At 39.8% G+C, this 115,343-nt stretch carries 104 protein-coding genes, 1 other RNA gene and 1 pseudogene (1 of these 106 running past the window's edge); 54 read left to right on the forward strand and 52 right to left on the reverse strand.

The features are described from left to right. Positions 1-236: 236 nt before the first annotated feature. From ACOB82_RS00005 to ACOB82_RS00020, 4 genes and pseudogenes are all read right to left on the reverse strand, one after another. The gene (locus ACOB82_RS00005) at positions 237-1,106 is read right to left on the reverse strand and encodes a PKD domain-containing protein (protein WP_448211234.1); all 870 of its coding nucleotides are present in this window, start codon (positions 1,104-1,106) and stop codon (positions 237-239) included. Continuing rightward, a complete protein-coding gene (locus ACOB82_RS00010) occupies positions 1,091-1,732 on the reverse strand; it encodes a hypothetical protein (protein WP_448210852.1) in 642 nt (213 codons plus the stop codon). The genes ACOB82_RS00005 and ACOB82_RS00010 overlap by 16 nt, the downstream gene beginning before the upstream one ends. Before the next feature lie 69 nt (positions 1,733-1,801). Next, positions 1,802-1,963: pseudogene (locus tag ACOB82_RS00015) on the reverse strand (DapH/DapD/GlmU-related protein); the annotation flags it as partial. 356 nt (positions 1,964-2,319) lie between these two features. Further along, positions 2,320-3,342, reverse strand: coding sequence for a glycosyltransferase family 2 protein (locus tag ACOB82_RS00020; protein ID WP_448210853.1), 1,023 nt, complete (start codon positions 3,340-3,342; stop codon positions 2,320-2,322). A gap of 391 nt (positions 3,343-3,733) precedes the next feature. Here ACOB82_RS00020 and ACOB82_RS00025 point away from each other — a divergent pair, with 391 nt between their 5' ends. The 4 genes from ACOB82_RS00025 to ACOB82_RS00040 are packed head-to-tail and all read left to right on the forward strand — an operon-like array spanning position 3,734 to position 7,867. Beyond that, complete coding sequence (locus ACOB82_RS00025) at positions 3,734-4,522, forward strand: sulfotransferase family 2 domain-containing protein (protein WP_448210854.1); 789 nt, start codon at positions 3,734-3,736, stop codon at positions 4,520-4,522. Positions 4,523-4,575: 53 nt separating this feature from the next. Continuing rightward, positions 4,576-5,295, forward strand: coding sequence for a GDSL-type esterase/lipase family protein (locus tag ACOB82_RS00030; RefSeq protein ID WP_448210855.1), 720 nt, complete (start codon positions 4,576-4,578; stop codon positions 5,293-5,295). Continuing rightward, entirely contained in the window at positions 5,292-6,923 is a 1,632-nt protein-coding gene (locus ACOB82_RS00035) for a beta-N-acetylhexosaminidase (RefSeq protein ID WP_448210856.1), read from the forward strand. Before ACOB82_RS00030 ends, ACOB82_RS00035 begins: the two co-directional genes overlap by 4 nt. A 17-nt stretch (positions 6,924-6,940) precedes the next feature. Beyond that, positions 6,941-7,867 (forward strand): hypothetical protein, encoded by a 927-nt coding sequence (locus ACOB82_RS00040; RefSeq protein WP_448210857.1) that lies wholly within the window; start codon positions 6,941-6,943, stop codon positions 7,865-7,867. Positions 7,868-7,876: 9 nt separating this feature from the next. Here ACOB82_RS00040 and ACOB82_RS00045 read toward each other — a convergent pair whose 3' ends face one another. Continuing rightward, positions 7,877-8,170 carry a hypothetical protein gene (locus ACOB82_RS00045; protein WP_448210858.1) on the reverse strand — a complete coding sequence of 98 codons (294 nt, stop codon included), beginning with the start codon at positions 8,168-8,170 and terminating at the stop codon, positions 7,877-7,879. Positions 8,171-8,337: 167 nt separating this feature from the next. Here ACOB82_RS00045 and ribH point away from each other — a divergent pair, with 167 nt between their 5' ends. The 4 genes from ribH to ACOB82_RS00065 are packed head-to-tail and all read left to right on the forward strand — an operon-like array spanning position 8,338 to position 10,698. After that, complete coding sequence (gene ribH / locus ACOB82_RS00050; protein WP_448210859.1) at positions 8,338-8,802, forward strand: 6,7-dimethyl-8-ribityllumazine synthase; 465 nt, start codon at positions 8,338-8,340, stop codon at positions 8,800-8,802. A 15-nt stretch (positions 8,803-8,817) separates the two neighbouring features. Beyond that, positions 8,818-9,234 (forward strand): transcription antitermination factor NusB, encoded by a 417-nt coding sequence (gene nusB / locus ACOB82_RS00055; RefSeq protein ID WP_448210860.1) that lies wholly within the window; start codon positions 8,818-8,820, stop codon positions 9,232-9,234. Positions 9,235-9,254: 20 nt separating this feature from the next. Next, positions 9,255-10,220: a thiamine-phosphate kinase gene (thiL, locus tag ACOB82_RS00060; protein WP_448210861.1), complete on the forward strand. Its 966-nt coding sequence runs from the start codon at positions 9,255-9,257 to the stop codon at positions 10,218-10,220. After that, positions 10,213-10,698 (forward strand): phosphatidylglycerophosphatase A family protein, encoded by a 486-nt coding sequence (locus tag ACOB82_RS00065; protein ID WP_448210862.1) that lies wholly within the window; start codon positions 10,213-10,215, stop codon positions 10,696-10,698. Before thiL ends, ACOB82_RS00065 begins: the two co-directional genes overlap by 8 nt. A gap of 98 nt (positions 10,699-10,796) precedes the next feature. On the opposite strand, the gene serA is transcribed toward ACOB82_RS00065, so the two are convergent. From serA to ACOB82_RS00085, 4 genes are all read right to left on the reverse strand, one after another. After that, positions 10,797-12,026, reverse strand: a complete 1,230-nt coding sequence (gene serA / locus ACOB82_RS00070) for a phosphoglycerate dehydrogenase (RefSeq protein WP_448210863.1) — start codon at positions 12,024-12,026, stop codon at positions 10,797-10,799. 143 nt (positions 12,027-12,169) lie between these two features. Next, entirely contained in the window at positions 12,170-12,826 is a 657-nt protein-coding gene (gene rpiA, locus ACOB82_RS00075) for a ribose-5-phosphate isomerase RpiA (RefSeq protein WP_448210864.1), read from the reverse strand. A gap of 60 nt (positions 12,827-12,886) precedes the next feature. Then, a complete protein-coding gene (locus tag ACOB82_RS00080; protein WP_448210865.1) occupies positions 12,887-13,516 on the reverse strand; it encodes a 5-formyltetrahydrofolate cyclo-ligase in 630 nt (209 codons plus the stop codon). Between the two features lie 112 nt (positions 13,517-13,628). Next, positions 13,629-15,113 (reverse strand): peptide MFS transporter, encoded by a 1,485-nt coding sequence (locus ACOB82_RS00085; protein WP_448210866.1) that lies wholly within the window; start codon positions 15,111-15,113, stop codon positions 13,629-13,631. Between the two features lie 377 nt (positions 15,114-15,490). Between ACOB82_RS00085 and galU the strand changes: the two genes are divergently transcribed. The 7 genes from galU to galE all read left to right on the forward strand — a co-directional run bounded on the left by galU (position 15,491) and on the right by galE (position 23,479). After that, positions 15,491-16,387, forward strand: coding sequence for a UTP--glucose-1-phosphate uridylyltransferase GalU (galU, locus tag ACOB82_RS00090; protein WP_448211235.1), 897 nt, complete (start codon positions 15,491-15,493; stop codon positions 16,385-16,387). A gap of 191 nt (positions 16,388-16,578) precedes the next feature. Beyond that, entirely contained in the window at positions 16,579-17,478 is a 900-nt protein-coding gene (gene cysD / locus ACOB82_RS00095; RefSeq protein ID WP_448210867.1) for a sulfate adenylyltransferase subunit CysD, read from the forward strand. A gap of 80 nt (positions 17,479-17,558) precedes the next feature. Next, on the forward strand, positions 17,559-18,971 hold the full coding sequence (gene cysN, locus ACOB82_RS00100; RefSeq protein ID WP_448210868.1) for a sulfate adenylyltransferase subunit CysN: 1,413 nt from the start codon (positions 17,559-17,561) through the stop codon (positions 18,969-18,971). A 93-nt stretch (positions 18,972-19,064) separates the two neighbouring features. Further along, positions 19,065-20,795 (forward strand): SLC13 family permease, encoded by a 1,731-nt coding sequence (locus ACOB82_RS00105; protein ID WP_448210869.1) that lies wholly within the window; start codon positions 19,065-19,067, stop codon positions 20,793-20,795. A 35-nt stretch (positions 20,796-20,830) separates the two neighbouring features. Then, a complete protein-coding gene (gene cysC / locus ACOB82_RS00110; RefSeq protein WP_448210870.1) occupies positions 20,831-21,430 on the forward strand; it encodes an adenylyl-sulfate kinase in 600 nt (199 codons plus the stop codon). Positions 21,431-21,435: 5 nt separating this feature from the next. Beyond that, positions 21,436-22,392, forward strand: a complete 957-nt coding sequence (locus ACOB82_RS00115; protein WP_448210871.1) for a DHH family phosphoesterase — start codon at positions 21,436-21,438, stop codon at positions 22,390-22,392. A 73-nt stretch (positions 22,393-22,465) separates the two neighbouring features. Next, positions 22,466-23,479, forward strand: a complete 1,014-nt coding sequence (gene galE, locus ACOB82_RS00120; protein ID WP_448210872.1) for a UDP-glucose 4-epimerase GalE — start codon at positions 22,466-22,468, stop codon at positions 23,477-23,479. A gap of 107 nt (positions 23,480-23,586) precedes the next feature. Here the strand turns inward: galE and ACOB82_RS00125 are convergent, their stop codons facing one another. From ACOB82_RS00125 to ACOB82_RS00170, 10 genes are all read right to left on the reverse strand, one after another. After that, a complete protein-coding gene (locus tag ACOB82_RS00125) occupies positions 23,587-24,807 on the reverse strand; it encodes an EAL and HDOD domain-containing protein (protein WP_448210873.1) in 1,221 nt (406 codons plus the stop codon). A 167-nt stretch (positions 24,808-24,974) separates the two neighbouring features. Then, positions 24,975-26,435, reverse strand: a complete 1,461-nt coding sequence (putP, locus tag ACOB82_RS00130; RefSeq protein WP_448210874.1) for a sodium/proline symporter PutP — start codon at positions 26,433-26,435, stop codon at positions 24,975-24,977. A gap of 109 nt (positions 26,436-26,544) precedes the next feature. Next, complete coding sequence (locus tag ACOB82_RS00135) at positions 26,545-27,258, reverse strand: DUF3379 family protein (protein WP_448210875.1); 714 nt, start codon at positions 27,256-27,258, stop codon at positions 26,545-26,547. After that, positions 27,251-27,766 (reverse strand): sigma-70 family RNA polymerase sigma factor, encoded by a 516-nt coding sequence (locus tag ACOB82_RS00140; protein ID WP_448210876.1) that lies wholly within the window; start codon positions 27,764-27,766, stop codon positions 27,251-27,253. The genes ACOB82_RS00135 and ACOB82_RS00140 overlap by 8 nt, the downstream gene beginning before the upstream one ends. Positions 27,767-27,987: 221 nt before the next feature. Further along, positions 27,988-29,697 (reverse strand): BatD family protein, encoded by a 1,710-nt coding sequence (locus ACOB82_RS00145; protein ID WP_448210877.1) that lies wholly within the window; start codon positions 29,695-29,697, stop codon positions 27,988-27,990. Beyond that, positions 29,691-31,601 (reverse strand): VWA domain-containing protein, encoded by a 1,911-nt coding sequence (locus ACOB82_RS00150; protein ID WP_448210878.1) that lies wholly within the window; start codon positions 31,599-31,601, stop codon positions 29,691-29,693. The genes ACOB82_RS00145 and ACOB82_RS00150 overlap by 7 nt, the downstream gene beginning before the upstream one ends. After that, a complete protein-coding gene (locus tag ACOB82_RS00155) occupies positions 31,598-32,629 on the reverse strand; it encodes a vWA domain-containing protein (RefSeq protein ID WP_448210879.1) in 1,032 nt (343 codons plus the stop codon). The genes ACOB82_RS00150 and ACOB82_RS00155 overlap by 4 nt, the downstream gene beginning before the upstream one ends. After that, the gene (locus ACOB82_RS00160) at positions 32,622-33,110 is read right to left on the reverse strand and encodes a DUF4381 domain-containing protein (RefSeq protein WP_448210880.1); all 489 of its coding nucleotides are present in this window, start codon (positions 33,108-33,110) and stop codon (positions 32,622-32,624) included. Before ACOB82_RS00160 ends, ACOB82_RS00155 begins: the two co-directional genes overlap by 8 nt. Next, the gene (locus tag ACOB82_RS00165) at positions 33,098-34,105 is read right to left on the reverse strand and encodes a DUF58 domain-containing protein (protein ID WP_448210881.1); all 1,008 of its coding nucleotides are present in this window, start codon (positions 34,103-34,105) and stop codon (positions 33,098-33,100) included. Before ACOB82_RS00165 ends, ACOB82_RS00160 begins: the two co-directional genes overlap by 13 nt. Positions 34,106-34,117: 12 nt before the next feature. Further along, a complete protein-coding gene (locus ACOB82_RS00170; RefSeq protein WP_448210882.1) occupies positions 34,118-35,074 on the reverse strand; it encodes an AAA family ATPase in 957 nt (318 codons plus the stop codon). Positions 35,075-35,362: 288 nt separating this feature from the next. Between ACOB82_RS00170 and fadI the strand changes: the two genes are divergently transcribed. Together fadI and fadJ are read left to right on the forward strand one after the other, a co-directional pair. Further along, entirely contained in the window at positions 35,363-36,673 is a 1,311-nt protein-coding gene (gene fadI / locus ACOB82_RS00175) for an acetyl-CoA C-acyltransferase FadI (RefSeq protein WP_448210883.1), read from the forward strand. Continuing rightward, the gene (gene fadJ / locus ACOB82_RS00180; RefSeq protein WP_448210884.1) at positions 36,673-38,823 is read left to right on the forward strand and encodes a fatty acid oxidation complex subunit alpha FadJ; all 2,151 of its coding nucleotides are present in this window, start codon (positions 36,673-36,675) and stop codon (positions 38,821-38,823) included. Before fadI ends, fadJ begins: the two co-directional genes overlap by 1 nt. Before the next feature lie 756 nt (positions 38,824-39,579). On the opposite strand, the gene ACOB82_RS00185 is transcribed toward fadJ, so the two are convergent. The 3 genes from ACOB82_RS00185 to ACOB82_RS00195 all read right to left on the reverse strand — a co-directional run bounded on the left by ACOB82_RS00185 (position 39,580) and on the right by ACOB82_RS00195 (position 47,551). Beyond that, positions 39,580-39,843: a hypothetical protein gene (locus tag ACOB82_RS00185; protein WP_448210885.1), complete on the reverse strand. Its 264-nt coding sequence runs from the start codon at positions 39,841-39,843 to the stop codon at positions 39,580-39,582. 261 nt (positions 39,844-40,104) lie between these two features. After that, on the reverse strand, positions 40,105-44,628 hold the full coding sequence (locus ACOB82_RS00190) for an EAL domain-containing protein (protein ID WP_448210886.1): 4,524 nt from the start codon (positions 44,626-44,628) through the stop codon (positions 40,105-40,107). Between the two features lie 121 nt (positions 44,629-44,749). Next, positions 44,750-47,551 carry an insulinase family protein gene (locus ACOB82_RS00195; RefSeq protein WP_448210887.1) on the reverse strand — a complete coding sequence of 934 codons (2,802 nt, stop codon included), beginning with the start codon at positions 47,549-47,551 and terminating at the stop codon, positions 44,750-44,752. A gap of 214 nt (positions 47,552-47,765) precedes the next feature. Between ACOB82_RS00195 and sixA the strand changes: the two genes are divergently transcribed. Beyond that, on the forward strand, positions 47,766-48,245 hold the full coding sequence (gene sixA, locus ACOB82_RS00200; RefSeq protein ID WP_448210888.1) for a phosphohistidine phosphatase SixA: 480 nt from the start codon (positions 47,766-47,768) through the stop codon (positions 48,243-48,245). A gap of 51 nt (positions 48,246-48,296) precedes the next feature. Here the strand turns inward: sixA and smrB are convergent, their stop codons facing one another. Continuing rightward, a complete protein-coding gene (smrB, locus tag ACOB82_RS00205) occupies positions 48,297-48,830 on the reverse strand; it encodes an endonuclease SmrB (RefSeq protein WP_448210889.1) in 534 nt (177 codons plus the stop codon). Positions 48,831-48,923: 93 nt separating this feature from the next. Here smrB and prmB point away from each other — a divergent pair, with 93 nt between their 5' ends. The 3 genes from prmB to ACOB82_RS00220 are packed head-to-tail and all read left to right on the forward strand — an operon-like array spanning position 48,924 to position 52,152. Then, positions 48,924-49,856 (forward strand): 50S ribosomal protein L3 N(5)-glutamine methyltransferase, encoded by a 933-nt coding sequence (gene prmB / locus ACOB82_RS00210; RefSeq protein WP_448210890.1) that lies wholly within the window; start codon positions 48,924-48,926, stop codon positions 49,854-49,856. Next, positions 49,856-50,944: a chorismate synthase gene (gene aroC, locus ACOB82_RS00215; RefSeq protein WP_448210891.1), complete on the forward strand. Its 1,089-nt coding sequence runs from the start codon at positions 49,856-49,858 to the stop codon at positions 50,942-50,944. Before prmB ends, aroC begins: the two co-directional genes overlap by 1 nt. Positions 50,945-50,982: 38 nt before the next feature. Next, on the forward strand, positions 50,983-52,152 hold the full coding sequence (locus tag ACOB82_RS00220; protein WP_448210892.1) for an MFS transporter: 1,170 nt from the start codon (positions 50,983-50,985) through the stop codon (positions 52,150-52,152). 22 nt (positions 52,153-52,174) lie between these two features. Here ACOB82_RS00220 and ACOB82_RS00225 read toward each other — a convergent pair whose 3' ends face one another. The 16 genes from ACOB82_RS00225 to leuS form a co-directional block, all read right to left on the reverse strand. Beyond that, a complete protein-coding gene (locus ACOB82_RS00225; RefSeq protein ID WP_448211247.1) occupies positions 52,175-52,390 on the reverse strand; it encodes a hypothetical protein in 216 nt (71 codons plus the stop codon). Next, complete coding sequence (locus ACOB82_RS00230; protein ID WP_448210893.1) at positions 52,353-52,568, reverse strand: hemerythrin domain-containing protein; 216 nt, start codon at positions 52,566-52,568, stop codon at positions 52,353-52,355. Before ACOB82_RS00230 ends, ACOB82_RS00225 begins: the two co-directional genes overlap by 38 nt. A gap of 411 nt (positions 52,569-52,979) precedes the next feature. Beyond that, a complete protein-coding gene (lipA, locus tag ACOB82_RS00235; RefSeq protein ID WP_448210894.1) occupies positions 52,980-53,948 on the reverse strand; it encodes a lipoyl synthase in 969 nt (322 codons plus the stop codon). Then, positions 53,938-54,597 (reverse strand): lipoyl(octanoyl) transferase LipB, encoded by a 660-nt coding sequence (gene lipB, locus ACOB82_RS00240; protein WP_448210895.1) that lies wholly within the window; start codon positions 54,595-54,597, stop codon positions 53,938-53,940. The genes lipA and lipB overlap by 11 nt, the downstream gene beginning before the upstream one ends. 96 nt (positions 54,598-54,693) lie before the next feature. Beyond that, a complete protein-coding gene (ybeD, locus tag ACOB82_RS00245; RefSeq protein ID WP_448210896.1) occupies positions 54,694-54,957 on the reverse strand; it encodes a DUF493 family protein YbeD in 264 nt (87 codons plus the stop codon). 15 nt (positions 54,958-54,972) lie between these two features. Continuing rightward, positions 54,973-55,824, reverse strand: a complete 852-nt coding sequence (locus ACOB82_RS00250; RefSeq protein ID WP_448210897.1) for a D-amino acid aminotransferase — start codon at positions 55,822-55,824, stop codon at positions 54,973-54,975. Next, the gene (locus ACOB82_RS00255) at positions 55,824-57,020 is read right to left on the reverse strand and encodes a serine hydrolase (RefSeq protein WP_448210898.1); all 1,197 of its coding nucleotides are present in this window, start codon (positions 57,018-57,020) and stop codon (positions 55,824-55,826) included. The genes ACOB82_RS00250 and ACOB82_RS00255 overlap by 1 nt, the downstream gene beginning before the upstream one ends. A gap of 160 nt (positions 57,021-57,180) precedes the next feature. Beyond that, entirely contained in the window at positions 57,181-58,071 is an 891-nt protein-coding gene (locus tag ACOB82_RS00260; RefSeq protein ID WP_448210899.1) for a septal ring lytic transglycosylase RlpA family protein, read from the reverse strand. A gap of 17 nt (positions 58,072-58,088) precedes the next feature. Continuing rightward, positions 58,089-59,204: a rod shape-determining protein RodA gene (gene rodA, locus ACOB82_RS00265; RefSeq protein WP_448210900.1), complete on the reverse strand. Its 1,116-nt coding sequence runs from the start codon at positions 59,202-59,204 to the stop codon at positions 58,089-58,091. Further along, a complete protein-coding gene (gene mrdA / locus ACOB82_RS00270; protein WP_448210901.1) occupies positions 59,205-61,184 on the reverse strand; it encodes a penicillin-binding protein 2 in 1,980 nt (659 codons plus the stop codon). A 9-nt stretch (positions 61,185-61,193) separates the two neighbouring features. Continuing rightward, positions 61,194-61,664, reverse strand: coding sequence for a 23S rRNA (pseudouridine(1915)-N(3))-methyltransferase RlmH (rlmH, locus tag ACOB82_RS00275; RefSeq protein WP_448210902.1), 471 nt, complete (start codon positions 61,662-61,664; stop codon positions 61,194-61,196). Positions 61,665-61,692: 28 nt separating this feature from the next. After that, on the reverse strand, positions 61,693-62,010 hold the full coding sequence (rsfS, locus tag ACOB82_RS00280; RefSeq protein WP_448210903.1) for a ribosome silencing factor: 318 nt from the start codon (positions 62,008-62,010) through the stop codon (positions 61,693-61,695). Positions 62,011-62,096: 86 nt separating this feature from the next. After that, the gene (gene nadD, locus ACOB82_RS00285) at positions 62,097-62,771 is read right to left on the reverse strand and encodes a nicotinate-nucleotide adenylyltransferase (RefSeq protein WP_448210904.1); all 675 of its coding nucleotides are present in this window, start codon (positions 62,769-62,771) and stop codon (positions 62,097-62,099) included. Positions 62,772-62,823: 52 nt separating this feature from the next. Continuing rightward, positions 62,824-63,864, reverse strand: a complete 1,041-nt coding sequence (gene holA / locus ACOB82_RS00290; RefSeq protein WP_448210905.1) for a DNA polymerase III subunit delta — start codon at positions 63,862-63,864, stop codon at positions 62,824-62,826. A gap of 18 nt (positions 63,865-63,882) precedes the next feature. Beyond that, positions 63,883-64,380: an LPS-assembly lipoprotein LptE gene (locus tag ACOB82_RS00295; protein ID WP_448210906.1), complete on the reverse strand. Its 498-nt coding sequence runs from the start codon at positions 64,378-64,380 to the stop codon at positions 63,883-63,885. A 132-nt stretch (positions 64,381-64,512) separates the two neighbouring features. Then, positions 64,513-67,092, reverse strand: coding sequence for a leucine--tRNA ligase (gene leuS, locus ACOB82_RS00300; protein ID WP_448210907.1), 2,580 nt, complete (start codon positions 67,090-67,092; stop codon positions 64,513-64,515). Positions 67,093-67,413: 321 nt separating this feature from the next. Here leuS and ACOB82_RS00305 point away from each other — a divergent pair, with 321 nt between their 5' ends. Both ACOB82_RS00305 and ACOB82_RS00310 read left to right on the forward strand, forming a co-directional pair. Further along, positions 67,414-67,890: a zinc ribbon-containing protein gene (locus ACOB82_RS00305; protein WP_448210908.1), complete on the forward strand. Its 477-nt coding sequence runs from the start codon at positions 67,414-67,416 to the stop codon at positions 67,888-67,890. Between the two features lie 105 nt (positions 67,891-67,995). Next, positions 67,996-70,386 carry a Lon protease family protein gene (locus ACOB82_RS00310; protein WP_448210909.1) on the forward strand — a complete coding sequence of 797 codons (2,391 nt, stop codon included), beginning with the start codon at positions 67,996-67,998 and terminating at the stop codon, positions 70,384-70,386. A 164-nt stretch (positions 70,387-70,550) separates the two neighbouring features. Here ACOB82_RS00310 and can read toward each other — a convergent pair whose 3' ends face one another. Then, positions 70,551-71,153, reverse strand: a complete 603-nt coding sequence (gene can / locus ACOB82_RS00315) for a carbonate dehydratase (RefSeq protein ID WP_448210910.1) — start codon at positions 71,151-71,153, stop codon at positions 70,551-70,553. A gap of 132 nt (positions 71,154-71,285) precedes the next feature. On the opposite strand from can, the gene ppiC reads away from it, so the two are divergent. Beyond that, positions 71,286-71,564 carry a peptidylprolyl isomerase PpiC gene (ppiC, locus tag ACOB82_RS00320; RefSeq protein ID WP_448210911.1) on the forward strand — a complete coding sequence of 93 codons (279 nt, stop codon included), beginning with the start codon at positions 71,286-71,288 and terminating at the stop codon, positions 71,562-71,564. A 21-nt stretch (positions 71,565-71,585) separates the two neighbouring features. On the opposite strand, the gene ACOB82_RS00325 is transcribed toward ppiC, so the two are convergent. Beyond that, the gene (locus tag ACOB82_RS00325; RefSeq protein ID WP_448210912.1) at positions 71,586-71,753 is read right to left on the reverse strand and encodes a DUF2897 family protein; all 168 of its coding nucleotides are present in this window, start codon (positions 71,751-71,753) and stop codon (positions 71,586-71,588) included. A 133-nt stretch (positions 71,754-71,886) separates the two neighbouring features. Between ACOB82_RS00325 and ACOB82_RS00330 the strand changes: the two genes are divergently transcribed. Then, positions 71,887-73,053: a methyl-accepting chemotaxis protein gene (locus ACOB82_RS00330; RefSeq protein WP_448210913.1), complete on the forward strand. Its 1,167-nt coding sequence runs from the start codon at positions 71,887-71,889 to the stop codon at positions 73,051-73,053. 94 nt (positions 73,054-73,147) lie between these two features. On the opposite strand, the gene ACOB82_RS00335 is transcribed toward ACOB82_RS00330, so the two are convergent. After that, positions 73,148-73,756 carry a PilZ domain-containing protein gene (locus ACOB82_RS00335; RefSeq protein WP_448210914.1) on the reverse strand — a complete coding sequence of 203 codons (609 nt, stop codon included), beginning with the start codon at positions 73,754-73,756 and terminating at the stop codon, positions 73,148-73,150. A gap of 302 nt (positions 73,757-74,058) precedes the next feature. Here ACOB82_RS00335 and ACOB82_RS00340 point away from each other — a divergent pair, with 302 nt between their 5' ends. The 3 genes from ACOB82_RS00340 to lolE are packed head-to-tail and all read left to right on the forward strand — an operon-like array spanning position 74,059 to position 77,304. Then, positions 74,059-75,276 (forward strand): lipoprotein-releasing ABC transporter permease subunit, encoded by a 1,218-nt coding sequence (locus ACOB82_RS00340; RefSeq protein ID WP_448210915.1) that lies wholly within the window; start codon positions 74,059-74,061, stop codon positions 75,274-75,276. Further along, entirely contained in the window at positions 75,269-75,985 is a 717-nt protein-coding gene (gene lolD / locus ACOB82_RS00345) for a lipoprotein-releasing ABC transporter ATP-binding protein LolD (RefSeq protein ID WP_448210916.1), read from the forward strand. The genes ACOB82_RS00340 and lolD overlap by 8 nt, the downstream gene beginning before the upstream one ends. Before the next feature lie 2 nt (positions 75,986-75,987). Then, positions 75,988-77,304 carry a lipoprotein-releasing ABC transporter permease subunit LolE gene (lolE, locus tag ACOB82_RS00350; RefSeq protein ID WP_448210917.1) on the forward strand — a complete coding sequence of 439 codons (1,317 nt, stop codon included), beginning with the start codon at positions 75,988-75,990 and terminating at the stop codon, positions 77,302-77,304. Between the two features lie 78 nt (positions 77,305-77,382). Here the strand turns inward: lolE and ACOB82_RS00355 are convergent, their stop codons facing one another. Genes ACOB82_RS00355 through pspF form a run of 6 tightly spaced genes read right to left on the reverse strand, consistent with a single transcriptional unit; the run spans position 77,383 to position 83,795 of the window. Then, positions 77,383-78,168 (reverse strand): peptide ABC transporter ATP-binding protein, encoded by a 786-nt coding sequence (locus tag ACOB82_RS00355; protein ID WP_448210918.1) that lies wholly within the window; start codon positions 78,166-78,168, stop codon positions 77,383-77,385. Continuing rightward, complete coding sequence (locus tag ACOB82_RS00360) at positions 78,168-79,157, reverse strand: peptide ABC transporter ATP-binding protein (protein WP_448210919.1); 990 nt, start codon at positions 79,155-79,157, stop codon at positions 78,168-78,170. The genes ACOB82_RS00355 and ACOB82_RS00360 overlap by 1 nt, the downstream gene beginning before the upstream one ends. After that, the gene (locus ACOB82_RS00365; RefSeq protein ID WP_448210920.1) at positions 79,157-80,050 is read right to left on the reverse strand and encodes an ABC transporter permease subunit; all 894 of its coding nucleotides are present in this window, start codon (positions 80,048-80,050) and stop codon (positions 79,157-79,159) included. Before ACOB82_RS00365 ends, ACOB82_RS00360 begins: the two co-directional genes overlap by 1 nt. After that, on the reverse strand, positions 80,037-81,068 hold the full coding sequence (locus ACOB82_RS00370) for an ABC transporter permease (RefSeq protein ID WP_448210921.1): 1,032 nt from the start codon (positions 81,066-81,068) through the stop codon (positions 80,037-80,039). Before ACOB82_RS00370 ends, ACOB82_RS00365 begins: the two co-directional genes overlap by 14 nt. Beyond that, entirely contained in the window at positions 81,068-82,687 is a 1,620-nt protein-coding gene (sapA, locus tag ACOB82_RS00375) for an ABC transporter substrate-binding protein SapA (RefSeq protein WP_448210922.1), read from the reverse strand. The genes ACOB82_RS00370 and sapA overlap by 1 nt, the downstream gene beginning before the upstream one ends. Beyond that, positions 82,677-83,795 (reverse strand): phage shock protein operon transcriptional activator, encoded by a 1,119-nt coding sequence (gene pspF, locus ACOB82_RS00380; RefSeq protein ID WP_448210923.1) that lies wholly within the window; start codon positions 83,793-83,795, stop codon positions 82,677-82,679. Before pspF ends, sapA begins: the two co-directional genes overlap by 11 nt. 192 nt (positions 83,796-83,987) lie before the next feature. On the opposite strand from pspF, the gene pspA reads away from it, so the two are divergent. The 13 genes from pspA to ACOB82_RS00445 all read left to right on the forward strand — a co-directional run bounded on the left by pspA (position 83,988) and on the right by ACOB82_RS00445 (position 96,056). After that, positions 83,988-84,656, forward strand: coding sequence for a phage shock protein PspA (pspA, locus tag ACOB82_RS00385; protein WP_448210924.1), 669 nt, complete (start codon positions 83,988-83,990; stop codon positions 84,654-84,656). A 37-nt stretch (positions 84,657-84,693) separates the two neighbouring features. Continuing rightward, entirely contained in the window at positions 84,694-84,921 is a 228-nt protein-coding gene (gene pspB, locus ACOB82_RS00390; protein WP_169076673.1) for an envelope stress response membrane protein PspB, read from the forward strand. Then, the gene (gene pspC / locus ACOB82_RS00395) at positions 84,918-85,361 is read left to right on the forward strand and encodes an envelope stress response membrane protein PspC (protein WP_448210925.1); all 444 of its coding nucleotides are present in this window, start codon (positions 84,918-84,920) and stop codon (positions 85,359-85,361) included. Before pspB ends, pspC begins: the two co-directional genes overlap by 4 nt. 185 nt (positions 85,362-85,546) lie before the next feature. Next, positions 85,547-86,977 (forward strand): YcjX family protein, encoded by a 1,431-nt coding sequence (locus tag ACOB82_RS00400; protein WP_448210926.1) that lies wholly within the window; start codon positions 85,547-85,549, stop codon positions 86,975-86,977. Beyond that, positions 86,974-88,005 carry a YcjF family protein gene (locus ACOB82_RS00405; protein WP_448210927.1) on the forward strand — a complete coding sequence of 344 codons (1,032 nt, stop codon included), beginning with the start codon at positions 86,974-86,976 and terminating at the stop codon, positions 88,003-88,005. Before ACOB82_RS00400 ends, ACOB82_RS00405 begins: the two co-directional genes overlap by 4 nt. Before the next feature lie 152 nt (positions 88,006-88,157). Continuing rightward, positions 88,158-88,970 carry a phenylalanine 4-monooxygenase gene (phhA, locus tag ACOB82_RS00410; protein ID WP_448210928.1) on the forward strand — a complete coding sequence of 271 codons (813 nt, stop codon included), beginning with the start codon at positions 88,158-88,160 and terminating at the stop codon, positions 88,968-88,970. 10 nt (positions 88,971-88,980) lie between these two features. Next, entirely contained in the window at positions 88,981-89,325 is a 345-nt protein-coding gene (locus ACOB82_RS00415) for a 4a-hydroxytetrahydrobiopterin dehydratase (protein WP_448210929.1), read from the forward strand. 74 nt (positions 89,326-89,399) lie between these two features. Beyond that, positions 89,400-90,953 carry a transcriptional regulator TyrR gene (gene tyrR, locus ACOB82_RS00420; RefSeq protein ID WP_448210930.1) on the forward strand — a complete coding sequence of 518 codons (1,554 nt, stop codon included), beginning with the start codon at positions 89,400-89,402 and terminating at the stop codon, positions 90,951-90,953. Positions 90,954-91,425: 472 nt separating this feature from the next. Continuing rightward, positions 91,426-92,373 (forward strand): DUF3014 domain-containing protein, encoded by a 948-nt coding sequence (locus tag ACOB82_RS00425; RefSeq protein WP_448210931.1) that lies wholly within the window; start codon positions 91,426-91,428, stop codon positions 92,371-92,373. Between the two features lie 50 nt (positions 92,374-92,423). Beyond that, positions 92,424-92,969, forward strand: a complete 546-nt coding sequence (locus tag ACOB82_RS00430) for a 1-acyl-sn-glycerol-3-phosphate acyltransferase (protein ID WP_448210932.1) — start codon at positions 92,424-92,426, stop codon at positions 92,967-92,969. An 84-nt stretch (positions 92,970-93,053) separates the two neighbouring features. After that, an RNA gene (gene ffs, locus ACOB82_RS00435) (signal recognition particle sRNA small type) lies at positions 93,054-93,150 on the forward strand. Between the two features lie 250 nt (positions 93,151-93,400). After that, positions 93,401-95,179, forward strand: a complete 1,779-nt coding sequence (locus ACOB82_RS00440; RefSeq protein ID WP_448210933.1) for an EAL domain-containing protein — start codon at positions 93,401-93,403, stop codon at positions 95,177-95,179. Positions 95,180-95,384: 205 nt separating this feature from the next. Then, positions 95,385-96,056, forward strand: coding sequence for a flagellar brake protein (locus ACOB82_RS00445; protein ID WP_448210934.1), 672 nt, complete (start codon positions 95,385-95,387; stop codon positions 96,054-96,056). Between the two features lies 1 nt (position 96,057). On the opposite strand, the gene ACOB82_RS00450 is transcribed toward ACOB82_RS00445, so the two are convergent. Next, positions 96,058-96,321: a late competence development ComFB family protein gene (locus ACOB82_RS00450; RefSeq protein ID WP_448210935.1), complete on the reverse strand. Its 264-nt coding sequence runs from the start codon at positions 96,319-96,321 to the stop codon at positions 96,058-96,060. A 116-nt stretch (positions 96,322-96,437) separates the two neighbouring features. On the opposite strand from ACOB82_RS00450, the gene ACOB82_RS00455 reads away from it, so the two are divergent. Beyond that, positions 96,438-97,532 carry a tryptophan 2,3-dioxygenase family protein gene (locus ACOB82_RS00455; protein ID WP_448210936.1) on the forward strand — a complete coding sequence of 365 codons (1,095 nt, stop codon included), beginning with the start codon at positions 96,438-96,440 and terminating at the stop codon, positions 97,530-97,532. A gap of 138 nt (positions 97,533-97,670) precedes the next feature. On the opposite strand, the gene ACOB82_RS00460 is transcribed toward ACOB82_RS00455, so the two are convergent. After that, positions 97,671-98,444 (reverse strand): sulfite exporter TauE/SafE family protein, encoded by a 774-nt coding sequence (locus tag ACOB82_RS00460; RefSeq protein ID WP_448210937.1) that lies wholly within the window; start codon positions 98,442-98,444, stop codon positions 97,671-97,673. Between the two features lie 806 nt (positions 98,445-99,250). Here ACOB82_RS00460 and ACOB82_RS00465 point away from each other — a divergent pair. The 3 genes from ACOB82_RS00465 to ACOB82_RS00475 all read left to right on the forward strand — a co-directional run bounded on the left by ACOB82_RS00465 (position 99,251) and on the right by ACOB82_RS00475 (position 105,329). After that, a complete protein-coding gene (locus tag ACOB82_RS00465) occupies positions 99,251-102,067 on the forward strand; it encodes a TonB-dependent receptor domain-containing protein (protein WP_448210938.1) in 2,817 nt (938 codons plus the stop codon). Positions 102,068-102,306: 239 nt separating this feature from the next. After that, positions 102,307-104,142 carry a tetratricopeptide repeat protein gene (locus tag ACOB82_RS00470; RefSeq protein ID WP_448210939.1) on the forward strand — a complete coding sequence of 612 codons (1,836 nt, stop codon included), beginning with the start codon at positions 102,307-102,309 and terminating at the stop codon, positions 104,140-104,142. Positions 104,143-104,165: 23 nt separating this feature from the next. Continuing rightward, complete coding sequence (locus tag ACOB82_RS00475) at positions 104,166-105,329, forward strand: aspartyl/asparaginyl beta-hydroxylase domain-containing protein (RefSeq protein ID WP_448210940.1); 1,164 nt, start codon at positions 104,166-104,168, stop codon at positions 105,327-105,329. A 31-nt stretch (positions 105,330-105,360) separates the two neighbouring features. Here the strand turns inward: ACOB82_RS00475 and ACOB82_RS00480 are convergent, their stop codons facing one another. After that, a complete protein-coding gene (locus ACOB82_RS00480) occupies positions 105,361-107,238 on the reverse strand; it encodes a tetratricopeptide repeat-containing sulfotransferase family protein (RefSeq protein ID WP_448210941.1) in 1,878 nt (625 codons plus the stop codon). A 59-nt stretch (positions 107,239-107,297) separates the two neighbouring features. On the opposite strand from ACOB82_RS00480, the gene ACOB82_RS00485 reads away from it, so the two are divergent. The 8 genes from ACOB82_RS00485 to ACOB82_RS00520 all read left to right on the forward strand — a co-directional run bounded on the left by ACOB82_RS00485 (position 107,298) and on the right by ACOB82_RS00520 (position 114,095). Further along, on the forward strand, positions 107,298-108,050 hold the full coding sequence (locus ACOB82_RS00485) for a 2OG-Fe(II) oxygenase (RefSeq protein WP_448210942.1): 753 nt from the start codon (positions 107,298-107,300) through the stop codon (positions 108,048-108,050). Beyond that, positions 108,047-108,739 carry a 2OG-Fe(II) oxygenase gene (locus ACOB82_RS00490; RefSeq protein ID WP_448210943.1) on the forward strand — a complete coding sequence of 231 codons (693 nt, stop codon included), beginning with the start codon at positions 108,047-108,049 and terminating at the stop codon, positions 108,737-108,739. The genes ACOB82_RS00485 and ACOB82_RS00490 overlap by 4 nt, the downstream gene beginning before the upstream one ends. Positions 108,740-109,148: 409 nt before the next feature. Further along, complete coding sequence (locus ACOB82_RS00495) at positions 109,149-109,928, forward strand: DUF3450 domain-containing protein (protein ID WP_448210944.1); 780 nt, start codon at positions 109,149-109,151, stop codon at positions 109,926-109,928. Then, positions 109,928-111,277: a MotA/TolQ/ExbB proton channel family protein gene (locus ACOB82_RS00500; protein ID WP_448210945.1), complete on the forward strand. Its 1,350-nt coding sequence runs from the start codon at positions 109,928-109,930 to the stop codon at positions 111,275-111,277. Before ACOB82_RS00495 ends, ACOB82_RS00500 begins: the two co-directional genes overlap by 1 nt. Beyond that, the gene (locus ACOB82_RS00505) at positions 111,277-111,801 is read left to right on the forward strand and encodes a MotA/TolQ/ExbB proton channel family protein (protein ID WP_448210946.1); all 525 of its coding nucleotides are present in this window, start codon (positions 111,277-111,279) and stop codon (positions 111,799-111,801) included. The genes ACOB82_RS00500 and ACOB82_RS00505 overlap by 1 nt, the downstream gene beginning before the upstream one ends. A 12-nt stretch (positions 111,802-111,813) precedes the next feature. Further along, entirely contained in the window at positions 111,814-112,215 is a 402-nt protein-coding gene (locus tag ACOB82_RS00510) for an ExbD/TolR family protein (RefSeq protein WP_448210947.1), read from the forward strand. Between the two features lie 3 nt (positions 112,216-112,218). Further along, the gene (locus ACOB82_RS00515; protein ID WP_448210948.1) at positions 112,219-112,836 is read left to right on the forward strand and encodes an energy transducer TonB; all 618 of its coding nucleotides are present in this window, start codon (positions 112,219-112,221) and stop codon (positions 112,834-112,836) included. After that, a complete protein-coding gene (locus ACOB82_RS00520) occupies positions 112,836-114,095 on the forward strand; it encodes a tetratricopeptide repeat protein (RefSeq protein ID WP_448210949.1) in 1,260 nt (419 codons plus the stop codon). The genes ACOB82_RS00515 and ACOB82_RS00520 overlap by 1 nt, the downstream gene beginning before the upstream one ends. Positions 114,096-114,171: 76 nt before the next feature. Here ACOB82_RS00520 and ACOB82_RS00525 read toward each other — a convergent pair whose 3' ends face one another. After that, positions 114,172-115,134, reverse strand: coding sequence for a tRNA-dihydrouridine synthase (locus ACOB82_RS00525; protein ID WP_448210950.1), 963 nt, complete (start codon positions 115,132-115,134; stop codon positions 114,172-114,174). Between the two features lie 172 nt (positions 115,135-115,306). Between ACOB82_RS00525 and ACOB82_RS00530 the strand changes: the two genes are divergently transcribed. Further along, positions 115,307-115,343 carry the beginning of an HvfA family oxazolone/thioamide-modified RiPP metallophore gene (locus ACOB82_RS00530; protein ID WP_448210951.1) on the forward strand. Its footprint extends 413 nt past the window's final position, so only the first 37 of its 450 coding nucleotides appear in the window; it begins with the start codon at positions 115,307-115,309; its stop codon lies off the right edge, out of view.

Here is a 115,343-nt window from a genome sequence, read left to right on the forward strand (position 1 = left end):
GTTAGCGAGTATGCTTCTTCGATTAACGGTAAAGGCAATAAATCAGCAAGTGTTTCAACTTGGTTAGGCTTCCAATGATTAATGACATCTAGGGCTTGAGAAACGAGCATAAAAAATCCGATAAACAATGTTTATCGGATTTTTACATACTCAGAAGATCGTTCAATTGATCTGTAAATAAATGCCTAACTGATCGGCATTACCAAAATGGGGCTTTTATTTTTTCATATAAATGTTTAGTAAGTTATTTGTTGTCTTCGCCATGCACTTATCAATAGCAGTAAGAACAAGCTAAACCATGAACTTACACCGCCACCGCTTTCTGCTGTTTTTTTCGGTGGCTGAGGTGGCGGTTCAACTTTGTTTTTAACGGTAATAGTGAACGTTTGGCTAACTGAGTTTACACCATCACTGGCTGAAAGTTGCAGTGTCGCTTCAGTATCAGATTCAACTTCAGGAAACTTTACCTCGAGGGTATTGGTATCAACTCCTGTCATGTTAATTGCTGGGCCAGATATTTGTTGCCAAAGTAAAGTTAGCTCATCACCATTTTTATCTTCAACTTTAGCAGAAATAGTATGAGAAGAGCTTTCTTCAACAGAACTTAAGGGGGAATTGATAGTGATAACAGGCGCAAAGTTATCCTCTATGGTGATTGTTATTTCCTGCTTGCTTGTTTTATCGCCATCACTCACTGTTAGTGAAAAAACTAGTGGTTTTTCCGATTGGGCAGGGGCAATGAAGCTCGCTTTAGCAGAACTAGCATTAATAATTTCAACAGATTCACCGTCAATTTGTTGCCAGAAATAAGTTAACTCATCGTTATCTTCGTCTATGGTATCAGTCGCATCTAGCGTTACTTCGCGTGCAATGACCGCTCTAGGATTTATATTTGTGACAATTTGAGGGCTAACATTAATATCTAGCTTGATAAGTTCATTGCCATAATTAATCCCATTCTTTGTAACAGTTGCGGTCGCAAATAAGGCGCCGTTAAATACGACAATATCTGAAATACGCTTTATCTCATCATATACCGTTTCTAAATTAAGAGCTTTCGGAATTAATTGTTCATTAGTTGTTAAGTCAATTACCCAAGGGTGAATTTGATAAGCTTTGGCGTGATTCTTTTGTGATCATCTTGTAAAGCATTGACTTCGAAGGTCCCAACTCTAACACTTTGATTAGTTGAACCGTCATAAAACCAAAGCTGAAAGCTGTTTACATCAGTACCTTCAATAAAAAAGTAAAGTTTGTCATTGAATACCGTTAGCTCGATAGGGTTAGCACTTAAGTTATTACCATAGGTATCTTTACCTATAACTAAATCGCTAACTAATGCTGCGTTTTTCATGGATTTATCGTAAACCCAAAGTTCGCGGCCATGAGCTTTTGTGTAGGCGTTAAAGTAAAGTTTATCTTGATAAACGGTAAACCCTTTAGGATCAGAACTTTCAATACCTAAATTGATGTCTTGCGCCAGTTGTTGCTCATGGTTACCTAAATTGATCGACCAAAGCTCTGCGCCCAAACCAAGATCATTAGCGCTGAAAAATAACTGTTCATCATAAAGTGCAAGCTCATGAGCGTAGTACAATGTCGGATATTTTGCGGGCGAAATATCATATACGGTTAATTGTGGGGCATTTGCTGCAAAACTATTATTAGATTGACAGTAAAAAAGTATAAAAAGAATTGTAAGTAAATGCCTTGTCAGTACATTTAGGTTCATTTTTCATCCTTGAATAGTTTGATTAAAGCTTGAGTAGTAAAGTTAAATTACGTTGAGTAAGTTTATGCTTTACTTTCTTGATTTCAATACCTTAGCAGGGTTTCCACCAACAACGCAAAAGTCTTCGACATGTTTAGTGACAATAGCTCCTGCGGCAACAATAACGCCATTGCCAATGGTTACGCCTGGCATAATCATAGCGCGTTGGCCGATCCAAACATCGTTGCCTATGGTAACGGGATTTGGTGCTTTATTGCCTTGTAAGCGCATTGGCTTATCGATTTCTGATGTTTCATGGCTTACTGAGAAAATAGCCACTTCTGGTGCCATCATCACATCATCGCCAATGGTGACATCATTAGCTAGCTGGCAATCGCGACCAATAGAGGAGTTATTACCAATCGATAAGTTAACGCCAGTGCCAAAATAGGCACCGCGATTAATATTGAAAGTATCGCCAGTAGATTTAAAAATAGCTTTTGCTAATTTTTCTCTAATAGCTCTACAGGCTTTGCCGACGACTTTCGATTCGTTAGCCGGTAAGTGTTTTACTAACCCATAATACGTTATAAGCGCTAATTTATTGCTCATGCTCTTACTAACCCTTTTTTTAGACAAAATGTTAAAAAAGACAGCACTAGTTTATTCATTTTTATTGCCGTTAAAAATAATGTGAATTTGTAAACGTTTTTACTGTTTGATTGTAAAAGCTTGAATGAGGGCGGCATAGTGCTGTGCATAAATGCTTGTACTTCCTTTAACATGTTATGTTGCAGGTCTTGATCTTTACATGCAGTAATTCGCACTAGTGTTTTCATCAACATATTTATTGATAATGCGGTTAACTTATCTCTTAACTCTGGCGACATATGCGAGGCTTTTTGCTTTAGAAAATAGTTATTAATATTTCCAAGTACCGTTAGCATATCTAAAATTTTAGGGCTAATAGTTTGAGTGATAGAGCCTTCTCGTGTGCGATAATGATAGAGGTTGTCTTCAATAAAACTAATTGTGTTCGCACATGAAAATAGCTTAGGAGTTGTCGCTAAATCTTCATACCATAATCCTTGTGGGAAAGTGATACGGTGCTGGGTAAATATGCTAGTTTTTATTACTTTGTTGCAAGCATTTGGTAGGGCTTGTGTTAATAGCTCAGGTGCACGTTGCAAATTAGTCGCAATAATATTGCCTGTGGTTGGGGGAATATTGCGAATATGTTGGCCTGACTCGGTAATTTCTGTCATACCAAAACATAGGATGTCGCTTGGCTCGGCAAGTAAGGCGTTTGATACTTTTTCAATAGTATCACTAGCAATTAGATCATCTGAATCAACAAACATTACATAATCACTTTTAGTGTGATTGATGCCGAAATTGCGGGCGTCAGACAAGCCACCATTTTCTTTGTGCAATAAAGTGAATAGTGCTGGAGATTTTTCGACGTATTGCTCGGCAATAGCAACACTATTATCCGTACTACCATCATTAATTAGCAGTACGCTGAAGTTATTTTGGCTTTGATTAGCAATACTGTCTAAACATTCAGATAAGAAGGCTTCAACATTGTAAATTGGCACAATAATGGTAATGGCTGGAAGTTTTTTGGTCATTAATCGGTATTTATTCCATCAGCTCTTGTCAATATTGAAGCGATCTTACAGTCTAATTAGGTAAAGCGCACTATTGGTTAATGGTTAAATGATAATATTCATTTCTGTTCGCACAATAACCACATTAATATTTTCATTATCTAGTGGTAAATTAACACTGGCAATACTTGCTATTTAAACCTGTATTTTTTTTAACTAATTGCATGATAAATAAGTAATGGAAATTAACCTAAATCTCTGTATAAACTTTTCGTTATCCCGCTGTTAATCTTATTGAGGCTTTAAATAGGCTATAGAACAATATCGAAATTGTAATAACCTTGTCATGTTTTTGTCACTGGAAAACCGAATAATAAAGATTGATTTTGACATGTCCAAATAGGATGTGGCGGTGATTACAACATTAGATTATGCATTAAAGTTTCAACTTAGGTTGCTAGATTGTCGATTACGCAATAAAAAGCATCAAAAGCTGCGCTCAATTGAAACGGATAACAGCTATTCACTTAAACCATTTGATGATAAAAAAGCAATTTTTATCCATTTGCCCAAGTGTGCAGGTGTGTCTGTTAATAAGGCCTTATTTGGTAACTTAGCTGGTGGGCACCTTACTTATCGTGAATACCAAGCGATTTTGGGTACGAAAACTTTAGATAAATATTTCACTTTTACCTTTGTCCGTAACCCTTGGGATAGAGTGGTATCTGCATATCATTTTTTAAAAAATGGTGGCTTTGGTGCGCAAGATAAACATTGGTTTGACCATAACTTGGGGCATAACCATGACTTTAATGAATTTGTACTTGATTGGTTAACACCTAACAATATTTGGAAAAAGCACCACTTTAGGCCTCAAACACATTATTTAAAGAACCGTCAAGCTCAAGTAGCGTTAGATTTTATTGGTCGAGTTGAAAATATGGCGCTAGATTTTGACTATGTGGCTAAACGGTTAAATTGTGATGTAAACCTGTTAGAAAAATCAAATATAAGCCAGCACCTTGGTTACCATAATTACTTTAGCCAAGAGGCTAAAGAACGAGTTGCTAAAATATACAAACAAGATATTGAAATGTTTGGCTATAACTTTTCAACAACATCTAATAGTCAACAAATAGAGTCGATAAATATCAATAACTCACACAAACAAATACTTGATTACAAATTCCCCATAACATAGACACCTTAGTGAAAAGTACTTATTATCTGCAAAAAAAATAAAAAGTATCTTTTATGTTGTCTATATTTTCATTTCCCAAAATACGCGCTTTGCTTATTCTGATTTTTTGCTTGGGTTTAGCAGCGTGTAACTCAGAAAGCGATAGCCCAGAAACGGCTACTCCTGTTGCTAAAACGTTAGATTGGTGGCAAAAAAGACATCAAGACATAGTCGCTCAAGATAAGTCTGACGTAGCGTTGGTGTTTATAGGTGACTCTATTACTCATCAATGGGAAGAGCCTGAATTTGGTTATCCCATTTGGCTGCAGTATTTTGCCCATTTCAACGCGTTAAATATGGGCTTTGATAGTGACAAAACACAGCATGTGTTATGGCGAGTGCAAAATGGTGAACTTGATAATATGTCACCAAAATATGTCGTGATCATGATTGGTACCAACAATGTAAAATCAGATAGCTCAGCAGATATTGCTCTGGGAATTGAAGCGATTGTTAATGAAGTGCTAAAGCGTCTACCAGAAACAAAAATTATTCTACATCGAATATTCCCTCGTGGAGATGCAGAAAACCCAGCCCGAGAGATAACAGACGAAGCCAGCGCCATTGCTCAGAAAGTTTTTAGTGGAGAACCTAGGGTTATTTTCGCTGATATCAATGCCTATTTTGAAGACAATAATGGCAATGTTCCAACCGACATTATGTATGATTCTGTACACCCAACAACTAAAGGTTATCAAATCTGGGCAGATGCTTTGTTGGACTATATTCAATGAATTCTTTAAGCAAAGTTGTCATTTCTTTATTATTACTAAGTGGTTTGATTGGTTGTAACAATAACTCAAAACAAAATGTTGTATCAGTTATTCCGCAGGTAAATGAAATAGCAGCAAGCACAGAAACTTTAAGTCTTGACGGCGATTTTGTTATATATCCTATGACTGATGATGCGGAGATTTTAACTCATGGTCAAAACCTTGCTAAATTCGTTAATCAATATACGCCATATTTTGCTCATACCGTTGAAGGTAAAGCTTTAGCTGATTCCAAGTTAGAAAATGCTATTGGTATTTATTTAGCAAAGTTACCGCAGGGTAATGCAGAATATTTGCCTAGGGAAGGGTACACTCTCGAAATTAAACAGGATGGTATTTTTATTCGAGCTGAGAATACATCAGGTATTTTTTATGCTATTCAATCGCTTAAGCAAATATTGCTAAACGATGTGGTTGATGATGAATTACAAGGGCTTTTAATAGTTGATCAACCTGCATTTCCATACAGAGGTTTGATGTTAGATGTGAGTCGCCATTTTTTTAGTGTAACTGAAATTAAAAGTCTGCTCGATATTATGGCGTTGTATAAACTTAATAAGTTTCACTGGCATTTAACAGATGATGCGGGCTGGCGCATTGAAATTAAACAATTACCGTTGTTAACTGAAATTGGTTCGTACCGACATGAATCACAAGTTGAAAAAAACTATGATCCATTTATTGGTGACGGTGTTCCACACCAAGGTTTCTATACTCAAGAGCAAATTCGCGATATTGTCGCTTACGCTCAGGCACGTCATATTGAAGTTATCCCAGAAATTGATATGCCAGGGCATGTGCTGGCTGCATTGGCTGCTTATCCAAAGTTAGCTTGTACTGATGGTCCATTTGAAGTTTCGGGCCGCTGGGGTATTCATCGAGATATATTGTGTCCTAATACCGCAACTTTTGAGTTTATTGAAACAGTGTTGTCCGAAGTAGCAACGATATTTCCATCTCCTTTCATTCATATAGGTGGTGACGAAGTACCAACTACTCGATGGCAGCAAAGTAAAGTCGCTCAAGAATTCATTCAGAAACATAATTTATTTAATGAGGCAGGACTTCAAGGCTACTTTTTTGAATTTATGAATGAAGTTCTTATAAAAAATGGCAAACAAGCCATTGTCTGGGATGAAACACTAGAAAAGTCGATATCATCAACAACAACGGTAATGGCCTGGCGCGGCCAGCAATGGGCAATTGATGCGTTAGAGCAAGGCCATCAAGTAATTTTAGCGGTTAAAGATTACAGTTACTTTGACTACTATCAAGGCGAACATAGCCAAGAACTATTAGCTCAATGCTGTTCCATAACCTTAGAAGATGTTTATCATACACCGGTCGAGTTTGAAGACACAACTTTAACAAAATCAAATGTTTTGGGTGGACAAGCGCAAATGTGGACAGCATTTATTAGCGATTATCAGCATTTGGAATATATGTTGTTGCCAAGAATGTTAGCTCATTCAGAAGTTTATTGGACCAGCGAGAATGAAAAATCCTGGGATCATTTTAAATCAAAGGTGGATAAGCATATTCCACTGTTTGAAAAATTAGGGATGAATTACCGTCCGTTGTCGCAATAAGGTAAGGTGTTTTCGTAGTGCATAAGAAACTTTATTTAGTATTGTTATTAGGAAGTTTACTTGCCGCCTGTGGTGGCAATGATACGTTACAAAGCTGTATTGGTGTAGAACCGGCTGTTAAAAAAGGGGATAGTTTTTTTAGTGATTCTGTCAATCATTTGCCGATTAACACGATTACGCAAAGGCCACTCGCTATTGCTTGCCACAATTGTTATGACTACAACCAAGCATCTGTTGGAGCTTCATTAAGTATTATTGAACAGGCAACATTTCAAGGTGCTGATATGATTGAATTGGATATCGTTCTTGGTCGTGAAGATAGTGGTGTGTGGGTCAACCACGGAACTAATGGCGTTTTTATTTCATTGGCTGAATTACTTAGCTCAAACTATCTTAAGCAAGCACCACAAATGTTGTTTTTAGAACTTAAAGGTAATCATTATACCGAAGAGCAACTTCGACAGTTTTTAAGACTTATTAACTCTTATCGAAATGAAAATGACACAGTGATCTATGCCAACCCAAAGCGCACTCTTGTATTAAGAAGTTTCGCAAACTTTGATGATTTATCCAAGCTAAGAAATACGTTGTTGGAATCAGAGTTTTCAGAAATAAAACCACATATAAGGTTAAGTAAGTTGTTAGAGGTGTCTTCATTACCTACTTTATATAATAAAATTGAACATGCGCATCAATGCGGCATTCATATGGTTGAATTAAGTGCAGAATTAGATACAGATGTCTTAGTTGAAGCAAGCCATTACGCTAAGTCTTTCGGTTTAGGCTTAAATGTATTTACTATTTACCCATGGAATTATCACTTCTATTTAAAAAAATTATCATCATACCTTGATACATTAACGGTTGAATCTTTTAGAGTTGATCCAGAATTAATAGGAGATTCGAATATATATCAAGATATTAAAACATTATTTGAAAATTAGCTCAGTAACTTATTGAGTATAAACTTTGATGGCCTTATCAAGGTATTTTTGGCTGTATCGCAAGGATAACGGACGCATAATACCCAATAACCCCAACAGTGATAAAGCAACAGTTATTATCAAAAACAGCCATTCTTGTCGCGCAAGCATTAAAAAAGGAGGGATAAGTAGGATTAATTTAATCAAGTTTAAACTCAGTTTTTCAGGAACGGAAAAGTATTGCTGAGTTAATACTAAAATTTGCTGTTTGTCTGCTGTGCTAAACTTGGCAAGTTCTTGAATTTGATTCGATGAAAATTTCATAATAACTTCTTTGATTATGTTGATAACCAAATTTTACCGGAACTGCTAATGAAAGCCTATCCAAAAAATATTCCATCAAACATTTTTACAACCTTAAATAAACCAGTACCTAAAAACGGCAAATTTTGTTAGAATCGCGACAATTTTTTATCTAAGGTAATTTAGAAATGAACGTAATTGAAGGTAATTTTGAAGCGAAAGGCAAAAAATTCGCTATTGTTGTCTCACGTTTTAACGACTTTGTTGTAAATGCATTATTAGATGGTGCCGTTGATGCACTCAAGCGCCACGGTAGCGTTAATGATGAAGATATCACGGTAGTAAAAGTGCCTGGTGCTTATGAATTACCGTTAACTGCGCAGAAAGTGGCTGCCAAAAATGAATTCGATGCCATTATCGCATTAGGTGCGGTAATTCGTGGTGGTACTCCGCACTTTGATTTTGTTGCCGGTGAGTGTAACAAAGGTTTAGCACAGGTTGCGTTAAATGCATCTATTCCTGTGTCATTTGGCGTGATTACCACAGATTCAATTGAGCAAGCGATTGAGCGTGCCGGTACTAAAATGGGCAATAAAGGTGCTGAAGCAGCCCTTGGTGCTTTAGAAATGGTTAACGTATTAGCTAAGCTTTAATACAAGGACTTGAGTGTGAAACCTACTCCTAGAAGAAAAGCACGTGAATTGGCGGTTCAAGCAGTTTATTCATGGCAATTAAGTAATAATTCAGTGGCTGATGTTGAAGCGCATTTCTTAACAGAAAATGCTAAACGTCGCTTTGATATTGAATACTTTCAGCAATTATTACTCGGTGTAACTGGCAATTTAACAATGCTAGATCAAGCCATAGAGCCACATGTTGATCGTCCGTTAGATGAAATAGATCATGTGGAAAAAGCCATTTTACGCACAGCGATTTATGAATTAAGCGACTGTAAAGATGTGCCTTACCGTGTGATTATCAATGAGGCAATTGAGTTAGCTAAAGCGTTTGCTGCTGACGATAGCCATAAGTTTGTTAATGGTGTTTTAGATAAGATCGTTAAAGACTTTCGTCCTAACGAATAATCAAATAATACACATTGATAATGAAAGAGTTTGATTTAATTAAACGGTATTTTGCCGAGCAACCGGTTCAACGTAAAGATGTGTTAATTGGTATTGGTGATGATTGTGCCATTGTCGCACCTGACGGTAAACACCATATTGCCATTACCACAGATACGCTGGTTGCAGGCGTCCATTTTTTTGAAGATGCGCCAGCAAGAGCGATTGGCCATAAATCTATTGCGGTTAGTTTATCTGATTTAGCGGCAATGGGGGCTGAGCCAAGTTGGATATCATTAGCGATAACCTTACCTAATATTGATGAAAGCTGGGTCGCTGAATTTTGCGCCGGTGTTTTTGAGCTAGCAGAATATTACAATGTTCAGCTTATTGGTGGAGATACCACAGCTGGACCATTAAGTATTACGGTTACCGCTCAAGGGCTAACATCTTTAGACACTAAATTAACTCGCTCAGGTGCTCGTCAAGGTGACTGGATTTATGTTACTGGCGAACTAGGGGACGCTGCATTAGCGTTGCAGCACCTACAGAAAAAGGTGGATATAAGCAGTACATACCGTGAAGGGCTAATTACTAAACTTCATTACCCTAAGCCGCGAGTGTTAGCTGGTCAGTTAATTAAAGAATATGCCTCAGCAGCAATAGATTTATCTGATGGTCTTATTGGCGATATTGCTCATATCTGCAATGCATCTAATGTTGGTGCTAACTTAGTGCTTGATGCGTTACCTAAATCAACAGCGTTGGTGGAAACCTTGGGGCTTGAACAAGCAACTAAAGTAGCGCTAGTTGGTGGTGATGATTATGAGCTGCTATTTACTGTAGCTGAAGATAACAAGGTCGGGGTAGAGACGGCACTAAACAATGCGGGCATTAAACATACCTGTATTGGCCAATTAAACGGTACTGGTAAAGTAACCACCACATTAAATAGCCAAGCTGTTAAAATCGACGTTAAAAGCTTTGAGCACTTTAGCCATGACTAAAGTGCCTGCGCATAAGCTATTTAAACTGGCAAACCCAATACACTTTTTGGCCGTCGGTTTTGGCTCTGGACTTGCGCCTAAAGCGCCTGGTACTTTTGGCACATTAGCCGCTATTCCAGTGTTTTGGTTAATGGCTACCTACTTATCACCAAGCACTTACCTTTGGCTGACGCTAGTTTTTACTATTGTTGGTATTAGTATTTGTGGCAAAGCAGCTGAATCAGTTGGTGTCCATGATCATGGCGCTATTGTTTGGGACGAAATTGTTGGCTATTTAATTACAATGGCCTTTGTACCAGCAACGCTACTTAATATCGTGCTGGGTTTTGTATTGTTTAGAATATTTGATATTTTTAAACCTTGGCCGATCTCCATTGCCGATAAAAAGCTTGGTGGTGGTTTCGGTATTATGTTTGATGATGTACTTGCCGGTATTGCCAGTTTAATCATCATGCAGATTTATCTAGCTTACGTTTAGCATGCCAATGTTTAGCATACCAACATAAAGCCCTAATATTTTCCCAATAAAAAAACGAGCATTAAGCTCGTTTTTTTATTGTTAGTTCTAGCCCAGAACTAGTGCAAAATACGGGCGCGAATGGTGCCGCTAATTTGCTTTAATTCTTTTAACGCTACTTCACTGTCTTCCGTTTCTACATCAATAACTACATAACCAATTTTATCGTCGGTTTGTAAATATTGAGCAGCGATATTAACGTTATGTTTGGCAAACGCGTTGTTAATTGCTGTTAACACACCCGGTTGGTTGTGGTGAATATGCAATAAACGCGAAGCGCCAGCATGCCCCGGCAGTGACACTTCAGGGAAGTTAACTGCTGATAATGTTGAGCCATTGTCAGAATATTTTGCGAGTTTACTCGCTACTTCTAAACCAATGTTCTCTTGCGCTTCCTGTGTGCTGCCACCAATATGCGGTGTCAAAATAACATTATCAAATGCACGGAGCGGCGAGATGAATTCTTCGTCATTCCCTTTAGGTTCAACTGGGAATACGTCAATAGCAGCGCCACCTACTTTTTTCGCGCTAAGCGCTTCAGCAAGTGCGTCAATATCGACCACTGTACCACGCGAAGCATTAATAAAAATTGCGCCTTGTTTGATAACTTCAAATTCTGCAGCGCCGATCATATTTTGGGTTTGCGGCGTTTCAGGCACATGCAAGGTAATAACGTCAGACTCTTTTAGCAGTGAAGTTAATGAAGAGGCTTGGCTGGCGTTACCTAATGGCAATTTGGTTTCGATATCATAAAATCTAACCTTCATACCTATGGTTTCAGCCATAATACCCAATTGCGTACCAATGTGACCGTATCCGACAATGCCTAATGTTTTGCCTCTGGCCTCAACTGAGCCCGCCGCAGACTTATTCCACTCACCACGATGCGCTTGGGCATTTTTTTCTGGAATGCCACGCAATAATAATAAAATTTCACCCAGTACTAATTCAGCTACTGACCGAGTATTTGAAAATGGCGCATTAAATACTGGAATGCCGCGTACTTGTGCTGCACTTAATTCCACCTGATTGGTACCGATACAGAAACAACCAATGGCGACTAGCTTTTTAGCATGGCTTAATACGTTGTCAGTTAACTGAGTGCGAGAGCGAATACCAATAAAGTGAACATCTTTGATTTTCTCAATCAAATCTTCCTCGGCTAACGAGGTTTTGATGTATTCAATATTGCTATAACCTTGAGCTTTTAATTCTTCTAATGCGCTTTGGTGGACACCTTCAAGCAGTAGGATTTTAATTTTTTCTTTAGCTAGAGACTTCTTATTCATGGCTTCGCTTCGCTTCATTATCGTGTAAAGGGTGTAAACAGTATATTTAGGGCGTTTAGATGGCTAGATACCCAAAGTTATATAGGTAAACTACCATATAGTGTTAAAACTCTAAAGTGTTTATTTCAGTTAGTTTAGTCTGGTTAAAAAAACTCTTTTACACCTTCTGCTGTGCCAAGCAATAATTTATCTGCGCCACGGCAAGCAAACAGGCCGTTAGTAACTACACCAACAATGGCGTTGATCGCTATTTCTGTAGCTTTAGGATCTAATATTTTCATATTGTGTACATCTAAAATGACATTGCCGTTATCGGTAACTACACCTTGACGGTAAACAGGGTCGCCACCTAATTTAACCAACTCTCTAGCTACGTAGCTACGGGCCATAGGAATAACTTCTACAGGTAAAGGAAAAGCGCCAAGTACGCCGACACGTTTTGACTCATCAGCAATACAGATAAACTCTTTGGCGACCGCGGCAACAATTTTTTCGCGAGTAAGGGCTGCACCACCACCTTTTATCATGTGCATATGCTCAGTGATTTCATCAGCGCCATCTACGTATACGTCTAGCTGATCAACACTATTTAAGTCGAACATTTCAATACCATAGGCTTTAAGCTTTTCAGTCGATTGCTCTGAGCTTGAAACTGCACCTTTTATTTGATCTTTAATCTCAGCTAACGCATCAATGAAGTGATTGACTGTTGAGCCAGTTCCCACGCCAACAATACTGTCTGGTTTTACGTATTTGACTGCGGCCTGGCCGACTAATTTTTTCAATTCATCTTGCGTCATAATTATTCCTGAAATACAAAGTGGTATCGGGCAATTATAACGTACGATAAAACTTTCTGGCTACTGAGTTTTATTGTTTGCCAGTATAATTCGGCTCGGGGTGATAATTACGGGTAATGGAACATCCCAGCTTTCAGTAGGGATTTGCACTAACTCTTGGCAGTCGTGAGCAAGACCAATTAAGCTTGGGTTCGGGTTAGCTGTTGACTGGCAGTTGTTTAGCTGCCCAAGCGTTCTATCATAAAAGCCGCCACCCATGCCTAATCGATGGCCGCGATTGTCAAACGCAACGAGAGGTGTGCAAATGACGTCAATGTCGCTAAGAGGTACCAAATTAGTGACATCAAGTTTCGGCTCAGGAATATTAAATTGATTCAACTGCATTACAGAGTCTTTTTGGTAACGTAGAAAAATCAAAAAGCCTTTATTTACTGGGTGTAGTACCGGCAGTACCACTTGAATATTTTGTTGCCAAGCCCAGCGGATCAGGGGGAGAGTATCTAACTCCCCATCATTTGCTAGGTATAAGGCTATGGTTGAAATACCTGTTAATTTGCCACTTTTTTCTATTTGTTTCACAAGGCTTTCAGCACACTCAGCTTGGAATGTTGCAGAAAGTTGGCTACGACGCTCACGCACTTGTTGACGAATAAGTTGCCTATTATTTACTTGCTGAGAATCTGCCACCATTAACTACGTCCACTATGTTTGGTAAGTGACTTACCACCGATTAAGATCAAAAAAGCTAGCACGAGGCTAGCTTTTTTAGTGGTTTTGCGCAAGGCGTATTCAACAAGAGCAATTAGTTATGCTTTTCTTGTGTACCTTCGTGAGTCGCCGTTACTGCAATTTCTTCAGAAATAGCATCATCAATATTTTGTGGACGAGAGTCCTCCGCACCGTGCATCCAATCAACTAGCTTACCGCTAATTAACCATAAGATTACACCAGCGATAAAAGCCATAATCGCAACGCCTAAAAACGCTGAGAACGGGCCAACATCACCAACCATTTGACCAACGGCCGCAGCTGCATAATTACCAACACCAGAGAAGAAGAACCACATACCCATTAATAGCGAAGTGTACTTCAGCGGTGCAAGTTTAGATACTAGTGATAAGCCAATCGGCGATAAGCATAGCTCACCCATGGTATGGAACATGTAAGCTAATACTAACCAAATAATACTTGCTTTAGCTGTTTCGCTATCACCAATTTGAAGTGCAGCCATTACCATTGAGATAAAGCCTAATCCTAGGAAGAACATACCCAAGGCAAACTTTTTCGGTGAATTAGGCTCAGCTTCGCCCATTTTTAACCAAATAGCGGCAAACATTGGCGCGAATAAAATAACAAATATTGGGTTAACTGACTGTAACCAAGACGCTGGAATTTCGAAGCCCATCACCATAAGATCGGTTTTTTGCTTGGCGAATAAGTTCATAGAACCTGCCGCTTGTTCAAAGCCTAACCAGAAAATAATGGTGAAGAACGACATGATTAAGATAACTTTTACGCGGTCACGCTCTTGTGGCGTTAATGGTGCATTTGATGCTTGTTGGTCGCCGCTAGTTTTTTTCGCTGCGGGCTCAACACCAACATTGCCTAAGAATTTTTGCGACATTGACAGTTGCAATATAACACCGGCTAACATACCAACACCTGCGGCTAAGAAACCATATTGGTAGTTAATTTTTTCTCCGATTGTACCAACAACGAAATAACCTAAAATAGAACCTAAGTTGATACCCATATAGAAAATGGTAAAGGCTGCATCGCGGCGTTTATCACCTTCTTTATATAAATCACCAACCATTGTCGAGATATTTGGTTTGAAGAAACCGTTACCCATGATGAGTAGGAACAAACCAAGGTATAAGAATTCAATTTCTAAACCAGGTATTAAATGGTGAGGTGTACCTAAAGAAAATTGGCCAAGTGCCATTAATACACCACCGACGATGATGGCTTTTCTTTGTCCCCAGTGATTATCAGCCATCCAGCCGCCAAATACTGGTGTTACGTATACCCAAAAGGCATAGAATCCCAAGATGCCAAGGGCGTTCTTATTCAACGCGTTTGTTAGTTGGTTTTGAGCGTCAGGTGCACTTGGATCAATACCGAAATACGCCATGTCCCAACCAAAACTGCTGGCAAATGCCACTAAATAAAGTACAAAGATACCGCGCATACCGTAGTAGCTCATGCGCTCCCACATCTCGGTACCAAATAAAAGGAAGAGTCCTTTCGGGTGACCTAAAAAGTTACCCGTACTAGGGTTATTCATATAATTATCCTTTCCTATTAATCATGATAAAAATTAATACAGCCCGTGTTATACCTTTGCTGGCAAAGAAAGGCAAGGTAAGAAAGTTGAGTGTTGTGAAATATCAGATGAAATAATTCACTGAGTATTTAATCTAAAAATAGTGTTGAAATAACCTCGAAACATATATCGTTTAGGCTTGTTAAAATATCGATAACTGAAGGTTTTTCAGCTGTTAACCCTACCGTCAAAGCCAATTGTTGGTTATGATGATTAGCTTAAAATTACCTAACGCATGCAAAACAGAATATGATTTGAACTTTTGGCTCCAATGCTGCGTGAGTAATGTGACAACAAAAAAAATTATTAATAGACAAGGGAATACTATGGCTTCAAATATGGCTCCAAAGGTTAGAAAAGCGGTGATTCCAGTTGCTGGCTTAGGCACAAGAATGTTACCGGCAACCAAAGCAATTCCAAAAGAGATGTTGCCGATTGTAGACAAGCCACTTATCCAATACATAGTCGATGAATGCGTTGCTGCAGGCATTAAAGACATTATTTTAGTGACTCACTCTTCTAAAAACGCCATAGAAAACCATTTTGATAAATCGTTTGAATTAGAAACTACGCTTGAAAAGCGTGTTAAGCGTCAGCTATTAGATGAAATTCAATCAATTTGTCCAAAAGATGTAACGATTATGCATGTGCGTCAGGGGGAAGCTAAAGGCCTTGGACATGCGGTACTTAAAGCACATCCGCTGGTTGGCGATGAACCCTTTGTTGTGGTGTTGCCGGATGTAATTATTGACGATGTATCGGCTAACCTAAAAACCGAAAACCTAGCTGCGATGATTCAGCGCTTCCATGCTTCTGGCCATAGTCAAATTCTAGTTGAACCTGTGCCAATGGAAAAAGTGAGCAGCTACGGCGTAGTTGATTGCGGTGGAGCGAACCTTAACGAAGGTGAAGTGGCTCCTATGACTGCCGTTGTTGAAAAGCCACCAGTTGATGAAGCACCGTCAAACTTAGCGGTTGTTGGTCGTTATGTGTTATCAGCACCTATTTGGGATTTGCTTGAATATACGCCGCCGGGTGCTGGCGATGAAATTCAATTAACTGACGCCATTGCTAGTTTAATGAAACTAGAAACAGTGGAAGCGTTTCATATGACGGGTAAGTCTCATGACTGTGGTTCAAAAATGGGCTATATGAAGGCGAATGTCGAATATGGTTTACGTCATCCAGAGCTAAAAGAACGCTTTGCCGACTATTTAAAATCGTTAGCGCTATAATACAAATCCACTAACTTTTCCTAAGACCTATAACAATTGGTAATTTAATAACTATAAGTTATAAGAAAGCTGATTGTTATATGGTTCACTTCAATTTTCTATGACAGAATAAGCCAATATCGCTGCGTTAGGCATGACATTTGTGCAATAGCATGATGCTTTTTCCATATTAAATGACGAATCATTAAATTATGAATTTAACACATTTACAAAAACTCGAAGCTGAGTCTATCCATATCATCCGTGAAGTTGCGGCTGAATTTGATAAGCCGGTGATGCTTTATTCGGTGGGTAAAGACTCGGCAGTGCTATTGCATTTGGCGCGTAAAGCATTTGCGCCGGGTAAAATTCCATTTCCGTTATTACACGTTGATACTGATTGGAAATTTAAAGAAATGATCCAATTTCGCGACCAAATGGCGGAAAAATATGGCTTTGAGCTATTAGTGCATAAAAATCCTGACGGGTTAGCCATGGGCATCAACCCATTTGAGCACGGTAGCGCAAAACATACTGATATTATGAAAACGCAAGGCTTAAAGCAGGCGCTAGATAAGTATCAGTTTGATGCGGCATTCGGTGGTGCTCGTCGTGATGAAGAAAAATCACGCGCTAAAGAACGTGTATACTCGTTTAGAGATAAAAATCACCGCTGGGATCCAAAAAATCAACGTCCTGAGCTGTGGAATATTTACAACGGTAAAGTTAACAAAGGCGAAAGTATTCGCGTATTCCCGCTATCAAACTGGACCGAGCTTGATATTTGGCAATACATTTACTTAGAAAATATCGATATTGTCCCACTTTATTTAGCAGCAGAACGTCCAGTAGTTGAGCGCGACGGCGCGTTAATCATGGTGGATGATGAGCGTATGCCACTTGGCGAAAACGAAAAGCCGCAAATGAAAAAAGTACGCTTTAGAACCCTTGGCTGTTACCCATTAACTGGCGCAGTTGAATCAGAAGCGGCGACTTTGCCAGATATTATTCAGGAAATGTTATTAACTAAAACCTCTGAGCGTCAGGGGCGAGTTATTGATCATGACTCATCTGGATCAATGGAAAAGAAAAAAATGGAAGGCTACTTCTAATTTTTAACGCATTTATCCCGAACGTTATCGACCATAATTTTGATTGATATAGATTAATAAAAGATAGTTAGGAAATCCCAATGAGTCACCAGTCAGACTTAATCGAGCAAGATATTCAAGCGTACTTGAAGCAGCATGAAAATAAAGAACTAGTGCGCTTTTTAACCTGTGGCAGTGTTGATGATGGTAAAAGTACCTTAATTGGTCGCTTGTTACATGATTCTAAAATGATTTTTGAAGATCAATTAGCCGCCATTGAAAAAGACAGTAAGAAGTCAGGTACTACCGGTGAAGCAGTTGACTTAGCTTTGCTTGTTGATGGTTTGCAATCTGAGCGTGAGCAGGGCATTACCATTGATGTTGCATACCGTTATTTTTCAACAGATAAACGTAAATTTATTATCGCCGACACCCCAGGTCATGAGCAGTATACCCGTAATATGGCAACCGGTGCCTCAACCTGTGATTTAGCTATTATTCTGATTGATGCTCGCCGTGGTGTCCAAGTTCAAACCCGTCGCCATTCCTTTATTTGTTCGCTACTTGGCATCAAGCATGTGCTGGTTGCGGTTAATAAAATGGACTTGGTGAAGTACGATCAAGAGCGCTATCAGCAGATTAAGAAAGATTATCGCGAGTTTGCCGAGTCCCTGAACTTTGATGATATCCGCTTTGTGCCTATTTCTGCGCTAAATGGTGATAACGTTGTTGAAGAAAGTGACAATATGACCTGGTACCCAGGTGCGACGTTAATGAAGCTGCTCAATACCATTACCGTTGAACCGGCAAATCAGTTAAATGAATTTCGTTTCCCAGTGCAATACGTTAATCGCCCGCACCTTAATTTTAGAGGTTTTGCTGGTACCGTAGCCGCAGGTCAGGTACGAGTGGGTGATACTATTGTTGCTTTGCCGTCAGGCAAAGAAAGTGAAGTTAAATCAATTATTACGTTTGACGGGGAATTAGAACGAGCTGATCATGGTCAGGCGGTAACATTAACCTTAACTGATGAAATTGATATTAGCCGTGGTGATATGTTGGTGCGTAAAGGCAGTACCATTAGTTCATCGAAAGAGTTTAATGCTTCAGTCGTATGGATGCATGAAGAAAGCCTAGAAACTGGTCGAGAGTATTATATTAAGCATGGCACTAATGTTACTACCGGTCACGTTACTCAAGTTGTTAACCGTACTGATGTTAATACGATGGAGCAAAGTGAAACCAATAACTTAGGCCTTAACGAAATTGGTTTAGTTAATTTTGAAACTGCTCAAGCGTTACATTTTGACCCTTATCAACTTAACCCTGAAACCGGTGCCTTCATTATTATTGACCGTTTAACTAATGTTACCGTTGGTGCAGGGATGATTAACGGTAAGTCTGAACAAGTAACAACTCAGCAATTCACTGACTTTGAAATTGAATTTAATGCTTTGATTCGTAAACACTTCCCACATTGGGGAGCGCGCGATCTATCAAAACTATTTAAATAATAATATTTAGGCTACCACTTGCTCACCCAACTTAGTTAGGTAATAGTAGGTGGTAGCTAACTACTTGAATATCAGCATAAAGAGACAGCTTTTATGACAGCAATGCAATGGTTTGTACTGGCTGTTTTTTTTATCACCTTTATTAGCCTTATTAAGTTTCAAAAAATACCTGAGCGGGTATTTTTTGGCGCAACTTTAGTTTGTTTATTAGTATCCGTTGTTTCTACCGAAGAAGTGTTAGCCAATGCGGTTAACCCAGGGCTTATTACTTTAATATTATTGGTGCTGTGCTCATTTTCGTTTGAGCGAACCAGCGTATTACGTAAACTTTCAAATATTCTGATCAGCGGCTCAAAAGCTAAATCCATTATTCGCACGTTAACTAGCGCCGCATTTGCTTCGGCATTAATGAATAACACGGCGGTGGTTGCCAGCTTAATTAATACCGTTAAAAACAACACGTTAATCAACCCTGGTAAATTGTTGTTGCCGTTATCATTTGTCGCCATTTTAGGTGGCACCTTAACCTTAGTCGGCACCTCGACTAATTTATTAGTTAACAGCTTGTATATTGATCAACGTGGTCAATCGCTGCAATTTTTTGACTTTACCTTAGTGGGATTAGCAGCCTTGATGAGCTGCTTTTTATTAATTTTACTTCGGGCACCAAGTTTGCCCAACATTGCTAAAGAGTCATTACAGACGCAGGAGTATTTGCTAGAAGCAGAAGTTATTGAAAATTCGGCGTTAATAGGGCGCTCAGTTGAAGAAAATGGTTTACGAAATTTAGACTCAATTTTCTTGGTTGAGGTAGTTCGAAAAGGCCGATTAATATCACCTGTTACCCCTGATGAAGTATTACAAGCGCACGATAAACTTATCTTTACCGGTGATATTTCTAAAGTGCTAACCTTGCAGCAATTTGACGGCTTAACCTTATTTGCTGAACAAGATGGACTGCTGCGGGATAACTTAACGGAAGTCGTGATAAAGCCAGATTCTTCAGTGATCGGCAAGAGCTTGAAAAGCGCTGGTTTTCGGGCAAGGTTTGATGCGGCGGTAGTTGCCATTCGCCGAGAAGGGGAAACGCTGTCGGGCAAATTAGGTGAAATTGTCATTCGCTCCGGTGATTTTCTGGTATTGGCTGTGGGGGGAGACTTTAGCTCACGCACCAACTTATCAAAAAACTTTTTTATTTTATCGGGTCACCAACCGGATAATATGTTGTCTGGCTGGCGTGATAAATTAACGGTGCTGGGCTTTTTTACTTCAATTGCCTTATCGGTTGTTACCGAACTGTCTTTATTAAAATGTTTAATGTTTTATACCGCAGCACTCGTTTTCAGTGGTTGCCTTACCGTTAATGAAATTAAACGCCGCTTTCCACTAGAAATCTGGATGATAGTGCTTAGCGCATTAACGTTAGCTAAAGCCATGGAAAATAGTGGTTTAGCGTTAGTTTTAGCCAATGGCGTTGAGCAATTGCTAGCCGGTCAAAGTGTCTACTTTGCCTTTGTCATGATTTTTGTTTTAGCACTCTTAGTGACTGAGCTAGTAACGAATAATGCTGCTGCTGCACTGGTTTTCCCCATTGCTTACAATATTGCTATTGGCTTAGGAGTGAACCCGATGCCATTTGTTATGGCAGTGGCTTTTGCTGCTAGTGGTAGCTTTATCAGCCCTTATGGTTATCAAACTAATGTCATGGTGTATAACGCTGCCAATTATCGTTTAATTGATTTTGTGAAATTTGGTATTCCGGTGTCTTTAACCTATTCAGCGGTGGTTTTACTGATGATCCCAATAATTTTCCCTTTTTATTAATGAGCAACGACTTTAGCTAGGATAATAGAAAAGCTATGAAAACAGAAAATACTGTCTGGCACCAACAACATATTGTTAAGTCACAGCGCGCTGCGCAAAAACATCAACAACCTTGTTTATTGTGGTTTACCGGCTTAAGTGGTTCAGGTAAGTCAACAATTGCCAATGCTGTTGATGCTTTATTGTTTGAACGAAACCATCACACCTATTTACTTGATGGAGATAATGTCAGACATGGCTTAAATGGTGATTTAGGCTTTGGTGATGCTGATCGCGTTGAAAATATTCGACGTATCGGCGAAGCGGCGAAATTATTTTTAGATGCCGGATTAATTGTTTCAACTGCCTTTATTTCGCCATTTGCTCAAGATAGAGCACAAGCGCGTCAGCTTTTAGAAGCTAATGAATTTATTGAAGTGTTTATTGATACGCCAATTGAGATTTGCGAGCAGCGTGATCCGAAAGGTTTATATAAAAAGGCGCGAGCAGGAGAGATAAAAGATTTTACTGGCATTGATTCAGTCTATGATATTCCACAAGCACCCGAAATTCATATTAAAACCGCAGAAGCTTCCATTGCTGAATGCGCACAGCAAATTGTTAACTACCTTGATCAACATGGCTACTTGGAGTAAACGCAATGCATTATGACGTATTTAATGGCGATGCCGATGGTATTTTGGCGTTAGTGCAACTGCGATTAGCGGAGCCCAAAGAGAGTCAGCTGGTTACTGGTGTTAAACGTGATATCGCGTTAGTGCAGCAAGTTCCTAGTGACAAGGCAAGCTCGGTTACTGTGCTTGATGTTTCGATGGAAAAAAATATGGATGCCGTCAAGCAATTAGTTAACGCAAAAGTGCCTGTATTTTATGCTGATCATCATCGCTCTGGAGATATTCCTGCATCTGAACAGTTAACTGCACTTATTGATTTAGATGCTAATACTTGCACCAGTTTAATTATCAATAATTATTTAGGTGAACGTTATTACTTGTGGGCAATTGCTGCAGCATTTGGCGATAATATGACAGCTTCCGCGCAAGCATTGGCCAAGCAGCACCAGTTAACAGATGTTGATACAGCATTTTTAAAAAATCTTGGCATATACATTAATTACAATGGTTATGGCCGCACTGAAAGTGACTTGCATTTTCACCCTGCTGATTTGTTTAAACGCTTATTAGCTCATGAAAACCCATTAAGCCTAAAAGATGATGCTAACTCGGTGTTTTATCATCTTGAGCGTGCTTACAACGAGGATATAGCGCAGGCAAATAATGCCATTATTCATTTTGAAAACAGTCAGGTAAAAGTATTAGAATTGCCTGATGAAGCATGGTCGCGTCGGGTAAGTGGTGTTTATGGTAATGAACTTGCCAATCAATCGCCGGATAAGGCACATGCAGTGTTAACAAAAAATCAAGATGATAGTTTTACCGTAAGTGTTCGAGCGCCATTAAATAATAAGCAAGGTGCTGATGTTGTTTGTAGTAGCTTTGCCACTGGCGGTGGCCGTGCAGCAGCTGCGGGGATTAATCAGCTACCAGTTACAGAACTGGATAACTTTATTAGTGCATTGTCGGCTTTTTATAACTAACAGAAGTTAAATGAAGCTAGCTTAAGCGAATTTTACCGATTAAATTATCAAAAGGAATGATTAGGGGAACTAGATGAATTTATTATTAACTGGTGGCATGGGTTATATTGGCAGCCATACCGTTGTCGAACTTTTAGCTAAGCAACATCAGGTGATTATTTTTGATAATTTATCCAATTCCTCTGATGCGGTGTTAGGGCGCATTGAACAAATTACCGGTAAACAGGCGATTTTTGTTCAAGGCGATATTTGTAATCGCGACGATTTACATCAGGTTTTTAGTCAATACAAAATTGATGCAGTGATCCATTTTGCTGGGTTGAAAGCGGTAGGCGAGTCTTGCCAAAAGCCACTAAGTTATTATGAAAATAACGTCTGTGGTTCAGTGAAGCTGTTTCAAGCAATGGCTGATTTTAACGTTAAACAGTTGGTTTTTAGCTCATCGGCAACCGTTTATGGCGAAGGTAATGAATCACCTTTGGTTGAAACCATGGCAACCTCAGCGACCAATCCTTATGGTCAAACAAAATTGATGATTGAAAATATCTTATTTGATTTAGCGAAAAGTGATGCAGAGTGGTCAATTATCAATTTACGCTATTTTAATCCGATTGGCGCGCACCACTCAGGCTTGATTGGTGAAAACCCGAAAGGTATTCCAAATAATTTATTGCCTTATGTCGCACAGGTTGCTGTTGGAAAACTTAAGTGTTTAAGTGTTTATGGTGATGATTATGACACGGCCGATGGCACTGGTGTTCGAGATTATATTCATGTCGTTGATTTAGCCAAAGGTCATGTAAAGGCGCTAGAAAAGTTGAGTTCATTTAGTGGTTGTCAGGCGATAAACTTAGGAACAGGCAATGGCACCTCGGTACTTGAAATCGTCAATGCATTTTCTCGAATCAGTGGCCAAGATATTCCTTATCAAATAATGCCGCGTCGCTCAGGCGATTTAGCTACTGTCTATGCGAATGCCAGCAAAGCTGAAAGCGAATTAAATTGGCGGGCTGAAAAAGATTTAACCGCGATGATTGAAGATACGTGGCGCTGGCAATCAACTAACCCTAATGGTTATGACGACTAGCGGATTTGATATTTTAAATTTAAACAAAATATAAAAAAGAGCGCAAATAGCGCTCTTTTATGTATGAGAAAACAATAGGTTAATTGTTCTAGATTAGGTGACTTAGATTAGGTAACCTGTGCCGCTTGTTCATCAGCCCAAGCGACCGCTTCGTTATAACACTCTACCGTATCTTCTTTATTTAGCTGCAGCTTTTCCATCACCACTTGGCTTTTATCCCAGTCAGCGTGCTCAATAAATTCGACGAGCTTGATTAGTGCAGCTAACACACCTTTTTTAGTCAATAAGGTATCTTTAATTTCCTGCGATAATGGTAGTTTTTGCAACACTTCCTCTAATGGTTCATCCAAAATGGCATCAATCATTGATAATAAGCCGGTTAAGAATGCGATAGAAGCATCGATACGGGTATTGACCTTATCTGATATTAACTCGCAGAATTTAGCGCGGGTCATTGACATATTGATCAATTCAGTCGGTTTATCTGGGTTAACGTTAGCTGCAAACATTAAACCGATAAAGCGTTTAAGCTCGCCAGAGCCTAAAATGACTAGCGCTTGCTTAATGGTGGCAATTTCACTGCGACGTCTAAAAATTGGTGAGTTAGCATAGCGTAATAGTTTATATGACAGCGATACATCGCGTTCAAATACCGAAGTAATACTAGTTAAATCTAATTCTGGTTTACTGGTTTCATAAAGCAGTTCTGCCATTGCCATTTGTGATGGCGAAAGGTTTTTCGCTTTAACCATTTCTGGTTTTGAGAAGAAAAAGCCTTGGAAGTAATCAAAGCCTAATTCAAGGGCTTGATTATATTCTTCATAGGTTTCTACTTTTTCAGCAAGTAATTGAATATGTGGGTGACTAGCAATTGCTTGCTTAATCTCATTAATTTGCTCAAGACTGGTATCTTGAATATCAATTTTGATAATTTTGATGTAAGGGTAGAAGTGTGCCCACACACCTTGATGAACGTAGTCATCCAAGGCAAGGGTATAACCTTCTTCATGTAGTTCCTTGCAAAGCCCCAGTAGTTTTTTGCCTGGCTTGATGGTTTCAAGCACTTCGACAACCACTTCTTCGGTGGTTAACATTTTAGGGTAACCTTGTTCTAAGGTTTCTAGGGTAAAGTTAATAAACGCTGGTTTATTGCCAGTAAACTCATGGATGCCCATATTAAATCTACTAGCTTCAACCATTTTACTGGTTGCTTCGTCACCGTCGATATCAGGGAATACGTTATTAATACTGTCCCTAAATAATAACTCGTAAGCAAAGAGGTTTTTGTCTTTATCCAAAATGGGCTGGCGAGCCGCATAAAAATACATGAATTAACAATCCTTAGCTGTGTCGTTCTTTGATTTAGCGCCAACTAGCACGGCGCTAAATCAACTAAACTTGAAGTGGCATTTTAATAACTATCTTAATAATGCGAACTATAAATTATTCGTTATAAGATAGCCATTTAATTCACAAATAGAGGCTTATTTCTCTGTTACTCTTGCTTTAAGCGATTAAAAATTTGCTCAAGCTGATCATCGTCTTTATGGTTAACTTTAGAGAAAATATAGCCTGCTGCAAATGCCACAATAAAGCCTGGCACTATTTCATAAAGTTCAAATATACCGCCGCTTAGTTGCTTCCAAACAACAACAGTGACAGCGCCTGAAATAATCGCAGCAATTGCGCCAAACTTATTAAACTTAGACCAAAATAGCGAAAGGATCACGGTTGGGCCAAATGCTGCGCCGAAACCTGCCCATGCATAACTTACTAAATCTAATACTGAACTTTCTGGGTTTGTGGCAATTAGCGTTGAAATAACGGCAATACCTGCTAATGAAAAACGTGACAGCCAGACTAATTGTTTTTCTGAGGCATTTTTATTAAATAAGTGTTTATAAAAATCTTCAACAACAACACTTGAACACACTAATAATTGTGAATCAATGGTACTCATAATCGCTGATAAAATAGCAGCAATTAGCACGCCAGCAACCCAAGGGTTAAGTACAGCAGAAGATAGTGTTAAGAAAATTGTTTCAGGATTTTCAAGGGGATTGCTAGCAAAATAAGCAACACCCACTAAGCCGACAGATAATGCGCCAATTAAAGATAACGTCATCCAGCCCATAGCAATATTACGCGCAACAGGAATATCTTTAGTTGAGCGAATAGCCATAAAGCGGCTAAGAATATGTGGCTGACCAAAATAGCCTAAGCCCCACGCCATTAATGAAATAAAACCAATCCAAGTAAAGTTTTTAAATAATTCACCGTATTCAGGATTCACTTGCTCTAAAATCGCTTTGGTTTCGTTTAACCCACCTAAAGATTCCATAGCAGCAATTGGCAGCAAAACTAGCGCAATTAACATTAAGCAGCCTTGGAAAAAGTCAGTCCAGCTTACCGCAAGAAAACCTCCTAAAAAGGTATAAGAAACAATAACAACTGCGCCGGTAATTAGTGCTGTGGTGTAACTTAAATCGAATACTTTTTCGAATAAAATTGCGCCGCCTACTAAACCCGAAGACACGTAAAACGTGAAGAACAGTAAAATGGTTGCCGCAGAAACGAAACGAATAATGTGTGATTTGTCATTAAAACGGTTTTCAAAAAACTCAGGCAGCGTTAATGAATCATCAGCATTTGCGGTAAATTGACGTAAACGTGGTGCAACAATCAGCCAATTACAAAATGCACCTAATACTAAACCTACCCCTATCCAGACCTCACTGACACCTGATAAATAAATAGCGCCAGGTAAACCGAGTAATAACCAGCCACTCATGTCTGATGCGCCAACGCTTAGTGCAGTAACAGCTGGCCCTAATTGGCGTCCACCTAAAATATAGTCACTGAGAGTATCGGTTGCGCGGTATGCGATATAGCCAATTGCGAGGGTTGCGATTAAGTAACCAATGAAGGTTACTAAGGTAGGGATTGCGATTGTCATTACACCATTCTTGTTAGTTATAGAAGCTTACTCCAATGCTAACAAGAATGGTATGTATGAAAAAGTGCTCAATTTACAATTGAGCTTGTTTTATAGACTTTTTATCGATTTAAATCGTCCAAGTGGTGTTTTGGTTAATATTTTGCTGCCATGTCGATAATGATTCGTTTTTATCACCTACCACGATGACTTGGTTTTTACCAAAGTCGAGTGCTTCACCATTTAAGCGTTGATCGCTAAATTCTTTAGTAAAAGCCACTTCGCTGCGCTTAGGTACAATAAAAATATTTACCGGTGAATATTTTCCCTGAAAGACCAGATGTAAACTTTTAACACCGTCAAAACGACAATAATCTGCTGATAAAAGCTCACCTATTGGCTTGATAAAGCTACCATTAAAACTTTCCATTTTACCGTTAAGCGATGTTAAAGAGACACGCTGAGCCATATTATTCGAGAACTTATTTATCTCGTGATAAACGTGCGCGAGTGCGTAGTCACCTAAGTTTTTATAAGTACTTGAAAACTGGCTAAAGTTAACGAGAACACCAAGGCCAATAGCGACCGATGCAGCAATGGCTAAATGCATTCTTTTCTTACGCTTATCTTGACGGTGACTGGCTAGTGCTTGGCGTAAGATCAGTTTATCAGATAACCCTTCAGGCACGGATACTGCCATTGCCTGGCTAATTTTATCTTCAAGTTCAGCTAGTTCTTGGGCAAATTTTGCACGGCCGCTATCGCCTCGTTTAGCTTCGTGTAGCTTGGGATCTTTACTACTGGGATCGGCATATAGTAGTCGTCTAAATTCTAAGTCATCCATTGTATTTACCTCGTTTCAATGGCTCTTTTTCCAATGCTTCTTTTAGCTGATTGCGAGCGCGGAATAATCGGGTCATTACTGTATTTTTATTTAAGTTGAGCAGCTCTGCGATTTCTTCACCGCTAAAACCAGCAACAACCTGCAGTACTAGCGGTTCTCTATATTCTTCCGGCAATTTTGCGATACGTTCTCTGAGCCAATAATTTTCAATATTTTGCTCTGTGCTGGTGGTAACGGTATCGGTTAATGACGACTCTTCGTATTCCGCCATATCAAAGCGTTTACGTTCAAATCGGCGAGCATTTTCACGGCGTAATATAGTGATCAGCCAAGCTTTAGCTGCTTTTTCATCTTTAAGCGAGTCTAATGCTCGCCAAGCGCGTAAAAAGGTTTCTTGCACTAAATCTTCCGCCACTTGTTTATCGTGGCATAACCAAAAGGCATAGCGAAAAAGATCGGCGTGGAATGTTTTTACTAACGCTTCATATCTAATTTGTTTCGTACTCATGTTTGTAAAGACCTTAACCGAGGGAATTTAATTTCGAGCAAACGAATTTTTCTTATATTAATCAATAGAAGCAAACCAGAAAAACGCAACATAAGCGAGTAATTCAGTTTCTGTCAGTAAAAGCAAAGGGTGAGGGAGCTAAAGACCTTTATCAGGCCTTTAGCGAATTTATTTCTAAGCAAGTGTTAGAAAATAGGTGACAAATAAACGGTAAAAATAACTTAAGGGTTTAAGGTTAAGCCATTTGCCCTAGCGCCTTGGCTTTTTTGCGACTTATTAAAATCGGTAATCGCCACCATTAATGCTTTGCCTTGCCATTGGTTTGACGCCTCGCCACCATTACCACTATTGGCGCTATAAAAGTGACTTTGTAGCTGGTCAATGGCATCACATAAAGTCGCATCATTACATTGCTGTTTAAGGGCGGCAAGTGTTGTCACTTGTGCTTGGCTAACACTATTAAACCAGGGCACTAAAAGCTGGAGCGCCACTTGCCCTTGGTTTTGCTTGCAGGCAGCGAGCAGTGCTAAATGGGCATCATTTGTTTTAATAGCCGTTGCTGGTGAGCTAGGCGTGGTATTTTTACGGCGAATTAGCTCAGTGGCTAGCCATGCAATAGTTGTCGCTAACCATAAACCTAAAAACAACCATTGTAAGTTCGATGAGCTCTGAGCTGCAAAGCTAGCGGGTATTGTTGGCTGCGCAGGTGTTGGCTGTTGCATAGATGCATTACTTGCCGGTGTTGCAACTGGCACTACTGGTCTTAAGGCATCAGGGGCATTTGGGTTAACAGCAATATCAATGGTGTGCTCTGGCAATGTTGTTACTTCTTGACGATTAGTCACGGTATTCCACCATTTAACTGCTACTGGCGGTAGGGTGTATTTACCTGGTTTAGTTGCGACAATAGCGAAATTGCTGACGGTTTGGCTAACTAAACGGCCATTAGCAATATTGGAATGGGCAGATTGCTGATCAGGATATACTTTAAGGCCATTTGGTACATCCATTTGTAATTCGGGTAATTGTTCAGCACTCACGCCTACTGCGGTTAAGGTAATGGTGCGGGTAATGGGATCGCCTACACGATATTCTTCACCTGCAGGTTGCCATTCTTGATGCAAAGTCAGCAACTCACTCGGTAACCAGTGCCCCTGAAAACTTGTAGGCATAGGTTTTACTTTAATTGGTACTTCATCACCCAAAACGCTGATGGCTTTAGTTTCGCCAAAACTTAAAAAGTTAGACCGCCTTGGCGATTGCACCATGATTTCGCCCGAAAACATCGGTGAGCGTAGTTCAAAATCACCACTTTGCTGCGGTGTCACGGCAAAGGTTCGTTGAATAACGCGATAGCGACGACCATTGATAATGGTGTCTGCTTCTTCGTCTTTACCCACTTGGGCAATGGTTGCGCCCTCAAGCTCTGGTTCGGTTAAGCTGCCACGTTTAAGTTCAGCAGCAAAATGCAGTTTAACGGTTAAGGTCAGCATTTGTTGAACGTAAACTTCAGTATTGGATACTTCTGCAGTAATAAAAACATCGCGTTGAGTGTCAGCCGCTGGGTCGCTGGCATCTAGTACCGTTAAGGTAATTGGCGCAGTTTGATGACCTTCAACAGATAAAGCTGGGATTAAAATTGTGCCGGTTTTACGGGGTATAATCACCGTTTGCCATGTGGTTGTGCGCGAAGTTTGAAAATTAATCATACTGGTTTGGCTGCTAACCGAAGTGCGCCCGACAACAAAGTCTTTTAATAGTGCTGAAGTATCTAAGGCATCGGTATCGACATCATCATCAGCGGTAACGGTTAAAATAACCGATTCTTTTACCGTTACTGGATTTTTATCAACCGTGGCGGTGACCTGAGTCAAAGCCATGCTGTAAGGGGCGATCAAGATAAATAGCACTAGCCAAAATATTCTTACCACTTTTTCTTATCTCCACTATTGCTGCCTTCTTGGCGTCGTTTTTGATATTCCAATTGCATCTTGTTGCGTAATAATAAATAAGGATCATCGGTTACTTTTTTCAGTAACTGCTGGTGTTTCAATGCCTTTTCCTGATCTATTTGTTGTTGCTGCGCAGATACCGCTTGTTCACTGTCTGCTTGTTGCTCAGTTGACTGTTCTTGCTCTTTAGCTTGTGCTTCACGTGCTTGTTGCTCGGCTTGCTTGTCAGCATCGCCATCTTGCTGAATCTTGTTCTGCTGTTTGTTTTGATCTGCATTTTGCTCAGAAGGATCTGACTGTGACTGTTGAGATTGCTGCTGAGAGTCTTGCTGCTGTTGTGAGTTTTCTTGACCCGACTGCTGATCTGACTGTGATTGCTGTTGATCAGAAGACTGGTTCTGCTGATTTTGATCATCACCTTGCTGTTGACCTTGTTGGTCATTTTGCTGCTGATCATTTTGTGAATCTTGGTTTTGCTCCTGGTTCTGACCTTGCTGTTGATTGTTTTGCTGGTCTTGTTGCTGCTTTAATTGTTCCAGTAAGGCTTTATTGGCTTTGGCATCTTCCATATTTGGATTTAGCGCTAAAGCTTTATCATAGGCAGCAATCGCTTGATCAAGCTGATTTAATTTTGCTAGGGCATTACCTTGGTTGTAAAAGCCTTGAGCGCTATTTAACGCTGAAAACTCGTCAGCCGCAGCTTGATAATCGCCAGCTTTAAAATGGGCAGAACCTTTCCACATCGGATCTTCAAAGGTCGTCGCAGCTTGTTGATATTGCTCTTGATTAAACGCCTGCTGCGCTTGCTGATCTTTAGTTTTCCATAAGTCTTGCCAATCAATAGCCATGGCATCTTGACTGGGCATCATTAATAACATCGCCGGAAGCAGGGTAAACAGTACACCGCGTCTAAAATAAGGCAATAGTAAAGGCAATAGCATTAGCAATAAATATGGGCCTGCTTCCTGCCATTGATCGCCGGTATTAGTGTTGTCAGTTGCTTTATCTTGGGCTTTTGCCGGTAAATTGCTGGCAAGTGCTTTGATATCTCTACTATCAATAGCAATGGTTTGATAATTACCGCCGCTATTAGTGGCAACACCTTCCAGTAAGCCTGCTGAAAGTTTAGGTATGACGATGGCGCCATTGTCATCTTTTAGCAATTCACCGTTAGTTAATTTAATTGGCGCGCCTTCATAACTGCCTATACCTAGAATGTGTAGTTTATGAGGGTATTTAGATGTCCATGCATTTAAGTCTTGAACATCCTCACTATCAATACCGTCGGTAAACCAATAAATATCGCCTTCAATATGGCCAGCATTAGTTAACATTTGTTGAGCAAGCGTTAACGCCGCCAGTGGATTCGAACCCAATACTGGCATTAAGTCAGGACTTAGTGACGGCAATAATAATTTAATATTATTAATATCTTGGGTTAGTGGGCTGATGGTAAAAGCATCACCCGCATAAGCAATTAAGCCTATATCCCCTTCATTTAATTGATCAAGCAGATCAACGGCTTTATAGCGGGCACGAGTTAAACGATTCGGGGTAATATCAGTTGCATACATCGAATAAGACATATCCATAATGATCACTGAACCACGTTCTACCTGATAAACAGGTTGTGGCAGCTTTTGCCAAGTCGGCCCTGCTAACGCGACAATAGTAATGATAAATGCCATTGCCGCTGGAAATAGCGAAAGGCTTTTAGCAGCTGCGCCATGTTCAATCATTTTTTGACTAAGGTGAGGCGGCAAAATCGATATCCAACCGCTATTACTTAGCTGAATTCGTTTAATTAGCCAAATGATCAGTGGCAGTGCCATTAGCGCAATTAACCACATAGGCCGAATAAAATGAAAATCATTTACGTTCATAAGGCCTCCCGAGTTGCAGTTGTTTTGTTGCTAGTCGCGGTATTCAGGCTAAGTGCTTGAGGCTTGTTTAGCCAAAGTAGGTACAAAATTGCTAAAGCTAGTGCGATACCCAATGGCCAATAGAACAGTGCGGTTAAAGGTCGCATTTGCTGTTGCTCTTGCTCGATTGGCTCAAGTTGATCAAGTAGCTGGTAAATTTGCGCCATTGATTGGCTATCACGAGCTCTAAAATATTGACCACCGGTTTCTTCTGCTAATTTGGTTAAGGTTTTTTCATCGAGTTCACTGGATGGATTAATCCGGCGGGTGCCAAATAAAGAGCGTTGCAACATAACATCAGCGCCTATGCCGATGGTGTAAATGGTAATTTTTTTATCGACAGCCAGCTCTAGCGCTTGCTCGGGGGTTATTTTACCTGCGGTGTTTTGGCCGTCAGTAAGTAACAATAATACCCGATTAGACTCTTTCTTTTGTTCAAAGCGTTTAACCGCCAAGGCAATCGCATCACCAATGGCGGTTTTTTGACCGACTAAACCAAGCACGGTTTCATCAAGCATTTGCGCAACGGTGTGGCGATCAAAGGTCATAGGCGTTTGCATATAGGCATCATCACCAAACAAAATCAGACCAAGGCGATCACCAGTGCGGCGCTCAATAAAATCGCCCAGTAATACTTTTAGCATTTGCAAACGGTTAACTGTGCTGCCATTAAGCTCCATATCTTCAACGCGCATACTGCCAGACAGATCGACTGCTATCATCATTTCGCGACCTTCGGTGGGGATATCAACCGCTTCGCCTAACCATTGTGGACGGCTTGCAGCGAGCACGACTAAGCACCAAATTAGCGCCAATATAATTAACGGTGATTTGGTGTTATCTTCAGCACTATTACTGAGGGTAGAACCAGACACTAAGGTCGGCATTCTTAACGCGGCAGCTTTTACTTGTTTTTTGGCCGGTAGTAAATAGGCAATTATCGGAAGCGGTAATGCTAATAAAAGGTAATGCCAAGCAAAACTAATCATTTTGACCTCCGTACGTTAAGTTCTTTAATGCAGCTTTGCTCGGCGGCAAGGCATTTTTCAGCCAAAAATGGATGCTTTGTTTAAAGCCATTGGTATCAAGCTCGGCACTTGGCTGGTATAGATACTCAAGCTTGTCGCCTAGTTGCTGATCAAATACCGTTTGTTTTTTCATTGGCAGTGAACTGATTAAAAATTGCTTTAATGATGCGCCATGTAACTGTGCGGTATGCTGACGCGGGAAATAATTGAGCAGCGCTATTTTTAAAAGCTCGCTAATTTGGCTTGGCGATTCAGCATCTTGCACTGATTGCATTAAGGTATTTCTAATTTTGCGCGCTTTTCTAAAACGCAGGTAAAAGCGAACGAGTGCAATCAAGCTGACTAATACAATGGCCAGTAATAACCACCAACCTGGGGCAATAGGGTAGTTATTTACTTGCTCGGGTAAATGAATATCTTTAAGTTGGGCTAACGGATCCATAACTGCGCTCCGCTGGTTAACTGAGACTCTAATGATTGTCCGGCTGATAATGAAAATACGCGAGCGCCGGATTTTATAAATAGCTGCTCTCGATGGCTCATTGCCTGCGCAACTTTTTCCCGATAACGTTGCTCGGCGTGCACATCACCTAAAGTGATTTGTTGTCGCTGTTTGCCATCGGTAATGGCTAGATTTATGCGCTGCTGGCTTTCGGGTAATGATTGCTCTAACGGATCATTAACTAAACACACTAGCAATTCACAATGACGGCTAATTTGCCGTAAGTGGCGAACACTTTCGTCATTTATGCCATAACCGTCGGTAATGAAATAGACCATACTGCCTGGTTTGGCTAATTGGCGCAGACGTTGGCAGTTTTGCTCAAATGCTTCGTGGTTATCGATAGCTAATAATTCACTCTGGCTAGCGAGCGATTGTTGATGCAAGGTTTCTAGCTGGTGCAAGTAATGTAACACCCCTTGTTTACGTGAGCGCGGTTTCGACTCTAGATGTTGCTGTTCATTAAAAACAATGCCGCCTAAGCGATCGCCACGGCTTTTGGCATGCCAAGCTACAAGTGAGGCAAGGTGTGCCGCTTGTACCGATTTACACATTAATTCACTGCCAAAAAACATGGTGTGACTAAAATCGGTGGCTATCAGCACTGGTCGTTCAATTTCTTCGCGAAATAACTTAGTATGGGTTTTGCCGGTGCGAGCCGTGACCCGCCAATCGATGGCACGAATATCATCACCATGTTGATAATGGCGAACTTCGTCAAACTCCATACCTTTGCCTTTATGCCTAGACAAATAGTTACCAGCCATTTTGGATTTTTGATTAGCGGAAGCTTTTAAATCAATAAGTCCAGTTTTTGACTGATAATGCAACATTTCATCAATGGTAAGTGATACACCATCGCTGCTTAGCGACGCTAGGGTATGTGCAATTGCTGAAAACTTATCAGCTGTTTGATTGCGGTTAAACCACTTCATCGCCAAAATCCTTTAGGCAATGGCAACAAGTTCAAGTAAATGGCTGATCACCATGTCACTGGTAATGCCTTCCGCTTCAGCCTGATAAGTAAGTAACAAGCGATGACGCAGCACATTATGTAAAACCGCTTGCACATCTTCTGGGCTAACAAAATCACGATTATGTAACCAAGCACGGGCACGAGCACAACGATCTAACGCGATAGTGGCACGCGGGCTAGCACCAAATGCTAACCATTGTTTGAGCTTATCGTCATATTTTTCCGGCTGACGAGTGGCGATAATTAAATCAACGATGTATTGCTCAACCGCTGGCGCCATATGAATTTGCAGTACCGCTTCACGGGCGGCAAATATTTCATCTTGCGATAATGTTCGAAGTGGTTTGTTGTTGGTTTTTAATGCTTCACCGCGATTAAGTTTTAATATCGCTAATTCACTTTCGCTGTCAGGATAATCAATGGCTAAGTGCATTAAGAAACGATCAAGTTGTGCTTCTGGCAGTGGGTATGTGCCTTCTTGCTCGATTGGGTTTTGCGTGGCCATCACTAAAAACAGCTCAGGTAATTGATAGGTCTTACGACCAACGGTGATTTGGCCTTCAGCCATCGCCTCAAGTAGCGCTGATTGCACTTTGGCTGGGGCACGGTTAATCTCATCGGCTAGTACTAAATTTCTAAATAATGGCCCAGATTGAAAGACAAAGCTGCCATCTTCTGGTCGATAAATATCAGTACCGGTTAAATCTGCTGGTAGTAAGTCTGGCGTAAATTGTACGCGGTGAAAATCGGCTTCAATACCGTCTGCTAATGCATTAACTGCACGAGTTTTAGCTAAACCTGGCGGTCCTTCCACAATTAAGTGACCATTTGCTAATAAAGCGATTAACAGATTTTCGACTAATTCTTGTTGACCGATAATTTGTTCTGAAAGATAAGTTTTTAACGTTGAAAAGTGTTCTATAGTCATAAGATTTATTTTCTATTTATTGTCAATCTACTAGTGTTTAGACATGGGTGAAGCATAGTTATACCAATTGAGCTAAATATTTAATTCAATTGGTATTATAAATATGCCGTTATTCAGACCTATAAAGTTATATATGGTTCACCCTAATAAAAACAAGGTTAAGCTTGTAAGAAAATGTCGCAAAAAATTTTTAGCAGCTAGCACATGATTAACATTGTTGAAAAAAACTGAGTAATGGTTAGAATTGGTGGAAATAGCTAAGAGGTCAGACCTCTAAAAGGAAGCATAATGACGAAGTCTAAAACAATAATGACACCAAGCGGAGAACGTATCGCCATTGTCGCGGGTTTACGTACTCCATTTGCTAAACAAGCCACCGCTTTTCATGGTGTGCCGGCAGTAGATTTGGGCAAAATGGTGGTCAACGAATTAATGCAAAAGCATGATGTTGACCCTGCTATTATCCAGCAAGTAGTTTATGGCCAAGTGGTACAAATGCCTGAGGCGCCGAATATTGCCCGCGAAATTGTCTTGGGTACGGGTATGAACGTTAATACCGATGCTTATAGTGTGTCTCGTGCGTGTGCGACTAGCTTTCAATCAGCGGTGAATATTGCCGAATCAATTATGGCGGGCATTATTGATGTTGGTATTGCTGGCGGTGCAGACTCATCGTCAGTCGCGCCTATTGGCGTTACTAAAAAGCTTGCTCGTACCCTGCTTGATTTATCGAAAGCTAAAACCTTGGGTCAGAAGTTTTCATTGATTCGTCAATTAGGTTTAAAAGATTTATTGCCAGTGCCGCCAGCCGTTGCTGAATATTCAACAGGTTTGTCAATGGGGCAAACAGCGGAGCAAATGGCGAAAACTCACCAAATTTCTCGAGAAGATCAAGATGCATTAGCCCATCGCTCGCATGTGTTAGCGACTGAAAGCTGGGCAGCTGGCAAGCTTGATGGTGAAGTGATGACTGCCCATCCTGAGCCTTACAAAAGTTTTATCAATAAAGATAACTGTATTCGCGAAAACTCAGAACTAGCAGGTTATGCGAAACTGCGTCCAGTGTTTGATCGTAAACACGGCACCGTAACCGCAGCTAATAGTACCGCGCTAACTGATGGTGCGTCGGCTATTTTATTAATGCGTGAAGGTCGCGCGAAAGAGTTAGGTTATAAGCCGCTTGGTTACATTAAGAGTTATGCGTTTGCTGCGATTGATGTTTGGCAAGATATGTTAATGGGGCCAAGCTATGCAACACCTCTGGCATTAGCGCGTGCAGGCATGGAATTAAGCGATTTAACCTTAATTGAGATGCATGAAGCATTCGCAGCACAGGCACTTGCCAATATGAAAATGTTTGGCTCTAAAAAGTTTGCTCAAGAGCAACTGGGTCGAGATAAAGCGATCGGTGAAATTGATATGGATAAATTCAATGTCATGGGCGGTTCGCTTGCTTATGGTCATCCATTTGCAGCAACTGGTGCTCGCTTAATTACCCAAACGTTAAATGAATTAAATCGCCGTGGTGGTGGTGTTGGTTTAACCACGGCTTGTGCCGCTGGTGGTTTAGGCGCAGCAATGATTGTGGAGACAGACTAATGACGGAACAAGTAGCAAAAAACGAAAATAGTGTGTTTTCACTAGTACCTCAGGAAAATGGCTTAGTTCACTTAGTGATGGATGTTAAAGGTGATTCGATGAACACCTTAAAAGACGAGTTTGGTGAGCAAATTGCTGAAATGTTAAAAGACATTAAGCAAGATGACACAATTAAAGGTGTCGTGTTAATGAGTGGCAAACCTGATTCATTTGTCGCTGGTGCTGATATCAATATGCTCGCCCGTTGCCAGACCGCTGAAGAGGCGACAACCTTATCGCGTAATGGCCAAATGATTTTTGATCAAATGGAAAAATTTCCAAAGCCAATCGTTGCCGCAATTAATGGTGCGTGTTTAGGTGGTGGTCTTGAACTCGCCATGGCCTGTCATGCACGTGTATGTAGCGATAGCGGCAAAACGGCACTGGGTTTACCTGAAGTACAATTAGGCTTACTACCAGGCGGCGGCGGTACCCAGCGTTTACCTAAACTGGTTGGCATTCAAAAAGCCTTAGATATGATGCTTACAGGCAAACAATTAAGAGCTAAACAAGCGTTAAAAGCAGGGCTCGTAAATGACGTCGTACCTAACAGTATTTTAATTGAAACCGCCGAAAAACTTGCGTTATCAGGCAAATTATCGGCTAAAAAACGCCAAACAACCTTGCTTGATAAAGTATTAGAGCAAAACGCGTTAGGTCGAAAAATTATTTTTGATCAAGCTACTAAATCAGTATTGGCAAAAACTAAAGGCAATTATCCAGCGCCATTAAAAATTATTGATTGTGTACGAGTAGGGGCTGAGCGCTCGCCCGCTATGGGTTATCAAGTAGAAGCTCAGCACTTTGGTCATTTGGTGATGACATCTGAGTCAGCGCAACTTCGTCACTTATTCTTTGCTACCACCGACATGAAAAAAGAAGATGGTGTTGAAGGGATCAAGCCTAAAGCGGTACGTAAAGCTGCGGTATTAGGTGGCGGTTTAATGGGCGGCGGCATCGCTTCTGTTACGGCAATGAAAGCAGGGCTGCCAGTGCGCGTTAAAGACATTAGTGATAAAGGCATTAATGCTGCGTTGAAATATAGCTATGACTTAGCGAATGCTAAAGTTAAACGTCGCTTTATTCGCCACAGTGAAATGCAAAAGCAAATGTCACTGATTACCGGAACCTTGGATTATTCAGGTTTTTCACAGGTAGATATTGTCGTTGAAGCAGTATTCGAAGATTTAGCATTAAAGCAAAAAATGGTGGCTGATATTGAAGAGCATTGCTCAAAAAACACCATTTTTGCCAGCAATACTTCTAGCTTGCCAATTGGCCAAATCGCTGCTCATGCTAAGCGCCCTGAAAATGTTATTGGCCTGCATTATTTCTCGCCAGTAGATAAAATGCCGCTAGCTGAAATTATTGCTCACGATAAAACTTCAGATCAAACAATCTCAACGACAGTGGCGTTTGCTAAAAAACAAGGTAAAACGCCAATTGTGGTTAAAGACAAAGCGGGCTTTTTTGTTAATCGCATTTTAGCCCCTTACATGAATGAAGCTGCGATCATGCTGTTAGAAGGCGAGCCAGTAGATAAGTTAGATAAAGCGTTAGTGAAATTTGGCTTCCCAGTTGGCCCTATGCAATTGCTTGATGAAGTAGGTATTGATATTGGTGCGAAAATTGGCCCAATTTTAACTGCTGAATTGGGTGAGCGCTTTACGCCACCAGCGGCATTTGAACGCTTAATCAATGATGGCCGTTTAGGTAAAAAATCTAACAAAGGGTTTTACTTATATGGCAATGCTGCGAAAAAAGGCAAAAAGCAAGTGGACGAAACGGTTTACAGCTTGCTAGATGTTACGCCAAGCGGCAAGCTAACCCCTGATGAAATTGCTAAACGTTGTGTTTACATGATGTTAAATGAAGCGGTTAGGTGTTTAGACGAAGGTATTGTTAGAAACGCTAGAGATGGCGATATCGGCGCTATCTTTGGTATTGGCTTCCCGCCTTTTCTTGGTGGACCATACCGTTATATTGATAAAATTGGTGCTGCTGAAATTGTTAGTCAACTTAATCAGTGGACGCAGCAATATGGTGAACGTTTCGCGCCTTGTCAGGCTTTAATAACCATGGCTGACAACAATAAGAGCTGTTACGAGTAAAGGGGCAAGGTTCGACATCTTTACCATGTAACTTTTTACCGCAAATTAACGAAAAGAGGCAATTATTGCCTTTTTTTTTGGTTGTTATTTGTACATTTGTCTTTTAAAAAAGCACCAACTCTGTTATATTTCCGCCCCGTAAAATTGTGGTTGCCTATTCCCGAGCGACTAACCCCAGAGTGGCTAATTACTGACTGATTAGTCTCACCGCTTAAATTTGATAAGGTTTAGTATGATGCTGTTACTAACATTATGTGTAAGTTTGTTATCTTCAATGTTTTTTTATTGTCAGGCGTTATCAAATGGTTTAGGTAGAAGGCGTTGGGCTGTTGCAGGTTTCTGTTTTGGGCCAGCGGTTTGGCCAATGTTTTGTATGAAAAAACGGATGAAGGTTAACCGAGCGTTTGGCTTTAATTATTTATTATTTAGAGCTTAGGTTACATAACTTGAGTTACAGAGCTCAAGTTACAGAGCTTAGGTTACCGAGCTTAGATTAACTCAGTCTAATGAAGTTTAGTTGAGACAAGGTTAGCTATGGGGGAGGGCGTTTTAAACGCGTCTAATACCTGTTGCATGACAACCATCCTTTACAATTAGCAGTCTTTTAAAAAAAATACGCTAACTTCCTTGTAGCATATGACTTTTAGTCGCCTTACTTCCACCAATCAGAAGCCGGCATTTCTTTAATTTCAATTGCAGAAGCAATTGACTTAGCGTTTTGTTTTTGGCCAAAAATTGATTTGATTAATTTTATCATTAAATTTTGCTCCCACGACGTTGCTCGCTGATTTTGCTGCCACGACGTTGCTCGCTAATTTTACTGCCACGACGTTGTTCGCTAATTTTACTGCCACGACGTTGTTCGCTAATTTTACTGCCACGACGTTGTTCGCTAATTTTGCTACCACGGCGTTGTTCACTTGCTAGCGCACTTAGCTGGTTATCAATAGTGACCTTCTCTGCACTAATCGCAGGTTGAGTAAGTGACATAGCTAATGACATTACAATTGAAGTTAACATTTTGTTTCCCTTTGTTTTTATTAAAGTTCCCTTTATCTATAGCGAGATGTATGCCAACAATTAAATGCTTTCCGTAAACTTTTAAATCGATCAGTAAGTAATTGAAATTATTGGTTTAAATTTATTGTTTAGTAAGGTTGTTTTTTAGTGAAGAGGATTAAATTAAGGCGAAAATATTTTGACGCCTCGAAAAATTGCCGGGCGTCAAAATATTGTTTTAGCAAGTATTTAAAGCTTTGCTTTTAAGCTGTGGTTTTTAAATTATTTGCTTTTAAGTAAGTGAGTTGATTGATCTGTTATTTGATGACTTAATAGATATTTTTGGAACTCTGCCTCAGGGAGAGGTTTGCTGTATAGGTATCCTTGAAGTTGCTCACAGGCTAAACCTGATAAGAAGTGTAGTTGATTATTATTTTCTACCCCTTCGGCAACAACTTGCATGCCTAAGTTATGGGCAATGGTGACAATAGTTGCCACCATATTTCGGCCTTGTTCAGAGGTTTCAATGTCATCAACAAATGCCTTGTCTATTTTCAGGGTGTTGAGTGGGAATTTTTTCAGGTAGGCAAGTGATGAATAGCCTGTACCAAAGTCATCTAATGCTAAATGAATCCCCATTGAGCGGATTTGTAGCATAGTGTCAATCGCTTGTTGCGGCGAGTCCATGACAGTTCCTTCTGTAATCTCAAGCTCTAAGTGTTTTGCCGGCAGTTGGCTTTCTTCTAATATAGAAGCTATCATTTTCGGCAGATTAGGCTGGGTAAATTGTACGGCGGAAAGGTTCACAGCCACTCGACCATCAAATAATCCAGCATCTACCCATTTCTTCGCAGCATAACAAGACTTTCTAAGTACTACTTCACCAATGTCAATAATTTGACCGGTTTCTTCAGATACCGGAATAAAAACCAGTGGGCTTATAATGCCTTTAGTTGGGGTTTCAAAGCGCACTAATGCTTCCATACCTGCAACTTTACCTGTGGTGATTTCTATTTTCGGTTGGTAGAAAACAGAAAAATAGTCTTCTTTTAATCCATGTCGAATTAGGCTTTCAATTTGAATGCGCTTAACGGCCTTTTTATTCATGGAGTCACTGAAGAATTGATAGCGATTGCCACCATTATCTTTGGCATGATACATCGCAGTATCGGCGTTTTTTAATAGCTCTTGAGGGCTAGTGCCATCTTCTGGGTACAGCACAATACCAATGCTGCTGTACAGCACAAGCTCTTGGCTTTTAACTTTAAGAGGAATTGCTATTAACTTTAATATGTCTTTAGCCAATGAGGTAATTGTATGAATATCATTGGTATTTTCAATAATAATGCTGAATTCATCCCCGCCTAAACGATAAACGCTGTTTCGTTTAGAACTGATTTGAACAATTCGCTTCGCAACTTCGATCAAGATGTTATCGCCAACTTGATGTCCCATTGAATCGTTGATTTTTTTAAAGTTATCTAAATCAAACACCAGTAATGCATGAGGTATTTTACTTTTAACTAGTCGTTGTTGGTTCGCTTGGAAGTAAGAGCGGTTAGGGAGTCCAGTTAACGTATCTGAATTAGCGAGTTTTCGTAAATCAACTTCAGACTTTTTGCGATCGGTAATATCAGAAAATACACCAACAAAGTGCGAAATATTGCGACTTTCATCGCGAATAATATCAAGGCTTAGCTCTGTGTAGTAAGTATCACCATTTGCACGCTTACTCTCTATTTCACCTTGCCAATTGCCGTTAACAATTAAGTGTTTTTTTATTGATTGGGTAAATGACTCTGGATACAACGGAAAGTAAAGCTGCTTACCTAACATTGAACTTTTACTATTACCGGTAATTCTGACGAACGATTTATTAACATCAATAATATTAAATTGGCGATCATATATCACTACAGCGTCAGAGATGTTCTCGATACATTTAGCAAATAGCTTTAGACGCTCTTCGGCCTTTTTGATATGGGAAATATCTTTTAATGTGCCTGTCATCCGTATTGGCTGATCTTTATCATCGCGTTCAACAATTTTTCCGCGATCAAGCACCCAAAACCATTGTTCATTTTGACTTTTTACCCGGTATGTTGTCTCAAAGTGCTCAGACTTTTTATCAAAATGGTCGTTTAATGCTTGCTTTACTTTAGGAATATCATTTGGGTGAATATTAGTTTGTTCTGTACCAACATTACGTTTGCCATCTTGTGGAAATTCTAAAATTCCCCATATATTTGAACGAAAAATCTTGTTTTCTTTAATATTCCAATCCCACATTTCATCGCCACTGCCCCATAATGACAGCTTTAAACGCTCTTCGCTTTTTTGGATTTGGGCGTGGTATTGTTGTCTGTGCCTAAACTGCATGATGAAATAAACAAGCATTAAAAATGCAGCCAATGAATAAACAGATATTGCACTGTTGCTTAGCCACCATGGCGGTAATATTTCAAATCTTAATGTCGATTTTTTAGTTAAATTTGGATTAAACGCATCAAAAACTTCTGCTTCAAATATATATTTTCCTGGACTTAGGTTGGTGTAAGTCGCACGTCTATTAGCTTTCGTTGCTTGAACCCATTGTTCTTCTAAACCTAGGAGTCGATAGCGGTATTCTGTTTGACTGGGTAATGACACATTGGGGCTAACGAAATCGAAACTTATAGGGAAGTCTTTATAGTTAATCGCCAGATTTCGAGTTTCAGCGAGGTTTTGAGAAAATGACTGGTGTTTATAGCTATCTAACTGTTCTATATCTTTATTGGCGATGGTTAAGTTGGTGATAACAGGCGTTACTAACTCTTGGCGTATAGTAGTTAACTGAGAAGGATCAAATTTGATATACCCTTTTGGATTACCAAAATATAGTAGCCCGTTTTCTGTTAGGTAAGACGAATATGCGTTAAATTCAGCATTATTGAGACCAAAATCATAGTCAAATAGCTTTACTTTAAGATTTAAGGGCTCTATTACACCGATACCTACGTTAGTAGCGAACCATAAAGCACCATCAGGCGTAGTTCTAAGGTCTGCAATAAAACTATTGTTTAAGCTATTCTTTTCGTTGAAAAAAGTTAATTTGTCTTTTTTTAGATCTATATGGATGATTCCCAAGCCATTGGACGATAACCAAAGGTTTTGCTGGGCTATAGCAAAGTTGTTAACATTGAAACTCTTATAGTCTTTTTCAGATAACGAATAAATAAATTCAAACTCTCTAGTATCCAAAGAGAATCGATAAAAAACATTACTGTCAGTTAATAAATAAACTTGATTGTCACTACCTTTTGCCAACTTTACTAAACCAGTTTCACCGGAAGGCAAATAACTGGCATTGGATTGAGTTTCGCTATCAAAACAACTGAGTTTTTTATCCGTGCTAATTTGACAAATATATTGGTTTACGGCGATTAGCTTTTGCAAGGTATTATCTGAAGGAAGCCATTGTTGGTAAGTGGTGAGCTTATTACTTTCAACATCGAAGTTATAAAGTGCCTGATTATAACTTTTTAACCAGATATTTTGGGCATCGCGTTTATGAACCTGTGCAACTTCAATGGGCAGTTTAATGTGAGTAAGCTCACCAGTGGCGGATTCTTTATAAAGCTCACCGAGTTCATTATTAAACCAAATTGTATTATTAGAGGTTTCAGTAAAAAAGTGGAGCCATCGATCTTGCATACCCGAAGAGGTAGGGCCTGACTCAAAAAGGTTTGAGTAGGCATTTTTTAATTGTAGACCGCCGCCGTAGGTACCTATCCATATGTTGTTAGCTGTGTCCTTATAAGAGGACATTATCCAGTTGACGCTAAAGCTGCCATTATTTGTTAATTCGTTGAAAATCGGAGCGATATCGAATGTTAAAATATCAATTGAATATAGCCCTTTATCTGACCCTAACCAAACATACTGTTCACTTAATGGTTGAATTGCTCTAATATTATTTGTGGTTAATCGCTGAGTGTTATTTTTATTTAGATGCTTAATCAACTGATAATTTTTGTCTAAAACAAATACTCCATTGTCGGTCGCTAGCCAATAATTTTCACCGATAAACTTAATATCGTATAGTGCATTAGCGTCAATGGTAAAATTCCACTTTGCAGTAGTTGCCGTAGAGACATTTAATTGTTTAGCTAAACTCAGACTTTGATTGGTTATATAAATGCCATTTTCAAAAGTACCTAACCAATAGTCTTCGTTCTCATCTTGAAAAATGGTTTTAACTTGTTTAAATGCTTCTGCAAAATTTTTTATTTTTAACCTAGTAAATTTTCCACTCGTTTGATCAAATCGATGCACACCTAAAGCTGTACTGACCAGAAGTTCATTATTTTTTCCTTCGTAGATATCCCAAATGGTATTATCTGATAAGGAATTCGCATCGCCTTCTTGATGAAAGAAGTTGGTAAATGAATTACTCGATGCTTTATATTGGCTAAGGCCATTTCTGGTACCAACCCATAAATTATCTTTACTGTCGATAAATAGCGTGCGAATGTAGTTGTCGGCAATTGAATTAGGGTTATCAATATCGCGGCGGTAATGAACGAATTCAAAACCATCGTATCTATTTAAACCGTCGGCTGTGGCAAACCATAAAAAGCCATTTTTATCTTGAACGATATCAAAAACGTAACTTTGTGAAAGCCCTTCAGGTGTCGATATTTGTCTGAATTTAAAATTAGCGTTGTTGGCAAAAGTAGGAGCTAGAAAGCAGGCGTTTAAACAGCATAGAAAAAACGACAGAAGATAATGCTTTTTGTTGAAAAGATTGAACTGCAGAAACTTCACTAAAACTACCTAGCACCCTAGATATAATAGGGGAATTATTATTTTTGTTATTAATCCCATTTAATCTGATGCGCAACGGCAAGTCAAATTAATTCAACCAATTCCGTGATTTTCCTTGATGCTAGTACTTTCTTTGACAATCTTGGGTAAATACTTCTCTATTGCTAATGATATTGGCGGCTCTAGAATGCCACACGGTTGAATATTCTTCAGCTTCTTGCGATAGCAAAGTAATGCGCTCAGTAAAACCTAATGCTTGCTTAGTTATATGCTGGGCAAAAAAGCTTTCTAAATCGGTAGTTGAAATCGACTCAATTGCAGCAAGTAGTAATTGCTTTCGATTGAAATCAAAGTCTTGGTTACAAATTGCTGACCAAAAACGTTGGCTTTTAGTACGCAAGCTTGTGTCTTTCTCTTGTAATTGCGCAGTTAGCCCTTGTTTGAAGTTATGCCAATAATCATCGCTGATTTCAGTCAATTGTTCGGGAACTTCTTTAATAAAGTTATCGATGGCATCAACCAGCTGTTCCGGTTGGGTATGTGGTGACTGAATATAAAACGCAATGCCTGGAAAACGATTGATCGGAATATAACCAATGTTAACCAAGTAACCATATTGCTTTTCGGTGCGCATTTCTTGAAAAAATATTGGCGCAAGTAAGTGACTGGTCAATATCGCTAATGCTGTTGTGCGATCATCTTTGCTGGCGAATGGATAATAGCAAACTACAGCATGATCATGGTTTGGCATAGTAACGGGTAATATAATTTCATTTTGGTCAGCGATATCGATTACTGGGCAACTCACGTGGTTGCGCCCATCAAAATTGTGACTAAAGGCATCCTTAATTAAAAGCGCGATATCATGGGCGTGATTTTCTAGCCAATTACCATGAATTAACACGTCTAAAGTTATATGCTCAAATAACTGATGACTAAAATTGTTAAATTGCTCGAAAGTAACCGTATGCATTGCTTTTTCTAGCTGCACTGCCGATGGGTTATTTGGTTGCATAAATGCACTAAGCGTTGAAAAAAGTTGTGAAATCGATTTGTTTTTATCGGCATTGTGCCAATGTTTCATTAGTTGATATTTAAGTAAATCAAATTGCGATTGTTCAAATTGGTGGTTGGTCAAACTTGTTAATAATTTTTCAATCAGTAATGGCTGCTTTTCACTTAAGCCCGATATCTGCAACGTCATACCACCTTGATGCGCATACAGGTGATAGTGAATACCCGCTAACTCTGCGTCATAGTGTTCTTCAATTACATATTCGGTAAACATATCAACAAATAGCCGAGTCATGGCAATATTTTCAGTGCTCGCAACCGCTAAAGGTGAATCTATTCCTAAGTAAATGTAACCTTTAGGGACTTTATAGGTCGTATCTTGCTTATACCAAATACATAGGCCATTTTGGCTGTCGATAAGTGCCGGTTGGCTTGACTCATAACTATGCGGCCAAACGACGGGGGAATTGGTAATGTATGGGTTTTCACCTGGTAAAAATAGGTAACTTGGCACACTAATATTTTGCCAGTGTGCTAAACGCTCATTAGATATCTTGCTTTGTCGATAAGGAACTTGATACCACTGGCTAATGGTATCGCATTGATATGATTGCCCTACTTTAATAATCCGGCAGTTATCGGCACGAATAAATTCCAGTAATTCATAGACTGACTTTTCACACATACCTTCCATGACATAATCACCAAAAATGTAGTCTTCTACAGGGTAGTGCTGCATATTGATCACAAGTTGGCTAACAGAATCGAGTGGTTTGAGTTTTTCGCTGTAAGTAAATGCAGTGTCAGCCAGTGTTTGTTTTTCAATATAAAAATGATTTGGAATTGGCTGGCTTTTTAGTAATTGAATATAGCTAAATACTGTATCGATAATATCTTCAATATGCTTTTCACCTTGTTCAGTCAATGAAATGCTTACATTGAAATCCTTAAAGTTAGAGCCATTAATACCAGCGCCAGCCGTTAAGCCGAGGGCCCATTGTTGTTTTTTAAGGTAAGACAGAATGCTGCCTTTCCCCTCGTGACCCAGTAGGTAAGTGATTACTGACTCAGGCTTGTGTCGATAATATTGGTCTATAGCTGGCAGTGCAAAACTGATAATTAACTGTTTATCATTTTTTACTGGGTTTACCCATAATTCTTGCGCTAAATGTTCTGGTAAATAAAGTGGCTCAGTTAGTTGAGGTTTAACCTCGTTACTACTAGGGATAGCTTCAAAATATTGATGAGCTAAATCTTTTAGCACTGCTAATTGATGTGGCCCTTCTATAGCCAAGGTCATGCGACTGGCACAATAGTGTTGCTTAAAGTAATTCAGCAAGTCTTGTTGAACTTTTTGTGTTTCGCCGTCAGATTGTAGTCTATCTGCTAGCGTTTCAGTATTGCCTACTGAAAATTGCGAGAATGGGTGCTTTTGATTGACCGTTTCTTTGTGGACATCATATAACCTGCGAATATCATCTTTGAGCTTCATTTTAAATTCAGCATCAATATTTTGACGTTCAGACTCAACAAAGCTTTCACTTAATAGCGGTGAAATAAAAAAATCGGAAAATCGTGCTAGAGCATCGGCTAAATAATTGCTTTGTATATCGAAGAAAAAGCAGGTGTGCTCTGTGCCAGTCCAGGCGTTATTGTAACCACCATGTTGGCTAATAAATTTGTGATATTCGCTGCCGTCAGGGTAATTTTTCGTTCCTAGAAACAGCATATGTTCGAGAAAGTGAGCCAAACCTTGACGATCAGCCGGATCGTCGAAATGCCCTGCATTTACCGCCAATGCAGCAGCCGCTTTATCGGATTCATTATTTTGGATTAATAAAACGTTTAGACCATTATTTAAGGTAATGGGCAGATAGTGTTTTTGGTCATTAGGGCTTTGTTTCAACAATAAACTCCTATTAAAACACTCAGATCGTACCGCGCTCACAAAAAATCGTGTTTATTATTTTAATTATAGCGTTGTTTTTGTTATAAATTACCCGAAGGAATAACGCTAGTCTATTTTATTCTTAACTGTTGTTATAAATTGCTGCTGCTTTCTTTTACTATAGCCGGAATTTTATCAAGATAACCGCGATTTTTCGAAGTGCGGGAGACAATCTATGCAAATTTTCATTATGCGTCATGGCCAAGCCAGTGATTGGGGGCAAAGTGACGCACAGCGAGCACTTACTGAACATGGTGTTCAAGAAGCTGAGGCAATGGGAAAATGGATGGAGCAACAGAAAATTTCGCCGAATCTAATTTGGGTTAGCCCTTATTTACGTGCTGAGCAAACTTATCAGGCGATGTTACCAACTTTAGCGGTCACCGCGCAGCATCAAACGCAAGCCATGATTACTCCAAGTGGCGCAGCCAGAACCGTCCATGATTTAATTGATGGTGAGCTTGCTACAGGCCATATTGACCAATTATTGTTGGTGTCACATATGCCGTTAGTTAGTTATTTAGTCGCTGAATTAACTCATGAAACGCAAACGCCAATCTTTCAAACGGCTAGTATTGTCGAAATAGATTATGATATTGAAACAATGACAGGTCGCTTTGTGCAAATGATTTCGCCAAGTGATTTGATTGACTGATTTGATTAAATGAATTGGGCTGGTGAATAGGCACAATAACTCAAAACTCACTCAATACTTATCTTTAATATCAATTAATACTAGCAGCGCACCATCGCCACCATATTCCAGTGGCGCTTGATGAAATGCGAGTACATCAGGGTGTTGCACCAGCCAATGTGGCACTTTATTCTTTAATATTCGATTGCCAATACCGTGAACAATACACACGCAGCGAGCATGCTCCTTATGACAAGCTAGCAATAGCGCAGCAATTTCTCTTTTGGCATGCTCTTGAGTCAGCCCATGTAAATCTAAGATTAATTCAGGTTGATAAATTCCACGACGTAGGTTTTTTGCTTCAAAGCTATCCGTGCCGTCTTTTACATATTTCATCGGCCCATGATGGTTAAGGTTAGGTTCAAATTCGTCAGAGAAGTGAAATTCAGCGCCTTGTTTGGCCGTGAGTTTGTTACCTTTGATTGTGGTAGATTTTTTTACTGCTCTTGGATGAACAACTTTATCTTGTGCGATTTGCTTTACTTTACCGATACTCTGCTTAAATAACTGCTTTTCTTCATCGGTTAATAAATCTTTAAATTTCATGGGAAAGGTCGACACGTGATAGTGGAATAATGATATATTAATCGACTATTTTTGTCTTGGCTTATGCGCAATTTTACTTTCTTGGATTGATTTATGAATACACGTTCGGTTATTGAACAATTAACTAGTGTTGAAGACTGGGTTCGCTGGTCTGCCAGCGAGTTTAATCGTGCCGATCTTTATTTTGGTCATGGCACAGATAACGCGTGGGACGAAGCTGTGAATTTAGTGATGTTTTCACTGGCTTTGCCTACTGACTTATTCAAGCAATCAGCTAATGCCAAGTTATTAGATACTGAAAAGCAAGAGTTGTTAGAGTTAATTACCCGCCGCGTTGAAGAGCAAATTCCAGCAGCCTACCTTACCCATCAGGCACAATTTGCTGGCTTATCGTTTTATGTTGATGAGCGAGTTTTAGTGCCACGCTCACCAATTGCTGAATTAATTGAACATAAGTTTGCGCCTTATATTCAACATCATAATCCCCAGCGTATTCTTGATTTATGTACGGGCAGTGGCTGTATCGCTATTGCTTGCGCGTATGCGTTTCCTGATGCAGAGGTTGACGCGCTTGATTTATCAGTTGATGCACTTAATGTTGCGCAAATTAATATTGAAGGTCATGGCTTAATGGAACAAGTTATTCCCATTCAATCTGATTTGTTTGCTTCAGTTGAGCAGGAAAAATATGATTTAATCGTCACTAATCCGCCTTATGTCGATCAAGAGGATGTTGATAGCTTACCGCAGGAATATTTGCATGAACCCGAAATGGGCTTAGGCTCAGGGCATGACGGTTTAGATATCACTCGTGAAATTTTAGCGCAGGCAGCAGAGCATTTAACCGATGATGGCATTTTAGTGTGTGAAGTCGGTAACTCGCAAATTCATGTAGAAGCGACATATCCCGATGTGCCATTTCATTGGGTAACGTTTGAGCGCGGTGGTCACGGTGTATTTGTATTAACCAAAGCGCAATTGGATGAATATCAAGAAACATTTAATCAACAGGTAGTTACAAGATAATGTCAGGCAATACTTACGGAAAACTATTCACAGTTACCACGTTCGGCGAAAGCCATGGTTTAGGGTTAGGCGCGATTGTTGATGGTTGCCCGCCTGGTCTAGAAATTAGTGAGCAAGATTTACAGCTTGATTTAGACCGAAGAAAGCCGGGGACCTCTCGTTACACCACAGCCCGTCGTGAAGCCGATCAAGTAAAAATTATGTCTGGCGTGTTTGAAGGAAAAACTACCGGCACGCCTATTGGATTATTAATTGAAAATACCGATCAGCGCTCAAAAGATTACGGCAATATCGCCCAAAGTTTTCGACCGGGACATGCTGATTATACGTATACGCAAAAATATGGCTTTCGTGACTATCGTGGTGGTGGCCGCTCATCTGCTCGTGAAACGGCAATGCGAGTTGCTGCTGGTGCTATCGCTAAAAAGTATTTAAAACAGCAGCTTGGTATTGATATAAAAGCCTGTGTTACGCAAATTGCTGATATTAAAGCAGAGCAGTTTAACTGGGATATTGTTGAACAAAATCCTTTTTTCTTTCCTGATGAAAGCAAGCTAGAGCAGCTTGATGAGACGTTGCGCAGCATTATTAAACAGAAAGACTCAATTGGCGCTAAAGTTACTGTGGTAGCTACTGGCATTCCTGTAGGATTAGGTGAGCCAATTTTTGATCGTTTAGATGCCGATATCGCCCATAGCTTAATGAGCATTAATGCAGTAAAAGGCGTGGAAATAGGTGATGGTTTTGCTGTGGTTAATCAAAAGGGCTCAGAGCATAGAGATGAAATGACGCCTGAAGGCTTTGCCAGTAATCACGCAGGAGGCGTATTAGGTGGTTTATCCTCAGGTCAGCCAATTGTCGCACATATTGCACTTAAACCAACATCGAGTATTGGTGTTAGCGGTCAAACAATTGACATCGATGGCAAGCCAATGGAAATTGTTACCAAAGGTCGCCATGACCCTTGTGTTGGGATTCGTGCCGTGCCAATAGCCGAAGCTATGCTGGCGTTAACACTAATCGATCATTATTTACGCCACCGCGCGCAAAATGCTGATGTTGTCTGCTCAACACCAATAATTGAATAGCAAGTTGGTAAAGCTCGCATAAGCGAGCTTTTACTTTTATGCAGATTAACAAATTACATATTACTAACTTTAGCCGATTATCTCACAGTTACTTTTGGTACTTTGCTGTACTCGGGTTAATGATGCCATTTTTGGCGGTATTTCTTGAGGGGCGTGGCTTTAACTCCCTGGCAACCGGCGAGATCCTTGCCATCTTTATGGGAACCAAAATTTTTGGCCCAATGTTTTGGGCATTTCTTGCCGACAAGTCTGGTAAGCAGCTTACAATTATTCAATTTAGTACGACCTGTGCGTTAATTTGTTTTATTGGCTTGTTTTTTGTTGATGGCTACTGGTCGATCACGTTATTTTTGGGCGCATTCAGTTTGTTCTGGACAGGCATGTTGCCACAACTTGAAGTGCTGACCTTAAATTCAATGCGCAACAGTGCCAAGTTTTATGCGCGTATACGTCTTTGGGGCAGTATTGGCTTTATAGCGCTGGCAATGGCCAGCAGTGAAATAATTGCAGAGTTCGGCAGTGAAAGCTTTATCAGTATCGGCTTTAGTGTTTTGCTGGGCCTGTGGCTTTCATCATTACTGCTTCATGACAAAAAGGCCACCGGCATACAGCAACAAACTAGCGAGCCCATTTTTCCGTTATTATTGGCTTTGCCGTTCATAGTATTTTTTGTTGCTGGCATATTATTGCAAATCAGTTTTGGGCCTTATTATTCGTTTTTCGCACTCTATATCAGAGACTTAGGGTATCCAGCCTATATGGTTGGGGTACTTATTGGGGTTTCGGTGGTTGCAGAAGTATTGATTTTTATTTTAGCGGGTAGGGTGTTTAAGCGATTTTCGGTACAAACAATACTCGTTTTTAGTTTTATCGCCACAAGTTTTCGCTGGCTGATCATGGCTTACTTCGGTGAACAGCTAGTGTTATTAATCGTGGTACAGCTGTTACATGCCGCAAGTTATGGTTTATACCATAGTGCTTCACTACAGTACCTTCATCAACATTTTAAACCATCACAATATAACCGCGCACAGGCAATCTACATTAGCGGTGTTTACGGTGTAGGCGGTGCCTTAGGGGCATATCTTTCTGGTGTATTATGGGCCGATGGCCAAGGCGTTGTAACTTCTTATGTTACTGCAAGTTTATTGGCACTAATAGGCGGAATATTAGCGCTTGCGATGAGCCGGTTGCTTAACAAGCGCTAAAGATACTTATGAGTAAATAAGTTTATTGAGTTGTCACTACTTGTTTAAGTTTTTTATCTTCACCTAAAATGTGGTTAAGCAGCCAGTCGGTAAGAAAATAAAGGATATTCTTTGCTTGCCCAGGTTTGAGTGCTTCTATTTGTAATTGCTCAAGCTCATCAATAAAGTGTTGATGTTGCAGGCTATGTAATGTTTTATCGTTAGCCGAAAGGTTGCAAAAATACTTTTTTTTCTTCACTAAAATGATACTGGGTGTAATCAACCAGAGCTTCAAAAATACGTATTAAAGTCTCTTGCTCGCGATTTTCAGCGATAATATCTACCGTTTCATTGATAAGTGACACTAAGTGCTGGTGTTGTTTATCAACTTCACGGATACCAACTTCAAAATCTTTTTGCCAGGTAATTTTTTCCACAATGGGTTACTCAGGTTGCATTTTACCAACTAGCGTATTTTAGCTAATTGATGAGGGCTACAACATGCAGGGAAACCGCTAATTGCAAGCCAATTTTGTTTTAAATCAAATATGCAGCGAAAGTTTATATCAGCGGTTGTTAACCTAAAGTAAAGCTGACTGTGTAGGGCATGTAAGCTTAATAGCTATGTTTTTTAGCGGTTAAGGAAGGTCGTTACTGAGTGAAATTAATGAGTGAAAGTTGGTGCTTTACCAATAAAAAAGTGAAGGTAAATCCCATACAATTTGGCACTTCCTTCACTATGATTTATCGTGGCCAACCGCTATTTTGCTTTTCTTGAAAATAAACACTAATCCTTTGGCTTTCTCAATATAGCGGTATTAGCTTGGCTTTATTAAGGGGGAAATTAGTTATTTAACTTCTTCACCTGCTGCTTGTTTATCGGCATGATAACTTGAGCGGACAAGCGGACCACAGGCCGCATGTCTAAAGCCCATTTTATCAGCTTCACGTTTAAACATCTCGAACTCGTCTGGATGAACATATCGCTCTACCGGTAAATGATCTTTACTTGGTTGTAAGTACTGGCCAATGGTTAGCATAGTGACGCCATGGGCACGTAAATCACGCATGACCTCCAAAATTTCTTCATTGGTTTCACCCAAGCCGACCATTAAACCTGATTTAGTTGGGATATCAGGGTTAGCTTCACCAAATTTTTTCAGTAAATCTAATGACCATTGGTAGTTCGCACCAGGTCGCGCTTTTGTATATAAACGTGGCGCCGTTTCTAAGTTGTGGTTAAAAACATGCGGTGGGTTGGCATTTAGAATTTCTAATGCTCGGTCCATACGACCACGAAAATCAGGCACTAAAATTTCAACTTTAGTGTGTGGCGCATGCTCAGCAATTTCTTTAATACATTCAGCGAACTGGCTGGCGCCACCATCACGTAAATCATCGCGGTCTACCGAGGTAATGACCACATATTTTAATGCCATATCTTTTAAGGTTAATGCTAGTTTTTTCGGCTCATCAGCATCTGGCTGAATAGGGCGGCCGTGGGCAACATCGCAAAACGGGCAGCGACGGGTACAAATATCACCCAAAATCATGAAGGTAGCAGTACCGTGATTAAAACATTCCGATAGGTTAGGGCATGATGCTTCTTCACACACAGAATGCAGGCCGTGTTTGCGCAAGCCTGCTTTAACCTGATCAATTTTTTCAGTGGTACGTGGCAGTTTTATACGCAGCCAATCAGGTTTTCTCAGCATTTTTTCGCGCTCAGAAGGTACAACTTTAATGGGAATATGTGCCATTTTTTCAGCGTCGCGAAGTTTTACGCCAGGCTCCATACGAGAAGATTTAGTTGTCATATTGCTTGTCCAAACCTGTTTGATTGTGAAGCTCGTCGGCTTCGAATAATTTTGTTAAATGTGTCACTAAACTTTCGCCCGCTTGAGCGACAGTTGCTGGGCCGTTAATATCGCGACTTTGGATCATTTCTAAGCCGGCATAGCCACATGGATTAATGCGAAGAAATGGCTCTAAATCCATATCAACATTTAATGCTAAGCCATGAAATGAACAGCCTTTTCGTACCCTTAAACCTAATGACGCTATTTTTTTCTCGTCAACATAAACGCCAGGGGCATCGGGTTTTGGGTAAGCCTTAATGCCATAGTCGGCTAACGCAGCAACAATGCCTTCTTCAATTAGGGTTACCAGCTGACGCACGCCCATTTTACGGCGGCGTAGGTCAATCATAAAGTAGATAACTTGCTGACCAGGGCCATGATAGGTGACTTGGCCGCCACGGTCGACTTGCACAACAGGAATATCACCTGTCATTAATAAATGCTCTTCTTTACCTGCTTGACCTTGGGTAAACACTGGCGGATGCTCAACAAGCCATAACTCGTCCAGCGTCTGCTCGTCACGAGTATCGGTAAATTGCTGCATTGCATGCCAGACTTTAGTGTAGTCAAGGCGGTTTAATTGCCTGATAACTAGGGTATTGTTCAAATCAACTCTCACACATCAGAAGTTAACGGAGTGTTGCCGTTTATGTTGCTTTGGTTAAATAAGCTTATTGGCCGGATAAATGTAGATAGTCGGCGATTATAAGACGTATCTTACTTCTTCAATTGCCGTTAGCGTCTTATAAATCGTTTCAATATGATCTTTACTGGTTACGGTTACCGCAACTGAAACTGACCAATAATTGCCTTTTGAACTGGGCTTAATTTTTGGTGAATAATCACCCGGCGTGTGTTTTTGTAATTCCGTTATGATCAAATCAGGTAAATGATCGCAGGCAATACCCATGACCTTAAAATTTAATACCGTTGGGAATTCTAATAACTCATCAAATTTAGTTTGCATCTTTACTCTCTATGCCTAACCGTTAACTAGCGAATGCTTAAACTTTTGAAATAGCTTGTGAACTTTCTTCGCCATGCTACCAATTTTGCCATTAGCCACTATTTTATCATCAATTTGACAAACAGGGCTAATTTCTCGTGTTGAGCTGCTAATCCACACTTCGTCAGCTTGTAACAGTTGCTTCACATTAATTGGTGTTTCGTGAACCTTAATGGAGGCACTTTTTACTAATTCAATGATTAAATCACGAGTAATACCGGCAAGAATGAGATTGTTTTTCGGCGGCGTATAGATTTCTTGTTGTTTAACAATAAATACGTTGCTAGATGTCGCTTCCGTGACTTGTTGATCGCGCTTTAATATTGCTTCGTCAAAGCCACGAGCATCGGCTTCATTTCTGAGTAAAATATTGCCAAGAAGTGCGGTGGTTTTGATATCACAATGTTGCCACCTAAAATCGTCAAGTAATGTGACTTTAATCGCTTTTAATGCCGCTACACTAGTCGAAAGTGGCATCGGCATAATAAGTACAGTCGCTTGGCTATTTTGTGGGTTGATATGGTTACGTTCGATATCACATCCACGTGTTACTTGAATATAGATTGATAAATTGCCACCGCCATTTTTTGTAATGACTTGTTCGATAAGTTGTTGCCATTGCTTATCTGTATAAGGAGAGGCTAATTTAATGCTGTCTAAACAATAATGCAGACGATTTAGGTGTTCAAATAGGCGAAATAATTTCCCCTGATAAACGGGGATCACTTCATAAATGCTGTCTGAAAACAAAAAGCCCCGGTCTAGGACCGAGACTTTTGCTTCTGACTTGGCGATAAACTCGCCATTAAGGTATACAACTGCTGTCATTAATTTAAAAATTGCAATTTGACGTAATCGACTAAACGGTCGAACATGCTACCTTCATTCACTTCTTGTAAGGTCACTAGTGGGTATTTTGCAATATCTTCACCATCTAGGGTGACAAATAGTGTACCGACTTCTTCACCTTTAGCTAATGGTGCAATTAACTGCTTATTTAGCTCAAATGTTGCTTGAATGTTTTTACTTTGACCGCGTGGAATGGTCACTGGGCTGCTGGCTAAAATACCTAACTTAACTTCTTTAATATCGCCCATCCAAACGCGATCGGTGGCAAAAGTTTCACCAGCTTCAAATGGCGTAATAGTTTCAAAGAAACGGAAACCGTAGTTAAGTAATTTTTTGCTTTCTACTTTCCGTGCTCGATCACTTTCTGTGCCCATCACCACACTGATTAGACGCATGCCATCTTTCGTAGCTGAGGTCACTAGACTATAGCCAGCTTCTGATGTGTGACCCGTTTTTAGGCCATCAACATTCATGCTTTTATCCCACAATAATCCATTGCGGTTATATTGCTTTATATCATTGAAGGTAAATACTCTTTGCTTATAGATTTCATACTCTTCTGGCACATCACGAATTAAAGCAGTGGCAAGTGTTGCCATATCTCGAGGCGTAGTTTTATGTTCGGTGCTGTCTAAGCCGTGGCTGTTTTCAAAGTAGCTGCTATTCATGCCAAGTTGTTGGGCATGGGCGTTCATTAAATCAGCAAAAGCTTCTTCACTACCGGCTACATGCTCTGCCATTGCAATACAAGCATCATTACCTGAGGCAACAATAATGCCCTGGTTTAATAAGTTTACAGGAACTTCTTTTCCGACTTCTAAAAACATTAGTGATGAACCATTAAGCACAGGGTTACCTGTTGCCCAAGCGTTCTTGCTGATTTTCACTAAATCATCATTCGAGATATTACCTGCTTGTAACTCAATACCAATAATGTAGCTAGTCATCATTTTGGTTAAACTTGCTGGAGCTAAAAGCGCATCGGCATTACCTTCGGCAATGACTTTACCCGTTGTATAGTCAATTAAGATATGGCCTTTGGCATTGATCTCAGGCGGACTTGGAACAATAGAAATTGATTGTGCAAATGATGAAACTGAAAAAGAAATGGCGCTGAATAGAACGAGTAGCTTTTTAGATGTTCTAGCCAGAGATTGGGCTAATGAGCGTGGCATAATGTTCCTTTAAGTTGTATTTGTGAGTATTACTGCAGTCAGTTATCAGTAGCCCGTTTAAAAATAACAGCTAAAGAAAATAGACTACAACAGACAAAAGTTTCGACAGTATATCACTTATATCATCATTTTCTACGGGCAAAGCGTACTGATTCTGGGCTTATTGTAATAAATTGCGACGATAAGCATTGGCATAACCGGCACCTTTTAAGCTATTGATTAGCTCGGTGGGATCATACCCATTGGGAAATGGGCCAATTTGCACACGATAGAGGCCATCTTGTTCAGGATATATCACATTTTGTTGATAGAGGCTGGCCAATGCCTGTGCGGTAGATTCTGCGGTTTGTGCACTTTTAGTGGCAAATACCTGAATATAAAAACTCGCTAGTTGTTCGGTATTGGCATCTGAAGTTTGAACTGTAGCGTTCTTGGAAGGTAAGTTTGCTGGTTTAGCAGTATTATTGATAACAATTGAGGGCTCACTGCTTGTAGCTAGTTGTTGATCAAAGTTAGTAATTGCTTCTATGCTCACTTTTGCGGTGCCAGTTTTTAGCATCCCAATTTTATAAGCGGCGCTGTAGGACAAATCAATAATGCGATTATCGTGAAAAGGGCCACGATCATTCACCCGAACAATAACCGCTTGGTTGTTGGCTAGATTGGTAACTTTGACGTAGGTTGGCAGCGGTAAGTTCTTATGGGCTGCACTCATGGCATACATGTCATAAATTTCACCGTTTGAGGTTAAATGGCCATGAAATTTATTGCCATACCAAGATGCAGTACCAGTTTGCTTAAAACCTTCTGCACTGTCTAGCACTTGGTAATATTTACCCCGTACTTCATAAATTTTACGATTGCCGCCTGCGCTCTTTTGCTCGAACCTAGGTATGGGATCTTGTAGTTCAGCTGCAGTTGGTAAACGCGTCGGTGTTGAGTCATGGCGCTGCTGATATCGGCCAGTATTGAAGCTACAACCTGAAACTAAAAGTAACGAAATAGCCGTGTATAAAATGGTTAAACGAGTCATGCTGTTAAATTGCTGCACATTAAGTTGCACTGTTGCTAAGAAATAAAGCGCCTGTGAGTTCCTATGGCCATTAGCATGCCAAAACCTGCCATTAAAGTCACCATTGACGTACCACCATAACTGACAAGTGGCAGAGGCACACCTACTACTGGCAGCAAGCCAGATACCATGCCGATGTTAACAAATACATAAACAAAGAAGGTTAGGGTAATACTGCCAGCTAAGAGCTTAGCAAAAGCTTGTTGAGCATTGACCGCAATCCACATGCCGCGCATTACTATGGCTAAATACACCATGAGTAACAAGGTCACGCCGATTAAACCAAATTCTTCACTAAATACTGCAAATATAAAGTCGGTGTGACGCTCAGGTAAAAATTCCAATTGAGATTGGGTGCCATGCAGCCAGCCTTTTCCGTGTAAACCACCAGAGCCGATAGCAATTTTTGATTGAATAATATGGTAGCCAGCGCCAAGCGGGTCTTGCTCTGGGTTTAAAAAAGTTAATACCCGTTGCTTTTGATAATCTTTCATCAAAAACATCCATAAAATAGGCGCAAAGGCAGAGCCTAAACCAACACAAGTACCAATTAACTTCCAGCTTGCCCCAGCAAGAAAAATAACGAAAATTCCCGAGCTAGCGATTAATAATGAAGTGCCTAAGTCGGGTTGTTTAGCAATTAATAATGTCGGTAGCAATACCAAAATAAAGGCGATAACAATATTGCCTAGTTTCGCGGGTAAATCGTGTTGGCTGATAAACCAAGCGATCATAATTGGGACAATTAACTTCATCACTTCAGATGGCTGAAACTGCATAAACCCTAAGTTTATCCAGCGTTGAGCACCCTTACCGACCGTGCCGACAAGTAGCACAGCAACTAGCATCGCTAGGCCAATGACAAAAAAAGGTACCGCCCATTTAAAATAAAATCTTGGTGGAATTTGAGCAACGATAAACATCACAGTTAAGGCAATACCCAAACGAATGCCTTGGCGAATAACGAGATCAACATCTTGGCCACCGGCACTGTAAACCACAAATAGCCCTAAGGTCATTAACGACAAAATGCCTAATAAAAGCGGCAAATCAAGGTGAAGCTTTTGCCAAATATCTTTTTTAGGTGCCTGATCTTGGCTTAATGACGGCATTTAGTGCGTTCCTGTTTGACTTGCTGAGACCGAGTAATGCTTATCGTGCGTTGGATGAAGCTCAGAACTATAAATACCTGAGATTTCACGATTACCAAAATACTGATCCATTATTTGACGAGCAACTGGCGCGGCATTGGTTGCGCCACCACCTTTTTCAACGTTTTCAATTGCTACCGCGACGACAATTTCTGGGTTGTCGAATGGGGCAAAGGCTATAAACATCGCATTATCTCGCTTACTTTCTTGAGTTTTCGAGGCGTCATACTTTTCATCTTGCCCTAAACTGGCAACCTGCGCTGAACCGGTTTTTCCTGAGGCGTCATATTTGTGACCTTTAAAGGCATTGTGTGCGGTCGCTCCTTGCTTTTGAACGGTTGAATGCATGGCATCTAGCACAATCTGCCAATTATCTTGATCGCTTAAGACAATGGGGGGCTTCATTTCCGTTTCATAAGGCTCTGCTTTTACCGTCACTAAATTTTTCTCTGGCGTTTGAACATAGGTGGTTTGCGACGTTGCTTTTAATAAGTGAGGGACTTTTATTTCACCTTTATTAACTAAAATTGACAAGGCTTGTGCAAGTTGTAGTGGCGTTACTGTCCAGTAACTTTGTCCAATGCCAACAGAGATAGTTTCACCGGTATACCATGGTTTGTTATATCGGGCGCGTTTCCATGCAACGCTCGGTAAAATACCACTGGATTCTTCGTTTATATCAATACCTGTGTCAGAGCCAAAACCGAATCGGTCCATCATTTCACTAATTTTGGTGATCCCTAACTTATAGGCCAAGTCATAGAAGTAAATATTACAAGACTGTTCAATTGCTTTAGTTAAATTAACCCAGCCATGTCCCCAGCGCTTCCAATCTCGATATTTATTGTCGATACCTTTTAGTTGATACCAGCCTGGATCCCATATTCGTGTTTCAGGGGTAACTACGCCTTCTTCTAAGCCAAGTAGCGCTAGAAACGGTTTGATTGTTGAAGCTGGCGGATAGCCTTGAACAGTGCGGTTGATAAGCGGTAAGTCGCTTGAGTGTAATAATTTATTATAGTTTTTGGTGCTAATACCATGCACAAATAAGTTGCCATCGTAACTTGGGTTTGAATACATGGCTAAGATACCGCCATCGCGAGGATCTAAAGCCACAACTGCACCGCGGTTGCCTGCTAAAGCACGTTTGGCGATCATTTGTAATTCAATATCTAAAGTCAGGGTTAAATCTTTGCCTGGAGTTGGCGCAGCAAAGCTTAAGGTGCGAATAACACGACCTTGGTTATTAATTTCAACTTCCTGATGACCAATTGTGCCATGCAAAATATCTTCGTAATATTTTTCTAATCCAAGCTTGCCAATTTCTCTGGTAGCTGCGTAATTTTCCGACTTACCTTCTGTTTCTAATCGGTTGGCATCACGGCGGTTAATTTTAGCAACATAGCCTAAATTATGGGTGGTTAAATCGCCAAATGGGTAGTAGCGTTTAAGACGTGCATCAATAAAAGCACCAGGGAACTTATGTTGATTAACTGAAAACAGTGCGACTTGTTGATCGCTAAGGCGTGATTTTAATTCAATGGGTTTGAATCGGCGCTTGCCTTTTAGCTCTTTAAAGAATTTTTCTTTGGTATCGTTATTAATACCAAGTAAATCGACCAACTCATCAATAGTGGCAGCTAAATCTTCTGTTTGCTCTGGAATGATCTCTAAACTATAAACCGGCTTATTTTCCGCTAACAGCACGCCGTTGCGATCGTAAATTTGTCCACGGTTGGGTTCTACTGGTAATAGCTTAATTCGGTTGCTGTTCGAGCGGGTTTGGTATTTTTCAAATGAATTAACCCCAAGATTATAGATGTTGCTAAACAGCACTATTAGCAGTAGAAATACACCGATAAACGCAATAAATGCACGTCTTGCAAAAAGGTTAGCTTCTGCCGTGTGGTTACGAATGGAAACACGTTTACGCGGTGCCATAAAATAGGGTTACTCGCGATGGTAAGGGTGGTTGTTATTAACACTCCACGCTCGGTATAGGCTTTCAGCTATGATAATTCGTACCATAGGGTGGGGTAGTGTTAATGCTGATAACGACCATTTTTGCTCGGAGGCCTGAATACAAGCGGGAGCTAAGCCTTCGGGGCCTCCAACCAAAAGCGCTACATCTCTGCCATCATGTTGCCAACGCTCTAGTTGCTGGGCAAGTTGCGGAGTATCCCAAGGCTTACCTGTTACCTCAAGCGTGACGATGCGATTACCTTTAGGAATAGCTGCAAGCATTTGCTCGCCTTCTTTTTCCAAAATACGTGCGATATCTGCATTTTTTCCGCGTTTGCCCGGTGAAATTTCAATTAAGTCAAATGCCAAATCGCGAGGAAAGCGACGCGCATATTCTTCAAAGCCTAAAATCACCCACTTTGGCATTTTATTGCCAACGGCGTATAAGGTTAATCGCATAGTTTGAGCCTGTATTTAACTGTTGTGGCTATTCCCACAATTGTTCAATTTGGTATTTGTCTCTTTGTTCATCAGTCATGATGTGGACAATCACTGAACCTAAGTCAACTAATGCCCATTCACCAATATCATTGCCTTCAATGCCTAATGGCTCAACACCTGCTGCGCGGCATTCGATAGCGACATTTTGTGCGATAGATTTTACGTGACGGTTAGAGTTACCTGAGGCGATTACCATGTAATCAGCAAAACTTGCTTTATCTTTAATATCTAACGTAATGATATCTCGACCTTTAAGGTCATCTACTTTTTCAGAAACAAAAGCTGAAAGGGCTTCACTTTGCAACGTTTTATCCTTATTTATAAAAACTACTGCAATCTTACCATTATTTATTGGCAGCGTTAACTATTGCAATGTCAGCTTTGTTAAATTTAATTGCGGTATAACTGGTGTTGTTCAAGGTATTGTAAAATTTCAGCGGGAAGCTGGCGTTTTATTTTGCAGTGGGGGTCGCTAGATTTGTGCTTGTTAGCCAGAAACTCACGGATTTCGGTGGAAGAAATATCGATGTTAATAGCTGGTAACAATAAAACCTGATTAGGTGATGATAAATCAAAGTGATTGAGTTCGGTTATTTGGCGGCTTATATATTGACTCAGTTGCGCATCAAGTTCTTTGCTCTGCTGTGCTAAATTATAGTTAGGGCGAGTACACACCAGTAAATTGGCGTTAGCCAGAATCTCTTGCCATTGAACCCACTTTGTAAAGCTTAATAGTGAGTCCATGCCAATAATAAAGTTGATATTCCGCTCAGGCTGTTCCGCTTTTAACTTTTGTAAGGTTTCAACGGTGTAACTTGGTTTTTCGCGAAGTAACTCTCTATCATCAACATTAAATAGCTGATGAGTTTTTGCCAAGGCGTTAAGCATGGCTAAACGGTGATGACTATTTACCTTAGCTGCCGTTTTATGCGGTGGAATATTGGCGGGCAACAAGGTGATTTTTTCCAAGTTTAATGTGGCTGCTACATGTTGAGCAATTGCTAAATGACCACAATGAAAGGGATCAAATGTGCCGCCAAATAATACCTGATATTGCTTAGCCATTGCCTACTCTTAAGTTGTTCATTTCTACTGGCTCATTTCTTTGGGTTTATTTCTATAAATTATAAGCCAAACTAAGTGGTGCTAGCTGTTCACCGTGATAGACGCAAATGCAAATATCTGCCAACAGTTGAAACGGGTTAAACTCCGAAGATGTTTTGCTGATCAAATCAACATCGGCAATACGGTTAAGTGCAATCAGCGTGTTTTTTAAATTACTTTTACTAAGTACATGTTGATAAAGTGGCTTGCGTTTATCCCATACTTTAAAGGTTTTAAACACTTCATTTATCGGTATGTTGCTTTGTAGCAGCGCATGCATTTGTTTGAGTTGAGTAAGCTCTTTATTTAAAAACCACAAAACTTTGGCAAATGGCACGCCTTCTTGTTGCATCTGATCAAGAATTAACAAACATTTACTGGTATTGCCTAATAATAAGTTATCAATTAAGGCAAACGGGTTAAATTTTGCTTGATTGATAACAATGTCGGATAACACATCAAACGGCACTGGCTGGTGGCCGAATAAGATCGTCAGTTTTTGCAGTTCTTGGTCAAGTGCTAAAACATTACCTTCAAATAAACTCAGCATTAAATCTATTGAAGCGGGCTCTAAAGACAACTGATATTGCTTAACTTGGCGGTTTAGCCACAAGCGTAACCCTTTGGCATCAAGGTCGTAAATCGGCAAGTAAATACCAAGGTTAGATAGGCTTTTAAACCACTTTTTGTTGGTGGTGGCGCTATCTAATTTATCGCCGTGGCATAGTAGCAGAGTATCAGGGTTGGGCGCATCACAAATGGTTTGCAACACTTTAGCGCCAGCATCATTCACTTTAGTAGATAAAAATTCCAACTCGATAATGCGCTGACTAGCAAATAAACTTAGGGCGTTATATTCGTTGGTTAACTCATCCCAACTAAACTTATCGTCAACAGTAAACCGGATAACTTCCTCATAGCCTTGCGCCTGCGCTGCATTTTTAACTTGATACAGGCTGTCATTTTTTTGCCAAGGCTCATCGCCAAAAATAAGCCATACTGGTGCAAGCTGTTGGTTTAACGTTTGAATTAATTGGTTGTGATAGATACGCATAATTTATCACCTTACCAATTAGCTATTGGTTTGGATACTCGCCATATCGCGTAAAATCTTATCGGCAGCTACTCTTCTCATTTCATTGAGTAGTAAAGAAAGTTCACGACTTTTGGCAAGTGCTCTATCGGGATCGTCTTGATAGTCGCGATACAGATCAAAGCTGAATTCTTGGGGCTCTTGGTTAGCAATTCTTAATTGATATTTAACGGTGTAAATGAGCTCATATTCGGCCACTTGACCGTTTGGGAATACAGACAGTGTCCGGCGATTAAGTTTGTCTTTTAAAATTCTTAATTCAGGTAACTCAACTCGCGGCGTTTTAACAATGGTAACTTGGTTGTTCGTTAAATGTTGTTTAACTAGGCGAGTTAACTCTCCATGCTGGTCAACAGAGCTGATATAAAGGGTTTGAAGTTCAGGAGACAGCAATGAGTCACCACGTAACCTAAAGCCACAAGCGTTAAGCAGTATAACTAACGCAATAATGAAACTTAGTTTAAGTGAAACTTGCATTGAACTTCCTTTAATGATGTTTTTAATTCTAATGAAAAGCTAATGTGCTCAAGCTAAAAAGTAACGTTAATAATAAAGGTTAAAAAGTTGAGCAGTTTATCACTACTCAACTTTTGCTTTAGTTACGCTTTGTTAGTTGGCAACAATATTTAATAACTTGCCTGGTACATAAATAACCTTACGTATGGTTGCACCTTCAACAAACTTTGACACGTTTTCTTCAGACATGGCTAATGCTTGAACATCATCTTGGCTAGCATCAGCGGCAACCGTGACTTTAGCGCGTAATTTGCCGTTCACTTGAACAATGATCAGCTTTTCATCTTCAACAAGTGCAGACTCATCAACCGTTGGCCAAAGTGCTTGTTCAACGATAGAACCATCACCAACCTCTAACCAAAGCTTGTGGCTTAAGTGCGGAACAATTGGCGCTAGCATTAAGATCACTGCACGCACGGCTTCTTGCATTACCACTAAGTCTTCGTTGCTTTCAAGTTCCGCTTTCGCTAAATGGTTCATTAACTCCATAATTGCAGCAATTGCGGTATTAAAGGTGTTACGACGACCAATATCATCACTTACTTTAGCAATTGTTTTATGCAATTCACGGCGTAAGGCTTTGTGGTTGCTAGTAAAGTTAACTTGGCTTGTATCGATTTCGCCTTGCTTTTCTGCAAAGTCAGCGGCTAACTTCCATACACGTTTTAAGAAACGGTGAGCACCTTCTACACCTGAGTCAGACCATTCTAAAGTTTGCTCTGGTGGTGAAGTAAACATGATAAATAAACGTACAGTATCAGCACCAAATTGTTCAATAACTGATTGCGGGTCGATACCGTTATTTTTCGATTTCGACATTTTGCTCATACCAGCTGAAATTACTGGTTTACCATCTAGCTTACTTTTCGCCGCGGTAATTTTGCCTTTTTCATCGCGTTCAACTTCAACATCTGTTGGTGAAATCCACTCTTGACCACCATTGTCGGCTTCGCGGTAATAAGTATCCGCTAATACCATGCCCTGACATAGTAAGCTCTTGAAGGGTTCGTCTGATTTAACTAAACCTACATCACGTAATAACTTGTGGAAGAAGCGGGCATACAATAAATGTAAAATCGCATGTTCGATACCACCAATGTATTGATCAACAGGTAACCAATAATTTGCTTTTTCTGGATCTAACATTTCAGTATCGCTTTCTGGTGAACAGTAACGAGCGTAATACCAAGAAGATTCCATAAAGGTATCGAAGGTGTCGGTTTCACGAAATGCTGCTTCGCCATTGTAGGTAGTTTTAGCCCACTCAGGATCATCTTTAATTGGCGAGGTAACACCGTTCATTACCACGTCTTCTGGTAATTCAACCGGTAATTGATCTTCAGGAACTGGTACTGACTCACCATTAGCTAAATTGATCATTGGAATTGGTGCGCCCCAGTAACGTTGGCGTGAAACACCCCAGTCACGTAAGCGGTAATTAACTGTAACCTTACCTTTGCCAATTGCAGTTAATTTTTCTGCCACTGCGCTAAATGCCGCGTCAAAATCTAAACCATCAAATTCGCCTGAATTAATTAGTGTATTCTTTTCAGTGATTGCCGCTTGGTTAATATCATCACCTTCAGCTGCTGTGATCACTTGCTTAATGCTTAGGCCGTATTTAGTGGCAAATTCATAGTCACGTTGATCGTGACCCGGTACTGACATTACCGCGCCTGAGCCGTAATCCATTAATACAAAGTTTGCTGCCCATACCGGAACTGTTTCGCCCGTTAACGGGTGAATGGCTTTTAAGCCAGTATCAACACCTTTCTTTTCAACAGTAGCCATATCAGCTTCTGATAGTTTGCTTTCTTTACATTCAGTGATAAACGCAGCAAGTTCAGGATTATTTTCTGCAGCCTTTACTGATAACGGATGTTGAGCGGCTAATGCCACGTAAGTAACACCCATGATGGTATCAGGGCGCGTGGTATAAATATCAAATGACTCATCGCTACCTTCGATAGCAAATGTCATTTCAACGCCTTCAGAGCGGCCAATCCAGTTGCGCTGCATGGTTTTAACTTGCTCAGGCCAGCCTTCTAGCTGATCTAAATCGTTAAGTAACTCTTCTGCATAATCAGTAATTTTTATAAACCACTGTGGAATTTCTTTGCGCTCAACTACTGCGCCTGAGCGCCAGCCGCGACCATCAATAACTTGCTCGTTAGCTAATACCGTTTGGTCAACAGGATCCCAGTTTACTGTAGCGTTTTTCTTATACACTAAGCCTTTTTCATATAGCTTAGTGAAGAACCATTGTTCCCAACGGTAGTAATCTTTTTTACAGGTTGCTAATTCGCGATCCCAGTCATAACCAAAACCTAAAGATTTTAATTGGTTACGCATATAATCGATGTTTTCGTAAGTCCATTTTGCCGGAGCTGAATTATTTTTAATGGCAGCATTTTCGGCTGGTAAACCAAACGCATCCCAACCCATAGGTTGCATGACGTTTTTACCTTGCATACGTTGATAGCGTGAAATCACATCACCCAAGCTGTAATTACGCACGTGACCCATATGTAAGCGACCACTTGGGTAAGGGAACATTGATAAACAATAAAACTTTTCTTGGCCTGGCTTTTCTTGCGCTTTAAATGTGTTGTTTTCAGTCCAGAACTGCTGAACTTCTGACTCAATCGATTGGGGATTGTATGTGGATTCCATCAACTAATTCTCAAATACTAAGACGTGGTTGTCGCGCTAGTAGCTTGGTTTGGCAATAATTTGGCAGTAAATTATGCTGTAGGGCTTTTTAGGCGCTTATGACAAATAAAATATCGGCATAGAATACCTTATCTAATAACTGAACAACAAGTTTATTCCCTGCTTAGGCGACAAATCTTGGCAATAAATTGATGATTTTGACCGTCATATCGGAAATTCGAATTGTTGTTGCTAAATTTAGTGGTATTAGTGTGCTTGCTATACTGACAAGATCAGTAATACCAATTGCATTAAATTGGTATAAGATTTGAGGAAAAAATGATGGCAGAAAAAACACAGTTAGATGAAGTGTATTCCAAGCTTAATACTTGGTTAAATGATGTTAAAGACCATGAAATTACCGAGTTGGTTGATATTGTTGAGCAAGCAAAGTTATTGGTCAAAGCTGCAGAAAATTTGTCGGAAGAACGTATGCGTCAGTTTATCGATAACTTTCGTTATGATTTAGCTGACTTTATTGACCAGTGGCAGCAAGAATCTGAACATTCTGTATATTTAGGTTTATTGAATGAAACTTGGTGGGATACTGTGGCGAAAGCTGCAGATACTACGCAAATAGAATGGGCGGAATTACCTGATGATTTTAAACATCAAGGCGTATATCACACCGGGGATTATATTGGTTTTGGCCAATTAAAATGTCGAGAATGTGGAGAGCTGCTAACGATATCGCACTTTTCTCAAGTGAGTGATTGCACGCATTGTGGGCATAACAGTTTTACCCGCTTACCCCTATAAACTTATGGTAAACTGAGTGATTTAGCCTTTGCTATCACTTAAGTTTACGCGCTACACTGACGCTATCAGTGAAAGAATAATAATATCAATCATTAGAGTATCTGCATGAGTTCATCAGCCGTTAACTGCCTGCTAAAACCCTATCAACTCACCGCCAAACTTGCTGAGTCCATGTTTCGTCATGCATCAGAAGAGGCAATTGAACGCCAACCCTTTATTGGTCATGAACGGGCAAAAGAAGCCTTGGAATTTGGTTTGTCGATGGAGGCTATTGGCTTTAATGTCTTTGCCATGGGCGAACATGGCACCGGTCGTCAAACCTTGATTCAGCAAATGTTGACGGCATTAGCAACAGACAAAGAAACGCCGCCAGAGTGGTGTTATATCAATAACTTTGATAATAATCATGCGCCGTTTAAGCTGTATGTTAGTCCTGGTGATGGTAAGCAGTTACTTACACGCATTAATACTTTTATTGATGAGTTGCTGTCTTTATTTCCCGAAATATTCGACAACCCGGGCTATCAACGCCAAAAAGCGGCAATCGATCGTGAATTTAATACCAAATATGACGATGCTATTGCGAATGTAGAGCAAAAGGCACTTAACCATGGTGTTGCCTTGGTGGAAGAAGCGGGTGAAATTGGTTTTTCGCCGTTAGTTAATGGCTTGCCAGTTAAAGATAAAGATTTTGCTAATCTCACCGAAACCCAGCGCAGCGAGTTTTATCAGTTATTGTCATCGCTTGAAAATTTATTATCTGAGCAACTCCTTGAACTGCCTCTTTGGAAACGTGAATCATCGGTAAAATTGCGTAAGTTACGTTATGACACGGCAGAGCAAAGCATTCGTCCTTTAATCAAGGAAATGGAGCATGAATTTGCTAGCAATTTAGGTGTCCTAAAATACTTATCGAAACTGAAAGTCCATGTTGTTGATACCGTACTAGAAATTCTCGCTGATGAAAGCAACGAAAATAGTAATGACAAAGATAACCGTAAGTTACTTGAAGAACAGTTTTTACCTAATTTATTAGTTGAGCGGAAACTAGGCGACGGTGCACCTGTGGTCTATGAGCAAAATCCAACGTTTCAAAACTTGTTTGGGCATATAGATATTTCGTCGTTTCAGGGAGCGCCATACACTAGCTACCGCCACATTCGTGCTGGCGCGCTACACAAAGCGAACGGTGGTTATATTATCTTAGATGCTGAAAAGGTTATGTCTCAGCCATTGGTGTGGTCTAGATTAAAGTTAGCGTTAAAAACTCAAGAAATTTCAATTGAAAACCCAGCATCCGAGCTTGGACTTGGTGGTAGCTATAGTCTACAACCAGAAAAAATTCCGTTAGCGGTTAAAGTTATTCTGCTAGGCGATTCAGATATTTACTATACCTTGCAAGAATATGATCAGGAGTTTACTGAATTATTTAGGGTGTTGGCAGATTTTGATCGCTACCTTGATAACGATTTACCCAGCCTTAAAGCTTATGCCAATTTAATTCGCCGCCGCGCGCTAAAGCAAAATTACCCTGTGGTACTTGATGAAGCAATTGTTGAGCTAGTGCGCTATGCGTTGCGTCGCGCTGAACATCAACATAAACTGTCAGCCAATATTGTCCAAGTTAATGATTTATTAGATGAAGCGGTGTATTGGTGGAAAAAACAAAGCTTGGAAAGTAGCTTAACTGCCGAATTTATTAAATTAGCAATGGCGGCAAAACAGCGAAGAACAGGGCGTTTAAGTGAGACTTGGCTATCTGAAATTAAAGAACGTCAAGTACTGATCAGTACTGATGACAAACAAGTGGGCAAAGTAAATGGCCTTACGGTATTGGAAATTGGTGATAGTGTTTTTGGTACACCAGCTCGTATTACCGCAACAGTTTATGCAGGAAGTCTAGGCGTCACTGACATTGAACGAGAAGTGGAGCTTGGTAAGTCCATTCACTCGAAAGGCGTACTGCTACTAACGGGTTATATTGGTCATAAATATGGTCAAAACTTTCCAGTATCAATTTCTGCCAACCTTGCTATTGAACAATCTTATGGTCATATAGATGGCGATAGTGCGTCAATGGCTGAGCTCTGTGCGCTAATTTCAGCCATTACCTTATTGCCAATTGATCAAGGGTTAGCGATCACAGGTTCTATTAACCAACATGGTGAAGTGCAATCAATTGGTGGGGTTAATGAAAAAATTGAAGGTTTTTATCGACTGTGTAAAGACCGAGGATTAACCGGCAAACAAGGCGTGATTATTCCGCGCACTAACGTGATTAATTTAATGCTAGATCAAGATGTTATCGAAGCGGTGGCGGCGAAAAAATTCCATATTTATGCGGTAGATTGTATCGACCAAGCTTTGGAGTTATTAATGAATACTTCTGCGGGTGAAATGAGTCGCACAGGGCGCTACCCAAGAAAGTCTATCCATGGCTTAGCACTAGATAAGCTCAATCAATTTGCCGATTTATTACATGGCTCTGAAGAATAATTTACCTGTTAGTTAGAAAGGGTGGTTAGACAGGGTGGTTAGATAGAGTGATTAGACAGAATTGCTAAAATAGACAAGAAACCCGAGGTTAAGTAACAAAAAACCGGCTAATGCCGGTTTTTTAATGAAGATAATCTTAAACTACAAGTGTTCAAATGAAAGGCTTAAGCAAAGCCGTCTACTGAAACTTTTAGATCTTTTAAAATACCGTCAGACAGGTTGTATACAAAGCCATGAACCGTAATGTCTTGGTTATTTGACCAAGCATTTTTTAGAATTGAAGAGTTAGCAACATTGGCTACTTGCTCAATAACGTTAAGTTCACATAATAAGTTTCGACGTTCGTGAATATCGCTAACGCTATCTAATTTTTCTCGATGAAAACGATAAACGTCTTTAATGTGGCGTAGCCAGTTATCAATTAAACCTAATGGTTCGTCAACCATAGACGCAATCACACCACCACAGCCGTAATGACCACAGACAATAATGTGTTTTACTTTTAATACTTCTACTGCATATTGCATTACCGATAAACAGTTTAAGTCACTGTGAACGACCTGATTGGCAATATTACGATGAACAAAAACTTCTCCTGGCGCCATGCCTAATAATTCATTAGCTGGTACACGAGAATCAGAGCAACCAATCCACAAGTATTCAGGAGACTGCTGTTCTGATAAATTTTTGAAGAACTCAGGATCTTCTTTTTTAATACGCTCAGCCCATTGGCTATTATTTTGAAATAAATGATCGATAGAAGCCATATAAGTATTATTTTCCGGTTAAGATTTGCCGCATTCTAGCACAGCAATTTTACTAAAGTGGTTGAATAAGTATGAGAATTTACGTTGATTTGAGTAAAATGGTTTAAATAATTTTTATTAAGGTAAAATTTTATGGCAACGGCTTGTGCGCGTCATATATTAGTGAAAGATAAAATTTTGGCGGAAAAGCTAAAACAACAGCTAGATAACGGGGCTGATTTTGGCAAATTGGCAAAAAAGTATTCTATTTGTCCATCAGCTAAAAAAGGGGGCGATCTAGGTGAGTTCCGCCGTGGTCAAATGGTGAAAGCATTTGATGATGTGGTATTTAAAAAAGAAGTGCTTAAAATTCATGGCCCAGTTAAAACCCGCTTTGGCTTTCACCTGATTCAAACTATTTATCGTAATTAATATCCTCGCTAACGGCTGGGTTTAATCGTCTTTTTGTTCTTCGGCCTCTAGCTGTTTTTTACGCTCGTTGACTTTCTTTAATTGCTCATCGGTTAAATGAAATTTCTTGGCCGATTGTTTTAATAACAAGACTGCGCCTACGATAATACCGAGGATAATAATTGAAATAAAAATTTGAGTGATATTCATACAATCAGCGATTTTCTAACGTTTTAAGTAATTTCTAATAGCAAAATAACTCATTTATAGGTAATTTTACATCAGTTAATAACTATTTAACGACAGGCAAAGCCTGAAATAATAATTAAAACGGATAGTTAAGATGTTTGAAAAGCTCAATATTAAGTTACTGCTACCTACTGCAATTCTCGGTGTGGTATTTGTTGTTATTGGCCTGCTAGTTGGCGGTGAACTCTCAGGTACTGCGGTAGCAGGATTGATGTTAGTGATGGTAATCGCTCAGTTAGTTGCTGGATATTTTTATTCGCAAATTGAATTAACCTCTCGCCTAGAAAAGTTAAATCAATATTTGCAGCTAGTGATTAGCACCGAACAAGCGCCAGAAGGACCGCTGCAAGATAAACGTAAAGATGATCTAGCGTTAATCACCAATGAGTTAAGTGACTTTATTGCCGACTTAGGTAGCGTGGTTGAAGAATTGCGCGCTGAATCAGAAGTATTAAGTCAAGGTTCAAGTCAATTAGCGCTTCAAATGGGGGAGTCAGTTAATGCGGTCGATGAGTCTTCTAATCAGATAGCTCAAATGGCGCAAGCGATTCAACAAGTGGCGCAAACCTCAAGTGTATTATCAGACAGTGCTGAACAGGTAAGTGAAACAACCAGTAAAGTGATGGAAATATTGGCACAAGGCACATCGTCGTCAAATACTAGCCAAATTACCATTGAATCAGTCGCTCAAGAAGTTAATAGCATGGCGAATGACTTAGCCTTATTACAGGAAGAGTGTTCACGTATAGGCACAGTGCTTGATGTGATCCGCGGCATAGCAGAACAAACCAATTTATTAGCGTTAAACGCTGCAATAGAAGCTGCCCGAGCCGGTGAACAAGGTCGGGGCTTTGCTGTAGTTGCTGACGAAGTTAGAGCATTGGCACATCGCACTCAAGAGTCGACAGTAGAAATTCAATCAATGGTTGAAGGGTTACAAGCAAAATCGAATAATGCCGTTAGTGCTATTAGCCGTGGACAAGAGTTAACTCAAGAAAGTTTAAGTCACTCTCAGCAAGTGGTTGTTGCTTTAGATAAAGTAGGTGACGCCTTTGCCGATGTTGATAATTTAACCTCTCAAATTGCTAGCGGAACGGATGAACAGCGATTATCAACGTCATCAATCAGCGATAGTATGACGATGGTTGTTGAACTTAGCCAAGAAATTACCGCTGGCCTTTCAAGTGTTGCTGCACATGCTGAGCAGCAAAAGCAAACGGCTAGTGAAGTAGATAACACCCTTAACCGAATTTGCGTGTAAACGCTGTACAAGTCGTTAGGTTAATAAAATCTAGGTTAGTAAAAGAGAGAGTTAAATGAAAAAGGAGCTAAAAGCTCCTTTTTTGTGTTATTCGTTAAGTTTTTTCTTGTTGCTCTCGGCGTTTTTGAGCAAGCGACTGTAACTGCCTTGATTGCTGGTGCAAACTATGGCGTACCAGTGTTTCTTGATCTTGCTCTCGAATGTGCTCAAAAATAACTTTGTGATGAAAGCCTCCTGTCTCTAACGCGTCGCTTTCTACTAGCTCGCCAATACAAAATACCGCACAATTTTCCTCTAGCAAAAATATCTTCATTTCAAAACGTTGACCCAATTCAAATGTTTTGTCGCTAGTGAAAATGACGCCGCCGCCACCAAACTTAACGCCTTGATAGCGCATAGTTTCATCGTCTTGTTGGCTAAGAATATAACCTACAAGTAAGTCAATTTTATGGGCTTGATGGTTTAAAAAGTCGGTTAACTGGGCGGCGACTCCACTTAAACTTTGTATCGGTCTTAATGCTGCTTGGTCGAGTGTTTTTATTTCGCTGGCCATCTTAAACGGTAGTGGCATCGATGCTAAAAATTGCTCATGGCTAACATTTTTGCTGGCATCAATTGCAGTAAGGTTAATATTAAATTGATGTTCAATTGAAAAAAATTCTTCAAATTGCTGCAATTTGCTTTGCTGATCATCAGCGGTCATAGACTAGCCCCGTAATGTAAGTATTTGCTAAGTATTCATTATTTAACTGAAACTTTCGAGTGGTTTTATAATTTTACTGTCGCTATTACCTGCACTTAGGTAATTAAATTGTGGAAGAAATCATAATAAGTTAGTTGCTTAACCTGATGGCACATACTGATACACTTTATGCTAGTTTATCAATGTATTAATTTAGCCAACACGCTCTAGTGCCCGTGTAATGTCTTATGCTATGCTTTCGCGTAAATTTTCTCTTATTATCAATACCTCAGCACCGCTTATGTTAGATATTGGCCTGCGTAATGTTTCAGTCCGTTAATTGTTTTATTGGCTATCGATATAGTCAAAGCCGAAGCCGTACTGGCTTTGTCTCATTTATTACCTTTTTCTCGATTGTTGGTATCTTGCTTGGCGTCGCTTCGTTAATTACGGTTGTTTCGGTAATGAATGGCTTTGAAGGTGAGCTTAAAAAACGGGTGCTGGGCATAGTGCCACACATCCTTGTTGAAACAGATAAGCCGCTAGCCGATGCACAAACGTCATTACTCGCCATTCCTGAAGTGAATAATGTCACCCCATTTGAACAAACAGAAGCCTTGGTGCAATCAGTTAATGGACTTGCAGGTGTGTTAATTCAGGGGGTAACGCCGAGCTATGAGCATCAAACAATACTTAGGCAGCATTTTGTGGCTGGCGGTTTTGACCAGCTGACTGCTGGCGGTTATCGAGCGGTGATTGGTCAAGCTTTAGCGCAAAAGCTGGCCATTTCGTTAGGAGATGATATTCGGTTAGTTGTACCTAATCGTACCATCTTTACCCCAATGGGGCGTATTCCCATGCAGCGGGTATTTACCGTGGTTGGTTTATTTAATTTAGGCTCGCAAATCGATGATTCAGTGATTTACATTCACAGCCAAGATGCCAATAAATTAATGAGGAAAAACCAACAAGATAAGCACTTTATTCGTCTTTACCTTAATGATGCATTCGATGCCAAAACGTTAGTACCTACAATTGAGTCAATATTGCCCAACAGTGATGTAACCACTTGGCAGCATAGTCAAGGAGCCTTGTTTTCAGCAGTCAAAATGGAAAAAAACATGATGTGGCTGATGTTAAGCTTAATAGTGGCGGTTGCGGCTTTTAATATTGTGTCGGCGCTGGTGATGGTGGTAAACGATAAACAAGGAGAAATTAGTATTTTGCAAACCATGGGGATGACTCGGTCTGGCATTTTACAAATTTTTATTACCCAAGGCATGGTCAATGGTGCTTGGGGCGTTACATTAGGTTTGCTCGCCGGGTTAGCGCTTACCTTTGGCCTAAATCCATTACTGGCGCTGTTTAATATTAATGTTTTTGGCGTTGGCTATACCAATCAAATTTTACCGATACAGTTACAATGGCTGGATGTGTTTATTATTGTCATCGGGGCATTTTCCATGAGTTTTCTTGCCACGCTATACCCGGCCTATCGTGCAGCACAAACCTTGCCAGCAGAGGTATTAAGAAATGAGTAATGTTTTACAATGTATTGATTTGTCAAAGTCTTATCAACAAGGCAGTAATGTAACTTCTGTGCTTCAAGGTTTATCACTTGAGGTTAAAACCGGTGAGCTACTTGCGATTGTTGGCAGCTCTGGTTGTGGCAAAAGTACGTTTTTGCATTTAGCTGGTGCATTAGATAACCCAACCAGTGGTCGGGTATTAATTAAAGGTACCGATATATTTAGTTTATCTGATCAACAAAAAGCAAAGTTTCGTAATCAACATATTGGCTTTATCTATCAATTTCATCATTTAATGATGGAGTTTACTGCGCTTGAAAATGTGGCAATGCCATTATTAATTGCTGGCGAAAGTGCAAAGTTAGCTAAGCAAAAGGCGACAAAAATGTTGGAAAAAGTGGGGCTGTCACACCGCATATCGCACCGACCAGCTGCTTTATCTGGTGGCGAACGTCAGCGAGTGGCAATTGCACGAGCCCTAGTTACCGAGCCTGCACTCATACTAGCAGACGAGCCAACGGGTAACCTTGACTTTGATACGGCTGGGCAAATTTATCAATTAATTAAAACGCTAAATGCGTCACTAAATATTAGCTTTGTGGTAGTTACTCATGATTTAACATTGGCGGCAAAGATGGATCGGCAGCTGCGTTTAGATCATGGAAAATTAGCCTCAGTAATGCCTGCTGATGAGATATTAACGCAAGTGGAGCTAAATTAACTGTGTTTCAGCCTTTAAGTTTATTTGTTGGCTTACGCTATATAAGACATCGTCAAGGTCGCGGCTTTGCTAAGTTTATATCGGCAGCATCAACGCTGGGTATAGCCGTTGGCGTTATGGTGTTAATTGTCGTGCTCTCAGCAATGAACGGCTTTGAAAAGGTCCTTGCTGATAAATTGTTATCAATAGTGCCACATGCCGAGTTGATAGCGGTTAATGAGCCGATACCTAACTGGCAAAATAAACTGAGAAAATTAGAGCAACAGCCGCACGTTATTGCAGCTGCCCCTGTCACTAAATTAACCGGCATGCTGCAACATAAATCAGCATTAAAGGCGGTGGAAATTCGCGGTGTTGATCGAGACTTAGAGCTAAAGGTCAGCAATATTGCCGATTATGTTATCCAAGGCCAGTGGCTACCTGAGCTTAGCTCAAACACCACAGGAATAGAGAGCTCGGCGACCGCTAATAAGTCATTATCTAAGCAGATTGTTATCGGCGCAGGTATTGCGAATAAACTGGGGGTAAGTGTAGGTGACACTATTACTGCACTATTGCCGCAAACTGACAATAATCACCAAGTAAATAAGCAAATTAATCAGCAGTTTAAAGCACCAAAAAGGTTGAGCTTAACGGTTGGCGCCATTTTTCGTTTTGGCGGAATGATAGACGATTCACTGGCTTACATTGCCTTGCCACTAGCGGCAGAACTTAGTGGAACTCCAGCAGAAAGTGCACAGGGTATAAGAGTAAAAGTGACAGAAGTATTTAATGCTCGGCGCATTGCTAAGGAATTGGCTTATAACTTTGATCATTACGTTTATATTTATGACTGGACTTATAGCCAAGGTCACTTATTTAATGATATTCAACTGGTACGCACTGTGATGTTTATTGTGATGATGTTAGTCATCGCCGTTGCCAGTTTTAATATTGTTTCTACCTTGATTATGGTGGTCAAAGATAAGCAAGGGGATATCGCTATCTTAAAAACTATGGGCGCAAGCCATCGCCAAATTATGACCATCTTTATCATGCAGGGCACAACGAATGGCATTGTTGGCGCGTTAACTGGAGCAGCCCTAGGGTGTTACTTAGCGTTGAATTTAACCGATATTATTGTTGCGTTAGAACAGCTATTCGGTGTTCACTTCTTATCGGGCGATGTCTACTTTATTGATTATTTGCCTAGCCAACTTAAGCTAAATGATGTTTACATCATTACCAGTGTTGCATTTGTGATGAGTATTATCGCTACTATTTACCCTGCGTGGCAGGCTGCAAAAATAGAACCTGCACAAGTACTGGGTCAACAATAGTTTTGTAGAGTGCGTTTATTGAGAAAGCACTTGATAAAGCTTCTTGAGATAGTTCTCTAGAGCTCGTTTTGTTGTTAGTTAATACTTGCCGGTGATTTGTAGCTTCTGATTCATTATCAGCTTTTGGGTGTACCTGTGTGATGGTTTTTTTAGTACGCGCGAGGTTTTTCCGTACTCCACTACTTTACCATCACATAACACCATAACATCATCGCTAAAGTGACGGACAATACCTAAATTATGCGAAATTAAAATAAACGCTAAGCCCATTTGTTGCTGAAGATCTAATAGTAGGTTGATCATTTGTGAACGTAGTGAGGGATCTAGAGCCGCAAGCGCTTCATCTAAAATAACCACTTGAGGAGATAAAATAATTGCCCGCGCTAGCGAAATACGCTGTTTTTGTCCCCCAGAAAACATATGAGGGTAAAAGTTCATATGTTCTTGTAGTAAGCCCACTTTTAATAACGTATTACGGATCATTACCGTGCGCTCAAACTCGCTGAGCGCCGTATTAAGTTTTAATGGCTCATCAAGCAGTTGACCAATAGTTAAGCTTGGGTTTAACGTGGTTGAAGAGTCTTGGAAAATCATCCGCACATATTGGCAGCGTTGTTTGAAATTTCCAGCTTCGAGTAGCTGACCGTTTAACTTAATTTGGCCAGTGGTGGGAGTTTCTGCACCAACAAGGAGTTTAGCTAAGGTTGATTTGCCAGAGCCCATTTCGCCTACTATTGCTAAGGTTTGTTGCGCTTGAAGTTCAAAAGATAACGGCTCTAACGCCACAACTTTTCTGCTGGTAAACCAGCTATTCTTCACTTTATAGATTTTACTTAAATTTTCGACTTCAAGTAATGCAGACATTAGTACAGATCCTTAAGCGAATAATGACAACTTACTTGATGACCGTGATAATTTTTAACTTTAGGTGCGACCACACAGGCTTTTTGTGCACGAGGACAACGTGGTCCTAACCGGCAACCTATAGGTAAGTGCTGTAAAATTGGGATACTACCAGGTAGCGCCATCAGTCGAGATTTTGCTGGCACATTACTGTTTGCGTTCAAACTGCTGTCGAGCAGTGCCTGAGTGTAAGGGTGGTACGGTTGATTAAATATTTGCTCTGTAGTGCCTGCTTCAACAAACTGACCGCTGTACATTACAGTGATCGTGTTGGTCCAGTGGGTGATACTTTCTAAATCATGGCTGATAAGCAGTATCGACATATTTTTTAACTGGTTAAGGCTGGCTAGCAAGCGAAATATTTGCCCTTGATTGGTCACTTCCATTGAAGCTGTTGGCTCATCAGCAATGAGTAGTTTAGGTTTTCTGGCTAATGCCATGGCGATCATGACGCGTTGACATAGCGCTTCAGTTAATTGATGTGGGTAGCTTTTCTGACACATAGTGTGTTTTTTTATGCCGACTTTATGTAATAACCGAATCGCCTCTTCTCGGCACTGAGCTTTTCGTTGCCAGAAATAGCCAGTAAACTCAGATGTATCAATCGCCTCTGCAAGTTGCTCACCTATAGTCGTTGTCGGATCTAAGCATGACATTGGCTCTTGAAATATCATTGCCACATCTTTGGTAATGATTGCTTTGCGTTCTTCTAGCGGCAAATGTAACAGCTCTTTGCCACGCCAGTGGAAACGATCTGCAGTTACGTGCCACTTGTCATCTAATACGCCTACAATTGCTTGCGCTAACAAAGATTTGCCGGAACCAGATTCACCAACCAAGCCACGCACTTCACCTTCTTTCATTGCTAAACTGACACGCTCGACAGCTAAGGTTTTTTGCTTTTCGCCAGTAAGCTCTATAGAGAGGTTTCTAATATCGAATAAGTTCATTAGTGCACTTTTCTTTGTTTAATGGCATGGCGCAATCCTTCACCAACTAAATTGGTGGCGACAACGGCAAACAAAATGGTTAGGCCTGGTAAATATACCGTCCATGGGGCTAAGTAAAACAAATCAAAACCACTGGCTAACATCGCCCCCCATTCAGGCAATGGAATTGGTGCGCCTAAGCCTAAAAAGCCTAAGGCGGCGATATCTAAAATAGCTGCAGATTGTGCAAACGTGGCTTGACTGACAATTTTTTCAATAACATTTGGCAGTACAGAATAATGTAAAATACGCAATGGGCTGGCACCATCAAGTTTCGATGCTAGCACATAGTCTTTGGCAAACTCTTCTTTAACTGCGTTTCGAGTAATATGAACAAACTGTGGAATTAGTACCATGACAATTGCCCATAAAGTATTGCTTAAACCTGCGCCAAGAATCGCAACTATGATAATGGCAAGTAACAATGAAGGAATTGACAATACGACATCTAAAAAGTGATTTAAAAAGCTAGATTTGATGCCAGTTGTTAATGCGGCAAGCGAGCCAATAAATACCCCGATAACCGTTGCGATAATAACCACAATAAAACTTAAACCAAAGGTTAGGGAAGTGCCATGCATTAAGCGCGATAGCATATCGCGTCCTAAATCATCAGTACCTAATAAATAAGATATATTGCCATTATCATCCCAGGCTGGCGGCAACATCGCCATTGCGACATTACTTTCTACCGATGAGTGAGGCGCTAGAAGCGGCGAAAATATGGCTAATACAATTAAAAATACAAATGCCCATAAACCAATCATAATGGTTGGAGTTCGTCGAAAAATCAGCCATAACTGAACAAGTGGCGATGGAAATTCTTCTTCTTGATAAATTTTATCGCGAGCCATATTTTGCTCCTCGCGCTAACGGATTTAACGCGGCATAACTGTAATCGGTGATGGTATGAACAATAAAGATAAAAGCCGACAGCACAAGTAAGCCACTTTGTATTGCGGTGTAATCGCGCTGATAAATACTTTCAATTAGCCAACGGCCAATACCGGGCCAGTTAAAAATAACTTCGGTGATCATGGCTAAAGTCACTAGGTTTGCAAACTGTAAACCAATATGTTGGATGACTTTAATCAGGGCATTACGAATAGCATGGCGGAAAATTATTTGAGTAAAGCTTAAGCCTTTGGCTTTCGTCGCGCGGATATAGCTGGTTTCAAGTACTGCTAACATTGCTGAGCGAGCAAGTCGAATAAACACTGTTGAAGGTGCCACTGCAATGACTAGTGCCGGCAATATCATATGAGCAAAAGAGTTTTGCAGTGCTTGCCATTTATATTCGTTGTCACTGAGTAATATATCGATAAACAAAAAGCCGGTGCGATGTTCAATTTCATAAAGTAAACTGATTTGGCCGCCAGATGGTAACCAGCCCAGCTGAATCGAAAAGGTTAAAATGAACAGCAAACCAAGCCAAAATACAGGAATTGAGTAGCCGAGCATTGAGATAGCCAAAATGACATTATCTACCGGCTTATTGTGATTGATTGCAGCAATGAACCCCAGCGGAATACCAATAATCGTTGCTAATATAAAGGCACATAAACTGAGCTCTATGGTGGCGGGTAACAGGCGAAATATTTCTTGGCCAATATTACTTTGGTCGGTCATTGAAAAACCAAAATCACCAGAAAAAATATGGCCAAGGTAAGCAAAATATTGCATAAAAATATTGGCGTCTTGGCGATAACTTTGTGCTAAAGCTGCCAGCTCACTTTCATTTGCATTAATTTGTCCGGTTAAATTAATCAGTTGTTCACCGGGAAATAAAAACGACAAGCTAAAGCTTAGCGCGGTCAGTAGCACCATAGTAAAAATAAAGAGGTTGAGTTTTCTTAAGGTGAAAATCAGCATTAGTCGGTACTCACCTCTTTACTTATTTCAGCAAAGTTAACGCCACCAAATGAATTCAGTAACTTTCCTTTTACTTGTTTATTTCGAGCTTGAAAGCGTTTCGAGTGAGCAATAGGTAAAATAGGCAGTTGCTGATGAATGATCATTTGCGCCTGACGATATAAATTTTTACGTTGATTGATATTAGTGGTTTGTAGCGCAAGTTTGAGCAAGCTATCAAACTCCTGATCGCACCACAGTGCCCGGTTGCTGCCAGTTTCAGCGGAACTGCAACTTAATAACGGGGTAAGGAAGTTATCAGGATCTGGGTGATCGGCGTTCCACCCCAATAGTACACTTTGATGCTCACCGGCACTGACCCTACGTAAAAACGTTGACCATTCGTAAGTGACAATATCGACCTTTACGCCAATAGCACTGAGATCGGCCTGAATAAGTTTTGCCATGGTCAATGCATTTGGGTTGTAAGCCCGTTGAACGGGCATTGCCCAAATATCAAATGACAAATTATTTTTATAGCCTGCCTGCTCCAAAAGTGCTCTGGCTTTTTTAGGGGAGTATTCTTGTTTAGGGAGGGTTGCATCATAAGCCCAAGACGTTTTAGGCAGTATTGAGTTAGCGATTTCAGCGCGACCACCATAAATAGCATTAATGATGGCTGGCTTATTAATAGCATAGCTAATAGCTTGTCTTACCAGTGCATTATCAAATGGCGGTTTTTGGGTATTAAAACCAAGGTAGCCAATATTAAAAGAGGTCACTTCTTCGATAATTAATTCAGGGTTTTCCTGAATTTTTTGCGCGGCAATCGGGTAGGCAATAACATCACATTCACCGGTGAGTAATTTGGTTAAACGGCCAGTATCGCTTGCAGTAATATCAAACACCAATTGCTTAAGTGCTACTTGATTGTGCCAGTAACTGTCGTGACGTAAATAGCGCAATAGGGTACCAGGTTGGTAGGTTTTTAGTTTATAAGGGCCTGTACCGATAGGTTTAGTATCTATATCATCTTTTTTATTAAGCGAAATTAATTGATCGGCATATTCTTTTGACAATATGACCGCGTAGTCGGTAGCAAGGTTAGCTAAAAATGAACTATTTGCTTCATAGAGTTTAAAGCGTACGGTGTAGTCATTTATTTTTTCTATATCTTCAACATTATCGCTAAAGCCAACATTTTGGAAAAACGGATATTTCCCGCCTGAAACTGCGTGAAATGGATGATCAGGATCGAGTATTCGTTGGAAGCTAAAGACGACATCATCAGCATTAAAATTACGAGATGGCGTAAAATAATCGGTGCGGTGGAAAGTCACATCTTTACGTAGATAAAAAGTGATCATTTTGCCGTCACGGGTTACATGCCATGATTTAGCTAGCGCTGGCGCAATACTATTGTCATTATTAAATCGAATTAACCGACTATAAAGTTGATTGGCAATGGCATCAATTGTTGTACCCGAGGTATCCGTTTGCGGGTTAAACGTTAACGGTTGCCCTTCTGCACAGTAAATCAGACTATTTTTCGCGATCGTGTGATTATCTATTTCACAGCCACCTAGCAAGGAAACAAAAAACACGGATAAAGCTACTGTGAAAAAACAGTTAACCTTCATCAACATTACTTCCATCAAGTAAATTATACTTTTTCAAATAACCCCTTAATTGATGGTAGGTTAATTCCAGTGCTTCTGCCGTTTTCTTTTGATTAAATTGGCAAGAGGCTAAAGCTGATTTTATTAACTTAATTTCAAAGTCTTGTGACAAATTCTTCAGTGATGCAGGAAAGCTTTGAGGAATGTCTTGGCTTGACGGCATCGCTTGTGTTGAATGCAAAGCGTGCGCTGATACTTGAGTTTCTGTGTCAGAGTTTGTTGCAACTGGGGCTGGTGAAATTGGCTCCGCCACTCTATCTCTCGTTTTAACGCGCTCAGTTGGTCGATAAGGCGACTCAAATGGGTCAATGACAAGTTCATGCACTGGCAGATGTGGATTGTTGCAACGATAAACACTACGTTCTACGACATTTTTAAGTTCGCGAATATTACCCGGCCAATGGTATTCCAGTAACGAACGCTTGGCTTTTTCAGTAAAGCCGCTAAATAATTCAAACTCTAATTCGCGCGCCATATTAATGGCAAAGTGCTCAGCAAGAATAAGAATATCTTCAACACGCTCTCGAAGCGGTGGCAACGTTATTACATCAAATGCTAAACGGTCGAGTAAGTCAGCTCGAAATTCGCCGCGTTCGGCAAGGCTTGGTAAATCTTCATTAGTCGCGGCAATGAGTCGGACATCGGTTTTAATGCTACGAGAGCCACCAACACGCTCAAACTCGCCATACTCAACGACACGTAAGAGTTTTTCTTGAATAAGCCCTGAGGTGTTTGCAATTTCGTCTAAAAATAATGTGCCTTTATCAGCACGCTCAAAACGACCTTCATGGCGTTTGTTAGCGCCAGTAAAAGCGCCACTTTCATAACCGAACAATTCACTTTCTAACAAGTTCTCATTTAAGGCTGCACAATTGAGCTTAAGGTAGTTTTGTTCCCAACGCTTAGATAGGTAATGTAAACGAGCCGCGACGAGTTCTTTACCTGTTCCTCGTTCTCCAATGATAAGGACAGGTTTGCTCAATGGGGCAATTTGGGAGATTTGTTCTAAAACTTCAAGAAAACTATTGGACTGGCCGATCAAATTGTCCTGTTGACTAAAGCGTGCCATGTAGATCCTAATTATTAGTTTATTTCACTAACAAATAGTGTATTTTATTAACGATGGAGTTTGAAGTATTTTTATAAAAATAAATAAATATATATTTTACAAGTGGTTAAGGTGTTTCTGTCAACTTGGCTTAGATAATGAATAACCTATCTGTAACACGAATTGCACGTAAACTATATTGAGGAAGTTGTTATGGGTGTTTTTTCTAGATTTACCGACATCATTAATTCAAATATTAATGCATTATTAGATAAGGCAGAAGATCCGGCTAAAATGGTTCGCCTTATTATTCAAGAAATGGAAGATACGCTAGTTGAAGTGCGCTCTAGCTCGGCAAAAACACTGGCAGATAAAAAAGAGTTATCTCGTCAAATAGCACGTTACGAAAAAGATGCAGAGCAATGGCAAGACAAAGCAGAACTTGCATTAAACAAAGGCCGTGAAGATTTAGCTCGCGCAGCATTGGTTGAAAAGAAAAAATGTGCTGATAGCGCTGAATCAATGGCAGATGAGCTAACTCATGTTGACGATCATATTGCTAAGTTGCAAAGTGAAATCACGCAGCTGCAAGAAAAACTAGCAGATGCCAAGGCACGTCAAAAAGCGATTGTGATGCGTGAAAAAACCGCAAGTTCACGTTTAAAAGTGAAGCGTAATATTGACAGTGAACGCGTTGATGATGCGTTAAGTCGTTTTGACCGCTATGAGCGTAAAATTGATGATTTAGAAGCGCAAGTTGAAGCGCATGACTTAGGCAGTAAATCGCTTGCCGATGAAATTGCTGAATTAGAAAACGATGACAACATCGATGATGAATTAGCGCAATTGAAAGCTAAACTTAATAAAAAAGATAAAAAGTAATTAGCCAAGCTATCAGCAAGATTGAAGGAGAAGTATTGTGGAAGAAATTATTGTAGCCCCGATCATTATATTTATGCTGGTTGTTGCGCCGATTTGGTTAATTTTGCACTACCGCAGTAAGCGACAAATCAGCCAAGGGTTAAGTGAAGAAGAGTATGTTCAATTGTCTGAGCTTTCAGAATTGGCAGACAAAATGGCTGACAGAATTAAAACCCTAGAAGCGATTTTGGATGCTGAGTCACCAGATTGGAGAAACAAAGTATGAGTAGCAAATGTCGTGGGGAGTTATATCGCATCCCCAGCCAAGGCAAAATTGCCGGGGTATGCGCCGGTTTAGCAAACTACTTTGGCTGGGAAACTTGGTTAATTCGAATTTTAATGGTTTCAGGTGTGTTGTTTGGCATGCCATGGTTAGTGTTCTTATATATCGCTGCTTGGTTTATTTTAGATAAAAAAACAGCAGCAACTGTGCATGCAGAGCATCATGGTGAAGAGTTTAGTGCTAACGTAGCTGGCGATAAATCAGATACCTCATCAGAGTCAATTAAAGTGAAAGCACGAATTTGGCAAGCGGGTGAACCACCTAAACAAGCGTTTCATGATATTCGTCGCAAATATATGTCAATGGAAGCGCAGCTAAGAATGATGGAACGCTATGTTACATCGCCTGAATTTACCGTATCACGGGAAATCAATAAACTTTAAAGCAGCATTTCGCTGCTTTAAATTTAACTACCTTCTATACCAACCGAATGAATTACTTGATCATTGTTCCCACTATTCTGATATAGCGCTGAATAGGTTAAATATTTAATTCAATTGGTATTATTCATCGAAAAAAACCGATACCATCAGTAAAAATACTTTTAGACTCAACGCCGTAAAATGCTATGTCGTTCATCAAAAACGAAACCTTCGAAACGATAAAAAATAAAGCAAACGATTTATTAAATCGCACGTTAGATCAACATGTAAACTTAGCGGTAACGGGGTTAAGTCGTAGTGGTAAAACTGCCTTTATTACTTCCTTGGTTAATCAGCTAGTTAATTTAAATGATGACTCACAACTTGCGTTTTTTAATCCAGTTCACCAAGGGCGCTTTATTGCGGCTAAGCGTGTCGCACAAAAAAATATGCATGTTGCTCGCTTTGATTACGAGCAAGCATTAGCAGCATTAAGCGAATCACCACCAAATTGGCCTGAGCCAACTAAAGGTATTAGTGAATTACGCTTAGCGATCAAATATAAGCCGAAAGATTCATTGTTAAAATATGCCACTGAAATGGCAACGTTAACTTTAGATATCACCGATTATCCAGGTGAGTGGTTATTAGATTTACCTATGCTGAGTCTGACTTTTGAAGAATGGTCAGAAAAAATGGTCGCTTTGCTTAATACGACGCCTCGCCATGAATATGCTGCCAATTGGCTAAAAAAAGTAAACGCTATTGACCCTTTAAAACCTGCTGACGAAGAAGAAATTGCCGATATTGCCAAAGAGTATACCGGCTTATTACATTTGTTCCGCGAAAAGTTGGGCTTATCCGTTATCCAGCCTGGGCGATTTGTTTTACCGGGGGAGTTAAAAGGTGCGCCAATACTTGAGTTCTTTCCATTTAGCGCAATTGAACAGCTTGATGGTAATGCCTATCAAAATGCCGATGATACTAGCTTTATCGGTACTCTCCGCGCACGATTTCTAGAATACCGTGAACGGGTAGTAAAGCAGTTTTATAAAAAGCATTTTTTAAAGTTTGATCGTCAAATTGTCTTGGCTGATTGCTTAACACCACTCAATAACGGTGTTGATAGTTTTAATGATCTGCAAATGGCAATTAATATGATCATGGAAAGCTACCAATATGGAAAGTCGAATATTCTCACGCGGTTATTTTCACCTAATATTGATCGTTTGCTATTTGCCGCTACTAAAGCGGATCATGTCACACCAGAGCAGCACCCTAATTTGGTAGCCTTGCTAAACCAATTGATACACAGTACTAAACAGCAATTAACCTTTGATGCTGTATCAATGAAAACCATGGCAATAGCCTCAGTAAAAACCACTGAAAGCGGTACTAGTCACCATCAAGGTACGGCGATGCCAGTAATTAGAGGGCGAGCGGCTGATACCAACCAAATGACGACATTATTCCCTGGCAGCGTACCCAATAAATTACCTGACAGTGAATTTTGGCAGCAGCATAAGTTTAATTTCATTAATTTCGCACCAAACCATGCTATTGCCAAGCATGAAACGCTACCTCACTTGCGTATTGATCAAGTATTACAATTTTTGTTAGGAGATAAAATGTCATGAGTGACAATTCAAAATATCAGCAACAAATATTATTTGAAGAGCAAGAAATTAATGTTCAGCAACCAAGTGATTTAGCGTTAACTCAGCAAGTAATCGTTGACAATGATGACTGGCAAAGTGCGGATGCAAGTATCGCCGTTGAAGATGAATTAATGGCAACAGAAACTAGTCACTCTCGCAGCTGGCTTAGCCCATTATTACTCTTAGTTTTAGTAACCGTTGTTGGTATTGAACTATATGACTTTTTTATCAATGGCTTTATTGAGTCACCCATTCTAACGTCACTTTATGGCGTACTAGTGGTTGGTGTAGGAATATTTTCAGCAAGTAGTTTAATAAAAGAATTCAGCGGCCTGCGCCAATTGAAAAAGCGTGAGCAACTGCGGGTGCAATTAGCCGCGATAGCGGAAGAAAATAGTCATGGCAAAGCCGAAACATTATTAACACAAGTTAGCAAAAGTCTATCGAATGACCTCACGAGTGAGCAAGAACTGCGCTGGCAAAATGTTTTAAGCCAGGAATATTCAGATCAAGAATTATTATCCTTATATTCGCGTGAGGTGTTAACTGAAACCGATCAAAAAGCGATGGCAGAAGTGGCGCGCTATGCATCAGAGTCTGTTGTACTAGTGGCACTTAGCCCTATAGCCTTGTTAGATATGTTTATTATGGTGTGGCGCAACTTAACCTTGGTTGACAAAGTTGCGGGCCTATACGGTTTAAAACTCGGTTATTGGAGTCGAATTAAACTAGTGAAACAGGTATTTATTAATATGATTTATGCCGGAGCCAGTGAAGTAATCGTCGATGTGAGCGCCGATATGTTAGGCGCTGACTTACTAGGAAAGTTATCTGGGCGGCTTGCACAAGGCTTAGGGGCTGGCATGTTAACGGCACGTTTAGGTTTAAAAACGATTTACCTGTGTCGACCAATTCCTTTTGATGACAATGCACCAAAACTGTCTCAAGTTCGCAAAGAAGTGGTCGGGCAAATTAGGCACTTGTTCAAGTCAAATCAAAAGGCTTGATAGGTTGACAAATCGCGTAACTTTTTATGTACAAATTTTCAAAACACTGAATATTTGCTCTATTTTTTAGATCTTCCCAAAATTGATTTTTTTCACTTACTATGAGGTTAGCTAATGTGGATTTCCACACAGTAAGGTTGAAGGTAACTAAAATGGGGAAGGCAACGAAGTATGTCTCCAAAAGCTCTGATGAAAATGGTTTTATTCATTGGACGGAAGAAGAAAATGAAATTTGGCAGGCGTTAATTACCCGCCAATTAAAATGTATTGAAGGTAAAGCCTGCGATGAGTTTATGTCGGGTTTAGCCAAAATAAACTTACCGCTAGATCGCGTACCGCAATTAGAAGAAGTAAGTAAAGTATTACGCGCAGAAACTGGTTGGGAGTGTGCAGAAGTTCCAGCATTAATCGGCTTTGGTGAGTTTTTCCGTTTACTTTCTGAGAAGAAGTTTCCGGTAGCCACCTTTATTCGTAGCAAAGACGAGTTTGACTACTTGCAAGAGCCGGATATTTTTCACGAAATCTTCGGTCATTGCGCCATGTTAACCAACCCTGCGTTTGCTAAGTTTACTGAAGCTTACGGTAAGTTAGGTTTGGCGGCATCAAAAGAAGATCGAGTGTTTTTAGCAAGACTCTATTGGTTTACTGTTGAGTTTGGCTTGATGTCGACACCTGACGGGTTACGTATCTACGGCGGTGGTATTTTATCGTCACCAGGTGAAACTGACTATGCCATGCAAGAAGCGATTGCCGAACGTCGTTATTTAACCAATGAAGAACAAGTGGTTGATGTACTTAGAACGCCGTACCGCATTGATATTATGCAGCCGCTTTATTTTATGATTGAAAAAATGTCAGATCTTGATGCGATTCGCGCATTAGATTTGATGTCATTAGTAGAGCAAGCGAAAGCACTTGGCTTACATGCTCCTAAATTCCCACCAAAAGAAAAAATTGCAAGTTAAGGATTAAAAAATGAGTGCTGAATTATCTACTCAAAAATGTGAAGCGTGTCATGTTGATGCACCAAAGGTAAGCGAAGAAGAATTAGCGGTTTTAATTAGAGAAATACCTGACTGGGTACCAGAAGTACGCGATGGCATTATGATGTTAGAGCGCGTATATAAATTTAAAAATTACAAACTAGCGTGGGAATTTGCCAATAAAGTGTCAGAGCTTGCTGAAGCAGAGTTCCATCATCCAGCTATTTTGCTGGAATGGGGTAAAGTAACAGTTACTTGGTGGAGTCATTCTATTAAAGGACTTCACAAAAATGACTTTATTTGTGCAGCTAAAACAGACTTATTATTAGCTGACTAAATCTGTACATTAAATACTTTATTATCGTATAAAATAGTTTACAATAGCCTCCATTCATTGATGGGGGCTTTTTAATGCGTTTGGAAATTGTTTGCGAAGACCGAGTTGGTATCGCGCAAGAAGTATTAGGCGTTTTCGTAGAATATAAAATTAATATCAAAGGTATTGATGCCGTTACTGAAACAGGTCATATCTTTGTTCATATCCCAGATCTAGAATTTTCCGATTTACAATCTTTTATGCCGCAATTACGACTAATTGAAGGGGTAAAAGATGTTAAAACTACCCCCTATATGCCGTCAGAGCGTGAACGCAATGAATTAGCCACTTTAATTAAAACTTTTCCTGATCCATTTATTTCAATTGATACCAAAGGCAATATCCGAGGTGTTAACGAAGTTGCGATTGAGTTAATTGGTGATGAGTTAATTGATGTCATCGGTAGCCACGTAAGCCATTGGGTAAAGGGTTTCAATATTGGTCGCTGGTTAGAGTCTAAAGAAGTATTAGCACAAACTCGTCGCGTTAAATTTAAAGATGAAGACTTTGTTGCAGATATATTACCGATTGAAGTTGTTGGTGAGTCGGGGCGAACAATTATTGCCGGCGCGGTATTTATTCTTAAATCTGAAGCAAGGCTTGGCCAGCAAATTAGTGCGTTTAAGCAAGTGGATGAAAATTGTTTTGCCAGTATTCAAACCTCAAGTAGTGCTATGCGTAAAGTTGTGCGCGAAGCTAAACGTATGGCATTACTCGATTCATCAATGCTAGTTGCTGGTGAAACAGGTGTTGGCAAAGAATTAATTGCCAGAGCTTGTCACGATGCCAGTGATCGCTCAGAGCGGCCATTTATGACGCTAAATTGTGCGTCGTTGCCTGATGATGTTGCTGAATCTGAGCTTTTTGGCTCCGGAGCGAGTAAAGATAAAGAGGTCAAACGAGGATTATTCGAACTGGCCAATGGTGGCACGATTTTCCTTGATGAAGTTGGTGAAATGTCACCTAAATTGCAAATAAAACTACTGAGAGTCATTCAAGATGGTAGTTTTAGACGAGTTGATGACGAGCAAGAAATTAAAGTCAATGTGCGTTTTATTAGCTCGACCAATAAAGATTTATTAAATTTAGTTGCACAGGGCGTGTTTAGAGAAGACCTTTATTACCGACTTAATGTACTTGGTTTGAATATTCCAGCATTACGCGAGCGACGTGCTGATATTTTGCCATTAACAGAACAGTTTGTTACCAAAGCAGGGCAAACCGTTGGCAAATATAATTTAACGTTAACGGACGATTGTCGCGACTTTATTGAGCATTATCCTTGGCCTGGAAACGTTAGGCAGTTAGAAAATGTCATCATTCGAGCGGTCTCTTTACTTGAAGGGCGCGTTATTGAAACTGAGCACCTTCAACTGCCTTCTTACACAAGAGAGCATGGATATTTAGAACAAGAATTTGAAGGAACACTTGATAGTGCGGTTAAAGAGTTTGAAGCTGACCTACTTAGAAAGCTTTACCCTGCATACCCAAGTACTCGCCAGTTAGCTAAAAAATTAGGTTTAAGTCATACGGCCATTGCTAATAAATTGCGAGAATATGACATTAATAAAAAGACGGTTAAAATTTAATTACAAATTTGTTGAAAAAAGAGCAGCTTAGCTGCTCTTTTTTTTGTCTGCTTTGTTAGACTTATACCAATTGACTTAAATATTTTATCATTCAGCGAGAATTAAACGGCTTATAGGCAAGGCTTTGATTGCTGTTAATGATAATTCCCTTATCAAAATCAGTAACGCAGCATATAAGTCGTTTAAACTCGCCCTTTGGGAGCTCGTCAAAAAACTGATAGCTATACAATTCCCTTGGTGACAATTGAATGGATGCAGGAAGTAGGGCGACTCAGTAGACAAAGCCGAGAGTGGTTACACCGGTACCAATTTACTTTGTCTTAAGGTTCTTGACGTAGTTCTGAATAGGTTAAATATTTATTTCAATTGGTATTAGTAAAAAAGAGTGTTTTAAAAGGCGACTAATTGCCCTTAACTCGCTAAACTAAATAATAGCTAAATTTTCGTATAAATAGATGGATAACAAGAATTTATGACTAATCCTGAACCTAGCGATACTCAGCAAACCCCAAGCCTTGGCGATACCCAAGTTATCACGCCCAATGAAAGTAAAGACAATAAAATTATCATATGGTCTATTGTCGCTGTTGTAGTGGTGGCCATAGTTTTACCTATTTATTACTACTTGAGTGTGGAAAAACCAGTCAAAGAAGTGACTCTACCCAAGCCGGCTCCTGCCCCGGTAACTGAACCAATTGCAGAGCCTGAAGAAGTGGTGGTGGCAGAGCCGCTGCCTGAGCTTGAAGTTGTTAACGAAGCGCCAGAGTCAGAAGTATTAGAGCCAGTGCCTGAACCTGAGATTGTTATACCTTCCCTTAATGAAAGTGACGATTGGATCAAACAGCAATTGAGTGAATTGACCTGGCGAAAAGAGCTGCTTCGATTAGTTATTGATGACGACATGGTGCGTCGATTGGTGGTTTTTACCGACAACTTCGCACAAGGTTTAATTTCGTATGAATATAGTCCGTTAGTTAAGCCTTCGTCTAAGTTTTCCGCGATTAAACCTGATGCTCAAACTGCTGAAGCTAACCAGTGGCAATGGGATGAAGCACAAACTAAACGTTTTACATTATATGTTGATTTTTTGCGATCTTTCGAGCCCGAGCGTTTAGCAAACTGGTATTTTGAATTAAAACCGCTGATTGACCAAGCCTATGGCGAGCTCGGCTACGCAGAACAAGACTTTACCGATGTGCTACAAGAGGCGGTTAATAAAGTGTTAGATATGGAAATACCTAAAGACGATATGGTACTAGTAAGGCCAAGTGTTATGTACAAATTTGCCGATCCTAATTTAGAAAGTTTGCCAGATACCGATAAGTTTTTATTGCGGGTTGGTAAAGACAATTTATTAGTGATTAAGTCGTTCTTACTAGAGTTTAGTGATGCCTTAGCGCGAGCTGAGGCTAATCGATAGTGAATAATCCGATCATAGTGCCTGAATGTATACCTCGTGCTCGAGGTCCGTTGTCTGCCAAAGTTGGGGCCTGGTTACTGAAAGTTTTGGGTTGGAAAGTCGTTGGTGAAATACCGGCTACACCTAAAATTATTTTCGCAGTGGCTCCGCATACCTCAAACTGGGACTTTATAGTTGCAATTGCTGCCATGTTACAACTTAACTTAAAAGTTAAATTTATGGCTAAAGCGAGTATCTTTGTTTGGCCCCTTAAACCATTACTATTGAGTTGGGGCGGAATTGCTGTTGATCGCAGTGCCGCGCATGGCGTTGTTGGGCAAATGGTCGAACAATTTAAGCAAAATCCTCAAATGATTTTGGGGATTGCTCCCGAAGGGACAAGGAAGCAGGCTGGCGAATGGAAAACTGGATTCTTGCATATTGCTCATCAAGCTAAGGTTCCTGTTGGACCAGTTACATTACATTTTGACAGTAAAGAAATTCGTTTTCATCCGGCAATGGAAATAGGGGCAGATATTACTAGTGAGCTCGCAAGAGTAAAGGCAAAATACCAAGGTGCTTGTGCAAAAAACAAGCAAGTGGTTTCAAAGACATAAACAGTACTTGCATGTAGCCATGTGTTTAGCGATAATTCGCGACGTTACATGCCATCACTTATGGCAGTAGTATTATGGTGACCCTTTTGGTCCCTTCGCAATGATACTCTGTGAACTCGGCCAGGTCCGGAAGGAAGCAACCGCAGCAGACGACTCATGTGCCGGAGTGTGGCTGATTGGGTTACCACCCATCTCAATAATATCAATGGTTACGCTCATTTTGCTACACAGAGTGCTACACCAAGAACTATATAAACCTCCCTATCAAGATAATTAACACTCTTAAGAGCCTATTGTTCTTAGCAATTATATTTGCACACACGTTAGATTTTACGCCGCAATAAATTTGTCATAATCTATATCTATAATGCGTCATTTCTTTATGGGCGCAGAAAGATAGTGCGCTGCCGTTGTATAAAGTAGTAGCTCTCGTGCAAGATTTTAAACATTCCCAATTAACTTCATTAATCGAATCGGAAGATTTATTTATTGTTTTTCAACCGATATTTGATGTTACCCAAAATAAACCATTAGGTTATGAAGCGTTAACTAGAACGCCTGATGGTCATTCAATAAAAAATCCGACTGAGCTATTTAGCTTAGCAGAGCACTATGACTGCTTATCAACGTTGGAGTTACTCTGCCGTAAACTAGCGATAGAAAACTTCGCTAGGTTAAATCTAGATGGGAACCTATTTATTAATGTTAGCCCGCATACGATTGCACAACAAAAGCATCCATTTGGTGAAACATTAAACTTTGTAAAACAAGCTGGTTTAACGCCAGAGCGTGTGGTTATTGAAGTAACTGAATGTTATCAAACGAACTCGCCTGAATTGTTGAAAAAAAGCTCAGAACATTACCGTCAGTGCGGTTTTAAAATTGCCATTGATGACTTAGGAACGGGTCACTCAGGGCTAAAGCAGTGGGCTGAGTTACGACCGGATATTGTAAAAATCGATCGGTATTTTATCAGTGATTGTACAAACAATATTATTAAGCGGGAGTTATTGCGTACTATTTTTGAGTTAGGGCGAGCAACCAATGTTGGTATTGTCGCTGAAGGTATTGAAACGGTAGATGAATATCTATTGTTGAAAAAATTAGGTTTACGTTATGCACAAGGTTTTTTGCTGGCTCGACCGAATCAACAGCCGTTTCGTAAAATGCCTGAAGAGATAGCGGGCAAAACGGTTGCAACAGAAATTGCCAGTGAATTTGAATTAACTTCGCTACTTAAAGATACGCCTGCGGTGTCGCCAACTATTTCGTGTAAAGAAATCTACACCGCTTTCAAGCAAAACAAGTCTATGCAATCTTTAGTGATTGTTGATACGCACAAAGTGCCGGTTGGCATAGTGTATCGTGATCAATTAGCGGAAGTGTTTTCCGGCGACTACGGTCATGCACTTTACGATAAAAAACCGATTAGCGAATTAATGGAACCGGTTAACTTTACCGTTGAAGTAAGCACGTCTTTGGATTCTTTAAGCAGCATCATTACTGATAATGAGCATTTTGATAAACGCCCAGATTTTATTGTCGTTAAGCAAGGGCGCTATTTAGGCGTTGGTAATGTTCGGTTATTACTAAAAAAAATGACTGAAGAAAAAATCAAGCATGCTCGCCATGCCAATCCTCTAACTATGCTACCTGGCAATGTTATTATTCAGCAGCGAATTCGTCATTTGTTATTAGATAAACGACCATTTGAAATGGCTTATTTTGATTTAGACAATTTTAAACCCTTTAACGATATTTATGGTTACGCTGCTGGCGATGAAGTGATCGTTTTAGTGTCAGAGATTTTAAATCAACTGTGTAAAGGCGAGCTTGTTGGTCATGTTGGTGGTGATGACTTTGTGGTGATCTTTGTTCAGCATCCTGCAGAACAAATGGCCAGTGATGTAATGGCCACTTTTCGAGAACGAATTAAGCTGTTTTTTCATAGTAAGCACCTAGCAGAGCAAGGCTATCACGCCATTAGTCGAGATGGTAAAGCCACGTTTTATGCGTTACTTAATATTTCATGCGGAATTATTCAACCAGATGTTAACCAAATTAGTACGGCTGAGGATGTGGCTAAATTGGCGGCATTAGCAAAAAAGGGCGCCAAAGAGTCAGGTTCTGAACAACCATTTATTTTAAGCATTACTCATTTGGTAAATCATTTAGTAAATAACGAACTCAATAGTGTAGTTAATCAGTAGCTTAAAGCGTGGTAATGCTGGCAGTAAATTAGAAGGAGCAAATTATTGCCGAGAAGTTTATTGAATATATTCGTTTTTGATACTAGTGATAAGACTTGCTATCGATTGTAATACTTTGGCGGAATTTGTTAAAAGCTTGTCACTTGAGGTCTAAACTTTTATATTACTGCGTTTGTACAAATTCACTCTGAATGCTAAGGACAGTATGACTGCTAATCCTCCTATTCATGCGCGCTATTTTGAACTTCTGCCGGGTAAAGCGCTTGATATTCAATTTAATCACCCTGTTAGTTTACGAATCAAAACCACGTTAATTGGTTACGAACTAGGGAAATATATTGTCTTAAAGCACCCCGAGCCTAGTCGTGTTAATAGTTATCAGGATGTTTTGGTTGAAGGGAATGTGGTCATTGTTCGCTATATTCTCGAAGGCACGCAAGGTCAATGTTGCGCATTTAAAGCGACAATCAAGCAAGTGATTAAATACCCTGAAAAATTGATATTTATCGACTTTCCAGAAGTGATTGAAAATCGTGAATTAAGATTACACCAACGCTTTGTAACCCATTTACCCGCAAGCTTAGTTGCCATAACCCCTGAGTCGGAAGGGCGAAGTAAACTTAATGGCATTATTAATGATATTTCAGCTAAAGGCTGTGGCTTTTCATTTAAAAGTGATAATGCCAAAGTAAAAGTTAATAAAACAGAAGTGAATGTATTAATAGCACTGGGTACCGATAACGAAATTTCTATTCCAGCTCGAGTGTGTAATAGTCGATTTGAGCAAGGTAAAGTGTTTGTCGGTGTGCAATTTAATGATGCCGATAAGCAAGTAAAGCGAGTGCTTGAACACTTACTTATCGACAATGATTTTTAAATTAGTCGCGATGGGCTTCCATAAATTCTAAGCCTTTTTGAATAGCGACTTTAACTTTACTCTCCATTTCGAAACGCTCTGAAGCGGGCAAATAAAACGCCATATCAACTTCATGGCGAATATATCTTGTTGGTAACTGATTTAATACGATGCAGGTTAAATCTGCTAAATAATCAAAGTCGTATTTTTCTTCTAATTTCATATCGCCAAATTGTTCAACAACTAAATTTTCATAGTAATTATGAATGTCATCAGAAATTTTCATTGCCATCCTCTATTGTTATTTACTGACTAAAGCGTAACGCGAGTTTTGAAAAAAAGCTAACAATTACGGTGTAATAGAGTGTATAAATTAATGGGGAAATTAACTATAGAAGAATAATGAAAAAAAATATTGAACCTTGTTACTACGGAGATTACTTAAAACTGACCCAGTTTCTCGACAGCCAAAAACCGGTCAGTGGCCAATACGGTGAAGAAGCGCATGATGAAACGCTATTTATTATTGTTCATCAAGCATATGAATTGTGGTTTAAACAAATTTTGCATGAATTAACTTCGGTTATGCAGGTGTTTGCTGAAGATAATGTTAAAGATCAGCAATTAACCTTAGTCGTTCATCGATTAAAGCGGGTGATTAAAATTCAAGCCTTGCTGAATCAGCAAATTGAAATTATGGAAACCATGACACCGCAAGATTTCTTATCGTTTCGCAATTATCTGGTACCGGCTTCCGGCTTTCAAAGTATTCAATTTAAAATATTAGAAATTAGCTTAGGGCTAAAGTCGCAGTACAGAATTGATTTTGATAAGCAGTCTTTTTATAACCGATTAACCGACGAGCATCGGGAATTTTTACAAAATTTAGAGCAGCAACCCAGTTTATTTGAGCGCGTTGAATCTTGGTTAGAGCGTATGCCTTTTCTAGAGTTTGGAGAGTTTAATTTCTGGCAACTATATCAACAAGCAACCCAAACTATGCTTGATCAAGAATTGGCTATCATTAAAGAAAGTGATGTACTCACCGATGCTGAACGAGCGCAGCAACTAAAGGAGCATCAGGCGACCCGAGCAAATTTTGAAGCACTTTTAGATAAAGGTAAATTTGAACAAGTAAGGGAAGCGGGGCGATTTAGGCTGTCACAAAAGGCAACCTTGTCGGCATTGTTTATCAATATGTACCGCGACCAACCGGTATTTAATTTGCCGTTTCAGCTAATTACTTGTTTAACAGAAATAGATGAAATGCTAACGCTTTGGCGTTACAAGCATATGATGATGGTGCAGCGCATGTTAGGTAGTAAAATAGGTACCGGAGGTTCGTCTGGTCACGATTACTTAAAACGCACCACCGAAAGTAATAGGATTTATCAAGACTTCTTTAATTTAGCGACGTTTCTGTTGCCCAAAGATGCATTGCCAATGCTGCCTATAGATGTGCAAAATGCCCTTGGCTACTATTTTGCCCAAAAATAGAAAGGTTGAGGCTGACTTTTTGACAAGAGATAGTTGGTAATAAGAAACGCGTACTTTGGTAGTAGCAAATGCGCTACTATCAGCTACTAGCATTAAGCAAAATTAAATTAGTAGCTAAATCAACAGTTAAGTCAACAGTTATAGCCAAGCTTGAACGGCTAAATTGAAAGAAACCGCCAAAACTACCAAGATAAAAAATGGTCGAATAAATTTACTACCAAACTTAATAGCCGAATGTGCGCCTACCCAGGCGCCTAACATCAAAAACAGCCCCATAGCGATACCAAGCGGTAAATTAACATAACCTAAATATAGGAAGGTTATTAAGGAGCATATATTGCTGATGAAATTACATGAGCGCGCTAGACCACTACTGTAAAGCAAATTCATCTTATATATCGCAGAGCTTGATGCCATCCAAAACGCACCTGTACCAGGGCCCGCGATACCGTCATAAAAACCTAAAATCAACCCTTGAATTGACTGTTTAATTGATACTAGTCGAGACTTTACCGGTAGGCCAAGCTGGTCATTACAGGTGTTTTTGGCAAACAAGGTATAGACAGCTGTTGCCATTATTAATATGGGTAAACCTTTCTCTAACCATTCAGTTGATAAAAAGCTAACAATTAACGTACCTATGATTGCGCCAATCGCGGTGTTTAATAATGCTAGGCGCCAAAACAAGGGGTTAAACAACTTTTTCTTATAAAAAGTATATGATGCGGTACTTGAGCCAAATGTAGAGGCAAGTTTATTCGTGCCTAATGCAACATGCGGTGGTAAACCTGATGCTAATAAGGTTGGCACGGTTAACATACCGCCACCACCAACAATTGCATCTATAAAGCCAGCAACAAAACCGACACTACATAGGGTTACCCACATTGTGATGTCTAACACTGGCTCCATGTAACTACCTCTAATAAAAAGAAGCGGTATTGTAGCACAGAGCAAATTAAACCTTTCGATAAAATTGATATATTAAATTACTAAGTGGCTGTTCCTTACTTACTCCAGAGTTGGGTGGTTAAAAAACACACCATATGTTTAAAAATTGTTAAAAGCTTAAATACTTGTTTAATGTTCAAATGCATCGGTGATAACTTGTTTTATCAGTACAGTGATAAAAGAGTGATAAAAAGTGATGAAAGCTACGATTTTGGTCGTAGTTAGATGTGAGCTAAAAAAAAGCTAAGTAAAATTTAAAAAGTAAATATTAATTTGTTGTTGTTACAATTTTTTAACTTTGTTGAATATTTGATTTTGTATTGTTTAGTTTACGCTGGGGTGTCAATTTAACAGTTGAATTGAAAAACCTCTAATTCTAATGCGCTCGTTTTCACTAATATTGGTTAGTTTAAAAGAATTCTGTGTAGAGCCCCCATTCTAAAGGGCTTTGTTAAAAGTCAAATTTCTTTGTGTTTTAGCGGCTAAGTAAATTTTTATTAAGAATTTAGCCAACTGATATGGCTGAAATAATTTTGATCGTTTGATTTATGAACATAAGTTCGTCAAAGGCTAAGCGGATTAAGTATTTCAAATTGTTATTTTTGTAAACATAAGGTTTGAAATAGTGTTGACGCTGTAAAGGAATTACGTTTAATATCCTAAGCGACAGATCAGGTCCTAGACCCGTAATAAGAATCTAACTAACAAGGCAATATAGCCTTGAACTCAAAAAACTAAAGTCACGAAAGTGATCCAGGGAGTAAACAATGTATCAAAATAATAAGCTCAGCAGAGCTGTTAAATTAGCTATTGCAGCTGGTGCTGCTACTACAGCTATGGCAATGCCTGCTTCTGTAGCATTCGCTGAAGAAGGTGCTGAAAGCGTAGAACGTATTCAGGTAACTGGTTCTCGTATTAAGCGTCAAGAATTAACGGCTGTTACGCCAATTATCGAAGTTGATGCGCAAGAATTTGCTATCTCAGGTAACTTAAACGTTGAGCAAAAGCTTGCTGAGTTACCATCAACTCTTCCTTCATTTGGTCCAAGCTCAAACAACCCAGGTGACGGTACAGCAACAGTTAACTTACGTGGTTTAGGTACTGCTCGTACGTTAGTTATGGTTAACGGTCGTCGTTGGGTTCCTTCACGTCAAGACGGCGTTGTTGACTTAAACACAATCCCAGCTTCTTTAATTGAAAATGTTGAAATCATCACTGGTGGTGCATCTGCGGTATACGGTTCAGACGCATTAGGTGGTGTTGTTAACTTCAACATGAAAGATGATTTCGAAGGTGTTGAATTCTCAACTCTTTACGATGTAACTACAGAAGGTGATGCTGAGAAGTTCAACCTTGATATGACTATGGGTGGCAACTTTGCTGATGACCGTGGTAATGCTGTTCTTTATGTAGGTTACTCACAACGTGAAGCGTTATTCCAAGGTGACCGTAAGTTCTCTACTTATGCATTAACTGAAAGTGGTGATGAATTAGTTCCTGGTGGTTCTTCAGGTATCCCAGGTACCCGTGTATTTGGTGGTCCAACGTTACCAAATGGTGATAGCTTAGGTCGTTTCTTACCAGACGGTTCAGGCGCACCTTTCACTTTAGAAGACCGTTTTAACTACGCACCAGATAACTTCTTACAGTTACCTCAAGAGCGTTACTCAGCAAGTGCTTTCTCTCATTTCTACATTACAGACGAGCACCGCATTTACTCAGAAGTTTCTTTCGTACGTAACTACGTACCACAAGAACTAGCACCAACGCCAGCGTTTACTACTATTGAAGTAAACCCTAACAGCGTATTCTTTGCTCCAGATGTACAACAAGCATTCTTAAATAGTGGTGACCTAAACGAAGACGGTAACTACGAGATGTTCGTTGGTCGTCGTATGGTTGAGAATGGTTCACGTCAAGCATTAGATACTCGTGATGCGTTCCGTTTATTAGTAGGTGTTGACGGTTACATTAATGACGATTGGTCATACGATGTTTACTACAGCCGTTCAATGTTAGACAGCACTAACTTATTAAACAATGACGTTGCAGCATCTCGCTTCCGTCAAGCATTATTAGTGACTGATGACGGTACAGCGTGTCAAGATCCTTCAGGCGGTTGTGTACCATTAAACATTTTTGGTGCTGGTAATATCACTCAAGAAGCTGTTGATTTTGTAAACGTTGGTGCAGCTAACGTAACAAACATCACGCAAGAAGTATTTATGGCTAACGTTGCAGGTACTACTCCTTGGACACTTCCAGGTGCTCAAGAGCCTGTCGGTTTAGTATTTGGTTATGAAAAACGTCAAGATGAATCTTCTTTCCGTCCAGATGAATTCTTATCAGCAGGTGACGTATTAGGTTTCAACGCTGGTGAAGCAACGGTTGGTCGTTACTCTTCAGATGAATTCTTCACCGAAGTTTCTGTTCCAGTGCTTGCTGGTAAGACAATGGCTGAAGACTTAAGCCTATGGGGTGCGGCACGTTTTGCTGATTACTCTAACATTGGTAGTGTTCAATCTTACGCTGCGGCAATTAACTGGGCACCAACAGAGTGGATTTCAACTCGTATTGGTTATCAACAAGCGGTTCGTGCGCCAAATGTATCTGAGTTGTTCCAAGGTTCAGCTAACGGTTTCCCTGGTGCAGAAGATCCATGTGCGAGCAACGGTTTCCAACCAGGTGTTACTGACGTAGCACTTTGTGAAGCAACAGGTGTTCCAGCAGGTCTTGTAGGTAACTTCGAGCAAGCTAACTCACAAATCGAAGGTTCTTTCGGTGGTAACGCTGACCTTAAAGAAGAAAGTTCAGATACTTACACAGTTGGTTTAGTTATCCAACCGATGGAAGGTTTGGATATGACAATTGACTACTTCTCAATTGAAATTGAAGATGCAATTGCTTCTTACGGTGTAAACAACACATTAAACGTATGTTACAACATCGTTAAAGATATCAATGATGAAACGTGTCAAAACATTACACGTCGTACAGACGGTAACGTAGCCTTAGTTAAATCATTAAATGCTAACATTGGTGAAATCAAAACAACTGGTGTTGACTTTAACGTAACTTACAATACTGAATTTGACTTTGGTTTATTCGGTAATGGTTCAAGCTTAAACGTTCAGTTCCGTTCAACTTACTTAGACAAGTTTGACGTAACACCAATTGCTGCTTTACCAGATACGGTAAATGAGTGTGCGGGTTACTTCGGTAACACTTGTGGTGTACCACGCCCTGAAATTCAGCACAATACTCGTATTAACTGGACAACTGGTGACTTAACACTTTCTGCTTTAGTTCGTTATGTTGGTGAGTCTGATGACGACCAAATCATGACTGGCTCAGCAGAGAAGTCTGATTTAGTAGTACCTTCGTTAGATTCTAAAGTTTACACAGACTTAAGTGCTGCTTACATCGTAAGCGATGCATTAAAAGTAAACTTCGGTGTTAAGAACATCTTTGATGAAGAGCCACAAAAACTTGGTGATTCACAACAGCAAGCTAACACATTCCCAGAGTTATACGACGTAATGGGTCCACGTGTGTTCTTAAGCGGTACTTACACATTTAACTAATCGATACTTATTAAAGTAAAAGATTAAGTAAATTGAAGAAATAAATGGTCAACTTAGTTGGCCATTTTTTTTTTGCCCTTTTATGCGTTAAATCAATAATCAAGGCTGTTAATCCTTAGCTGAATGCTTACAATAGCTTTACAGTTTTTATTCGTTTCATCGTTGCTTTTCTTAGCAGGTTAACCTGTGTACAGCAAAAGCAAGGTTGAATAAGCAAATTCCGAACTAAACATAATTCAATGCAAAGCCAACAGAAGCTGATTTCAGCAATGCACAACCTTCAGCAGTTGTTACAACAAAAACAGTATTCTCAAGTGATTTCGACCGTTGAAAAACTTCAGCAAAGCTACCCTCAACGAGCCGACTTGTATCATTTCAAAGCCATTGCGCTAAAAGCGTTAGGGCAGGTTGTTGAAGCATCGTCAGTATTTAAGCAGTGCTTAGATATAAACCAACATCAGCCAGAGGTTCATAATAATTATGCCAACCTGCTATTAGCCCAAAGCCAGTTTTTGGAAGCAGAAGCACATTATCGCAAAGCGATACAGCTTAAAGCCGATTACTTAGATGCTAAAAAGAATTTGTCGATAGCCTTATTGTCACAAAAAAAGTATGAGCAAGCGCTTGAGCAAGTTTTAGCTGCTGAACAGTTAGCGCCTAACGATGTCTCGATATTAACAATCAAAGCCAATATTTATCGCAATCAAGAAAACTTTGAGCTGGCGATTCAAACGTACCAAGCCGCACTACAAATTAACCCTAATTATGTAAACGCATTACATAATCTAGGCATTAGTTATAAGCTCACTGAGCAGCATGACTATGCATATGCGTGCTTTAAAAAAGCACGTGAGTTAGCGCCAGCAATAAGCCAAATAGATTACAACCTAGCGAATACCTTATTTGAGCAAGGCAAATATGAGCAAGCGGAGCAATTTTACTGGAGTGCACTTAATAAACGGCCAAATGATATTGAAGTGCATCAAACACTTAACGAGTTTTATTGGCAACGAAATCAAAAGAGTAAGTTTGGACACAGTTTCGAATTAGCGATAAAGCATGCGCCGAATAACGTAGAGTTAAAACATGCTTATGCCGACTCTTTGTTTGCCGCTAAGCAATATGAGCTTGCTGAGCAAGTGATTAAGCAATCTTTATCTCAAGAGAAAAGTTCGCCGAAATTATTGCATGTATTAGGCAAAATACATGGTGTTCGTAATGAAAATGAGCAGGCATTAAGTCTGTTTGAGCAGGCAATATCGGCTGAATTTCAATTAGATATAGCACTAGATTTAATCAATGTCGCCATTGTTGAGGCTGATTATCAAAAAGCACTTTATTACATTGAGCAAGCTGCATTACGAGAACCCAATAACCAGCTGCTAATTGCCTATCAATCAACTTGTTGGCGTTTAATCGGCGATGGAAGACATGATTGGCTACTTGATTACGATAAGTTCGTAAAACCCTATCAACTTCCGGTGCCAAACGGTTATCAAAATATTCAGGCATTTTTAGAAGAATTAGAAAATGTATTACTGGGAATGCACCAGCTTGAACAAGCGCCCTTAAAGCAAACGCTTAAGCATGGTACGCAAACGCCTGGTCGGTTACTTCATAAAAAACAACCGGTTATTGCGGCATTAAAACAGGGGTTAACACAAGTCGTGGCAGAGCACATAAATTCTTTGCCGAATGATAAAACTCATCCTTTATTAAGCCGTAAATCACCAGAGTTTGGTTTTGCTGGCTCTTGGTCGGTAAGGTTAAAGCCTCATGGCTTTCATGTTAATCATGTCCATCCCGCAGGGTGGTTAAGTTCATCTTTTTATGTATCGGTACCAAAGCTGGTAGAACAAGGTGGCCAAGCAAATGGTGGGGCAATTAAATTTGGCGAAACGTCTATGCAGTTAGGTGAACGCGAGCAAATTGCTAAAATTATTCAACCAACCGCTGGCATGCTAGCACTTTTCCCTTCTTATTGTTGGCACGGTACAATTCCTTTTAGCGGTGATGAAGATGCTTATCGATTAACGTCGCCATTTGATGTTGTGCCTTTAACCACCCAAAAATAACTGTCTTCATGTAGAAAATTAAAATGTTAGAACAAATCAATAAACTGTTTGATCAAGGTAAAAATAAAGACGGGTATACTTTGCTCGAACAATATGTAGTAGATAACCCAACTGATCAGGAGCAAAGCTATCGTTTAGCGCTTGTTAGTGAGCAACTTGCTACGCAAGAACAAACAATTAATGCCTATCAGCATTGTTTAAAAGTAGCGCCTAATAATATGCTGTGCTATCTCTATGCCGGTTGTTACTTTTTAGCGATAGGGCAACGCGAAAAAGCTATTAGTGCTTTGATTGTTGGTCAGGATATTGATGTTCGTATCACCATGTTGTATCGCTACAGCAATGTTGAAAAACAAACACAGCAGCGCTCATATCAAGCGGATTGTTTATTAAGAGCTTATTTCACCGAATTACACCTTGATACCGTTGGTAGTGATGAAACACTAGCAATTGTCCGAAATGCTTTGTGGCCGCAAACTGATAACCGAGCATTTCAATATCGCCATGAAGCTCAACAACCTCATTTGTTTTATTTGCCAGAGCTAACCGCTAAAGCATTTTGGGATTGCGATACGCTATTTGATAATCAATGGCTGAGTAGTGAGTTTGACACGCTTAAGCATGAGTTCTTGCAGCTTGCTGACCGTATTGATGAGCTAGGTGAACCTTATTTAAATGAAAAGTATAAATCCCAAGGCTTTGAAAAGTTAGCTGGCAATAAAAACTGGACAGCTTTGCATTTATATAAAGATGGCGTGTTAAATACGCAATTAAGCCAGTACCTTCCTCAAACTATGGCGATGCTTGAAAAGTTACCGCTATATAATTTATCAAATAGGCCGTTTGAAGTTTTTTATTCGGTATTAAAAGCAGGGCAGCACATTACACCACATTACGGGTTGTCTAATCATAGCTTAACTGTGCATTTACCGATTATAGTGCCCGGTGAAGGTTATATAAAAGTAGCAGATGAGCACCAGCAATGGCAGGAAGGGCAATGTGTTGCCTTTGATGACTCGTTTATCCACGAAGCGAAAAACTTAAGTGATCAGAATCGTGTGGTGCTAATATTTTCTATTTGGCATCCAGAACTAACGTCAGTGCAACAACAAGCGATAAGGGCAACATTTAACGCTAGAAAAGTTGCGATAGAACAAGCGTACCAAGCCTTAGCAAACTTAACATAAGCAAAGAAAACTAAAACTAAGAACACTAAACTTAAGAAAAGTTAGCGTAAGCTTCTCTAAATATCGCTAACTCCTCTTGATAATGTTGAGAAAAGCCGATTTTACTTTTATTAATCGGTTTTCTCACTTGTACTTCACTAAAGGTAAAGCTAGCAACATTTTGTTGGTAAAAGTTTAGATATTGCTCCTGCCAAGGTAACTCAAGAAAGTTAAATAATAATTGCGCTTGTTCAGCAGGTGACTGTGCAAGCTGCTCATAATTTAAATTATAAACCTGCGATGGAAACTGTTCTGTCCAGCAGTCCATAAGTTTATTAGCTTGCGCTATTGCATGGGCTATGTCGGTGAGATCGCAAGCATAGTTATGATATTCATTAAATTGCTGACTATAAATGGATAATGCTAAATCTTGAGGTAAACGCCGCATTTGTACGATTTTAGCGTTGGGGAAACTCGATAAAATAGCGCCGACATACCTAAAATTATGGGGCATTTTATCTAGTGTAATCTCAGCGCTAAAGCCAACATAGTCTCGGTAGGTTTGTTTTATTTTTGCACTGTTGTTAGCGAAATAGCTCGCAATACCATTTACCGGATTATTGGTTAGTAGAGTTTCGAAAATACTAGCAATGCCATTACTTTCATTGGCACTTTGACTATTAGGCAACTGACTTAAAATTCGGTTGGTTAACGTAGTGCCTGAGCGAGGCATACCGACAATAAAAATGTGGCTTGGTTGCCCAGCTTCGCTAGCGATAGATTGATAAGGTAGTTGTTGTAGCTTTTGGTATTCATGTTCAACAAGTTGATGGTTGTAGTGATTACTTGTTTCTATAAAAAGCTGTTTTTGGCTATCGTTTGCTTTTTTTAAGGCATTAAATGCACTGGTATACTCTTCTTTTTTTTCCAGAGATTTGGCTAGAGTGTAGAGGTTTTGTCGTTGCTCAAAGCTTGTAATTTCGACACTTTCAATTAAAGGTTGCAGCTGAGTGATAAGTCTATTTTGATCTCCACTTTCACCAAATTCACCAATAACTTGCCATGCTAAAGCAGAGTTAGGGCTTTGCTGTAATAGTTTGTTTGCAATAACAAGCGCTTTTTCTTTGTCATTATTTAGCCGTGCTAATTTTAATGATAATTCATCTGTAGCCAGATTAGTTATGCCGTTTTCACTAAGTAAGGTTATAGCTTGCGCTGTTTTTTCGGGCTCTTGTGCCAACAAATATAAATCAGCTAACCGAAGTAGGTTATCGTTTGATTTATTTAATTGGTATGCCCGCTCAAAAATAGGTACAGCTAAACTAAAATTTAATGTTTTAGCATAGCTCATAGCCAGCTTATCGAGTAGTTCGTATTGCTCAGGATATCGCGAGCTCAACTGTTGTAAAATAGTGATAGCCGGTTGCCATTGTTGTAATGCGATAAAGCTATTGGCCGATAGAAATAGTAATTTGTCATCTGCCAGTCCACTGCGCTTAATAATTGATAAGCATTGCTCAAAAGCACCAATTGCATAGGCAATATTGGCAAATGAACTCACTAATTCGATGTTATTACCTATGCTATTACTCAGGTTTTCAGCTAATGAGGCCAAATGCTTTTTTGCCTCAGAAATTTGGTTAGCACTTTTTAAACACACAAGGTAATTAAAATTGATATCTAGAGCGTTAGGCTCTTTTGATAGTGCTTGTTGAAATAGTGAAAGCGCTTGTTGATAGTTTTGGCGTTGCATATAAAGCGTTGCTAAACCAAATAATGCGTCAACCTGTGGTGACTGAGCTAATACTTTCTGATAAAGCGTTGCAGCCGTATCTAATTTGCCAGAGCGATGCGCTTGCTCAGCTTGAGCGATAATGTCAGAAATATTCATATTAGCGGTAATTTGTCTATCGGTGGGGTTCAACTTCATTGAATGTCGATGATACTATAAGCCACTTTATTAGTTAATTTGTTTTATTGTGCTTTCCTATGTCGTTGTCTACTGCGTTATCGTTAACTGAAAACAAACCTGCTGTTAATTTAATTAACCAATTACAAGAACACGGTTTTGTTAAAATTCCACAAGCGTTAACAACCGAATCTGCTGGCTTAATCGCAAAACATATCAATGAGCAGCAAGAATGGAATTTAGTATTTAACCATCAAGGTAAGCATCAAGACTTAAATGCTCAAGCCGTTGATACTTGGACCGAGAGCCAACAATCTGATTTGTTTGCTTTAGTTCACCAACAAGCGGCATCTGGTTTTCAATATTTATATGAAAATATCCCGCTGTACGATATTTACTTCGATAACTTATTACCCGGTCATTTTTTCAATCAGATCATTGAGTTTTTAAATACTGAAACAACGTTGAATTATTTTCGTGAGTTACTAGGTGTACCTGAAATTTCCTTTGCTGATGGTCAAATCACTCGTTATGGGCCAGGTCACTTTCTTAATGTCCACGATGATAATGTTGAAGATAAAAATAGAGTCGCGGCATTTGTGATTAATTTAACAAATAACTGGCGGGCAGACTGGGGCGGGGCATTACACTTGCTTGATAAAGAGCATAAAATCACTCAGAGCTTTTTGCCTTCATACAATGAAATTAATATTTTTAAAATTCCTGTCGACCACTACGTTGGCTACGTGAGCCCATTTGCTCAAGCTAAAAGAATTTCAATTACCGGCTGGCTAAGAACAGGAATAAACCCAAAAACTAAGGAAAAAAATTGATCAATATAGATTTACATCAGGCTTCGTTAGACGCTTACAAACAATCCTTCTTAGATAACGGTATTGTGAGAATTAATGAGTTCTTGCAACAAGATCAGGCATTGAATTTAGCAAATTTTGTTAGTGAAAATATCGAGTTCAAAAATGCTTTTTATCTTGATAACCAGAATAAAGAAGCATCTGATCAAGAGATTGGCCAACTTGCTCCTGAGCAAAGAAGACAACTGTATATGCAGATATACCAGTTAGCAGCACAAGGTAAAGGCTTTTTATACGGCCGTCATAAAGTCGATGAAAACAGTAAGCCACTCATTACGCAGTATTTACAAGCGTTAAACGATAATACATGCATAAACTTTATTAACGAGCTAACAAATAGCAATGACTTAAAAAGTGCAGATGGTCAGGTAACACGTTATAGAGTTGGTGACTTTTTAACTCGCCACAATGATGACGTAACCGCTGAAAACAGAAAATTTGCCTATGTATTGAGTTTAAGTCCGCAATGGCATCCTGACTGGGGGGGATTGTTACAATTTTTTGAGAATGATGGTACGCCAACCCAATCTTATATGCCGGTATTTAATACATTAACATTATTTGATGTTAAAAAAGTCCACTCTGTCACCTCTATCGCGCCATTTTCGCCACAAAGTAGATTCTCTATAACGGGGTGGTTTCGCAATTAATTAACACTATATTAACCTTAAGTGTTGTGTGAATTGTAAGCGATTATGTATTTAGATTTGACTTACTACGAATGAATTAGTAAAACAGTGGTCTGCAAGTTTTTAAGTTGGGAAGGATTATGCTCTAGCCATCGTTGAAAGCACTGAAAAGTTACAGAATATTTTTAGTGACTGAAAATTGATTTTCACCTTGTGTTTTAAATACTTGTTTAGAAAATTTTTATTCAGTCCAAGAAAATAATCATTCAGTTTTTTCTGTTCTTGGTTGACAGTTTCGCTGTCGTCTGGGAATATTGGCGAGTTGTATTCTAGATTAATAAATCCTTATATAAATGGCAGATTTGAATTCATCATTATGATGGGTTTTGAATTTTTGTTATCTAAGTTAAATAGCAATTGGTTGGGAACTATGTCCAAAATAAGTAAAAAGAACCTTATCGCATCGACGATAGCGGGTGTTTTAGCTTTGGGTGCTAGCAATATCGCTGCAGCTGACGCTTTAACTGACTTACAAAAGGCTGAAACGCAAATTTTTAAAGCGTCAGCTAAATCACAAAGCAAGATCGATAGCATCTATGAGCAGACGCAAGACTTACTCGCTGAGTACCGTACTACTGTAGATGAAGCCGAAGTATTATCTGGCTACAACGATCACGTACAACGCATGGTTGATGACCAAAAAGCAAATATCGCTTCTTTACAACGTCAAATCGACGGTATTGATAAGATCAAGCAAGGTGTTGTTCCTTTAATGTACAAAATGATTGATACATTAGAGAAGTTCGTAGAATTAGACGTTCCAATGAACTTAGACGGTCGTTTAGAGCGTATCGCTGGTTTACGTGACGTAATGGCTGATTCAAACATCACTACTTCTGAACAGTTCCGTTTAGTTTTAGAAGCTTACGAAATTGAAGCGAACTACGGTACAGTATTTGATGCTTACCAAGGTGAATTAGATTTAGGTGATCGTAAAATCACTGCTGATTTCGTTCACATGGGTCGTGTAGCGTTGATCGCTCAATCACTTGATTACAAGCAAGCTTGGGTTTGGAACAACGGCACTCGTTCATGGGATGAGTTAGGTGAAGAGTACTTAAAGTCTATCACTGACACTATCCGTATGGCACGTAAGCAATTGCCAATGGATCTAACTAAGTTACCAGTATTCGCAGCAGGAGCACAATAATGAAAAAAGTGATTAATTTTGTATTACTTGCTGCTTCTTTATCAGCAGGTTTCGCCACATCAGCAAGTGCTAATGAATTAGATAAATTGTTAGAACAAGTTAAAGCTGATCGTATTTCAGAAGCTAAGCTTGATAAACAACGCGAAGCTGAATTCACTGCCGCTCGTGCAGACAAGCAAGCATTATTGAACAAAGCTAAAGCTGAGCTTAAAGCACAGCAAGATCGCAATGCTCGTTTAACGAAAGAATACGCAGAAAATGAAATTACTTTAGCGCAAAAAGAGCAAGAGCTTGATAACGCGCAAGGTACTTTAGGTGAAATGTTCGGTGTGAGCCGTTCAGCCGCTGCTGATGCATACGGTATGATTTCTACATCAATCGTTAGCGCACAATTCCCTGGTCGTGGTGATGCGTTAAACCGCATCGCTAACTCAAAAGAAATCCCAGGTCTACCTGATTTAGAAGAATTATGGTTTGCTCTTCAAACTGAAATGACCGAATCTGGTAAGATTGCTCAATTCCAAACTGAAGTAACTAGCCTTGACGGTACTAAGAGCCAAGAAACGGTTACTCGTATTGGTACATTTAACTTAGTTTCTGACAACGGTTACTTATTCTTCAATGATGAATTAAACCAAGTTCAACCACTAGCTAAGCAACCGGCTGGTTACATTTCTGGCACAGCATCTAGCTTCTTTAATACAACTAGTGGCTATGCTCCAGTTTACGTAGATCCATCGCGTGGTGCTATCTTAGCGTTAGAAACTCGTAAGCGTACGCTTATGGAATTCTACCATCAAGGTGCTGAAGTAGGTTACGGTATTACTGTACTACTAGTTATCGGTTTATTAATTGCTCTTGAGCGTGTATTAGTTCTTACAGCTGTTAGCTCTAAGATGAAAGCGCAACAAAAGAACATGGACAAGCCAAACAGCAACAACCCACTAGGTCGCTTATTACAAGTTTACCAAGAAAACAAAGGTGCTGATGCTGAAACGCTTGAACTAAAACTTGATGAAGCAATTTTACGTGAAACTCCTACAGTTGACCGTGGTATTAACATCATCAAAATGTTCGCAGCTATTGCCCCGTTAATGGGTCTATTAGGTACGGTTATTGGTATGATCATGACGTTCCAAACAATCACATTGTTTGGTACAGGTGACCCGAAAATCATGGCTGGTAACATCTCTCTTGCGCTAGTAACTACTGCACTTGGTCTAATCGCGGCATTACCGTTGATTCTTGTTCACAGTGTTGTTGCTGGTAAAGCGAAAGCGGTTCTTCACAAATTAGACGAGCAAGCTGCTGGTTTAATTGCTGCGATCGCAGAGAAGGAGTCTAAATAATGTTATTCCTGATAGAGCTTGTTGAATCTGTCAGGAGTTTTATTGCAACTGGCGGTAACGTTTTATACTTTGTCGCCGTTGCTCTCTTATTGATGTGGATCCTAATGGTTGAAAGATATTGGTTCCTAGCAGCAAACTACCCAAAAATGCGTGATGAAATCATCAAGCGTTGGGATGCTAGAACTGATACTACATCTTGGTATGCACATCGTATCAGAGATACATGGATCTCCGAAGCGACAGAATTACTAGAGCGTAATATGCTCACGATTAAAACCTTAGTGGCAATGTGTCCACTAATTGGATTGCTAGGTACAGTGACAGGTATGATTTCAGTATTCGAAACCATGGCTCAACAAGGTACAGGTAATCCGCGTCTAATGGCTTCTGGTATATCAATGGCAACAATTCCGACAATGGCGGGTATGGTTGCAGCATTATCAGGCGTGTTCTTCAGTACACGATTAGACGCTAAAGTTAAACTAGCAAAGGCTAAGCTTGTAGATAGCTTACCTCATCACTAGAGAGATATTCGAATGGCACGTAAACGTATTCGTGAAGAAGAAGAAGCAGCAATCGATATGACACCGATGCTTGACATCGTATTCATCATGCTGATCTTCTTTATCGTAACTACCTCTTTCGTTAAGGAAGCAGGTATTGAAGTGAACAAACCAAAAGCGGCTAACCAAACTAAACAGAAGTCTGCAAACATCTTTGTTGCTGTTAAAGACACTGGTGAAATTTGGCTAGATAAGCGTCGTGTTGATATTGAGCGTGTTGCAGCGAACATTGAAAAATTATTAGCAGAGCAACCGACTGACGTGGTAATCATCCAAGCTGACAAAGAAGCCAAACATGGCGTTGTTGTTAAAGTAATGGATGCTATCAAAGAAGCAGGAATTGACCGTATCTCTATCGCAGCTGCTAAGGGGTAATCTATGGTTCGCTTTTTAGTATCAATACTACTAGGCGCTGCAGTTACCTTTGGACTATTTTCGTTCATGGCTTTCTTGATCGCCAGTGGTGATAGATCACAGGAAGAACAGTTAGAAAATATCGTGGTGGAAGTTAATACTACGCCACCAAAGTCTGCAGCTGAGACGCGTCGTCGAGTTCCGCCTCCGCCGCCACCGCCGCCTAAGACGCCACCTAAGCCTCAAGCTCCAGAGCCTGAAGCGAATAATAACCAAGGTGGAATTCAGTTTAATATGCCAGGTGTTCAATTAGCTGGCGCAAATACTGGATTGTCTGCACCGGGTGCTGGTTTTGGTAGAGACGGTGAAGCAACACCAATTGTTCGAATTGAGCCTAAGTACCCAATTCAAGCAGCACGTGATGGTAAAGAAGGTTGGGTAAGACTTTCATTTACTATTAACGAAATTGGCGGTGTTGAAGACGTAGAAGTAATCGAAGCAGAACCTAAACGTATTTTCGATAAAGAAGCAAAACGCGCTTTACGCAAATGGAAATACAAGCCAAAAGTTGTTGATGGTAAACCTGTTAAACAACCTGGCCTTACGGTTCAACTTGACTTTAAAATGGATGGAGGTAAGTAATGTTTAAAAAACTTGCGACAGCTCTTGTAATCGCTTCGGCAGTTACAACAGTACAGTTACCTTTATCATTTGACGTTCAAGCAGCTGAAACTGCTAAACAAGAAAAGAAAAAGCGCCCAACACAATTAGTTGGTCCATCAGTGGGTAAGAAAGTACAAAAAGCATTTGAGCTTTACAGTGCTGACGATATTGATGGTGCGCTTGTTCTATTGTTAGAAATTGAAGCAAAAGGTTACGACCGAGCTTACGTTGATCGCTTTATCGCGGTTATGTATGCAACAAAAGGTGATAACGAAGAAAAGGCAATTAGCTATCTTAAACAAGCTATCGCGCCTGACATTTTAAATGAAGTTGATCACGGTGAATCAATCAAGTTACTTGCTGATTTGCAAATGCAAACCAAAAAGTATCAAGATGCTTTAAACAACTATAAAGCATGGATGGAGTTCACTGGTAATGAGGATGCTCAAACTTACGTTAAGATTGCGCAAGCTTATTACGAACTTGGTCAACTAGATAAAATGATCGCGCCTGCTGATAAAGCAATTGCGTTATTTGGTGATAAGCCAAACCAAAACCCTTACATTTTGAAATTGACTTCTTACTACGAACGTAAGATGTATAAAGATGGTGTAAGCGTGCTTGAAACCGTATTGCAATTATTCCCAGAGAATAAGCAATGGTGGACGCAATTGGGTATGTTCTATTTACTAGTAGAAGACTACCCAAAAGCGCTAAGCACATTGGATATGGCATATAAGCAAGGATACTTAGTAAAAGAATCAGAGCTAAAAACGTTAGCTAGCTTATATCAATCAAATGGCGTGCCGTTTAAAGCAGCTAAATTGTTAGAGAAGCATATCGCATCTGGTGAAATCAAACGTGATGATCAGACGTTATCTACTTTAGCTAATGCTTTCCATGCCGCGCAAAATATTGCCGAAGCAGCAAACTATTACGGTGAAGTAGCTAAGTTAACTAATGAAGCACAACACTACCGTAAGCAAGGTATGCTATTGAAGCAAGACGAGCAATTTAAGAAAGCAATTGTTGCGTTTAATAAAGCGTTAGAACGAGGTGTGAGTAATGATGGTCGAGTTTATATGAGCTTGGCAGAGTCGCATTTCTACCTTGGTCAGTATAAGCAAGCTCATGTCGAAATTGAGCGAGCGATGAAAGACCCTAAATCTCGTAAAGCAGCGAGAAGTTGGAAGTCGTTCATTGAAGATACTGCGCGACGTAAAAACGTGGCAATCTAATCAAGTTGTTACTGAAAAAAACCAGCCTATTGGCTGGTTTTTTTATATCAAAATTTACAAAAATCTAAGCTGTTTTTCAGACCTTTTCAGCCTTTAACATTGAAGACTTAAGCACTTCTAGAATTTCATCTTTAGTTGTCAGGCGTTTTATAGCAACAAAAAGCGTACCAGCTTCAGGGTACATATATTTTATGTACCGTAGCCATTGTTTAAGCCTACTTGAAAAATAATAGGGACTACTATCGCTAGTATCTGACGTTAGCCATCGGTTTATAACCATGCATACTTGCAGCCATGAATAAGGCGCTTCATTATACTTAATGATATTGGCTAAGTTTGGGGTTGCTAAAGCCCCTCGACCTAACATTAAGTGCTCAGTGGTTGCTTGTTCTTTACATTGTATGGCCTGAGCTCTATTCCATATTTCACCATTAGCAATAATCGGCATAGTCAATTGAGATTTTATGTCAGCAATATATTGCCAGTAAGCCGGTGGGTTGTATCCTTGCCGTTTGGTTCTGGCATGGATGGTTAACATATCTGGCTTTGACTCAGCTATCGCTTGAGTGATCTCAGTTAATAAGCTGACATCGTCGTACCCTAATCGTATTTTGACCGATAGTGGTTGATTTAAACCTGTTAATGCCGCTTTTGTCGTCGAAATAATTTTATAGAGTTGCTCTGGCTCTTGTAGTAGTACTGCGCCGCCTTTGCTTTTATTTACTGTTTTTGCAGGGCAGCCGAAATTTAGATCAATGCCTTTGCTGCCAAGTTCGGTGGCTATTATCGCGTTCTCTGCAAGCCACTCTGGATGTTGGCCTAGTAACTGAACACGAACAGGTGTACCTGATGAGGTTACGCTGCCTTGCTTAAGCTCAGGAGCTATTTTATAAAACAAATGCTTAGGTACCTTTGTTTGGCTTACCCTGACAAATTCAGTAATACATAAATCATAATGATTGATCTGAGTTAACAAGTCCCGCATAGGGTAATCGACTACACCTTCCATAGGTGCAAGTAAAATCTGGCTTTTATTCAAAAATATATCTATAAATTAACAAGCGAATACCTTATTTTACGTGAATAGCGTTAACTAAAAAATAACTACCTATTAGGTATTAATTTGAAATTATTTGCTAACACATTAGGTCTAGTTTAAAAGGCTTATATTTAAATAAGCACCAAAGAAAATTAATATGAAGGAAAACATGATGAGCGTAATTAAAAAACCGATGATGTCATTACTTT

The organism is Colwellia sp. MEBiC06753, assembly GCF_053470325.1.

Coding starts and splice junctions, on each gene's coding strand:
- serA (WP_448210863.1), bottom strand. CDS start 12,026: ATGAATAAGAAGTCTCTAGCTAAAGAAAAAATTAAAATCCTACTGCTT.
- ACOB82_RS00080 (WP_448210865.1), bottom strand. CDS start 13,516: ATGGTGGCAGATTCTCAGCAAGTAAATAATAGGCAACTTATTCGTCAA.
- ACOB82_RS00400 (WP_448210926.1), top strand. CDS start 85,547: ATGTCGTTCATCAAAAACGAAACCTTCGAAACGATAAAAAATAAAGCA.
- ACOB82_RS00335 (WP_448210914.1), bottom strand. CDS start 73,756: ATGACCGCTGATGATCAGCAAAGCAAATTGCAGCAATTTGAAGAATTT.
- ACOB82_RS00305 (WP_448210908.1), top strand. CDS start 67,414: ATGGCAGAAAAAACACAGTTAGATGAAGTGTATTCCAAGCTTAATACT.
- ACOB82_RS00500 (WP_448210945.1), top strand. CDS start 109,928: ATGAAAAAAGTGATTAATTTTGTATTACTTGCTGCTTCTTTATCAGCA.
- ACOB82_RS00470 (WP_448210939.1), top strand. CDS start 102,307: ATGCAAAGCCAACAGAAGCTGATTTCAGCAATGCACAACCTTCAGCAG.
- ACOB82_RS00105 (WP_448210869.1), top strand. CDS start 19,065: ATGACAGCAATGCAATGGTTTGTACTGGCTGTTTTTTTTATCACCTTT.
- ACOB82_RS00510 (WP_448210947.1), top strand. CDS start 111,814: ATGGCACGTAAACGTATTCGTGAAGAAGAAGAAGCAGCAATCGATATG.
- ybeD (WP_448210896.1), bottom strand. CDS start 54,957: ATGCAAACTAAATTTGATGAGTTATTAGAATTCCCAACGGTATTAAAT.
- ACOB82_RS00185 (WP_448210885.1), bottom strand. CDS start 39,843: ATGTTAACTTCAATTGTAATGTCATTAGCTATGTCACTTACTCAACCT.
- ACOB82_RS00165 (WP_448210881.1), bottom strand. CDS start 34,105: ATGAAGTGGTTTAACCGCAATCAAACAGCTGATAAGTTTTCAGCAATT.
- prmB (WP_448210890.1), top strand. CDS start 48,924: ATGAATACACGTTCGGTTATTGAACAATTAACTAGTGTTGAAGACTGG.
- ACOB82_RS00255 (WP_448210898.1), bottom strand. CDS start 57,020: ATGCCACGCTCATTAGCCCAATCTCTGGCTAGAACATCTAAAAAGCTA.
- ACOB82_RS00425 (WP_448210931.1), top strand. CDS start 91,426: ATGACTAATCCTGAACCTAGCGATACTCAGCAAACCCCAAGCCTTGGC.
- ACOB82_RS00355 (WP_448210918.1), bottom strand. CDS start 78,168: ATGTCTGCATTACTTGAAGTCGAAAATTTAAGTAAAATCTATAAAGTG.
- leuS (WP_448210907.1), bottom strand. CDS start 67,092: ATGGAATCCACATACAATCCCCAATCGATTGAGTCAGAAGTTCAGCAG.
- rpiA (WP_448210864.1), bottom strand. CDS start 12,826: ATGACGCAAGATGAATTGAAAAAATTAGTCGGCCAGGCCGCAGTCAAA.
- ACOB82_RS00030 (WP_448210855.1), top strand. CDS start 4,576: ATGTTGTCTATATTTTCATTTCCCAAAATACGCGCTTTGCTTATTCTG.
- ACOB82_RS00505 (WP_448210946.1), top strand. CDS start 111,277: ATGTTATTCCTGATAGAGCTTGTTGAATCTGTCAGGAGTTTTATTGCA.
- ACOB82_RS00360 (WP_448210919.1), bottom strand. CDS start 79,157: ATGAACTTATTCGATATTAGAAACCTCTCTATAGAGCTTACTGGCGAA.
- holA (WP_448210905.1), bottom strand. CDS start 63,864: ATGCGTATCTATCACAACCAATTAATTCAAACGTTAAACCAACAGCTT.
- ACOB82_RS00515 (WP_448210948.1), top strand. CDS start 112,219: ATGGTTCGCTTTTTAGTATCAATACTACTAGGCGCTGCAGTTACCTTT.
- ACOB82_RS00445 (WP_448210934.1), top strand. CDS start 95,385: ATGACTGCTAATCCTCCTATTCATGCGCGCTATTTTGAACTTCTGCCG.
- ACOB82_RS00115 (WP_448210871.1), top strand. CDS start 21,436: ATGCATTATGACGTATTTAATGGCGATGCCGATGGTATTTTGGCGTTA.
- can (WP_448210910.1), bottom strand. CDS start 71,153: ATGGCTTCTATCGATCATTTATTTCAAAATAATAGCCAATGGGCTGAG.
- ACOB82_RS00035 (WP_448210856.1), top strand. CDS start 5,292: ATGAATTCTTTAAGCAAAGTTGTCATTTCTTTATTATTACTAAGTGGT.
- pspA (WP_448210924.1), top strand. CDS start 83,988: ATGGGTGTTTTTTCTAGATTTACCGACATCATTAATTCAAATATTAAT.
- ACOB82_RS00485 (WP_448210942.1), top strand. CDS start 107,298: ATGTCGTTGTCTACTGCGTTATCGTTAACTGAAAACAAACCTGCTGTT.
- ACOB82_RS00475 (WP_448210940.1), top strand. CDS start 104,166: ATGTTAGAACAAATCAATAAACTGTTTGATCAAGGTAAAAATAAAGAC.
- ACOB82_RS00045 (WP_448210858.1), bottom strand. CDS start 8,170: ATGAAATTTTCATCGAATCAAATTCAAGAACTTGCCAAGTTTAGCACA.
- ACOB82_RS00140 (WP_448210876.1), bottom strand. CDS start 27,766: ATGAGTACGAAACAAATTAGATATGAAGCGTTAGTAAAAACATTCCAC.
- ACOB82_RS00310 (WP_448210909.1), top strand. CDS start 67,996: ATGAGTTCATCAGCCGTTAACTGCCTGCTAAAACCCTATCAACTCACC.
- putP (WP_448210874.1), bottom strand. CDS start 26,435: ATGACAATCGCAATCCCTACCTTAGTAACCTTCATTGGTTACTTAATC.
- sixA (WP_448210888.1), top strand. CDS start 47,766: ATGCAAATTTTCATTATGCGTCATGGCCAAGCCAGTGATTGGGGGCAA.
- rlmH (WP_448210902.1), bottom strand. CDS start 61,664: ATGCGATTAACCTTATACGCCGTTGGCAATAAAATGCCAAAGTGGGTG.
- cysN (WP_448210868.1), top strand. CDS start 17,559: ATGAGTCACCAGTCAGACTTAATCGAGCAAGATATTCAAGCGTACTTG.
- lolD (WP_448210916.1), top strand. CDS start 75,269: ATGAGTAATGTTTTACAATGTATTGATTTGTCAAAGTCTTATCAACAA.
- rodA (WP_448210900.1), bottom strand. CDS start 59,204: ATGCCGTCATTAAGCCAAGATCAGGCACCTAAAAAAGATATTTGGCAA.
- ACOB82_RS00155 (WP_448210879.1), bottom strand. CDS start 32,629: ATGATTAGTTTTGCTTGGCATTACCTTTTATTAGCATTACCGCTTCCG.
- ACOB82_RS00365 (WP_448210920.1), bottom strand. CDS start 80,050: ATGGCTCGCGATAAAATTTATCAAGAAGAAGAATTTCCATCGCCACTT.
- ACOB82_RS00520 (WP_448210949.1), top strand. CDS start 112,836: ATGTTTAAAAAACTTGCGACAGCTCTTGTAATCGCTTCGGCAGTTACA.
- mrdA (WP_448210901.1), bottom strand. CDS start 61,184: ATGGCACCGCGTAAACGTGTTTCCATTCGTAACCACACGGCAGAAGCT.
- ACOB82_RS00220 (WP_448210892.1), top strand. CDS start 50,983: ATGCAGATTAACAAATTACATATTACTAACTTTAGCCGATTATCTCAC.
- fadI (WP_448210883.1), top strand. CDS start 35,363: ATGACGAAGTCTAAAACAATAATGACACCAAGCGGAGAACGTATCGCC.
- galU (WP_448211235.1), top strand. CDS start 15,491: ATGGCTCCAAAGGTTAGAAAAGCGGTGATTCCAGTTGCTGGCTTAGGC.
- ACOB82_RS00405 (WP_448210927.1), top strand. CDS start 86,974: ATGAGTGACAATTCAAAATATCAGCAACAAATATTATTTGAAGAGCAA.
- cysC (WP_448210870.1), top strand. CDS start 20,831: ATGAAAACAGAAAATACTGTCTGGCACCAACAACATATTGTTAAGTCA.
- thiL (WP_448210861.1), top strand. CDS start 9,255: ATGAAAGAGTTTGATTTAATTAAACGGTATTTTGCCGAGCAACCGGTT.
- cysD (WP_448210867.1), top strand. CDS start 16,579: ATGAATTTAACACATTTACAAAAACTCGAAGCTGAGTCTATCCATATC.
- ACOB82_RS00295 (WP_448210906.1), bottom strand. CDS start 64,380: ATGCAAGTTTCACTTAAACTAAGTTTCATTATTGCGTTAGTTATACTG.
- ACOB82_RS00170 (WP_448210882.1), bottom strand. CDS start 35,074: ATGACTATAGAACACTTTTCAACGTTAAAAACTTATCTTTCAGAACAA.
- ACOB82_RS00085 (WP_448210866.1), bottom strand. CDS start 15,113: ATGAATAACCCTAGTACGGGTAACTTTTTAGGTCACCCGAAAGGACTC.
- ACOB82_RS00135 (WP_448210875.1), bottom strand. CDS start 27,258: ATGGATGACTTAGAATTTAGACGACTACTATATGCCGATCCCAGTAGT.
- ACOB82_RS00125 (WP_448210873.1), bottom strand. CDS start 24,807: ATGTATTTTTATGCGGCTCGCCAGCCCATTTTGGATAAAGACAAAAAC.
- pspF (WP_448210923.1), bottom strand. CDS start 83,795: ATGGCACGCTTTAGTCAACAGGACAATTTGATCGGCCAGTCCAATAGT.
- ACOB82_RS00010 (WP_448210852.1), bottom strand. CDS start 1,732: ATGAACCTAAATGTACTGACAAGGCATTTACTTACAATTCTTTTTATA.
- ppiC (WP_448210911.1), top strand. CDS start 71,286: ATGGCAACGGCTTGTGCGCGTCATATATTAGTGAAAGATAAAATTTTG.
- ribH (WP_448210859.1), top strand. CDS start 8,338: ATGAACGTAATTGAAGGTAATTTTGAAGCGAAAGGCAAAAAATTCGCT.
- ACOB82_RS00150 (WP_448210878.1), bottom strand. CDS start 31,601: ATGAACGTAAATGATTTTCATTTTATTCGGCCTATGTGGTTAATTGCG.
- ACOB82_RS00450 (WP_448210935.1), bottom strand. CDS start 96,321: ATGAAAATTTCTGATGACATTCATAATTACTATGAAAATTTAGTTGTT.
- ACOB82_RS00415 (WP_448210929.1), top strand. CDS start 88,981: ATGAGTGCTGAATTATCTACTCAAAAATGTGAAGCGTGTCATGTTGAT.
- galE (WP_448210872.1), top strand. CDS start 22,466: ATGAATTTATTATTAACTGGTGGCATGGGTTATATTGGCAGCCATACC.
- ACOB82_RS00065 (WP_448210862.1), top strand. CDS start 10,213: ATGACTAAAGTGCCTGCGCATAAGCTATTTAAACTGGCAAACCCAATA.
- ACOB82_RS00250 (WP_448210897.1), bottom strand. CDS start 55,824: ATGACAGCAGTTGTATACCTTAATGGCGAGTTTATCGCCAAGTCAGAA.
- pspC (WP_448210925.1), top strand. CDS start 84,918: ATGAGTAGCAAATGTCGTGGGGAGTTATATCGCATCCCCAGCCAAGGC.
- ACOB82_RS00325 (WP_448210912.1), bottom strand. CDS start 71,753: ATGAATATCACTCAAATTTTTATTTCAATTATTATCCTCGGTATTATC.
- aroC (WP_448210891.1), top strand. CDS start 49,856: ATGTCAGGCAATACTTACGGAAAACTATTCACAGTTACCACGTTCGGC.
- ACOB82_RS00465 (WP_448210938.1), top strand. CDS start 99,251: ATGTATCAAAATAATAAGCTCAGCAGAGCTGTTAAATTAGCTATTGCA.
- ACOB82_RS00330 (WP_448210913.1), top strand. CDS start 71,887: ATGTTTGAAAAGCTCAATATTAAGTTACTGCTACCTACTGCAATTCTC.
- lipA (WP_448210894.1), bottom strand. CDS start 53,948: ATGACAACTAAATCTTCTCGTATGGAGCCTGGCGTAAAACTTCGCGAC.
- ACOB82_RS00460 (WP_448210937.1), bottom strand. CDS start 98,444: ATGGAGCCAGTGTTAGACATCACAATGTGGGTAACCCTATGTAGTGTC.
- smrB (WP_448210889.1), bottom strand. CDS start 48,830: ATGAAATTTAAAGATTTATTAACCGATGAAGAAAAGCAGTTATTTAAG.
- nadD (WP_448210904.1), bottom strand. CDS start 62,771: ATGGCTAAGCAATATCAGGTATTATTTGGCGGCACATTTGATCCCTTT.
- ACOB82_RS00370 (WP_448210921.1), bottom strand. CDS start 81,068: ATGCTGATTTTCACCTTAAGAAAACTCAACCTCTTTATTTTTACTATG.
- fadJ (WP_448210884.1), top strand. CDS start 36,673: ATGACGGAACAAGTAGCAAAAAACGAAAATAGTGTGTTTTCACTAGTA.
- ACOB82_RS00495 (WP_448210944.1), top strand. CDS start 109,149: ATGTCCAAAATAAGTAAAAAGAACCTTATCGCATCGACGATAGCGGGT.
- ACOB82_RS00020 (WP_448210853.1), bottom strand. CDS start 3,342: ATGACCAAAAAACTTCCAGCCATTACCATTATTGTGCCAATTTACAAT.
- ACOB82_RS00480 (WP_448210941.1), bottom strand. CDS start 107,238: ATGAAGTTGAACCCCACCGATAGACAAATTACCGCTAATATGAATATT.
- phhA (WP_448210928.1), top strand. CDS start 88,158: ATGGGGAAGGCAACGAAGTATGTCTCCAAAAGCTCTGATGAAAATGGT.
- ACOB82_RS00160 (WP_448210880.1), bottom strand. CDS start 33,110: ATGGATCCGTTAGCCCAACTTAAAGATATTCATTTACCCGAGCAAGTA.
- ACOB82_RS00455 (WP_448210936.1), top strand. CDS start 96,438: ATGAAAAAAAATATTGAACCTTGTTACTACGGAGATTACTTAAAACTG.
- tyrR (WP_448210930.1), top strand. CDS start 89,400: ATGCGTTTGGAAATTGTTTGCGAAGACCGAGTTGGTATCGCGCAAGAA.
- sapA (WP_448210922.1), bottom strand. CDS start 82,687: ATGAAGGTTAACTGTTTTTTCACAGTAGCTTTATCCGTGTTTTTTGTT.
- ACOB82_RS00340 (WP_448210915.1), top strand. CDS start 74,059: ATGTTTCAGTCCGTTAATTGTTTTATTGGCTATCGATATAGTCAAAGC.